The 112,261-nt window shown below is 71.6% G+C and carries 111 protein-coding genes, 1 tRNA gene and 1 pseudogene (1 of these 113 running past the window's edge); 34 read left to right on the forward strand and 79 right to left on the reverse strand.

Features of this window, described 5'->3' with window-relative positions:
- Window positions 1–99 precede the first annotated feature (99 nt).
- Entirely contained in the window at window positions 100–1,140 is a 1,041-nt protein-coding gene (locus K304_RS27985; RefSeq protein WP_051308112.1) for a peptidoglycan DD-metalloendopeptidase family protein, read from the forward strand.
- Window positions 1,141–1,228: 88 nt separating this feature from the next.
- Here the strand turns inward: K304_RS27985 and K304_RS0108075 are convergent, their stop codons facing one another.
- Window positions 1,229–2,935 (reverse strand): glycerol-3-phosphate dehydrogenase/oxidase, encoded by a 1,707-nt coding sequence (locus K304_RS0108075; protein ID WP_027763328.1) that lies wholly within the window; start codon window positions 2,933–2,935, stop codon window positions 1,229–1,231.
- Between the two features lie 300 nt (window positions 2,936–3,235).
- Here K304_RS0108075 and K304_RS0108080 point away from each other — a divergent pair, with 300 nt between their 5' ends.
- Window positions 3,236–4,501, forward strand: coding sequence for a nucleotide sugar dehydrogenase (locus K304_RS0108080; protein ID WP_027763329.1), 1,266 nt, complete (start codon window positions 3,236–3,238; stop codon window positions 4,499–4,501).
- A 21-nt stretch (window positions 4,502–4,522) separates the two neighbouring features.
- On the opposite strand, the gene K304_RS0108085 is transcribed toward K304_RS0108080, so the two are convergent.
- From K304_RS0108085 to K304_RS0108100, 4 genes are all read right to left on the reverse strand, one after another.
- Complete coding sequence (locus tag K304_RS0108085; protein WP_027763330.1) at window positions 4,523–5,638, reverse strand: GuaB3 family IMP dehydrogenase-related protein; 1,116 nt, start codon at window positions 5,636–5,638, stop codon at window positions 4,523–4,525.
- Between the two features lie 99 nt (window positions 5,639–5,737).
- Complete coding sequence (guaB, locus tag K304_RS0108090; RefSeq protein ID WP_027763331.1) at window positions 5,738–7,240, reverse strand: IMP dehydrogenase; 1,503 nt, start codon at window positions 7,238–7,240, stop codon at window positions 5,738–5,740.
- A 99-nt stretch (window positions 7,241–7,339) separates the two neighbouring features.
- The gene (locus K304_RS0108095; RefSeq protein WP_027763332.1) at window positions 7,340–7,915 is read right to left on the reverse strand and encodes a sigma-70 family RNA polymerase sigma factor; all 576 of its coding nucleotides are present in this window, start codon (window positions 7,913–7,915) and stop codon (window positions 7,340–7,342) included.
- Window positions 7,916–8,229: 314 nt separating this feature from the next.
- Window positions 8,230–8,841 carry a response regulator transcription factor gene (locus tag K304_RS0108100; RefSeq protein ID WP_003948568.1) on the reverse strand — a complete coding sequence of 204 codons (612 nt, stop codon included), beginning with the start codon at window positions 8,839–8,841 and terminating at the stop codon, window positions 8,230–8,232.
- A 357-nt stretch (window positions 8,842–9,198) separates the two neighbouring features.
- Between K304_RS0108100 and K304_RS0108105 the strand changes: the two genes are divergently transcribed.
- From K304_RS0108105 to K304_RS0108120, 4 genes are all read left to right on the forward strand, one after another.
- A complete protein-coding gene (locus K304_RS0108105) occupies window positions 9,199–9,513 on the forward strand; it encodes a WhiB family transcriptional regulator (RefSeq protein WP_027763333.1) in 315 nt (104 codons plus the stop codon).
- Window positions 9,514–9,617: 104 nt separating this feature from the next.
- Window positions 9,618–10,280, forward strand: coding sequence for an MOSC domain-containing protein (locus K304_RS0108110; protein ID WP_027763334.1), 663 nt, complete (start codon window positions 9,618–9,620; stop codon window positions 10,278–10,280).
- A gap of 61 nt (window positions 10,281–10,341) precedes the next feature.
- The gene (locus K304_RS0108115) at window positions 10,342–11,115 is read left to right on the forward strand and encodes an SDR family NAD(P)-dependent oxidoreductase (protein ID WP_027763335.1); all 774 of its coding nucleotides are present in this window, start codon (window positions 10,342–10,344) and stop codon (window positions 11,113–11,115) included.
- Between the two features lie 146 nt (window positions 11,116–11,261).
- On the forward strand, window positions 11,262–11,963 hold the full coding sequence (locus K304_RS0108120; RefSeq protein ID WP_027763336.1) for an ester cyclase: 702 nt from the start codon (window positions 11,262–11,264) through the stop codon (window positions 11,961–11,963).
- Window positions 11,964–12,085: 122 nt separating this feature from the next.
- Here K304_RS0108120 and groL read toward each other — a convergent pair whose 3' ends face one another.
- Together groL and groES are read right to left on the reverse strand one after the other, a co-directional pair.
- The gene (gene groL / locus K304_RS0108125) at window positions 12,086–13,711 is read right to left on the reverse strand and encodes a chaperonin GroEL (RefSeq protein ID WP_027763337.1); all 1,626 of its coding nucleotides are present in this window, start codon (window positions 13,709–13,711) and stop codon (window positions 12,086–12,088) included.
- A gap of 116 nt (window positions 13,712–13,827) precedes the next feature.
- Window positions 13,828–14,139 (reverse strand): co-chaperone GroES, encoded by a 312-nt coding sequence (gene groES / locus K304_RS0108130; protein WP_027763338.1) that lies wholly within the window; start codon window positions 14,137–14,139, stop codon window positions 13,828–13,830.
- A 258-nt stretch (window positions 14,140–14,397) separates the two neighbouring features.
- Between groES and K304_RS0108135 the strand changes: the two genes are divergently transcribed.
- Entirely contained in the window at window positions 14,398–14,973 is a 576-nt protein-coding gene (locus K304_RS0108135) for a Uma2 family endonuclease (RefSeq protein WP_027763339.1), read from the forward strand.
- Window positions 14,974–14,986: 13 nt separating this feature from the next.
- On the opposite strand, the gene K304_RS0108140 is transcribed toward K304_RS0108135, so the two are convergent.
- Window positions 14,987–16,108 (reverse strand): polysaccharide deacetylase family protein, encoded by a 1,122-nt coding sequence (locus K304_RS0108140; protein WP_027763340.1) that lies wholly within the window; start codon window positions 16,106–16,108, stop codon window positions 14,987–14,989.
- A 102-nt stretch (window positions 16,109–16,210) separates the two neighbouring features.
- Here K304_RS0108140 and K304_RS0108145 point away from each other — a divergent pair, with 102 nt between their 5' ends.
- From K304_RS0108145 to K304_RS27995, 8 genes are all read left to right on the forward strand, one after another.
- Window positions 16,211–17,503, forward strand: a complete 1,293-nt coding sequence (locus tag K304_RS0108145) for a class I SAM-dependent methyltransferase (protein WP_106965550.1) — start codon at window positions 16,211–16,213, stop codon at window positions 17,501–17,503.
- A gap of 188 nt (window positions 17,504–17,691) precedes the next feature.
- On the forward strand, window positions 17,692–17,979 hold the full coding sequence (locus K304_RS0108150) for a lactococcin 972 family bacteriocin (RefSeq protein WP_027763342.1): 288 nt from the start codon (window positions 17,692–17,694) through the stop codon (window positions 17,977–17,979).
- Window positions 17,980–18,159: 180 nt separating this feature from the next.
- Window positions 18,160–20,220, forward strand: coding sequence for a hypothetical protein (locus tag K304_RS0108155; protein WP_158687315.1), 2,061 nt, complete (start codon window positions 18,160–18,162; stop codon window positions 20,218–20,220).
- 31 nt (window positions 20,221–20,251) lie between these two features.
- On the forward strand, window positions 20,252–20,905 hold the full coding sequence (locus K304_RS0108160; RefSeq protein ID WP_027763344.1) for an ATP-binding cassette domain-containing protein: 654 nt from the start codon (window positions 20,252–20,254) through the stop codon (window positions 20,903–20,905).
- Window positions 20,905–21,072, forward strand: a complete 168-nt coding sequence (locus K304_RS33285) for a hypothetical protein (RefSeq protein WP_158687316.1) — start codon at window positions 20,905–20,907, stop codon at window positions 21,070–21,072. Before K304_RS0108160 ends, K304_RS33285 begins: the two co-directional genes overlap by 1 nt.
- 100 nt (window positions 21,073–21,172) lie before the next feature.
- On the forward strand, window positions 21,173–23,308 hold the full coding sequence (locus K304_RS27990) for a hypothetical protein (protein WP_486591602.1): 2,136 nt from the start codon (window positions 21,173–21,175) through the stop codon (window positions 23,306–23,308).
- On the forward strand, window positions 23,298–24,620 hold the full coding sequence (locus K304_RS0108175) for a hypothetical protein (protein WP_027763345.1): 1,323 nt from the start codon (window positions 23,298–23,300) through the stop codon (window positions 24,618–24,620). The genes K304_RS27990 and K304_RS0108175 overlap by 11 nt, the downstream gene beginning before the upstream one ends.
- 143 nt (window positions 24,621–24,763) lie before the next feature.
- Entirely contained in the window at window positions 24,764–26,275 is a 1,512-nt protein-coding gene (locus K304_RS27995) for a hypothetical protein (RefSeq protein ID WP_158687317.1), read from the forward strand.
- Window positions 26,276–26,335: 60 nt separating this feature from the next.
- Here K304_RS27995 and K304_RS0108185 read toward each other — a convergent pair whose 3' ends face one another.
- The 5 genes from K304_RS0108185 to K304_RS28005 form a co-directional block, all read right to left on the reverse strand.
- Entirely contained in the window at window positions 26,336–26,593 is a 258-nt protein-coding gene (locus K304_RS0108185; protein ID WP_027763346.1) for a hypothetical protein, read from the reverse strand.
- Window positions 26,590–27,756 (reverse strand): tRNA (adenosine(37)-N6)-threonylcarbamoyltransferase complex transferase subunit TsaD, encoded by a 1,167-nt coding sequence (gene tsaD, locus K304_RS0108190; RefSeq protein WP_027763347.1) that lies wholly within the window; start codon window positions 27,754–27,756, stop codon window positions 26,590–26,592. The genes K304_RS0108185 and tsaD overlap by 4 nt, the downstream gene beginning before the upstream one ends.
- The gene (gene rimI, locus K304_RS28000; protein WP_051308150.1) at window positions 27,749–28,243 is read right to left on the reverse strand and encodes a ribosomal protein S18-alanine N-acetyltransferase; all 495 of its coding nucleotides are present in this window, start codon (window positions 28,241–28,243) and stop codon (window positions 27,749–27,751) included. Before rimI ends, tsaD begins: the two co-directional genes overlap by 8 nt.
- Before the next feature lie 143 nt (window positions 28,244–28,386).
- Window positions 28,387–29,058 (reverse strand): tRNA (adenosine(37)-N6)-threonylcarbamoyltransferase complex dimerization subunit type 1 TsaB, encoded by a 672-nt coding sequence (gene tsaB, locus K304_RS0108200; protein ID WP_027763348.1) that lies wholly within the window; start codon window positions 29,056–29,058, stop codon window positions 28,387–28,389.
- Between the two features lie 215 nt (window positions 29,059–29,273).
- Window positions 29,274–30,644 (reverse strand): chloride channel protein, encoded by a 1,371-nt coding sequence (locus tag K304_RS28005; RefSeq protein ID WP_051308118.1) that lies wholly within the window; start codon window positions 30,642–30,644, stop codon window positions 29,274–29,276.
- Window positions 30,645–30,990: 346 nt separating this feature from the next.
- Here K304_RS28005 and K304_RS0108210 point away from each other — a divergent pair, with 346 nt between their 5' ends.
- Window positions 30,991–31,569, forward strand: a complete 579-nt coding sequence (locus tag K304_RS0108210) for a hypothetical protein (RefSeq protein WP_027763349.1) — start codon at window positions 30,991–30,993, stop codon at window positions 31,567–31,569.
- Window positions 31,570–31,664: 95 nt separating this feature from the next.
- Here the strand turns inward: K304_RS0108210 and K304_RS0108215 are convergent, their stop codons facing one another.
- The 15 genes from K304_RS0108215 to K304_RS0108285 all read right to left on the reverse strand — a co-directional run bounded on the left by K304_RS0108215 (window position 31,665) and on the right by K304_RS0108285 (window position 47,218).
- Window positions 31,665–31,859 (reverse strand): hypothetical protein, encoded by a 195-nt coding sequence (locus K304_RS0108215; RefSeq protein ID WP_027763350.1) that lies wholly within the window; start codon window positions 31,857–31,859, stop codon window positions 31,665–31,667.
- A gap of 125 nt (window positions 31,860–31,984) precedes the next feature.
- Window positions 31,985–32,530: a tRNA (adenosine(37)-N6)-threonylcarbamoyltransferase complex ATPase subunit type 1 TsaE gene (gene tsaE / locus K304_RS0108220; protein WP_027763351.1), complete on the reverse strand. Its 546-nt coding sequence runs from the start codon at window positions 32,528–32,530 to the stop codon at window positions 31,985–31,987.
- The gene (locus tag K304_RS28010) at window positions 32,454–33,635 is read right to left on the reverse strand and encodes an alpha/beta fold hydrolase (RefSeq protein ID WP_051308120.1); all 1,182 of its coding nucleotides are present in this window, start codon (window positions 33,633–33,635) and stop codon (window positions 32,454–32,456) included. The genes tsaE and K304_RS28010 overlap by 77 nt, the downstream gene beginning before the upstream one ends.
- Before the next feature lie 5 nt (window positions 33,636–33,640).
- Window positions 33,641–34,870, reverse strand: coding sequence for an alanine racemase (gene alr, locus K304_RS0108230; protein WP_051308122.1), 1,230 nt, complete (start codon window positions 34,868–34,870; stop codon window positions 33,641–33,643).
- 44 nt (window positions 34,871–34,914) lie between these two features.
- A complete protein-coding gene (locus tag K304_RS0108235) occupies window positions 34,915–35,892 on the reverse strand; it encodes a L,D-transpeptidase (protein WP_486591603.1) in 978 nt (325 codons plus the stop codon).
- Window positions 35,893–36,004: 112 nt separating this feature from the next.
- Window positions 36,005–37,444 carry a bifunctional ADP-dependent NAD(P)H-hydrate dehydratase/NAD(P)H-hydrate epimerase gene (locus K304_RS0108240; protein WP_027763354.1) on the reverse strand — a complete coding sequence of 480 codons (1,440 nt, stop codon included), beginning with the start codon at window positions 37,442–37,444 and terminating at the stop codon, window positions 36,005–36,007.
- Between the two features lie 85 nt (window positions 37,445–37,529).
- Entirely contained in the window at window positions 37,530–37,898 is a 369-nt protein-coding gene (locus K304_RS0108245) for a holo-ACP synthase (RefSeq protein WP_027763355.1), read from the reverse strand.
- 16 nt (window positions 37,899–37,914) lie between these two features.
- The gene (gene glmS, locus K304_RS0108250) at window positions 37,915–39,762 is read right to left on the reverse strand and encodes a glutamine--fructose-6-phosphate transaminase (isomerizing) (RefSeq protein WP_027763356.1); all 1,848 of its coding nucleotides are present in this window, start codon (window positions 39,760–39,762) and stop codon (window positions 37,915–37,917) included.
- Window positions 39,763–39,798: 36 nt separating this feature from the next.
- Window positions 39,799–40,059 carry a hypothetical protein gene (locus K304_RS0108255; protein ID WP_037789575.1) on the reverse strand — a complete coding sequence of 87 codons (261 nt, stop codon included), beginning with the start codon at window positions 40,057–40,059 and terminating at the stop codon, window positions 39,799–39,801.
- A 111-nt stretch (window positions 40,060–40,170) separates the two neighbouring features.
- Window positions 40,171–40,980 (reverse strand): ABC transporter permease, encoded by an 810-nt coding sequence (locus K304_RS0108260; RefSeq protein ID WP_027763358.1) that lies wholly within the window; start codon window positions 40,978–40,980, stop codon window positions 40,171–40,173.
- Window positions 40,977–41,978 carry a daunorubicin resistance protein DrrA family ABC transporter ATP-binding protein gene (locus tag K304_RS0108265; RefSeq protein ID WP_027763359.1) on the reverse strand — a complete coding sequence of 334 codons (1,002 nt, stop codon included), beginning with the start codon at window positions 41,976–41,978 and terminating at the stop codon, window positions 40,977–40,979. The genes K304_RS0108260 and K304_RS0108265 overlap by 4 nt, the downstream gene beginning before the upstream one ends.
- A 698-nt stretch (window positions 41,979–42,676) precedes the next feature.
- A complete protein-coding gene (gene glmM, locus K304_RS0108270; protein ID WP_027763360.1) occupies window positions 42,677–44,038 on the reverse strand; it encodes a phosphoglucosamine mutase in 1,362 nt (453 codons plus the stop codon).
- Between the two features lie 173 nt (window positions 44,039–44,211).
- Window positions 44,212–44,715, reverse strand: coding sequence for a 30S ribosomal protein S9 (rpsI, locus tag K304_RS0108275; RefSeq protein WP_027763361.1), 504 nt, complete (start codon window positions 44,713–44,715; stop codon window positions 44,212–44,214).
- 41 nt (window positions 44,716–44,756) lie between these two features.
- Window positions 44,757–45,200 carry a 50S ribosomal protein L13 gene (gene rplM / locus K304_RS0108280; RefSeq protein WP_027763362.1) on the reverse strand — a complete coding sequence of 148 codons (444 nt, stop codon included), beginning with the start codon at window positions 45,198–45,200 and terminating at the stop codon, window positions 44,757–44,759.
- 389 nt (window positions 45,201–45,589) lie between these two features.
- Entirely contained in the window at window positions 45,590–47,218 is a 1,629-nt protein-coding gene (locus tag K304_RS0108285; protein WP_027763363.1) for an ATP-binding cassette domain-containing protein, read from the reverse strand.
- Between the two features lie 55 nt (window positions 47,219–47,273).
- Between K304_RS0108285 and K304_RS28015 the strand changes: the two genes are divergently transcribed.
- The 9 genes and pseudogenes from K304_RS28015 to K304_RS28040 all read left to right on the forward strand — a co-directional run bounded on the left by K304_RS28015 (window position 47,274) and on the right by K304_RS28040 (window position 61,243).
- A complete protein-coding gene (locus tag K304_RS28015) occupies window positions 47,274–48,497 on the forward strand; it encodes a MalY/PatB family protein (protein ID WP_486591604.1) in 1,224 nt (407 codons plus the stop codon).
- 239 nt (window positions 48,498–48,736) lie between these two features.
- Window positions 48,737–50,242 carry an ergothioneine biosynthesis glutamate--cysteine ligase EgtA gene (gene egtA / locus K304_RS28020; RefSeq protein WP_078528789.1) on the forward strand — a complete coding sequence of 502 codons (1,506 nt, stop codon included), beginning with the start codon at window positions 48,737–48,739 and terminating at the stop codon, window positions 50,240–50,242.
- Entirely contained in the window at window positions 50,239–51,603 is a 1,365-nt protein-coding gene (egtB, locus tag K304_RS0108300; RefSeq protein ID WP_027763364.1) for an ergothioneine biosynthesis protein EgtB, read from the forward strand. The genes egtA and egtB overlap by 4 nt, the downstream gene beginning before the upstream one ends.
- Window positions 51,603–52,445, forward strand: a complete 843-nt coding sequence (egtC, locus tag K304_RS28025; RefSeq protein ID WP_078528791.1) for an ergothioneine biosynthesis protein EgtC — start codon at window positions 51,603–51,605, stop codon at window positions 52,443–52,445. Before egtB ends, egtC begins: the two co-directional genes overlap by 1 nt.
- Entirely contained in the window at window positions 52,442–53,413 is a 972-nt protein-coding gene (gene egtD, locus K304_RS0108310; protein ID WP_027763365.1) for an L-histidine N(alpha)-methyltransferase, read from the forward strand. The genes egtC and egtD overlap by 4 nt, the downstream gene beginning before the upstream one ends.
- Before the next feature lie 99 nt (window positions 53,414–53,512).
- Entirely contained in the window at window positions 53,513–54,364 is an 852-nt protein-coding gene (locus K304_RS0108315; protein WP_027763366.1) for a hypothetical protein, read from the forward strand.
- A 345-nt stretch (window positions 54,365–54,709) separates the two neighbouring features.
- A pseudogene (locus K304_RS31650) lies at window positions 54,710–55,831 on the forward strand (M28 family metallopeptidase); the annotation flags it as partial.
- Window positions 55,832–56,498: 667 nt separating this feature from the next.
- Window positions 56,499–58,040 carry a S8 family peptidase gene (locus K304_RS28035; RefSeq protein WP_051308126.1) on the forward strand — a complete coding sequence of 514 codons (1,542 nt, stop codon included), beginning with the start codon at window positions 56,499–56,501 and terminating at the stop codon, window positions 58,038–58,040.
- A 296-nt stretch (window positions 58,041–58,336) separates the two neighbouring features.
- A complete protein-coding gene (locus tag K304_RS28040) occupies window positions 58,337–61,243 on the forward strand; it encodes a LuxR family transcriptional regulator (RefSeq protein WP_199779585.1) in 2,907 nt (968 codons plus the stop codon).
- Here the strand turns inward: K304_RS28040 and K304_RS0108335 are convergent.
- Complete coding sequence (locus K304_RS0108335; RefSeq protein ID WP_486591605.1) at window positions 61,227–62,852, reverse strand: putative glycoside hydrolase; 1,626 nt, start codon at window positions 62,850–62,852, stop codon at window positions 61,227–61,229. The two genes, K304_RS28040 and K304_RS0108335, sit on opposite strands and share 17 nt — an antisense overlap.
- Before the next feature lie 147 nt (window positions 62,853–62,999).
- On the opposite strand from K304_RS0108335, the gene K304_RS0108340 reads away from it, so the two are divergent.
- From K304_RS0108340 to K304_RS0108355, 4 genes are all read left to right on the forward strand, one after another.
- Window positions 63,000–64,070: a polysaccharide deacetylase family protein gene (locus K304_RS0108340; RefSeq protein ID WP_037789579.1), complete on the forward strand. Its 1,071-nt coding sequence runs from the start codon at window positions 63,000–63,002 to the stop codon at window positions 64,068–64,070.
- An 82-nt stretch (window positions 64,071–64,152) separates the two neighbouring features.
- Window positions 64,153–64,329, forward strand: a complete 177-nt coding sequence (locus tag K304_RS33290) for a hypothetical protein (protein WP_158687318.1) — start codon at window positions 64,153–64,155, stop codon at window positions 64,327–64,329.
- 194 nt (window positions 64,330–64,523) lie between these two features.
- Window positions 64,524–64,865 carry a hypothetical protein gene (locus K304_RS0108350; protein WP_027763369.1) on the forward strand — a complete coding sequence of 114 codons (342 nt, stop codon included), beginning with the start codon at window positions 64,524–64,526 and terminating at the stop codon, window positions 64,863–64,865.
- Window positions 64,866–64,870: 5 nt separating this feature from the next.
- The gene (locus K304_RS0108355; RefSeq protein ID WP_037789582.1) at window positions 64,871–66,208 is read left to right on the forward strand and encodes a hypothetical protein; all 1,338 of its coding nucleotides are present in this window, start codon (window positions 64,871–64,873) and stop codon (window positions 66,206–66,208) included.
- A gap of 40 nt (window positions 66,209–66,248) precedes the next feature.
- Here K304_RS0108355 and truA read toward each other — a convergent pair whose 3' ends face one another.
- A complete protein-coding gene (gene truA / locus K304_RS0108360; RefSeq protein WP_027763371.1) occupies window positions 66,249–67,106 on the reverse strand; it encodes a tRNA pseudouridine(38-40) synthase TruA in 858 nt (285 codons plus the stop codon).
- 149 nt (window positions 67,107–67,255) lie between these two features.
- Here truA and K304_RS0108365 point away from each other — a divergent pair, with 149 nt between their 5' ends.
- On the forward strand, window positions 67,256–68,176 hold the full coding sequence (locus tag K304_RS0108365; protein WP_027763372.1) for an AurF N-oxygenase family protein: 921 nt from the start codon (window positions 67,256–67,258) through the stop codon (window positions 68,174–68,176).
- Between the two features lie 9 nt (window positions 68,177–68,185).
- On the forward strand, window positions 68,186–69,709 hold the full coding sequence (locus K304_RS28045; RefSeq protein WP_037789585.1) for an FAD-dependent oxidoreductase: 1,524 nt from the start codon (window positions 68,186–68,188) through the stop codon (window positions 69,707–69,709).
- Window positions 69,710–69,801: 92 nt separating this feature from the next.
- Here the strand turns inward: K304_RS28045 and rplQ are convergent, their stop codons facing one another.
- From rplQ to rpsJ, 31 genes are all read right to left on the reverse strand, one after another.
- Window positions 69,802–70,311: a 50S ribosomal protein L17 gene (gene rplQ / locus K304_RS0108375; RefSeq protein ID WP_027763373.1), complete on the reverse strand. Its 510-nt coding sequence runs from the start codon at window positions 70,309–70,311 to the stop codon at window positions 69,802–69,804.
- Window positions 70,312–70,586: 275 nt separating this feature from the next.
- Window positions 70,587–71,612, reverse strand: coding sequence for a DNA-directed RNA polymerase subunit alpha (locus K304_RS0108380; RefSeq protein ID WP_027763374.1), 1,026 nt, complete (start codon window positions 71,610–71,612; stop codon window positions 70,587–70,589).
- Between the two features lie 114 nt (window positions 71,613–71,726).
- On the reverse strand, window positions 71,727–72,353 hold the full coding sequence (gene rpsD / locus K304_RS0108385) for a 30S ribosomal protein S4 (RefSeq protein WP_027763375.1): 627 nt from the start codon (window positions 72,351–72,353) through the stop codon (window positions 71,727–71,729).
- A 26-nt stretch (window positions 72,354–72,379) separates the two neighbouring features.
- Window positions 72,380–72,784 carry a 30S ribosomal protein S11 gene (gene rpsK / locus K304_RS0108390; protein ID WP_016473404.1) on the reverse strand — a complete coding sequence of 135 codons (405 nt, stop codon included), beginning with the start codon at window positions 72,782–72,784 and terminating at the stop codon, window positions 72,380–72,382.
- Between the two features lie 67 nt (window positions 72,785–72,851).
- Window positions 72,852–73,232, reverse strand: coding sequence for a 30S ribosomal protein S13 (gene rpsM, locus K304_RS0108395; RefSeq protein WP_027763376.1), 381 nt, complete (start codon window positions 73,230–73,232; stop codon window positions 72,852–72,854).
- Between the two features lie 219 nt (window positions 73,233–73,451).
- Window positions 73,452–73,565, reverse strand: a complete 114-nt coding sequence (gene rpmJ / locus K304_RS0108400; protein ID WP_003956441.1) for a 50S ribosomal protein L36 — start codon at window positions 73,563–73,565, stop codon at window positions 73,452–73,454.
- 71 nt (window positions 73,566–73,636) lie between these two features.
- Window positions 73,637–73,858 carry a translation initiation factor IF-1 gene (gene infA / locus K304_RS0108405; RefSeq protein ID WP_003948620.1) on the reverse strand — a complete coding sequence of 74 codons (222 nt, stop codon included), beginning with the start codon at window positions 73,856–73,858 and terminating at the stop codon, window positions 73,637–73,639.
- Window positions 73,859–74,032: 174 nt separating this feature from the next.
- Window positions 74,033–74,878, reverse strand: coding sequence for a type I methionyl aminopeptidase (map, locus tag K304_RS0108410; protein WP_027763377.1), 846 nt, complete (start codon window positions 74,876–74,878; stop codon window positions 74,033–74,035).
- A gap of 217 nt (window positions 74,879–75,095) precedes the next feature.
- Complete coding sequence (locus K304_RS0108415; protein WP_027763378.1) at window positions 75,096–75,746, reverse strand: adenylate kinase; 651 nt, start codon at window positions 75,744–75,746, stop codon at window positions 75,096–75,098.
- Window positions 75,746–77,059, reverse strand: a complete 1,314-nt coding sequence (secY, locus tag K304_RS0108420) for a preprotein translocase subunit SecY (protein ID WP_027763379.1) — start codon at window positions 77,057–77,059, stop codon at window positions 75,746–75,748. The genes K304_RS0108415 and secY overlap by 1 nt, the downstream gene beginning before the upstream one ends.
- A 201-nt stretch (window positions 77,060–77,260) precedes the next feature.
- Window positions 77,261–77,725 carry a 50S ribosomal protein L15 gene (rplO, locus tag K304_RS0108425; protein ID WP_027763380.1) on the reverse strand — a complete coding sequence of 155 codons (465 nt, stop codon included), beginning with the start codon at window positions 77,723–77,725 and terminating at the stop codon, window positions 77,261–77,263.
- A gap of 1 nt (window position 77,726) precedes the next feature.
- On the reverse strand, window positions 77,727–77,909 hold the full coding sequence (rpmD, locus tag K304_RS0108430; protein ID WP_027763381.1) for a 50S ribosomal protein L30: 183 nt from the start codon (window positions 77,907–77,909) through the stop codon (window positions 77,727–77,729).
- Entirely contained in the window at window positions 77,909–78,508 is a 600-nt protein-coding gene (gene rpsE, locus K304_RS0108435) for a 30S ribosomal protein S5 (protein ID WP_027763382.1), read from the reverse strand. Before rpsE ends, rpmD begins: the two co-directional genes overlap by 1 nt.
- A 43-nt stretch (window positions 78,509–78,551) precedes the next feature.
- Entirely contained in the window at window positions 78,552–78,935 is a 384-nt protein-coding gene (gene rplR / locus K304_RS0108440; RefSeq protein WP_027763383.1) for a 50S ribosomal protein L18, read from the reverse strand.
- Between the two features lie 3 nt (window positions 78,936–78,938).
- On the reverse strand, window positions 78,939–79,478 hold the full coding sequence (rplF, locus tag K304_RS0108445) for a 50S ribosomal protein L6 (protein ID WP_027763384.1): 540 nt from the start codon (window positions 79,476–79,478) through the stop codon (window positions 78,939–78,941).
- 23 nt (window positions 79,479–79,501) lie between these two features.
- Entirely contained in the window at window positions 79,502–79,900 is a 399-nt protein-coding gene (gene rpsH, locus K304_RS0108450; RefSeq protein WP_027763385.1) for a 30S ribosomal protein S8, read from the reverse strand.
- Window positions 79,901–80,124: 224 nt separating this feature from the next.
- On the reverse strand, window positions 80,125–80,310 hold the full coding sequence (locus K304_RS0108455; RefSeq protein ID WP_023531031.1) for a type Z 30S ribosomal protein S14: 186 nt from the start codon (window positions 80,308–80,310) through the stop codon (window positions 80,125–80,127).
- Window position 80,311: 1 nt separating this feature from the next.
- A complete protein-coding gene (gene rplE / locus K304_RS0108460; protein ID WP_027763386.1) occupies window positions 80,312–80,878 on the reverse strand; it encodes a 50S ribosomal protein L5 in 567 nt (188 codons plus the stop codon).
- Window positions 80,878–81,201, reverse strand: coding sequence for a 50S ribosomal protein L24 (rplX, locus tag K304_RS0108465; protein ID WP_027763387.1), 324 nt, complete (start codon window positions 81,199–81,201; stop codon window positions 80,878–80,880). Before rplX ends, rplE begins: the two co-directional genes overlap by 1 nt.
- Before the next feature lie 2 nt (window positions 81,202–81,203).
- Window positions 81,204–81,572: a 50S ribosomal protein L14 gene (gene rplN, locus K304_RS0108470; RefSeq protein ID WP_027763388.1), complete on the reverse strand. Its 369-nt coding sequence runs from the start codon at window positions 81,570–81,572 to the stop codon at window positions 81,204–81,206.
- Between the two features lie 105 nt (window positions 81,573–81,677).
- Window positions 81,678–81,965 carry a 30S ribosomal protein S17 gene (gene rpsQ / locus K304_RS0108475; protein WP_027763389.1) on the reverse strand — a complete coding sequence of 96 codons (288 nt, stop codon included), beginning with the start codon at window positions 81,963–81,965 and terminating at the stop codon, window positions 81,678–81,680.
- Window positions 81,965–82,189 (reverse strand): 50S ribosomal protein L29, encoded by a 225-nt coding sequence (rpmC, locus tag K304_RS0108480; RefSeq protein ID WP_027763390.1) that lies wholly within the window; start codon window positions 82,187–82,189, stop codon window positions 81,965–81,967. Before rpmC ends, rpsQ begins: the two co-directional genes overlap by 1 nt.
- The gene (gene rplP, locus K304_RS0108485; RefSeq protein ID WP_027763391.1) at window positions 82,189–82,608 is read right to left on the reverse strand and encodes a 50S ribosomal protein L16; all 420 of its coding nucleotides are present in this window, start codon (window positions 82,606–82,608) and stop codon (window positions 82,189–82,191) included. The genes rpmC and rplP overlap by 1 nt, the downstream gene beginning before the upstream one ends.
- Before the next feature lie 3 nt (window positions 82,609–82,611).
- The gene (gene rpsC, locus K304_RS0108490) at window positions 82,612–83,448 is read right to left on the reverse strand and encodes a 30S ribosomal protein S3 (RefSeq protein WP_027763392.1); all 837 of its coding nucleotides are present in this window, start codon (window positions 83,446–83,448) and stop codon (window positions 82,612–82,614) included.
- The gene (rplV, locus tag K304_RS0108495) at window positions 83,448–83,795 is read right to left on the reverse strand and encodes a 50S ribosomal protein L22 (protein ID WP_027763393.1); all 348 of its coding nucleotides are present in this window, start codon (window positions 83,793–83,795) and stop codon (window positions 83,448–83,450) included. Before rplV ends, rpsC begins: the two co-directional genes overlap by 1 nt.
- Before the next feature lie 38 nt (window positions 83,796–83,833).
- Window positions 83,834–84,115 carry a 30S ribosomal protein S19 gene (gene rpsS, locus K304_RS0108500; protein WP_023531022.1) on the reverse strand — a complete coding sequence of 94 codons (282 nt, stop codon included), beginning with the start codon at window positions 84,113–84,115 and terminating at the stop codon, window positions 83,834–83,836.
- A 15-nt stretch (window positions 84,116–84,130) separates the two neighbouring features.
- Window positions 84,131–84,967, reverse strand: a complete 837-nt coding sequence (gene rplB, locus K304_RS0108505; RefSeq protein WP_027763394.1) for a 50S ribosomal protein L2 — start codon at window positions 84,965–84,967, stop codon at window positions 84,131–84,133.
- A 46-nt stretch (window positions 84,968–85,013) separates the two neighbouring features.
- A complete protein-coding gene (gene rplW, locus K304_RS0108510) occupies window positions 85,014–85,349 on the reverse strand; it encodes a 50S ribosomal protein L23 (protein ID WP_023531020.1) in 336 nt (111 codons plus the stop codon).
- Window positions 85,349–86,011, reverse strand: coding sequence for a 50S ribosomal protein L4 (gene rplD, locus K304_RS0108515; RefSeq protein WP_027763395.1), 663 nt, complete (start codon window positions 86,009–86,011; stop codon window positions 85,349–85,351). The genes rplW and rplD overlap by 1 nt, the downstream gene beginning before the upstream one ends.
- A 4-nt stretch (window positions 86,012–86,015) precedes the next feature.
- On the reverse strand, window positions 86,016–86,660 hold the full coding sequence (gene rplC / locus K304_RS0108520; protein WP_027763396.1) for a 50S ribosomal protein L3: 645 nt from the start codon (window positions 86,658–86,660) through the stop codon (window positions 86,016–86,018).
- Between the two features lie 14 nt (window positions 86,661–86,674).
- Window positions 86,675–86,983: a 30S ribosomal protein S10 gene (rpsJ, locus tag K304_RS0108525; RefSeq protein ID WP_016909683.1), complete on the reverse strand. Its 309-nt coding sequence runs from the start codon at window positions 86,981–86,983 to the stop codon at window positions 86,675–86,677.
- Window positions 86,984–87,545: 562 nt separating this feature from the next.
- On the opposite strand from rpsJ, the gene K304_RS0108530 reads away from it, so the two are divergent.
- On the forward strand, window positions 87,546–88,286 hold the full coding sequence (locus tag K304_RS0108530; protein WP_037789592.1) for a hypothetical protein: 741 nt from the start codon (window positions 87,546–87,548) through the stop codon (window positions 88,284–88,286).
- A 211-nt stretch (window positions 88,287–88,497) separates the two neighbouring features.
- On the opposite strand, the gene K304_RS0108535 is transcribed toward K304_RS0108530, so the two are convergent.
- From K304_RS0108535 to K304_RS0108620, 17 genes are all read right to left on the reverse strand, one after another.
- The gene (locus K304_RS0108535; protein ID WP_027763398.1) at window positions 88,498–89,736 is read right to left on the reverse strand and encodes an alpha/beta fold hydrolase; all 1,239 of its coding nucleotides are present in this window, start codon (window positions 89,734–89,736) and stop codon (window positions 88,498–88,500) included.
- Window positions 89,737–89,832: 96 nt separating this feature from the next.
- Window positions 89,833–90,390 carry a YceI family protein gene (locus tag K304_RS0108540; protein WP_027763399.1) on the reverse strand — a complete coding sequence of 186 codons (558 nt, stop codon included), beginning with the start codon at window positions 90,388–90,390 and terminating at the stop codon, window positions 89,833–89,835.
- Between the two features lie 192 nt (window positions 90,391–90,582).
- The gene (gene tuf / locus K304_RS0108545; protein WP_027763400.1) at window positions 90,583–91,776 is read right to left on the reverse strand and encodes an elongation factor Tu; all 1,194 of its coding nucleotides are present in this window, start codon (window positions 91,774–91,776) and stop codon (window positions 90,583–90,585) included.
- A 219-nt stretch (window positions 91,777–91,995) separates the two neighbouring features.
- Window positions 91,996–94,119, reverse strand: coding sequence for an elongation factor G (fusA, locus tag K304_RS0108555; RefSeq protein ID WP_027763401.1), 2,124 nt, complete (start codon window positions 94,117–94,119; stop codon window positions 91,996–91,998).
- A 41-nt stretch (window positions 94,120–94,160) separates the two neighbouring features.
- Window positions 94,161–94,631: a 30S ribosomal protein S7 gene (gene rpsG, locus K304_RS0108560; RefSeq protein ID WP_027738898.1), complete on the reverse strand. Its 471-nt coding sequence runs from the start codon at window positions 94,629–94,631 to the stop codon at window positions 94,161–94,163.
- Between the two features lie 2 nt (window positions 94,632–94,633).
- The gene (rpsL, locus tag K304_RS0108565) at window positions 94,634–95,005 is read right to left on the reverse strand and encodes a 30S ribosomal protein S12 (protein WP_003948652.1); all 372 of its coding nucleotides are present in this window, start codon (window positions 95,003–95,005) and stop codon (window positions 94,634–94,636) included.
- A 283-nt stretch (window positions 95,006–95,288) separates the two neighbouring features.
- On the reverse strand, window positions 95,289–95,804 hold the full coding sequence (locus K304_RS0108570; RefSeq protein ID WP_027763402.1) for a DUF1707 and DUF4190 domain-containing protein: 516 nt from the start codon (window positions 95,802–95,804) through the stop codon (window positions 95,289–95,291).
- Window positions 95,805–95,956: 152 nt separating this feature from the next.
- Window positions 95,957–99,856 carry a DNA-directed RNA polymerase subunit beta' gene (locus K304_RS0108575; protein ID WP_027763403.1) on the reverse strand — a complete coding sequence of 1,300 codons (3,900 nt, stop codon included), beginning with the start codon at window positions 99,854–99,856 and terminating at the stop codon, window positions 95,957–95,959.
- Between the two features lie 100 nt (window positions 99,857–99,956).
- Entirely contained in the window at window positions 99,957–103,439 is a 3,483-nt protein-coding gene (rpoB, locus tag K304_RS0108580) for a DNA-directed RNA polymerase subunit beta (RefSeq protein ID WP_027763404.1), read from the reverse strand.
- A gap of 493 nt (window positions 103,440–103,932) precedes the next feature.
- Window positions 103,933–104,322, reverse strand: coding sequence for a 50S ribosomal protein L7/L12 (gene rplL, locus K304_RS0108585; RefSeq protein WP_027763405.1), 390 nt, complete (start codon window positions 104,320–104,322; stop codon window positions 103,933–103,935).
- 90 nt (window positions 104,323–104,412) lie between these two features.
- Window positions 104,413–104,982 carry a 50S ribosomal protein L10 gene (rplJ, locus tag K304_RS0108590; protein ID WP_027763406.1) on the reverse strand — a complete coding sequence of 190 codons (570 nt, stop codon included), beginning with the start codon at window positions 104,980–104,982 and terminating at the stop codon, window positions 104,413–104,415.
- A gap of 413 nt (window positions 104,983–105,395) precedes the next feature.
- Window positions 105,396–106,331, reverse strand: a complete 936-nt coding sequence (locus tag K304_RS28050) for an SCO4651 family lipoprotein (RefSeq protein ID WP_051308128.1) — start codon at window positions 106,329–106,331, stop codon at window positions 105,396–105,398.
- A 116-nt stretch (window positions 106,332–106,447) separates the two neighbouring features.
- Complete coding sequence (rplA, locus tag K304_RS0108600) at window positions 106,448–107,170, reverse strand: 50S ribosomal protein L1 (protein WP_027763407.1); 723 nt, start codon at window positions 107,168–107,170, stop codon at window positions 106,448–106,450.
- A gap of 76 nt (window positions 107,171–107,246) precedes the next feature.
- Entirely contained in the window at window positions 107,247–107,681 is a 435-nt protein-coding gene (rplK, locus tag K304_RS0108605; RefSeq protein WP_027763408.1) for a 50S ribosomal protein L11, read from the reverse strand.
- 188 nt (window positions 107,682–107,869) lie between these two features.
- Window positions 107,870–108,751: a transcription termination/antitermination protein NusG gene (gene nusG / locus K304_RS0108610; RefSeq protein WP_027763409.1), complete on the reverse strand. Its 882-nt coding sequence runs from the start codon at window positions 108,749–108,751 to the stop codon at window positions 107,870–107,872.
- Between the two features lie 139 nt (window positions 108,752–108,890).
- Window positions 108,891–109,169 carry a preprotein translocase subunit SecE gene (secE, locus tag K304_RS0108615; RefSeq protein ID WP_027763410.1) on the reverse strand — a complete coding sequence of 93 codons (279 nt, stop codon included), beginning with the start codon at window positions 109,167–109,169 and terminating at the stop codon, window positions 108,891–108,893.
- Between the two features lie 110 nt (window positions 109,170–109,279).
- Window positions 109,280–109,352, reverse strand: a tRNA-Trp gene (locus tag K304_RS0108620).
- Between the two features lie 203 nt (window positions 109,353–109,555).
- Here K304_RS0108620 and K304_RS0108625 point away from each other — a divergent pair.
- Both K304_RS0108625 and K304_RS0108630 read left to right on the forward strand, forming a co-directional pair.
- A complete protein-coding gene (locus tag K304_RS0108625; RefSeq protein ID WP_027763411.1) occupies window positions 109,556–110,794 on the forward strand; it encodes a pyridoxal phosphate-dependent aminotransferase in 1,239 nt (412 codons plus the stop codon).
- A 105-nt stretch (window positions 110,795–110,899) separates the two neighbouring features.
- Window positions 110,900–111,922: an adenosine deaminase gene (locus tag K304_RS0108630; RefSeq protein WP_027763412.1), complete on the forward strand. Its 1,023-nt coding sequence runs from the start codon at window positions 110,900–110,902 to the stop codon at window positions 111,920–111,922.
- Between the two features lie 39 nt (window positions 111,923–111,961).
- Here K304_RS0108630 and K304_RS0108635 read toward each other — a convergent pair whose 3' ends face one another.
- Window positions 111,962–112,261 carry the final stretch of a UDP-N-acetylmuramate dehydrogenase gene (locus K304_RS0108635; RefSeq protein ID WP_078528797.1) on the reverse strand. Its footprint extends 777 nt past the window's final position, so the window shows 300 of its 1,077 coding nt (coding positions 778–1,077); the start codon falls outside the window, past its right edge; it ends in the stop codon at window positions 111,962–111,964.

The following is a 112,261-nucleotide window of genomic DNA, read 5'->3' on the forward strand; positions in this document are numbered from 1 at the left end:
CGTCCTTCTGCTCGCGGCGCACGACGTGTAGAAGTGTCATGTTCGCATCACCCAGATGCGGCACCGCGACCCCCACGCTCTCGTGAAAGCGAGCCCCACATGACACCGTCCCCCTCCCCCCGCCCGAGACGCGCCCCGCGCGGCGGCGCACGGCGGTTCCGCCTCCGCGCCGGCGTCGCCGCGCTGGCGGCGACCCTCTCCGTCCTCGTCGGCACCGCCGCCCCCGCCGGGGCGGAGCCCGCCGAGGCCCCGCCCGCGGGCACGCTGCGCACCGCCGTCGCCGAGGCGACGCTCGGCCGCGCCGACGCCACCACGGCACGGCTGGCGGCCGACTCCCGCGAGAGCCAGGTCGCCGTCGAACGGCGGGCCGGCGACGGCCGGTGGGCCTTCGGCTCGACCGTCCTGACCGCGCCGCCGGACGAGCACGCCTCGCCGGAGGGCTGGTTGTACGTCGCGCGGGCCGACGGCGGCGCGTGGGACATCGCGCTCGAGGGCAGTGCGGAGTTCCGCACACTGGTCGAGCGCGCGCCCGGCACACTGCTCTCCGCGCAGGAGCGGTCGGTCCTCGGCAAGGTCGGCACCCGTGAGCCGCAGGGCGCCGCCGGGTTCGCCAACACCGGGCTGACGCTGCCGTGGGCGGTGGGCCAGACCTGGACCTGGACCGGCGGGCCGCACCCGTTCGGCGTCGGGGCGGGCGGCGCGTGGAGTTCCATGGACTTCTCCGGCGGCGACGGCATCGCCCGCGCGGCCCGCGGGGGCGTGGCGTACGCGATGTGCGCCTCCGGCGGCTACCGCGGCTGGATCCGGATCTACCACGACAACGGCCTGTCCACCGACTACTACCACCTGGTCAACAACATCACGCCGCAGGGCGCCTCGGTGGGCGCCGGCACCGCGCTCGGCCACATCGGCAACGACGTCTCCTGCGGCGGCGCGTCCAGCGGCCCGCACGTGCACTTCTCGCTGCTCAGCGGCGACAGCTACATCAACGTGCACGGCGCCGTGATCGGCGGCTGGCAGTTCGCCAACGGCGGTGCCCCGTACCAGGGCACCGCGTACAACGGCAGCGTGACGGTCGGCGTGGGCGCCAACATCCCCAACTACGGCCCGTCGCTGGCGAAGCAGCACGAGGGGCACTGACCGGCGGCCGCGTGCGACCGGCCGGCCGCTCCGGTCGGCCGCACGCGGCCCGGGGCCCGAGGGGGCCCTCGGGCCCCGGGCGTCGGCGTCAGAGCGGCACGATGTCCGGCGCGCCCAGGCGGGCGGCGTCGGCGGTGAGGTCGTCGGGCTGGCGCTGCGACTCCCGTTCGGCCTCCACCCGCTTCCGGTAGTGCTGGACCTCGCGGTCGATCTGCTCGGCGTCCCAGCCGAGCACCGGAGCCATCAGCTCCGCGCACTCGTGGGCGCTGCGCGTCCCGCGGTCGAAGGTCTCGATGGAGATCCGCGTGCGGCGGGTGAGCACGTCGTCCAGGTGGCGGGCGCCCTCGTGGGTGCAGGCGTAGACGATCTCCGCCTTGAGGTAGTCGTCGGCCGCGGGCAGCGGTTCGCCCAGCTTGGGATCGCCGGCGATCAGCTCCAGCACCTCCTCGGTGAGCGAGCCGTAACGCCCCAGCAGGTGCTCGACCCGGGCCACGTGCAGGCCGGTGCGGGCGGCGATGCGGGCGCGGGCGTTGAACATCGCGCGGTACCCCTCGGCGCCGACCAGCCGCACGTCCTCGGTGCAGCAGTCCGCGACCCGGTGGTCCAGGCCGTGCACGACCTCGTCCACCGCGTCCTTGGCCATCACCCGGTACGTCGTGTACTTGCCCCCCGCCACCACGACCATCCCCGGCACGGGGTGGGCGACGGTGTGCTCCCGGGAGAGCTTGCTGGTGGCCTCCGACTCGCCGGCCAGCAGCGGACGCAGGCCCGCGTACACGCCCTCCACGTCGTCCCGCGTCAGCGGAGTGGCGAGCACCGAGTTGACGTGTTCGAGCAGATAGTCGATGTCCGCGCTCGATGCGGCGGGGTGCGCCTTGTCCAGGTCCCAGTCCGTGTCCGTGGTGCCGACGACCCAGTGCCGGCCCCACGGGATGACGAAGAGGACGCTCTTCTCGGTCCGCAGGATCAGGCCGGTGGTGGAGTTGATGCGGTCCTTGGGCACCACCAGGTGGATGCCCTTGGACGCGCGGACGTGGAACTTGCCGCGCTCGGCGATCAGCGCCTGCGTGTCGTCCGTCCACACGCCGGTCGCGTTGACGACCTGCTTGGCGCGGACCTCGTACTCGCCGCCCTGCTCCAGGTCCTGCACGCGGGCGCCGACGACGCGTTCGCCCTCGCGCAGGAAGCCGGTCACCCGGGCCCGGTTGGCGGCGTGCGCGCCGTAGCGGGCGGCCGTACGGACGAGCGTGGCGACGTAGCGGGCGTCGTCCATCTGCGCGTCGTAGTACTGCAGAGCGCCGACGAGGGCGTCCTTCTTCAGGCAGGGGGCCACGCGCAGCGCGCGCCGGCGGGAGAGGTGACGGTGCATCGGCAGTCCGCGGCCGTGCCCGGAGGACAGCGACATCGCGTCGTAGAGCGCCACGCCCGAACCGGCGTAGAACCGCTCCCAGCCCTTGTGCTGCAACGGGTAGAGGAACGGCACCGGCTTCACCAGGTGGGGCGCGATCCGCTCCAGCAGCAGCCCGCGTTCCTTCAGCGCCTCACGGACCAGCGCGAAGTCCAGCATCTCCAGGTAGCGCAGGCCGCCGTGGATCAGCTTGCTGGAACGGCTGGACGTGCCGGAGGCCCAGTCCCGCGCCTCCACGATGCCGGTGGACAGGCCGCGGGTCGCCGCGTCCAGAACGGTGCCCGCGCCGACCACGCCCGCGCCGACGACGAGCACGTCCAGCTCGCGCTCGGCCATCCTCGCCAGCGCCTCGGTGCGCTGCTCCGGTCCCAGTGTCGCTGTCCTCACCGCGTCCTCCTCGGGGTTCGGTCCGGTCGTCCTCGGCTGCTGTCGTTGCGGTGTCTCGGTGTCGCTGCCCGCGTCACATCGGGTGACGCTGTCGTATCCCTTCCCCGTCACTGTCGATGGTCCCCCATTCGCGCCACTTCGGCTGTTCACCGGGGCTGCCACGCGGAGCAATACCACATATCTGTCATATAGGCCCTTAACCTGACAGAGCTGTCTTCGCCACTCGGCACCGCACCGGGCCGGTCAGCGCCGGTCCGCACGCGTCGCCACCGATCACCGGGGAAGGGGATGCCCGCAACCATGCGCGCAGATCTCGCCGTACTCGGCCTGGGCCATTCGGGTCTACCGCTGGCCCGGGCCGCGACCGCCGCAGGTATCGGCACCATCGGCTACGACCCGGACCCGCGCACCGTCGCCGACCTGGCCGCCGGCCGGGCGCCCGCCGACGGCTCGCTCACCGCGCCCGCACTGCGTCGGATGCTCTCCCAGGGCTTCCGCACCACCGGCGACCCAGCCGTACTCGGCGGCGTCCGCACCGTCGTGATCTGCGTCGACACCCCGCTCGGCGCCGACCGCACGCTCGACCTGCGCCCGGTCCGGGAGGCCGCCCGCACGCTGGCACCGGTACTGCGGCCGCGCACCACCGTGGTGCTCCAGTCCACGGTCTACCCCGGCAGCACGGAGGAGTTCCTGCGCACCGTGCTGGAGGACGGCTCCGGGCTCGGCGCCGGTCGCGACTTCCACCTCGCCTACGCCCCCGACCGTCTCGACCCGGGGGACGGGGCGGGGACCGACCTCGCCCGCATCCCCCAGGTGATCGGCGGCCTCACCCCCGCCTGCACGGAGGCCGCCGCGGCCTTCTACGGCCGGCTCACCGAGAAGGTCGTCCGCGCGCGCGGGCCGCGCGAGGCGGAGACCGCCGCGCTGCTGGAGACCAACTACCGGCAGATCAACATCGCGCTGATCAACGAGATGGCGGTCTTCTGCCACGACATCGGTGTCGACCTGTGGGACGTGATCCGCTGCGCGGAGACCAAGCCGTTCGGCTTCCATGCCTTCCGGCCGGGGCCCGGGGTGGGCGGCCACAGCGTGCCCATCGACCCCAACCACCTGTCGTACCCGAGCCGTTCGCTCGGCTACCCGCTGAGGATGGTGGAACTGGCGCAGGAGGTGAACGCCCGCATGCCGCGCTATGTGACGCAACGCGCCGCCGCGCTACTCAACGAACACGGCAAGTCCGCCCGCGGCGCGCGGGTGCTGCTGCTGGGCGTCACCTACAAGGCCGACCTGGCGGACCGGGCCGGCTCACCCGCCGAGGAGATCGCGAGCCGGCTGCGCGACCTGGGCGCGGAGGTCGGCTTCCACGACCCGTACGTGCAGCGCTGGGAGGCGGGAGGGGTCGCCGTCCCCCGCGCCGACTCGCTGTACGAGGCCGCGGGGGCGGCGGACCTGACGGTGCTGCTGCAGAACCACCGCGTCTACGACCTCCAGGGCCTGGCGGCCAAGTCCCAGCTCCTGCTGGACACCCGCGGCGTCAGCCCCACGGGCGCGGCGCACCGGCTCTGAGCCGCGACGACGGCACCGGGGTCAGCGCGAGCGCGCGACCGTGACCTCGACGCGCTGGAACTCCTTGAGGTCGGAGTAGCCGGTCGTCGCCATCGCACGCCGCAGGGCCCCGAAGAAGTTCATCGACCCGTCCGGCGTGTGGGAGGGCCCGAGGAGGATCTCCTCCGTCGTGCCGACGGTGCCCAGGTCCATGCGCTTGCCGCGCGGCACGTCCTCGTGGACGGCCTCCATGCCCCAGTGGTGGCCGCGGCCGGGGGCGTCCGTGGCGCGCGCGAGCGGGGAGCCCATCATCACCGCGTCCGCGCCGCAGGCGACCGCCTTCGGGAGGTCGCCGGACCAGCCGACGCCCCCGTCGGCGATCACGTGCACGTACCGGCCGCCGGACTCGTCGAGGTAGTCGCGCCGCGCGGCGGCGACGTCGGCGACGGCCGTGGCCATCGGCACCTGGATGCCCAGCACGTTCCGCGTGGTGTGCGCGGCGCCGCCGCCGAAGCCGACGAGCACGCCCGCCGCACCGGTCCGCATCAGGTGCAGCGCCGCGGTGTAGGTGGCGCAGCCGCCGACGATCACCGGGACGTCCAGCTCGTAGATGAACTGCTTGAGGTTCAGCGGCTCGGCCCGCCCCGACACGTGCTCGGCGGAGACGGTGGTGCCGCGGATGACGAAGAGGTCGACGCCGGCGTCCACCACGGCCTTGGAGAACTGCGCGGTGCGCTGCGGCGACAGCGCGGCGGCGGTGACGACGCCCGCGTCGCGCACCTCCTTGATGCGGCGGCCGATCAGCTCCTCCTTGATCGGCTCGGCGTAGACCTCCTGCATACGGCGGTTGGCGTCGGCCTCGTCCAGTTCCGCGATCTCCGCGAGGAGCGGCTCGGGGTCCTCGTAACGGGTCCACAGGCCCTCGAGGTTGAGCACGCCGAGGCCGCCGAGTTCGCCGATGCGGATGGCGGCCTGCGGGGAGACGACGGAGTCCATGGGGGCCGCCAGGAAGGGCAGCTCGAAGCGGTAGGCGTCGATCTGCCAGGCGATCGAGACCTCCTTCGGGTCGCGCGTGCGCCGGCTCGGGACGACGGCGATGTCGTCGAACGCGTACGCCTTGCGGCCGCGCTTCCCGCGTCCGATCTCGATCTCAGTCACGTGTGGGCCCTTCCGTCTGCGAGTGCGGTGCCAGTATCCCCGACGCGCCGCAGCCCGCGGCCGGACGGCCGCGGGCTGGGACGAGCCGGTACGGGCGGCTCAGCGCCGCGAGTAGTTCGGCGCCTCGGTGGTCATCTGGATGTCGTGCGGGTGGCTCTCCTTGAGCCCCGCCGCGGTGATGCGGACGAAGCGGCCGTGCTCCTTCATGTCCGGCACGGTCCGGCCGCCGACGTAGAACATGGACTGCTTCAGACCGCCGACGAGCTGGTGGACGACGGCGCCCAGCGGGCCGCGGTAGGGCACCTGGCCCTCGACGCCCTCGGGGATCAGCTTGTCGTCGGCGCCGACCTCCTCCTGGAAGTAGCGGTCCTTGGAGAAGGAACGCTGGTCGCCGCGGGTCTGCATGGCGGCGAGCGAGCCCATGCCGCGGTAGGACTTGAACTGCTTGCCGTTGATGAAGAGCAGCTCGCCCGGGGACTCCTCGCAGCCGGCCAGCAGGCTGCCGAGCATCACCGTGTCGGCGCCGGCGACCAGCGCCTTGGCGATGTCGCCGCTGTACTGCAGGCCGCCGTCGCCGATGACCGGGACACCGGCCTCCTTGGCGGCGAGCGCGGCCTCGTAGATCGCGGTGACCTGCGGGACGCCGATGCCGGCGACCACGCGGGTGGTGCAGATGGAGCCGGGCCCGACACCGACCTTGATGCCGTCGACGCCCGCGTCGATCAGCGCCTGCGCGCCCTCGCGGGTGGCGACGTTGCCGCCGACCACGTCGACCGACGAGTCGGCCTTGATCTTGGCGACCATGTCGCCGACCAGCCGGGAGTGGCCGTGCGCGGTGTCCACGACGACGAAGTCGACGCCCGCCTCGATCAGGGCCTGCGCGCGGTCGTACGCGTCGCCGGCGACGCCGACCGCCGCGCCGACGAGCAGACGGCCCTCGGCGTCCTTGGCGGCGTCCGGGTACTTCTCCGCCTTGACGAAGTCCTTGACGGTGATGAGGCCCTTGAGCACACCCTCGCCGTCGACCAGCGGCAGCTTCTCGATCTTGTGCCGGCGCAGCAGCTCCATGGCGTCGCCGCGGGAGATGCCGACCTTGCCGGTGACCAGCGGCATCGGCGTCATGACCTCACGGACCTGACGGCTGCGGTCCAGCTCGAAGGCCATGTCGCGGTTGGTCACGATGCCGAGCAGCTTGCCCGTGCCGTCTGTCACCGGCACACCGCTGATCCGGAAGCGGCCGCACAGCGCGTCCGCCTCCCGCAGGTCCGCGTCGGGCCCGATGGTGATCGGGTCGGTGACCATGCCCGACTCCGACCGCTTGACCCGGTCGACCTGGGCGGCCTGGTCCTCGATCGACAGGTTGCGGTGCAGCACGCCGACGCCGCCCTGGCGAGCCATGGCGATGGCCATGCGGTCCTCGGTGACCTTGTCCATCGCGGCGGACAGCAGCGGCACGTTGACCCGGACGTTGCGGGAGACCTGCGAGGAGGTGTCGATGTCCTGCGGGGCCATGTCCGACTCGCCCGGCAGCAGGAGCACATCGTCGTAGGTCAGCCCGAGCATGGCGAACTTGGCGGGCACTCCGTCGATGTTGCCTGTCATGACACCTTCCCAATGCTTGCGCGGCGCGGACGTCCATGCTAGCGGGCCGGGCGGGTGATCCTCACCGGACCCGGCACGGGGCCGGCAGCGGCGGCGGGCCTACTGCTCGGCCAGCGCGCGCAGTCTGCTGAGCGCCCGGTGCTGGGCGACGCGTACGGCCCCCGGGGACATGCCGAGCATCTGGCCGGTCTCCTCGGCCGAGAGCCCTACGGCGACCCGGAGCAGCACCAGTTCGCGCTGGTGCTCCGGGAGGTTGGCGAGGAGTTTCTTCGCCCACTCGGCGTCGCTGCTGAGCAGGGCGCGTTCCTCCGGGCCGAGCGAGTCGTCGGGCCGCTCGGGCATCTCGTCTGAGGGGAAGGCCGTGCTTCCGGGGTGGCGCATGGCGGCCCGCTGAAGGTCGGCGACCTTGTGCTGGGCGATGGCGACCACGAAGGCGTCGAAGGGCTTGCCGGTGTCGCGGTAGCGGGGCAGCGCGCAGAGCACCGCCAGGCACACCTCCTGCGCCAGGTCGTCCACGAAGTGGCGGGCGTCGCCGGGCAGCCGGGTCAGCCGGGTACGGCAGTAGCGCAGAGCGAGAGGGTGCACGTGGGCGAGAAGGTCGTGCGTGGCCTGGTCGTCCCCCTCGACGGCGCGCTGGACGAGGGCGCCGATCGGCGAGTTCTCGTCGTCGCGCATCGGTCCATGGTGCACCGGGCCCCTGCGTTTCGCCGCATCGCGGCCCTGGTTCTGCACAGAAGCGTTATGCGCACTGTGAGCGGTCGCACTCGCGGTCACTTCCCGTGCCCTCCCCTCACGCCTGTCCGGCCGGTTCCGAGGAACTCCATACCTCAAGCATGCGGCACGCGCGAGTGTTCCGGCCCGGCCCGGCGCCGGTCGGCCCCCGGGCCGACGGGTGCGGGAGGGCTTCCCGCACCCGTCGGGGAGACCGGGCGACGTACGCGACCTGCGAGAAGTTGCCGGGCTGGGGCGCGTGGCGTCCCGGACAGGCCCTAGCGGACGAGGCCCCAGCGGAAGCCGAGGGCGACGGCGTGCGCGCGGTCGGAGGCGCCGAGCTTCTTGAACAGCCGACGGGCGTGGGTCTTGACCGTGTCCTCGGAGAGGAACAGTTCGCGGCCGATCTCGGCGTTCGAACGGCCGTGACTCATGCCCTCCAGCACCTGGATCTCCCGGGCGGTGAGGGTGGGAGCCGCGCCCATCTCCGCCGAACGCAGCCGCCGCGGGGCGAGCCGCCAGGTCGGGTCGGCCAGGGCCTGCGTGACGGTGGCCCGCAGTTCGGCGCGCGAGGCGTCCTTGTGCAGGTAGCCGCGGGCACCGGCGGCCACCGCGAGGGCGACGCCGTCCAGGTCCTCGGCCACGGTCAGCATGATGATGCGGGCGCCGGGGTCGGCGGACAGCAGCCGCCGGACGGTCTCCACACCTCCCAGGCCGGGCATCCGGACATCCATGAGGATGAGGTCGGAGCGGTCGGCACCCCAGCGGCGGAGGACTTCCTCACCGTTGGCGGCCGTCGTCACTCGCTCGACACCGGGCACGGTCGCGACCGCGCGGCGGAGCGCCTCTCGGGCAAGCGGGGAGTCGTCGCAGACGAGGACGGACGTCATGACCACCCTCCGCCACTGATGCGCATCACCTTGAGCCTCCAGGCTGTTGCAGAACGTCACCTGTGTGCGGCCGACGACTCCGGGAACCCGCGGTTCCCGACGGTTCTCGTCGACCACCTCCGCACTCTCAACGACGGTCACCCAAAAGAGTTACGGGCTGCCGCGGCCGCCTCCGGCACTCTACGTGAGTGTACGGACACGGTCGGGTGAGATCACGCAGCCGCGCTGCTCGTTCATGAATGCCCTGTTTGGTCGGGATTCCTTCCGTTTCGGTTGGGTAATAGCTAGATTCGGCAAGGGATCATATTTACCGATGAGTGACACATCAGTCGCACTACGCCACTGAGGGGACACGCAATGGCAGATTTCTCCCGCCTCCCGGGCCCGAACGCCGATCTGTGGGACTGGCAGCTGCTGGCCGCCTGCCGGGGCGTCGACAGTTCCCTGTTCTTCCACCCCGAGGGTGAGCGCGGAGCGGCCCGAAGTGCGCGTGAGGCATCCGCGAAAGAGGTCTGCATGCGCTGCCCCGTCCGCTCCGAGTGTGCGGCGCACGCGCTCACGGTCCGCGAACCGTACGGCGTGTGGGGCGGCCTGACCGAGGACGAGCGCGAGGAGCTGATGGGCCGGGCACGCCACCGTCTGATCGCGACGTCGTCAGGCTCGGGCGGCTGAGCAGAAACGATTCATCATCGGCGCGGCCGGGGTGACCCGCCTCGCGCGGAGCAGGGCCTGTGCGGTCGCCCCGGCGACGGCCCCGGGGCTAGCGTGCGTCCATGATGCAGCTGCTGTCCGTGAACCTCGCCCGGCCGCGCACCGCGGACTACACCGACTCGCCCACCCACGTCACGGGTATCGACAAGCGCCCGGCCGACGGCCCCGTCTCCGTCACGGCACCGGGAGCCAAGGGGGTCGGCGGCAGCGGGCTGACCGGCGACACCATCGGCGACCTGCGCCACCACGGCGGCGACCACCAGGCCGTGTACGCCTACGCGCGCGAGGACCTCGACGTCTGGGCAGGCGAGCTGGGCCGCGAACTGACCGGCGGCGTCTTCGGCGAGAACCTCACCACCTCGGGCGTCGACGTGAACGGCGCACGGATCGGCGAACGCTGGCGGATCGGCGCCGACCTGCTGCTGGAGGTCAGCAGCGCCCGCATCCCGTGCCGCACGTTCGCCGGCTGGCTCGGGGAGAAGGGCTGGGTGAAGACCTTCACGCAGCGCGCCGCCCCAGGCGCCTACCTGCGGGTGATCGAACCGGGCGAGATCCGCGCCGGGGACCCGATCGACCTCGTGCACCGGCCCGGCCACGACGTCACCGTCTCGCTGCTGTTCCGGGCCGTCACCACCGAGCCCGACCTGCTGCCGAAACTGCTCGACGCGGGCGAGGCCCTGCACCCCGAGGCGCGGAACAAGGCGCTGCGCCGGACGGCGTCCTCCTGACGGCGCCTTCCTGACAGCGCCTTCCTGACAGCGCCTTTCCGACGGCCGATAGCGTGCCCGCATGACGACTGCACTGATCACCGGGGCCACCGCGGGCCTCGGCGCCGCGTTCGCCGAACGGCTCGCCCGGGACGGGCACCACCTGGTGCTGCTCGCCCGGGACACCGAACGGCTGCACGAGCGGGCCACCGACCTGCACGACCGGCACGGCGTCGAGGTCTCCGTCCTCACCGCCGACCTCGCCACCGAGAAGGGCATCGTCGCGCTGGAGGAGCGCGTCGGCGACCGCGACCGTCCGGTGGACCTGCTGGTGAACAACGCGGGCTTCGGCAACAAGGGGCGCTTCCTCGACGTGCCGATGGCCGACGAGCTGACGATGCTGCGGGTGCACTGCGAGGCGGTGCTGCGCTCCACGGCGGCGGCCGCGGAGGCCATGCGGGAGCGCGGGCGCGGCGGCGTGGTCAACGTCGCCTCGGTCGCCGCGTTCCTGCCGCGCGGCACCTACGGCGCGTCCAAGGCCTGGATCACGCAGTTCACCCAGGGCGTCGCGGCCGACCTGGCGGGTTCCGGGGTACGGCTGATGGCACTGTGCCCGGGTTTCGTGCGCACGGAGTTCCACCAGCGGGCGGGCATGGACGCCGGGAACGTGCCCGGGTGGATGTGGCTGGACGCGGCACGGGTCGTGGACGCCGCGCTCGCCGACCTGGCTCGGGGCCGCACCCTGTCCGTCCCGGACCCCCGGTACAAGGCGCTGGCGGGACTCATGCGGCTCGCCCCGCGCGGCGTGCTGGCCCGCGCGAGCACCGGAACGGGCCGGAAGTACGGGCCGAAGTGACCGCGTGAGACCTGCCGCGAACCGCCCTAAGCTGGAAGGGAAAGGGCCGCCGCCGGCGTCCGTCGGTACCCTCCTCGGCACCGGGACGACCTCCGACCAGCGAGGCCCCGACGGCTGACGGGACCTCCGCCAGCGCGGGAGGCGCCATGACTTTCCTCCAGCTCATCGACTGCCGGACCGACAGGTTCGAGGAGATGAACCGGCTCATGGACACGTGGGCCGAGCAGACCCGGGGCAAGCGGACGGCGACGCACGAGGTGGTGGGCCGGGACCGTTCGGACGGCGCGCACTTCGTCGAGATCGTCGAGTTCCCGTCGTACGAGGAGGCGATGCGCAACTCCCGGCTCCCGGAGACCGACCGGGTGTTCCGGGAGATGGTGGCGCTCTGCGACGGCATGCCCACCTTCACCGACCTCGACGTGGTGCGGGACGAGACCTTCAACGCGGAGACCATGCGCCGCTTCTACGAGGAGGTCGCCGTCGGCGGCGACATCGACGTCATCGACGAGCTGTACATCCCGGACCACGTGGACCACGACGTGGCCAAGGAGGCGAACACGACCGTCGGTCGGGACGTACTGAAGGCCGACGTCACCCGCTGGCGGGAGGCGTTCGACTTCGACTTCACCCTCGACCGGCAGGTGGCCGAGGGGGACACGGTGGTGACGCTCTGGACGTGGCGGGGCCGGCACCGCGGCGACTTCATGGGCATCGCGCCCACCGGCCGGGAGTGCACCATGACCGGCACGACCGTGTGCCGGTTCCAGGACGGGAAGATCCACGAGAGCTGGTGGCACTACGACATCCCGCGGCTGATGCGCGAACTCGGCGCGGAGGCGTCCGCCTGACGGCGTCCGCGCCCCCCCCTGACGGAACGGGCTCCGGGAACGGGCCGCGAAAACGGGCGAGGCCCGTGGCACCCCTCGCGGGGTGCCCCGGGCCTCGTCGTCGGCTCGCGGAGCGGTCAGGCTCAGTGCGCGTGACCGTGGCCGCCTCCGGCGGCCTCGTCCTCCTCGGCCGGCTTCTCGACGACCAGGGTCTCGGTCGTGAGGAGCAGCGACGCGATGGACGCGGCGTTCTCCAGCGCGGAACGGGTGACCTTGACCGGGTCGAGGACACCGGCCTTCACCAGGTCGCCGTACTCGCCGGTGGCGGCGTTGAAGCCCTGGCCCTTGTCGAGCTCGGCGACCTTGGAGGTGATGACGTAGCCCTCCAGGCCGGCGTTCTCGGCGATCCAGCGCAGCGGCTCGACGAGCGCGCGGCGGACCACGGCGACACCGGTGGCCTCGTCGTCCTTCTTGTCGAGCGAGCCCTCGAGCACCTTGGCGGCGTGCACCAGCGCGGAACCGCCACCGGAGACGATGCCCTCCTCGACCGCGGCGCGGGTCGCGGAGATGGCGTCCTCCAGGCGGTGCTTCTTCTCCTTGAGCTCGACCTCGGTGGCCGCGCCCACGCGGATCACGCAGACGCCCCCGGCCAGCTTGGCCAGGCGCTCCTGGAGCTTCTCGCGGTCCCAGTCGGAGTCGGTGGTCTCGATCTCGGACTTGATCTGGGCGACGCGGCCCTGCACGTCCTCGGCCTTGCCGCCGCCGTCGACGAGGGTGGTGTCGTCCTTGGTGACGGTCACGCGGCGGGCGGTGCCCAGCACGTCCAGACCGGCCTGGTCGAGCTTGAGGCCGACCTCCTCGGCGATGACGGTGCCGCCGGTGAGGGTGGCCATGTCGCCGAGCATCGCCTTGCGGCGGTCGCCGAAGCCGGGCGCCTTGACGGCGACGGCGTTGAAGGTGCCGCGGATCTTGTTGACGACGAGGGTGGACAGCGCCTCGCCCTCGACGTCCTCGGCGATGATCAGCAGCGGCTTGGAGCTGTTGCCGGCCTGCATGATCTTCTCGAGCAGCGGCAGCAGGTCCTGGATGGAGCTGATCTTGCCCTGGTGGATCAGGATGTACGGGTCGTCGAGGACGGCCTCCATACGCTCCTGGTCGGTGACCATGTAGGGCGACAGGTAGCCCTTGTCGAAGGCCATGCCCTCGGTGAAGTCCAGCTCCAGGCCGAAGGTCTGCGACTCCTCGACGGTGATGACACCGTCCTTGCCGACCTTGTCCATCGCCTCGGCGATCAGCTCGCCGACCTGCTTGTCCTGGGCGGACAGCGCGGCGACCGCGGCGATGTCCTCCTTGGAGTCGATCGGGCGCGCGGTGCCGACCAGGTCGTCGGAGACGGCCTTGACCGCGGCGTCGATGCCCTTCTTCAGGGCGGCGGGGGAGGCGCCGGCGGCGACGTTGCGCAGGCCCTCGCGGACCAGCGCCTGCGCCAGCACGGTGGCGGTGGTGGTGCCGTCGCCCGCGATGTCGTTGGTCTTGGTCGCCACCTCCTTCACCAGCTGGGCGCCGAGGTTCTCGTAGGGGTCCTCGGCCTCGACCTCGCGGGCGATGGTGACACCGTCGTTGGTGATGGTCGGGGCGCCGAACTTCTTGTCGATGACGACGTTGCGGCCCTTGGGGCCGATGGTCACCTTGACGGTGTCGGCGAGCTTGTTGACGCCGCGCTCGAGGGCACGACGGGCGTCCTCGTCGAACTTCAGGATCTTGGCCATGGGAGCTATGGGTCCTCTCGAATGAACCGCGCCCCGGTCCCGGAAGCTCATGCACGGCGGGTACCGGGGCGCGGATCGAAAGCTTCTCTTCGGCTTTCTCGGCTTGCTGGAGGTGCTTACTTCTCGACGATCGCGAGGACGTCGCGAGCCGAGAGGACGAGGTACTCCTCGCCGTTGTACTTCACCTCGGTGCCGCCGTACTTGCTGTACAGCACGACGTCGCCGACGGACACGTCGAGCGGCAGGCGGTTGCCGTCCTCGAAGCGGCCCGGGCCGACGGCCAGGACGGTGCCCTCCTGGGGCTTCTCCTTCGCCGTGTCCGGGATGACCAGGCCCGAGGCCGTGGTCTGCTCGGCGTCGAGCGGCTGGACCACGATGCGGTCCTCGAGCGGCTTGATGGCAACCTTGGAGCTGGTGGCGGTCGTCACGATCCGACCTCCCCCTTCGGAGTTCTCAGCGGGGTCATGAATGTCTGGGGTGGCGACCTGGAAGACCCGTCGTCGCGGGTGCCGGATCTGCCCGTCGCGCCTTTGGCACTCACCGGTGGAGAGTGCCAGAACCGAGATTATGCCGCGGTTAGCACTCCGTCAACCAGAGTGCCAACGACCGGAGTGTCCCGGGGCCTCGGCGGTACGCTGAGCGGCATCGACGCGTCGAGGTGTCCGCCCTGCGAAGGAGTGCCGACTGTGAGTGCGGAATCCCTGCCGGACTGGTTGTGGCCGGCGCCCCCGGACGGCTGGACGGCCGACGACCTGGACCGGCTTCCGCCGTCCGCCCCGCGCACCGAGCTGATCGACGGAGCGCTCATCATGATGTCGCCGCAGACCGAGTTCCACAGCATCGTGATGCGGCGGCTGGCCAACGCCATAGAGCTCGCGGCCCCGCACCACCTTCGTGTACCCGCCGAGATGACCATCCGTCTGGGTGAACGCCAGCGCCCGGAGCCGGACATCCTGGTCGTGGACGCGCCCCCGAAGAAACAGCGCACCTCCTACCTGCCCGGGGAAGTCGTCCTCGTCGTCGAGATCGTCTCGCCGGAGTCCGTCGCACGGGACCGCGAGACAAAGCCGCTGAAGTATGCCCACGCCGGTATCCGGCACTTCTGGCGCGTCGAGGAGGAGGGCGACCGGACGGTCGTGCACGCCTACGAGTTGGACGACACCACGGGCGCCTACGTGGCCACCGGCATCCACCGGGACACGCTCTCGGTCGTCGTCCCGTTCCCCATGGAGATCGACCTCACCACGCTGTACGGGCGCTGAGCGGGCGGGCCGCTCACAGGTAGTCCTCCATCCGGCCGACGGCGTAGCCCTGCTCGGCGGCGGCCTCCAGCACGCCGCGCAGCATGTCGGCCATGGTGCCGCCGTCGCCCCAGGAGGCCGGGCCGCGGTAGTGGGTGAGGATCACGGCGCCCGGGTAGAGGTCGGCGCCGGGCCCCTGGAAGTCGATGCGGTCCGCCCATGCCTCCATGCCCCACAGCACGACGGCGTCCAGGCCGCAGGCGCGGGCCGCGCGCAGGGTGTCCCGGTCGTAGGCGCCGTACGGCGGACGGAAAAGGCGCGGCTGGGGACCGCCCATCTCCTCCTGGATGCGGTCCTGTTGCCCGCAGATCTCGCGGCGCTGCTCCCGATAGGAGAGCGCCGGCAGGTAGGGGTGGGTGAGCGTGTGGTTCTGGACGGTCCCGCCGAGGATCTCCAGGCGGCGGAAGTATCCGTATCCCGGGCCGAGCACCGCCTCGTCGTCGGCGAGGAAGGACGTCACGGGGATGTCGAGGTCGTCCACCATGCGCAGGAACTCGGGGCTCTTCCGCGCGCCGTCGTCGATGGTGAGGAAGACGACCCGGTCGTCCGTGGGCACCCGGCGCACCACCGTGGCGCCACGGACGCGTGGCTTGACGACGGGCGGCGCGGGGCGCGGTGGCGGCGGCCGAAGCCCCCAGCGGTGGTACGCGGCGACCCGCCGCTGGATGCGTGCGGCGTGCGCGGCGAGGGTGTCGGCGGTGGCCAGCGCCCGGGCGCGCGCGGCGGGGCCCACGGCGGAGGAGAGCGCGAGCGGGCGGCGTGCCGACGCGGCGACGCGGCCCGCGGCGCGCGGGCGGGCGGCCGGTTCCCCGCCCCCGTGGCCGGGGGGCCGGCCGTCGTCGCGGTGACGCGTCGCGGGCGGTGCCCCGGTCCGGCCGTCCTGTCGCGAGGCGTCCTCCCGCTCCCCCGGTGCCGCCCGGTCCTCGCCGGGCGCGGCGGTTCCGGCGGTTCCGGCACCGGTCGCCGTGGCGGGCCCGTCCGCCTGCGCCGGGTCGCCGGCGGCCGAGGCGGGCGGCGGCCCGTCGGTCGATCCCGCGCCGGGGGCGAGGGCGGCGAGTAGCGCGAGGGCGGAGAAGGCCAGGACGGGACGGGTCATTCGCCCGGCCATATTTCCCTTTTGTCGTATTACTCGCATGACGCCGGATCGTGCCACCCGCTCCCGGGGACACCCCGCAGACGTTCCGGCGCGGCGGGGAGAATGAGCCGTGTGGCCGTATCCGACACCCCCGACACGCCAGGTCCCCCCGACCCGCCGGACCACGTGCCCGGCGCCGCACCGGACCCCCCGCCGGACGACGTACCAGCGGACGTCGCCGCGTTCGCCGCGCTGCTGACGCCCGAGGGCACGACGCTGCTGCACGCGCTGCGCGACCACGACCCCGCGGACGAGCTGGCCGTGGTGACCCGGCTGCGGCGGACGCATCCGCCGTCGCTGGTGACCGCGGCCGTCGCTCAGGCCCGGCTGCGGCAGCGAGCCGTCGCCAAGTTCGGCGCGGCGGACGCGGCCCGGATGTTCTTCACACCGAACGGGCTGGAGCAGGCCACCCGTACGGCGGTCGCGGAGCACCGCGCCGCCGGGTTCGCCTCGCGCGGGGTGGGCCGCATCGCCGACCTGGGCTGCGGCGTCGGAGGCGACGCACTCGCCCTGGCCCGGGCCGGCCTGTCCGTCCGGGCGGTCGACCGCGACCCGCTGACCTGCGCCGTCGCCCGCGCCAACGCGGCGGCACTCGGGCTGGACGGCCTGATCGAGGTGCGCTGCGGCGACGTCGCCGCAGCGGACCTCACCGGCTGCGACGCCGTGTTCGTCGACCCCGCCCGGCGCGGCGGGCGCCGGGGCGGCCGCATCTTCGACCCGGAGGCCTACTCACCGCCGCTGAGCTGGGCGATCGACACCGCACGCGCCGCGCGGCACGCCGCCCTCAAGGTGGCGCCCGGCATCCCGCACGACGTGGTGCCGGAGGAGGCCGAGGCGGAGTGGATCTCCTGCGCCGGGGACGTGAAGGAGGCCGTGCTCTGGTTCGGCGGGCCCGCGGGCGGAAACGGTCCGCGCGTGCGGGCCACACTGCTGCCGCAGGGCGCGACCCTGCACGGCGCCGGGCTGCCCGACCCGGAGCCGGGCCCCGTCGGCCGCTACCTCTACGAGCCGGACGGCGCGGTGATCCGCGCCCATCTCGTCGCGGAGGCGGCGGCGGCCGTCGGCGGCCGGCTGATCGACCCGACGATCGCGTACGTCACCGCCGACGCCCTCACCCCCACGCCGTTCGCCACCGCGTACGAGATCACCGACGTGCTGCCGTTCCACCTCAAGCGGCTGCGCGCCCTGGTCCGCGAGCGGCGGATCGGCACGCTGACGGTGAAGAAGCGCGGCTCCGCCGTCGAACCCGAGGAGCTGCGGCGGAAGGTGAAGCCTCGGGGCCCGGGCTCGGCCACCGTGTTCCTCACCCGCGTCGCGGGCGCCCCCACGATGCTCCTCGGCCACCCGGCCAGGTGACGTCCGCACTCGGCGACCGGGCGATCGCGAGGCGGACTGGAAGGCGGTTCAGTAACGACCAGACCAGCTAACGATCGTTTTCAGTCGACGGACACCGACGTTGGCCGTCCGAAAACTTCCTTGATCTTCAACAACCCTTCACGAGAGGGTCGCACTCGTCAAATCGCCTCGCGAGCAAGGGAGTTCGAGTGAAGAAGAAACAAGGACTCAGGGCAGCGGCAGCGGCCGGCATCCTCGTTCTGGTCGGAGCCACGCCGGCTCTGGCGACCATCAAGCACGTGGGTGGCGGCACCTGGGACTACGGCGCGGGGACCGCGGTCGTGTGGTCGGATTACTACCACGACGACACGTGCCACGGCTCGACGTCCGTCGGCGCACGCATCGACAGTGACGAGGCGGCTGCGGGCAGCTGGTCCTTCACACAGGCTCCTGTGGCACTGAGCGGCAACGAGTCGTACTACAACACTAGTTGCTGACTCCCGCCCGGCCTTACACGGCACGAGCGACCTGAACGTGAGTGGGCCACCAGGGGAGGACTGCGGAGGTTCCTGTCCCCTGGTGACCCACCCACCATCGTCCACCATACGTACGGCGCGCGCCGGCGGCGCCCCTACCAAGGCGATCTCTTGCTCCACCGAAGTATCACGTTCGTGCACGTGGCCGTACTGGCGTTCTCCGGGGTGCTCGCTTTCCTTTTCGTGCGGAGCCTCGACGAGGACTGGGTGCTGGGCCATTCCGCCGTGGTATGGGTCACTGACACAGACGGCTCCACGAGCGGCACCAGGATCGTGCATGAGGTGACGCGCTTCGCCGCAGAACACGATGCGTCGGTCGCCCGTGAGGTTCCCGACCTCTCCGAACCGTACAGCCGCAGGCACCTCTACATGACGTCGAGTGGCCCCCGGGCCGAATGGCTGTCGGACGGCTACCCGGCGTTCAGCGGCAGCTACCGGACAGAGGTCCATCCGATAGGAGAGCTCGGGCACCGGGACCCCCGGGGCTTCTATTACGTGTTCGGCACCGACGGGGACGCTGCAGAGCTGACAAAGCTGCTCTCCTCCTTCGGCTTGCGCGCCACCGTGAATCACCCCTTCTCCCTGTCGCAGTTGGGGACCGTCTACGCGGGAGGCGCGCTTTACCAGTCGTTCTTCGTCGTGGCCCTGGCGGCAGTGGCCATGACCGGTGCGGGCGTGATGCTCAACGCCAAGGCATACGGCGTGCTGCGACTACAGGGCCGGTCCTTCAGTCGGATCATGGTGCGCGACCTGCGGCAGCTCGCCGTTTTCTGGGCGCCGGTCCTGGCCGGAACGACCGTCGTCGCCGGAGTACTCCTCGCGCTCTACAACGACCTCGCATGGTTCGGCCTGTACGCCCTGACCGCCCTCGGACTCGGCACGGCGCTCAGTCTGGTCGCCGTCGTCACCCACGGGGCGATGCTCTGGCTCACGTTCCAGACCAGAATCCTCAGCGCCCTCAAAGGTGAACTCCCTTCACGAGCAGCCTCATTGAGCGCGTACACGGTGCGCGTCCCCGCGCTGCTGCTCACGCTGAGCATCGCCACGGCCGTCGTGCTCGCCGGACAGGACGTCGTCGAGCGGCAAACGAGCAGCGAGGCGTACGAACGGGTCGGCAAGGCCACCTCGATCACCCTCAACGGGAGCCTAGCCAGCCCCGATGCGCTCAAGGACCTGGACCGGGCCGTCGGGGCCTGGCTTCGCGAGGCCGACCGAGACGGTCAAGTCATCGTGGTCGGGCACCGGGGGCTACGAAAGTCCGCACCCCGCGAGGACCTGCCACCCGGCGACGTCCTGCTCGTCAACGAGACTTTCCTCGCCCAGCAGCCGCTTCTCGACGTCGAGGGGCAGCGCATCCCCTCCAACGTGAACGACCGCAAGCAGGTACGGCTGTTCGTTCCCTCCGGCTTGTCCGCCCACACCGACCTGCTGCGCAGCCTGGTACCCGGATTGCTGAGTCCAAGCGATCCGAAGAGTGTCGACCGTGCCGACATCACAGTGCTGCCGGTACGGAACGGCCAGTCCGTGTTCACCTACAACCCCCGTGGCCAGTCCCGGGCCGACCCCCGCCCGGGCGCGGACGAATCGTTCGTCACCGATCCCGTCGTCATCGCCTTCCCCAACGGGTCGCCCTATCTGAGCGACAAGGGCTACACCGCATACGCATCGCAGGCGAGCATCGTCTTCAAGAGTCCGGACGACGTCGTGGCAGGCATCGAACGGCACCATCTGGAGACCTATGTCAGCGGCATGGTCCCGATCGCAGAAGATGCCGCGCTGAAACTGCGGCAGGTCGTGGGTGACTTCAGACTTCGGTTGTTCAATCTCGCGGTGGCTGTCGCTGTGTTGCTGATCACGGGAATCGGGGTCTGCATCGTGCACTCCCGGAAGAACGCGCAGGCGATCTTCGCCCGTCACATCTGCGGATGGACGTTCTCCGCGACCCATCGCCCGGTCCTCACCGTCGAGGCGGTCCTCGCGTCGCTCCTCGCGGCCTGGGTGCCCTGGCAGGTCTGGCAGCAGAACAGCGAGCTCGAGAAGTTCGAAGCCCTCGGCATCCCACCGCCCCGCGCCCCCGTTGAGCTCACCGGAGTCGACCTCGGAGTCACCGGCGTGCTGCTCACCGTGGAGGTCGCCGCGGTCCTCGTGGCGCTGACAGTGTTCCACCGTCGCATCGTCAGGGAAGGAGCGACCCAGTCGTGACCCCGAAGAAGCCCCCTGCAGGAGCCGGCCGGTGATCGAGACCCAACACCTTGCCAAGTCCTTCGGCTCCCGCACCTTGTGGTCAGGTGTCTCATTCACCGTGGAACCACGGCGCATGCTTGCGCTCACCGGGCCCAGCGGATCGGGCAAGTCCACTCTCCTCAACTGTCTGGGACTGCTCGATACCCCGACCGCCGGGCGCATCGTCCACGAAGGACGTGACCTCACTCAGCTCGGTCAGCGCGGCGCCCGCCGCTTCCGCCGGGACGTCCTCGGCTACCTCTTCCAGAACTACGCGCTCATCGACAATGCCACCATCGTCGCCAACCTCGACGTCGCCGCCAAGCCCCGGCGTCGTAGGGGCGGCGCCCCTACGAGCGCTGAAGCCCTCGACCGGGTCGGGCTCGCAGGCCGGGAGAGCGAGCACGTCCACCGCCTCAGCGGCGGCGAACAACAGCGCGTCGCACTGGCCCGCCTGCTGGTAAAGCAACCGGCACTCGTCCTCGCCGACGAGCCCACTGGTGCTTTGGATCACGACAACACCGTCATGGTCGTCGACACCCTCCGGGCGCTGAGCGACTCCGGCTGTGCTGTCGTCATCGCCACGCACAACGCATACGTCCGCGACCAGTGCGACAACGTGCTGGCCGTCGACACGAAACCACACCTACCTGAAAGCACCTGATGCGCGAAAACATCGAACACCACGAGCCCGCATGCGACCGCGGCAGCATCCGCATGTCCTGGCTCATCACCCTCAGTGCGATCGCCTTGGTGGTGGCCGGCGTTCTTGCCGTTTACGGCACCCACGCCTTCACCATCCTGGGGCGGCTCGGCGTCAGCCTCACCTGATGCGCCCCCGGCCGCCGCCTCCGCACCGCCCCCGAAATCCCAAGGCCGGCGGGGGCGGGCAGGATGGGCGGGCGCACATGAGGACGGACGGGGGCGCTCGATGCACAGAGCCGTGACGCTGACGCTGCTGGTGCTCGCCCTCGTCCTCGCCGCACCCGCCCCGGTCGTGGCCGCCGACAACGCGTCCGCCGTCCCCCGTTCGACCTACCTCGCACGGCAGTTGGCCGAGGAACCGGTGTACGTCAGCGACCAGGTGCCGCGTTCCGTCCCCCGGTCCGCCGCCCCGCTGTTCGCGAAGGCCGCCGAGCGGACCGGCGTCCCGACGTACGTCATGGTGCTGCCGACCGAGGCGTTGGGCGGTGATGAGGAGGCCCTGCTGGCGAGCGTGCACGACCGGCTGGGCGAGGACGGCCTGTACGTCGTGCTGGACGAGGACGGCATCTACGGTGCGGCCGTCGCCTACGGCGTGCGGGCCTCCGCCGGGGAGGCTATGCGCGCCGCCCAGTACGAACTCCCCTCCGACGCCGGGGCGGTGGCCGTCTTCGAACGGTTCGTATCGGTGCTCGCCTCCGGCGAGGCCGCCGCACGCGCGGACGCAGCGGCGCAGGCGTACCACGACGGCGGCAAGGGCCCCGCGGACCGGTACCTCAGCGACACCGACCGCAACAACCAGAGCTTCGTCACCGGTGCGCTGATGTCGGGGTCGGCGCTGGCCGTCGTGCTGTGCGGCTGGCACGTGGTGCGGCGCGGCGTACGGCGCCGGGCCGGTACGACCGCCGCCCCGCGCGAGCGCCGCACCGACCTGCCCAAGTCGCCCTCCTCCGGCGGGCGTTCCGCCGCCCGCCCCGCACGGCGACGCCTGACCCCCCGCGTCGCGCTGGTCCTGGCGGGTGCCGTCACCGCGACGCTCGTCGGCGTGGGCGGCCACGTGGTGTGCGACGAGACCCGCAGCGACGCCGGCCCGCCGCCCACCGCGCAGGACCTGCGGGCCCGCGTCGAACGCGTCGCCGCCGGCCTGCGCGAGAGCCCGTTCTACGCCGACCCGGAGAGCCCCGCCGTCTTCGACGCCGCCGAGCAGCGGCAACTGCGGGACCGGCTCGCGGAACTGGACGTCCCGGTGTACGTCGCCGCGCTGCCCGTCGTCACCGAGGACGCCTGCGCGGGGGACGAGAGGCTGCTGGCCGAACGCCTCCACGACGAGCTGGGGAAGGACGGCGTCTTCGTCGTCGCGGACTCCACCGGCAGCGGCCGCATCACCGTCTCCAACTACGGCGCACGGCTGGACGAAGCCGCCCTCCACCGCCTTCCCGACGAGGTCGAGGACTCCACGGAGGCGGTCTGGGAGGCGGAGGACAGGCTGCTGCCGGAACGGCTCACCGCCCTGTTCGCCCACATCGAGAAGGCTCCGCAGGGCCCGCCCGGCGAGCCGTACCACGACCCGGAACCCGCCCCCGACGCCGTCGCCGAGGACCTGCTGCCGCCGCTGGTGTCGGAGGACTTCTGGCCCGGTCTCACCCTGATCGGCCCGCTCGCCGCGGTCCTGCTGCTGGGCGTCACCGCGGTCGTCCTCGGGCTGGCGGGCCTGACGTCCCCCACCCGCGCGGGAGCGGGCGCCGGCGCCCGTACGTCCACCGGCGGCGCCCGCGGCACCGCGGCGGGCACGCCGTCCCCCGGCTCCGGCCCGCCCGCTCCCGACCGCCCCTCCCCCGGCTGGCTGCGCCGCACGCTGCACGCCGAACTCGGCGACCTGGGCGCCGCCTTCGACGCGGAAGGGCCCGCCCTCCCGGCCGACGTGCGGGAACGGGTGTGGTCCTGCCTGGACGCCGCTCGCCTGCTCGTCGACGAGGACGGCGACCACCGTCTCGACCGGGACGCGGACCCGCTGGAACTCGCCTGCGCGCTCACCCTGGTCCGTGCGGGCGCGCACGCCGCACGGGCCCGTTCCGTGCGGCACACCGACGTGCCGTGTCCGCTCAACCCGCTGCACGGACCCGCTCACACCCGGCACCGCGTGCGGCTGCCCGGTGCGGCGCAGGCGACACGGACCCCGGTCTGCGCGCACTGCCGGGACGAGCTGGCCTCGGGGCGGCCGGCCGTGGACCTGATGCTGCGGCTGCCGCCGCCCGACGGCGGAAGCGCCGTGCGCTACGACGAACTCGCCGGCCCCGTCCAGCTCTTCGACACCGACACCGAGGACCTGGTCGACGACATACGGGAGTACCTCGGTGTCCACTGAACCCCTCGCCCCCCGACGCCCGCGGCCCGTCGTCCTCGTCGCCGCAGCGCTGCTCCTCTGGCTGGGCGCCGCCTTCCCCGCGAGCGCCGCGCCGAGCCCCGGCGAGGAGATCGCCGACGCCCTCCGCACCTCGCCCGTATACGTCGGCCCCGGTCTCGAGCACGCGGTCACCCCGGAGGAGCGGCGCGATCTGGTGGCGCGGATCGAGAAGACCGGCATCGACATCCGCGTCGTCCTGGTGCCGCTCGTCAAGGGCGACCCGTGGAACGGGGACGCGGAGCAGCTCGCCCATGTCGTACGGGACCGGCTCGGCGGCGGCGACATGGTCGTGCTCACCTCCGGCGACGACTTCGGTTCCGACGACGTGCAGGGCTTCGACTGGCCGCGCGACCGGCACCAGGCCCGCGAGGCGGCGAGCGCCGTCTACCACGAGGAGGAGATGAAGGAGGCCGGCCTCGCGGCCCGCATCGAGAGGGCGATCGAGATCATCGACGCCGGGAACGGCAGGCAGGCGTACGAGGACGCGACCGCGGACCTGCGCACGGACGCCCCGGGCGCGGGCACGGGCGCGGGGGACTCCCGCGCCGCGGGCGACGACGACGGCACGGGAACGACCGTCGGCGTGCTCGCGGTGGCGGCCGCGCTGCTGCTCCTGGCCACCACGGTCCTGGTCCGCCGTCGCGGGCGCGGTGGGGGACGGCGTACCGGCCCCGCCTCCCCGTTCGCCGCGCCCAAGGCGGTGTTCGCCGCGGCCCGTGCCGCCGACGAGGAGACGCTGCGGCGGCGCGCCCACGAGGAGGTGGTCGCCCTGGGCGAGGAGACGGGCGACCGCGAGGGCGCCGGCCCGGCCGTGGGGCGTGCGCTGGACGCCTACGCCGCCGCCGGGACCGTGCTGGACGGTGCCCGCGGCCTGCCCGACCTGGCGGGCGTGCTCGCTCTCGTCGCGGAGGGCCGGGACGCGCTGCACGAGGCCGACGGCGGGGGCGGCGGGAAGGGCGCGCGGCAGGCGCCGCTGCCGCTGTGCTTCTTCCACCCGCTGCACGGCCGCGCCGACCGCACGATCCGCTGGCGTCCGATGGGGCGCCGCGACGGGCTGCGGGTGGCAGCCTGCGCGGCGTGCGCGAGCGCCGTACGGGAGCACCGTGCGCCGGAGGTGCTGACGGACCGCGTCGACGGCCGGGACGTGCCGTACTTCGAGGTGGCGTCCGAGGAGAGTCTGTGGGCGGCGACCGGCTACGGCTCGCTCGGTGACGCGTCCCTCGCCGCACGGGTCGCCCGCGGCGACTTCCGGCGGACCGCGCGGGGGCGCTGAGACCCCCGTCCCGGCGGCCCGGGCCGCCGGGACGGCCGAGCGGGTCGCCGGGACGGCCGAACTCCCCCATACCGGCCCGCTGTTCGCCGCCGGTCGACGGGCGGGGAGGATGGTGGGCCGTTGTGCCCACCTCAGGGGGAATCTTGCTCAGACGTGTCGTGGCCCTGACCCTCGTGGCCTTCGGGCTGCTGCTCGGCGCGGCCGCTCCGCAGGCCGCCGCCGACGAGCGCGCCGGCGACCGGAGGCAGGGCGGCTACGCCGCCCAGGCCGCCTACCTGGCCGAGCAGTTGCGGAAGAACCCGGTCTACGTCAGCGACCAGGTGCCGCGCGCGGTGCCGCGGTCGGCCGCGCCGCGATACGCGCGCATCGCCGAACGCACCGGCGTCCCCACATACGTGGCGGTGCTGCCCGGCCGCAGCGCCGGCACCGAGGGCCATGCGCTGCTCGACGCCGTGCACGCCCGCATGGGCGAACGCGGCCTGTACGTGCTGCTCGACGAGGAAGGCGTGGACGCGGCGAAGGCGTACGGCGTCGACGTCCCGGCGCGGGACGCGCTGGCCACCGTGCTGTACGAGACCCCGGAGGACGCCGGGACGGAGCACTTCTTCGACCGCTTCGTCACCGTTCTGACCTCCGGCGACGCCGCCCGCCTCAAGCAGCAGGCGGAGAACGCCCACGGTCCGGGCAAGCCGCGGCCGGAGGAGCAGTACCTCGACCGCACCGTACGGCTGGACCGGATCGCCCTCGCGGCCGTCGCCGTCATCGGCGTCCCGCTGGCGGTCTTCCTCTGCGCGGGACTCACCCTGAACCGGCGCACGGAGCGGCGCGCCCGCGCGGGGGCCGCCGCACAGCGCTCCGGCGCGCGGAAGAAGGCCAGGAAGGGCTCAGGCCCCCTACCGAAGTCCTGGGACCCGGCCACGAAACGGCTGCACGCGCGGATCGGCTACGCCTGCGTGGGGCTCGGCACGGCGCTCCTCGCCGGCACCGTGTTCCTCCTGAGCGGCGGGAGCTGGAAGCCGGACACCATGCCCACCCGGGCGGACCTGGACGCCCGCGTGCAGCGTGTCGCCCAGGGGCTGGCACAGGCCCCGGTCTACAGCGACCCGGAGAGCCCCAGCACCCTGTCCGAGGCCGACCGGTCACGGCTGGAGAAGCGGATCGCAGGTCTCGACGTGCCGATGTACGTCGTCGAGATCCCGAACCTCTCGCACGCCGCGAGCAACGGCGACCTGCCGGTCTTCGCCGAGGAACTCCGGTTCACGACCGGCCGCACCGGCGTCTACGCGTTCGCCGACCCCGTGGGCGGCGACATCGCGGTCACCAACTGCGGCACTCCGATCGACGACACGCTGCTCTGGGACGTTCCGCTGGACGTGGAGGAGCCGTTCGGTCCGGCCCGGACCGCGTCCGACCTGGACATGCCCGACCGGCTGGACCGCCTCGTCCGCTACGTCGGCGACATACCGGAGGACGACTACGCCTCGAACTGCTACGCCCTCGACGCGGCACCGGCCGTGGAGGACGACGCCCTGCCGTCGCCGCTCACGACCGGCGTCTTCTGGACGTACCTGCTGGCATGGGGGCCGCTGCTGGCCTTCCTGCCGTTCATGCTCCTGCACGGCGTGCACAGGCTGCTCGACCGGCGCGGCGCCTGATGACCTGAGCCGCACGAGCCCGGCCCGCCCGGCTGCGCACCACCCCGAGGTGGTGGGCCGTCAGGCGGGCTGGACCTGCTCGAAGCGCCAGCGGTGCACCGGGCGGGCCGTCAGCTCGGCCGGTGGTTCGGGTACTTCGGGGAGGTCCGCGTCGTAGCCCGCGTGCCACCAGGCGATGACGAGCACCCGGTCGCCGGGCGCGCGGTAGGTCTCGCGGCGCAGCGGCGCCGGAGAGAGCACCTGGTGACGGGCCCAGGAGAGCAGCTCGTCGCCGCGGCCCTCGACGGCCTTGGCCTCCCACATCAGCGCGACGGTCATGCGTACAGGTTCTTCCTGCTCAGTTCGTGCACGTGGTCGTGGTCGTGGCGGTGACCGTGAGCGTGGCCGTGGGGCCCGTGAGCGTGGTCGTGGCCGTCCTCGCCGTCCCCTTGCCCGTCCCGGCCCGGAACATGCGGTTCCGTGACGGGCAGGGAGGAGTCGGCGGGCAGATCCCAGTCGGACGCCGCCCGGTTCCGGGCGACCATCTCCGCGCCGAGCGCGGCGACCATCGCGCCGTTGTCCGTGCACAGCTTGGGCCGTGGCACGCGGAGCGTGATGCCGGCGTCCGCGCAGCGCTCCTCGGCCATCGCCCGCAGCCGGGTGTTGGCCGCGACGCCGCCGCCGATCATCAGATGGTCGACGCCCTCGTCCTTGCAGGCGCGGATCGCCTTGCGGGTCAGCACGTCGGTGACCGCCTCCTGGAAGGACGCGGCCACGTCCGCGACGGGCACGTCCTCGCCCGCGTTGCGCTTCGCCTCGATCCAGCGGGCGACGGCCGTTTTCAGGCCCGAGAAGGAGAAGTCGTAGGGCGCGTCGCGCGGGCCGGTGAGCCCGCGCGGGAACGCGACTGCCCGCGGGTCGCCCTCACGCGCGTACCGGTCGATGACCGGGCCGCCGGGGAAGCCGAGGTGCAGGATGCGGGCGACCTTGTCGAACGCCTCGCCGGCCGCGTCGTCGATGGTCGAGCCCAGCGGCCGCACGTCGGAGGTGATGTCCGGGGCGAGCAGCAGCGAGGAGTGGCCGCCGGAGACCAGCAGCGCCATCGTCGGCTCCGGCAGCGCGCCGTGCTCCAGCTGGTCGACGCAGATGTGCGAGGCGAGGTGGTTCACCCCGTACAGCGGCTTGCCGAGCGCGTAGGCGTACGCCTTGGCGGCCGAGACGCCGACGAGCAGCGCCCCGGCGAGGCCCGGACCGGCGGTGACGGCGACGCCGTCGAGGTCGCGGGCGGACACGCCGGCCTCCTTCAGCGCCCGCTCGACGGTCGGCACCATCGCCTCCAGGTGGGCGCGGCTGGCGACCTCGGGCACCACGCCGCCGAACCGCGCGTGTTCGTCCACGCTGGAGGCGATGGCGTCCGCGAGCAGCGTGTGCCCGCGGACGACGCCGACACCGGTCTCGTCGCAGGAGGTCTCGATACCGAGGACTAGGGGCTCGTCAGCCATGGCGGCTTCCTTGGGTCTCGTCGTGCGCGTCGCGCGGCGCGGGATCGCGGTGGCGCCGCATCACGTAGGCGTCGACGTTGCCGGGCTGGTAGTAGCCGCGGCGGACGCCGATGGTCTCGAAGCCGAAGCGCTCGTACAGGCGCTGGGCGCGCGGGTTGTCGACACGCACCTCCAGCATGACGCTGCGGCAGCCGAACGCGCCCTCGGCGGCGTCCAGCAGTGCGGTGAGCAGCCGGGAGCCGAGCCCGGTGCCCTCGTGGGCGGGAAGCACGCCGATGGTCTGGATGTCGCCGACCCCGTCGACGGCGGCGAGCCCGCCGTAGCCGGCGAGGCCGCCACCGGGTGCGGCGGCGACCAGATAGCGGCGGGTGGCGTGCGGGCCGCGCGCGTGCGCCAGCTCCGACCAGAACATGCCCGCCGACCAGGCGTCCTGCGGGAAGAGTGCCCGTTCCAGCCCGAGCACGGCCTCGATGTCCCACCACCGCATCTCGCGCAGGGCGACCGGCTCCGCCGGCGTCTGCCCCCGCGTCGTTCCGGTGCCCTCAGCGGTGCCGCCAGGGGTGCCGGCGCCGGACGTCGGGGCGTCGCCCGGGGGCTTCCGGGTCTCGGCGGGGCGTGCGTTCCGGGTGCTCACCGGGGGGTGACCACCTTGTAGTTCTTGGGCACCTGCGCGTCCGGCCGCCGCAGGTACAGCGGGCGCGTCGGCCGGAACCCGGTGCCGCCGCCGGGGTCGGCGGTCAGCAGCTCCGCCGCCAGCCCGGCCAGCGCCGCGGCCGACACGTGTGCGGGCAGGTCCTCGCGTACGGCGGTGAAGGTGTCGGCGTACAGGCGGGCGCCCGCGCCGGCGGCGGGCACGCCCGCCACGGCGTCCGCGATGTCCGCCGGGCGGTCCACGGACGGTTCGCTCCGCCGGGTACGGGCGTCGGCGTAGTGCGCCCAGTACACCTCCTTGCGGCGGGCGTCGGTCGCCACCACGAACGGGGTGTCCAGACCGGCCGCGTAGGCGATGCCGTCCAGCGTGCACAGGCCGTGCACGGGTACGCCGAGGGCCGCGCCGAACGCCTCGGCGGTGGCCAGCCCGACCCGGAGGCCGGTGTACGGGCCGGGCCCGACACCGGCCACGATGTGCGTGACGTCGGCGAGGGTGCGCTCCGCCTCACGGAGCACCCGGTCCACGGAGGGGAGCAGCAGCTCCCCGTGGCGGCGGGCGTCGACCTGGTCGGCGCGGGCGAGTACCTGCGCACCGTCGTGCAGGGCGACGGTGACGGCGGGCGTGGCGGTGTCCAGAGCGAGCAGCAGCACGATGCCAGCCTACGGCCGATCGGTCGGCCTCCCGTACCACGTCTCCGGGGTGGACGTGCGCGTCAGGGCTTGCGGGAGCGCCGCGCGGGCCGGGCCGGCGCCGGGGCGCGCACGGGTGCCACGTCCCGCGGACGGGCCCCTTCCGGCGGCGCGCGGGGCTCCGGGAGCGAGACCCGGAGGCGGGCTGAGGCAGGGCGGTGGATCACTTCGCGCACTCAGCGGTCCGCGGTGTCCCCCGCCGTCCCGGGAGGGCTGAGCACGGCGGTGCCGACGTAGGCCGTGACCACCGCGACGATCACCAGCGGCATCACCGTCAGCCCGGCCTTCCCGAGCAGCAGGGTCGCCAGGAGGACCGAGGTCAGGGGCAGCCGGAGCATGGCGGTTCCCATGGCGCCGATGCCGATGGCGAAGCCGGACAGCGGGGACAGTCCCGGCAGGTGGGCGAGGAGCAGCCCGCCGGCGGCGCCGACGAACATCGCGGGGAACACCGGCCCGCCCCGGAAACCGGCGAGGCACAGCGCGTACATGACCGTCTTGCACACCAGCAGCAGCGCCAGGGTGGCCGCCGAGTAACCGGCGGCGTCCGCCAGCAGCGGGCTGAGCGCGGACTGCCCGGAGTAGAGCACCTCGCTCGCCTCCCGGTCCGTACCCGCCGCATAGCCGACGGCGACGGCGCCGACGGCCAGGCCGAGGCAGACCGTGCCGGTCACCCGCCGGGGCTCGATCCACCGGCGCACCCGGACGGCGACCCTGCGGACGACCGCGCAGGCCAGGGCGGCGACGACACCGGTCAGGACCGCGTAGCCGAACTCGGGAACGGTCGGGTCCTGGGCCGGGGGTACGTCGGTCAGTTCCAGCGCGTAGGTGCCGAGCCCGGTCCAGGACCCGAGGCCGACGAAGAGCAGCGAGCCGACTCCGGCCGCGAGCAGGCCGGGCACCAGCACCGGCCCCAGCATCGCCCCGGCCAGCCCGGATGCCTCCATCAGCAGGAACGCGCCCAGCAGCGGCGAGCCGAGCAGGGAGCTGACGGCCGCGAAGCTCCCCGCTGCGCCGAGCACGGTGCCCGCCTGCGGTGCCGGATCACGGCGGGCCAGGCGTACGGCGTTCGCGGCCAGTCCGGCGCCCAGTGCGAGCAGCGGCGCCTCCGGCCCGAGCACCGCGCCGAAGGAGAGCGACGCCAGCGCGGCCAGCACGATGCCCGGCAGCTCGACCGCACGCGGCGGGGCACCCGGCGCGAAGCCGGCGGAGGGCTCGTGACCGCCGTTCCCCGGCAGGTGGCGGATGGCCAGGCCCGCGCACAGGCCGCCGACCGCGAGCAGCGGCAGCGGCCACCACAGCGGGGTACCGGCCAGGCCCAGGGCTTCCGGCAGGTCCTTCCACAGCACGTGCTGGAGGCTCTCCGTCAGCGCGAGGAACCCGAACGCCGCCGCACAGACCGGCACTCCGAGCAGGGCCGACGCCACCAGCAGCACCGCGTAGCGGCGGCTGCGCACCAGGGCGAGAGGGTCGTCGACCGCGCCCGTCGCGGCGCCGGGGCCCGGGCGGGGGCCGGGCGACGGAGAAGGGGTGCCGGACCCGGCTGCCATGCGCTGCGCCTCCTCGCCCCGGCCCCGACCGGTCCTCACCCGCCCCGACCGGCTCCGACACGGACTCCCGCGGTCGCGGGAGTCCCCGGGTCGCGCCGCGCGTCGGCACGTCGCCTCCCGGGACGACCGGAACGGGACGCGCCACTGTGGCACGGGTGGCGGCCGGCCCGGTTCCGCGGCGCGCGGGTCCCGCCGTACCGGGCCCGAACGGCGCCGGGAACAGCGCCCGAACGGAGCCCTCCCGCCCCGGGGTCCGGGCTCTCGGCCACGCCCGGGGGCGCGCCGCCCGCGCGCACTGCTAACGTCGGGCCGCTGGCGAACGCAGGCAGACGGAGGGTGGCAGCCGGTGACAGGCAACAGCGGCCGCAGCGCGGGGACTTTCGTCGCGGTTCTCACCGCGCTCGCCTTCGCTGTGGTGTCCTTCCTCGCCTACCAGGCGGCCGCCGCCCAGGACGACGGGCGCACGACCCCGAACGGCCCGAGCACCGGGGCGAACGGCTCCCCCACCCCCAGCGCGTCCGCCCTGGACCGCAAGGAGTCCGAACGCGCCCTGCCTGCCGACTCCGGCACCGGGGAACGCGTCGTCTACTCGCTGCGGCGCGACCGCGTGTGGCTGGTCGGCGCCAACGAACGGGTCTCCCGCACGTACGAGGTCTGGCCGGGCACGGTGGACCCGGAGCCGGACGCGTACGAGGTGACCTCGCGCACGGCGCAGGTCACCGGCACCGACGGCGTGCCGATCGAGAACGTGGTGATCTTCGGGTACGCGGACGGGACGGTCGTGGGCTTCAGCGCCGCGGCGGACGGCTCCCGCCCGGAGCCGGACCCGGCACAGAAGACCGGCGGCATCCGGGAACGCACCGCGGACGGCGAGGCCATGTGGCGGTTCGCCACCCCGGGCACCCCGGTGGTCGTCGTTCCCTGACGGTCGGGCGCGGGCGGCGGCACGGCACCGCAGGCGCGGGGAGCACGTGGAGCACGTGCGCGGGGACAGGCGGAAACCACCCGAACGGGCGAAGCTCAGGCCGCGTCGCGACGCACCTGCGGCACGGCCGGACGCGCGGTGCCCGCCTCCTGCTCGGCTTCCGCCGCAGGGGCGTCGGGCGTGCGCGGCGGCCGGGAGACCGCGTCGGCGGCGGCGCACGACGCGAGCAGCTCGCTCATGGACGGCGACTGGTGCCACGCACGGGGGCGGACCCGCTCCTCTGCCGACATGGACACCTCCGGAAGTTAGGCTGACCTAACCAGCTCTGGGCCTCCATGGGACCACGGGCGCGCCCACCTGCGCAACCTCTTCCCGACGCGTTGTCGGAAACCTTCACCGGGTGCACGTCGCCCGTTCAGCCCAGGAGGGTCAGGTCCTCCCCCGACCAGCGCCCGCCCACCGCGGTGACGGCGACCCGGCGCACGTCGTCCGCCTCGGCGTCCGCCTCCTGCGCCCCGGCGCCCAGCGTGCGTGCGATGACGACGTGCAGCCGGTCGTCGGTCAGCTCCTCGACCTTGCCCTCGCCCCACTCCACGACCACCACCGACTCCGGCAGCGAGACGTCCAGGTCGAGGTCCTCCATCTCCTCCAGGCCGCCGCCCAGCCGGTATGCGTCCACGTGCACCAGCGGCGGCCCGTCGGACAGCGAGGGGTGGACACGCGCGATCACGAACGTCGGCGAGGTCACCGCGCCGCGCACGCCCAGCCCCTCGCCGAGGCCGCGCGCCAGCGTGGTCTTGCCCGCCCCCAGCTCGCCGGTCAGCAGCACCAGATCGCCGGCCCGCAGCAGCTTCGCCAGCCGCCGGCCCAGCTCCCGCATCCGGTCAGCGGTCTCGATCTCGACGGTGTGCGCGGCCCGTACGGCGTGCGGCCGGGGGGCGCTGTGCTGCGGTGCTTCCATGGGTCCGGATGGTACGCGCCAGCAGCGCGGCGAGGTGCGCGTCGACCACCTCGGGCCGCTCCAGCGGAACCAGGTGCCCGGCCTCCTCGACGGCCACCAGCTCCGTCGTCCCGGCGGGCAGCGCGGCGGCGATGCGCTCGCTGTGCGGGAACGGCGTGAGCTGGTCGCGGTCGCCCGCCAGCACCAGCGCCGGGACGTGCCCGAAGGCCGCGAGCGCCGTCGTCTTCTCGTGAGCGGCGAAGGCGGGATAGAACTCGGCGACCACATCGACCGGCACCGACTCGATCATCCGTTCCACGAACCGGGCCACCGCCGGGTCCGCGTCCGCCGGACTGCCGAAGGAGTAGCGGCGCACCAGGGAGGCGAAGGCGTCGGAGGCCGCCTGCCGGCCGCGTTCCACCAGGGCGCTCTGCGCCGCCATCGCCCGCAGCATCCCCGGCGCCAGCCGCCGCGCGGCGCGTACCCCGGCGGCCGGCAGCCCGTAGGTGACCTCGCCCAGTTCGCCCGCCGAGGTGCTGAGCAGCGCCACGCCGGCCACCCGCGCGGCGACGTACTCCGCGTGGTGCTCGGCCAGCGCCATGACCGACATGCCGCCCATGGAGTGGCCGACCAGCACCACCGGCCCGTCCGGAACGGCCGCGTCCAGGACGGACCGCAGGTCGTGGCCGAGCCGGTCGATGCTCACCGGGCGGCCTTCCGCGCCGCGGCCGGACCTGCCGTGGCCGCGCTGGTCCCAGTAGACGCACCGGTGCGTGCCGGCGGCGCGGAGCGCGGCGCGCTGGAAGTGCCAGGAGTCCTGGTCCAGGCAGTAGCCGTGGGTGAAGATCACCGTGGGGGCGCCCGGGACCGGCGAGTCCGGCTCGTCGGTCTCGTAGTGGAGCTCCACGCCGTCGTCCGTCCACGCCGTGCCGGGGGTGCCCCGCAGCGTGCCGTACGGCCCGGAGGCGTCCAGGGCGAGCCGCGCGCGGCGGCGTACGGCCCGGTTGACCGTCAGCCGCTCCGCCGCGAACCCGGCGGCGACCACGCCGACCACCGCGCCCGCGATGCCGGCCCGGCGCGCCCAGCCTGCCGGGCGCACGACGGTGCCCCCCGCCCCCTCGGCCATCGCCCTCAGCCCCCGACCGGCTCGGTCGCGCCCGGCTCGGCGGCCTCCGGCGCCTGAGCGTGCACGTGCACGCGGGGCACGCGGGTGCCGATGCGGGTGACGATCTCGTACCCGATGGTGCCCACCGCGCGGGCCCAGTCCTCGGCGGTCGGCTCGCCCCGGTCGCCGGGCCCGAAGAGCACCGCCTCGTCCCCCGCCTGCGCGCTGTCCCCTCCGAGGTCGACGACGAACTGGTCCATGGCCACCCGCCCGGCCACCGTCCGCAGCTTCCCGGCGACCAGCACCGGACCGGTGCCCGAGGCGTGCCGGGGCACGCCGTCGGCGTAGCCGGTCGGGACCAGCGCGAGCGTCGTGGCGCCCGGAGTGGTGTACGTGTGCCCGTACGAGACGCCGTGCCCGCCCGGCACCCGCTTGACGTTCGCCAGCGACGCGCTGAACGTCATCGCCGGGCGCAGCCCGAGGTCCGCGGCGACGCCCACCTCCGGCGACGGCGACAGGCCGTACACCGAGACCCCGGACCGTACGAGGTCGAAGTGCGACGCGGGCAGCGTCAGCGTGGCCGGCGAATTGGCCAGGTGCCGCACCTCCGGGTCCAGCCCGGCCCGGGCGGCGGTCGCCAGCGCCTCCCGGAAGGCGGCGAGTTGCAGGGCGATGGAGGGGTGGCCGGGTTCGTCGGCGCAGGCGAAGTGCGACCAGACGCCGGTGACCCGCACCGTGCCCTCGACCTCGGCGGCACGGGCGGCGGACACCAGGTCCGGCCAGTCGGCGGGCTGGCAGCCGTTGCGGCCCAGCCCGGTGTCGGCCTTGAGCTGCACGCGGGCGGCGACGCCGGAGGCGCGGGCGGCGGCGCGGATCTCCTCCAGCGCCCAGCGGCCGCTCGCCGACACGTCCAGGTCGGCCTCGATCGCCTCCCGCCACGGGCCGCCCGGCGTCCACAGCCAGCACAGGATGCGGCCGGTGTCACCCGCCGCGCGCAGCGCCAGCGCCTCCTCGGGGGTGGCCGTGCCCAGCCAGGACGCGCCCGCCTGCCGTGCGGCCCGGGCACACGGCACGGCGCCGTGCCCGTACCCGTCGGACTTCAGCACCGCCATCAGGCCCGCGCCGCCCGCCGCGTACCCGCGCAGCGCACGCACGTTGGCGCGCACCGCGCCGAGGTCGATCTCGGCGCGGGCGCGCCTGGTGCCCGCCGGCGGCGGGGACGGTGCCGGGAGCGGCGTGAGGTCCGTGTCGTTCACGCGCCCAGTCTCTCAGGAGCCGCACCCGACGGCTCCCGGCGGCGTCAGCGCTCGGGCTTGGCGCCCCACACGTAGATCCGGTCGCCCTTGCCCAGCACCTGCCACAGCCGTTCCGCGTCCTCGTAGCGGAGGTTGACGCAGCCGTGCGAGCCGGGACCGGTGTAGAGGTCGTCGTACACGCCGTGCAGTGCCTGCCCGCCGTCGAAGTACTGGCTGAACGGCATCGGCGAGTCGTACAACGTCGAGTGCTCGTGGCGCACCCGCAGGTAGACGTCGTGCCAGCCGGTGCGGGTCTCGTAGCCCGGCTTGCCGCTGCGGATCGGGACCGGGTCGTAGATCATCCGGTCCCCGTCCCGCACCCACATGATCTGCCGGCTCAGGTCCAGGCATGCCACGACGCCTTCGCGGCGCGGACAGCCGCGCAGCTTCTCGGGGTGGGCGCGCGCCCAGCGGAGCGTCATCACCTTCCAGGTGACCGGCCCCGCGAAGCCGCTGTTGGGGTAGATGCCGACCTTCGTCTGCCACTCCTGGATCGCCCTGCAGTCGGCCTTCGACTGCACGCCGTCCTCCTCCAGCCCCAGGTAGCGCTCCACGAAGAGCTGGTACGGGCCGGTCGACGCGGTGCACGGCGGCAGTTTCGGCTTCGGCTCGTCCGCGCGGATCTGCTCGCCCGGCGGCACGTACTCGATCAGCGAACTCCGCACGGCGTACTCGGCACCCGGCGTGCGGGGCGTGGGGCGGGCCCGCGTGGAGCCCTCCGGGGCGGCCGAGCCGGCCGGACCGTCCTCGGCGGTGCTCGGCGGGAAGGAGCCCTGGTCGGGTGTGCCCCGCTGGTACGGCTGCTTCTCCGGCAGGGGGTAGCCGGGCACGAGGTCGGCCTCGGGCACGTGGCCGCGGGGCATCGGGCCGTCGCCGGGTGCGGCGGTCGCGGCGCCGCCGGCGAGAACCAGGGGCAGGGCGGTCAGGGCGGCCAGCAGGGCCGCGCGGAGACGTGGGCGCTTGCGTGGGTTCGTCGAGTGCACGCCCCACCCCTCCCGCACCCCGCGTCCGCCGTGCGCGGAGTTCCCCGCGTTCACCCCGCTGCGGCCCGCCTTTCCCCCGCCGGGAGCAACCCCGGCGGGCGGCACGGGCGGGTCAGAAGACGTCGGCCCAGGCCCGGGGGAGGGCGGCGGCGACGTCGCCGGCGGACGGCGGGATGGGGGCGAGGCGGCCGGCGAGGCCGTGGAGATAGGCGCCGCAGGCCGCGGCGTCACGCGGAGCGAGACCCGCCGCCAGCAGCGAGCCGATCAGACCGGACAGCACGTCACCCGTCCCCGCCGTGGCGAGGCGCGGCGTGCCGGTGGGGTTGACGCGTACCGGGTCGGCGCCGTCCGGTGTGGCGACCAGAGTCGTCGAGCCCTTCAGCAGAGCCGTCACGCCGAACCGGGACGCCAGTTCGCGCACGGCCTTCAGACGTCCGGCCTCGACCTCCACGCGGGTCGCGCCCAGCAGGGCGGCCGCCTCGCCGGCGTGCGGGGTCAGCAGGGTCGGCGCCGCGCGGCGCCGCACCGCGGCGGGATCGAGCAGCCGCAGCCCGTCCGCGTCCACGAGGACCGGGACGTCCGACTCCAGTACGTCCTCCAGCGCGCCGCGCGGTCCCGAGCCGTCGCCGAGGCCCGGCCCGATCACCCACGCCTGCACCCGGCCCGCCTTGGAGGGGGCCGCGTCCGACACCAGCGTCTCCGGAAACCGCCGCACCACGTCGTCGGCGGCCGGACCGACGTACCGCACCGCACCGGCGCCGCCGCGCAGGGCTCCCGCGACGGCCAGCACCGCCGCCCCCGGGTAGCGGGCGGAGCCCGCGACCAGGCCGACGACGCCACGCCGGTACTTGTCGCTCTCCGCGGACGGCCGCGGCAGCAACGCGGCCACGTCGGCGTGCTGGAGCGCCTCCAGTTCGGGACGTTCCGGCAGGTGCGGGCCGAGACCGATGTCCACCAGCCGCAGCGCGCCCGCGTGCCCGGCGGCCGGGTCGACCAGCAGGCCCGGCTTGTACGCGCCGAACGTCACGGTGGCAGCCGCCCGTACGGTCGCGCCGCGCGCCTCCCCGCTGCCGGCGTCCACCCCGCTGGGCAGGTCCACCGCCACCACCGGCACCCCGGCCTCCTCGACGCGCCGCACCAGCGCCTCCGCGTCGGGACGGAGGCCGCCCGTGCCGCCGATGCCCACGATGCCGTCCACGACGAGGTCGGCTCGCGCGACCGCCGTTCCGGCCGCGTCCGGGCCCGTCGTACGGCCGCCCGCGGCGCGGAGGGCGGCGAGTCCGCCGGGGTGCGCCCGGTCCGGTGCGAGGAGTACGGCCGTCACCCCGGCGCCGCGCCGCGCCAGCCGCGCGCCGGCGTACAACGCGTCGCCGCCGTTGTCGCCGCTGCCGACGAGCAGCACCACACGCGCACCGTAGTTCCGGTGCAGCAGGCCCGCGCAGGCCGCCGCCAGCCCGGCCGCCGCGCGCCGCATCAGCGCCCCCTCCGGCAGCTGAGCCATCAACTCCCGCTCGGCCGCCCGCACACTCTCCACGCCGTACGCAGTCCTCATGCGTCCCAGTGTGACCGCTGGGACGCGTCGGCACGCGCCCTCGAAGCCACCCGCCCGGCCGGGCCGACGCGTGAACGGGACCGGCTCAGCCCTCGGCGACGACAACGGCGGAGGCGACGCCCGCATCGTGGCTGAGAGACACGTGCCAGTGCCGGACGCCGAGTTCGGCGGCGCGGGCGGCGACGGTGCCCCGAACCACGAGGGAGGGCTGCCCGGAATCGGCGACGACGACCTCCGCGTCCGTCCAGCGCAGGCCCCGCGGCGCGCCGAGGGCCTTGGCGAGGGCCTCCTTGGCCGCGAAGCGCGCGGCCAGCGAGGCGACACCGCGCGGGTCGCCGTCCGGCAACGTCCGTTCGGCGTCGACGAAGAGCCGGTCCGCGAGCTGCGGCGTGCGTTTCAGCGCGGCCGCGAACCGGTCGATCTCCGCGACGTCGATGCCCACCCCGATGATCATGCCCGCCCGCCGACCGTCACTCCACCGTCACGGACTTCGCCAGGTTGCGCGGCTGGTCCACCTCGTTGCCGCGGGCGGTGGCCAGTTCGCAGGCGAAGACCTGCAGCGGCACCGTGGCGACCAGCGGCTGGAGCAGGGTCGGCGTCTGCGGGATCTCGATGAGGTGGTCGGCGTACGGGCGGACCGTCGCGTCGCCCTCCTCGGCGATGACGATCGTGCGGGCGCCGCGGGCGCGGATCTCCTGGATGTTGGAGACGATCTTGTCGTGCAGGACGGAACGGCCACGCGGTGAGGGGACCACCACGACGACCGGCAGGTCCTCCTCGATCAGGGCGATCGGCCCGTGCTTCAGCTCGCCGGCGGCGAATCCCTCGGCATGCATGTAGGCGAGCTCCTTGAGCTTGAGCGCGCCCTCCATGGCGACGGGGTAGCCGACGTGGCGGCCGAGGAACAGCACGGTGTTCTTGTCGGCCAGGCCGCGCGCCAGCTCCCGCACGGGCTCCATGGTGGTGAGGACCTCCTCGACATGGGTGCCCATGGCGGAGAGTTCCTTGATGACGGCGAGGACCTCGTCGCCCCACTTGGTGCCGCGCACCTGGCCCAGGTAGAGGGCCACCAGGTAGCAGGCGACGAGCTGGGTGAGGAAGGCCTTGGTGGAGGCGACCGCGACCTCGGGGCCGGCGTGCGTGTAGAGCACGGCGTCGGACTCGCGCGGGATCGTCGAGCCGTTGGTGTTGCAGATGGCGAGGACCTTCGCGCCCTGCTCGCGGGCATGCCGCAGGGCCATCAGCGTGTCCATGGTCTCGCCGGACTGGCTGATGGCGATCACCAGCGTCCGCGAGTCCATGATCGGGTCGCGGTAGCGGAACTCGCTGGCCAGCTCGGTCTCGCAGGGGATGCGCGTCCAGTGCTCGATCGCGTACTTGGCGATCATTCCCGCGTGGAACGCGGTGCCGCAGGCGACGATGACGACCTTCTCGATCTCGCGCAGCACCGAGTCCGGGATGCGCACCTCGTCCAGCCGCAGCTCGCCGGCCGCGTCGATGCGGCCGAGCAGGGTGTCGGCGACCGCCTTGGGCTGCTCGGCGATCTCCTTCAGCATGAAGTAGTCGTAGCCGCCCTTCTCGGCGGCGGAGGCGTCCCAGTCGACGTGGTAGCGGCGCACGTCCGCGGTGGCGCCGTCGAAGTCGGTGACCGTGACACCCTCCCGGCGCAGCTCCACGACCTGGTCCTGACCCAGCTCGATGGCTTCGCGGGTGTGGGCGATGAACGCGGCGACGTCGGAGGCGAGGAAGTTCTCGCCGTCGCCGACGCCGACGACCAGCGGCGAGTTGCGCCGGGCGCCGACCACGACGTCCGGGTCGTCGGCGGAGACGGCGACGAGCGTGAACGCCCCCTCCAGGCGGCGGCACACCTGCCGCATGGCCTCGGCGAGGTCGCCGCTGGCGGAGAAGCACTCGGCGAGCAGGTGCGAGACGACCTCGGTGTCGGTCTCGGACAGCAGCTCGTGGCCGCGCTCGGCCAGCTCCTCCCGGAGCAGGGCGAAGTTCTCGATGATGCCGTTGTGCACGACGGCGACGCGCCCGGCGTTGTCCAGGTGCGGATGCGCGTTGGCGTCGGTGGGACCGCCGTGGGTGGCCCAGCGCGTATGGCCGACGCCCGCGGGGCCGCTCGGCAGCGGCCGGTCGCTCAGCTCCTTCTCCAGGTTGGCGAGCTTGCCCGCCTTCTTCGCCGCGGCCAGCCCGCCGTCGGCGAGCACCGCCACACCGGCCGAGTCGTAGCCCCGGTACTCCAGCCGGCGCAGGCCGGCGATGACCACATCGAGGGCGGACTGCCCTCCCACGTAACCGACGATTCCGCACATGCGCAGCAGCCTACGTTGCGGCGGACCGCCCGCCGGTCACCCCTCGCGTGACATCCGGTCGACGGCGTCCTGTATGAGGTCCCGGTACTCGGCCTCCTCGCAGCGCGGCTTGCTGCCGCTGCGGTAGAGGTCGAGCGTGTCGGAGAGATCCTCCGACAGGTCCTCGTCCGGGAGTTCGGCGGCGATCTCGTCGTAGACCGCGCTGGGGCCGTACGGGCCGGGCGGGCCGGGCGGCGGCCCGGCGACGTCCGTACGGCCGCGGCGCAGCCGCATGCGCGGGATGGGCACGTGGAGCATGTCTCCCCCCAGGAGCGTCGCGAGTGAGGGAAACGTAGTGGAAGTCCGCGCATGCGTACACCCTTTCCCCACGCCCGTGGGTGAATGAGGGAAGCGTCACGCGGACGGCGGTCACGCCTGCGAGCGGTAGGCGCGCATGGCGAGGGGGATGAAGACCGCGGCGATCGCCGCCGCCCACACCAGCGACCACATCACCGGCTGGCCGACCTCGCCGCCGACCAGCAGCCCGCGGAACGCGTCGGAGAGATGCGTCACCGGGTTGATGTCCACCCACGCCTGGAGCCAGCCCGGCATGGTCTCCACCCGCACGAACGCGCTGGAGGTGAAGGTGATCGGGAAGATCAGCGTGAACGCGAAGACCTGCACCTTCTCCGGGTCGCCCGCGAGCATGCCGATCAGCACCGCACTCCAGGACACGGCGGCCGCGAACACCATCAGCAGCAGTGCCGCGCCGAGGAAGCCGCCCACCCCCGTGGTGATCCGGAATCCGAGCGCCGCGCCGAGCCCGATCATCAGCACCATCGCCCACAGCTGCTTCGCCAGGTCGGCGGTGATCCGCCCGAACAGCGGCGCGGACCGTGCGATGGGCAGGCTGCGCAGCCGGTCGAAGACGCCCTTGGTGAGGTCGCTGTTCAGGGACATGGCCGTGTACATCGACATGAACAGGGTGTTCTGCACGATGATGCCGGGCAGCGCGTACTGGAGGTACTCCTCCGGCGAACCGGCCATCTGGCCGCCGAACACGTAGGTGAACAGGAACACGAACATGATCGGCGTGATGCTGTAGTCGACCAGTTCGAGCGGGTTGTGCTTCACCGAGACCAGGCTGCGCCAGGCCATGGTGCCGGTCTGCCGCACGGCGGCCACCGGACGCACCCGGCCGGTCTTGGTCAGCGGCGCGGTGATCGTCGCAGCGGTCATGACGCACTCTCCACGGGCTCGGCGAGGGACTCCTCGTCGGCGGCTTCCTCGTCCTCGGGCGTCTCCGGCTCGGCACGGTGGCCGGTGAGCGCCAGGAACACCTCGTCCAGGGAGGAGCGGCGCAGCGCCAGCTCTCCGACGGCGATCCCCTCCTGGTCCAGCCGGCGCACCACGGCCGGCATCAGCTCCGGCTCCATCACCGGCGCGGTGATGACCTCGCCCTCGATCTGGGTCTGCGGACCGGCCGCCTCGGCGACCAGGGCGGCGGCGGTGGCCAGGTCGGAGGCCTGCACGGGCCGCAGCTGGAGCACCTGCCCGCCGACGGCCGACTTCAGCTCGTCCGGCGTGCCGTCGGCGATGACGCGGCCCTTGTCGATGACCACGATCTCGTCGGCGAGCCGGTCGGCCTCCTCCAGGTACTGGGTGGTGAGCAGCGCGGTGACGCCCTCGGCCACCAGACCGCGCAGCATGTCCCACAGCTCTCCGCGGCTGTGCGGGTCGAGGCCGGTGGTCGGCTCGTCGAGGAAGAGGATCCGCGGCCTGCCGACGAGGCTGGCCGCCAGGTCGAGGCGCCTGCGCATGCCGCCGGAGAACGTCTTCACGGCGCGGCCGGCCGCGTCGCTCAGCTGGAACCGCTCCAGGAGCTCGGCGGCCCGCGCCTTCGCCTCACGCCGCGATATGCCGAGGAGGCGGCCGATGAGGAGCAGGTTCTCCGTGCCCGTGAGGTTCTCGTCGACGGCGGCGTACTGGCCGGTGAGTCCGACGAGCGAGCGGACGAGGCCGGCCTCGCGCACCACGTCGTGGCCGGCGACCGTGGCCCGGCCGGCGTCGGGGCGGAGCAGTGTCGCGAAGATGCGGACGGCGGTCGTCTTTCCGGCGCCGTTGGGGCCCAGCAGGCCGAGCACCGTCCCGGTGCGGGCCGCCAGGTCCACACCGGCGAGCGCCTCCGTCTCCTTGAACCGCTTGGCCAGGCCCTCGGCCTGGATCGCGTAACTCATGGCGTGGTCCCTTGTGCTCCGTGGGCGCCCGGGTGGCACCCACTCTCCACAACTGTGACTCCTGCCACTGACATTTCTCATCGAAGCCGGATTTGCCCGACCTTTGCGCACGCCCCGGGCGGGGGCGACGAGCCGGGGCCCCTTCCCGCTCCGGCCGGGCGCCGCAGACGAACATCCGGCCCGCAGCGGGGAGCGGCCGGCGGACAGCGTCTTCGCCTCGCGGCGGCACACGGCGCGGGCGGGCGAGGTGCCGCCGTCGCGGGCACTCCAGGGCCGCCGTCTGGTGCTGTGGCCAGGAAGGTCTGCCGGGAGACTCGCGGCGTCCGGTGCAGGGGGGTCTGCCCAGGTCCGCCAGGACCGTGGGGACGCATCGCAAGGCGGAGGACCGCAGCTCGTACCCGTCCGTACTCGCGCGAGGCGACAACGGTGGGGCACCCCCGTGCCCGAAGGGCCACGGGGGTCAGGTGCCGTGCCAGGCATCGCGAGCCGGTGAACCTTTCCGGTCACGGCACTGGGGGCCGGGGCGCGCACCGATCCCGCGACGGGGCCGCTTCGCCGGGCTGGACGGCAAGGGCCGCAGGACGACCGACACCCCCTTCCCGCCGAGCGGGAAGGGGGTGTCGGAGTGTCGAGGCGCCGCGCTCCGCACGTGGGGCGTCGGCGAGCAAGGCGCCAGGCGGAGACGTCAGCCGGACACGTCAGCCGAGGGAGCGCTTGACGGCGTCGGCGAGACGGTCGGCGACGTCGCGGGCGACGTCCAGCTCGGGAGCCTCGACCATGACGCGCACCAGCGGCTCCGTGCCGGAGGACCGCAGCAGCACGCGCCCGGTCTCGCCCAGCTCGCGCTCGGCCTCCTGGACGGCCGTCGCGAGCTCGGCCGACGTGCCGACGCGGGACTTGTCCACGTCCCGCACGTTGACCAGCACCTGCGGGAGCCGTTCCATGACGGACGCGAGGTCGGTCAGCGTACGGCCGGTGGCCGCGACGCGGGCGGCCAGCAGCAGGCCGGTCAGCGTGCCGTCGCCGGTGGTGGCGTGGTCCAGGACGATGACGTGGCCGGACTGCTCGCCGCCCAGCGAGAAGCCGTTCCGCTTCATCTCCTCCAGCACGTAGCGGTCGCCGACGGCGGTCTGGACGAGCTCGACGCCCTCCCGCTTCATCGCCAGCTTGAAGCCGAGGTTGGACATGACGGTGGCGACCACGGTCCCGCCGCGCAGGGTGCCGGCCTCCTTCATGGCGAGGCCGAGGACGGCGAGGATCTGGTCGCCGTCGATCTCGTTGCCGTCGGCGTCGACGGCCAGGCAGCGGTCGGCGTCTCCGTCGTGCGCGACGCCCAGGTCCGCGCCGTGCGCGGCGACGGCGGCACGCAGGCCGTCCAGGTGCGTGGAGCCGCACTCGTCGTTGATGTTGAGGCCGTCGGGCTCGGTGCCGAGCGTGACGACGACCTCCGCCCCGGCCCGGGCGAACGCCTCGGGCGAGACGCGGGCGGCCGCGCCGTGCGCGCCGTCGATGACGACCTTGAGGCCGTCGAGGCGGTTGGGGAGGACGCCGACGAGGTGGGCGACGTAGTTGTCGAAGCCCTCGTCGTAGTCGCGGACGCGGCCCACGCCGGCCCCGGTGGGACGGTCCCACGGCTCACCGGAGGCGTGCTCGCGGTACTTCGTCTCGATACGGTCCTCGAGCTCGTCCGCGAGCTTGTGACCGCCGCGCGCGAAGAACTTGACGCCGTTGTCCGGCATCGGGTTGTGGCTGGCGGAGAGCATCACGCCGAGGTCCGCGCCGAGCGAGCCGGTGAGGTAGGCGACCGCGGGCGTCGGCAGCACGCCGACCCGCAGCACGTCGACGCCGGCGCTGGCCAGCCCGGCCACCACGGCGGCCTCCAGGAACTCCCCGGACGCACGCGGGTCCCGTCCGACCACCGCCACCGGGCGGTGCCCCTCGAACGTCCCCGCCTCGGCGAGCACGTGCGCCGCCGCGACCGACAGGCCGAGTGCCATCTCGGCCGTCAGGTCCTCGTTGGCGACGCCGCGCACCCCGTCCGTACCGAAGAGTCGTCCCACGTGTGTTCCTCCGCGTTCGCGGTGCCGGAGCCTCGCCGCTCCGCCACCGATGTCCGATGTCCGCCCCGTACGCCTCCGTCCCACGCCCCGGCCGTACGCCCGTACGACGGACGCCCCGTCGGCACCGAGGTGCCGACGGGGCGTCTGCAGGGCGGCTCCAGCCAGCGCGGGCGTCAGCGCTTGCTGTACTGCGTGCCCTTACGGGCCTTCTTCAGACCGGCCTTCTTGCGCTCGACGGCGCGGGCGTCACGGGTCAGGAAGCCGGCCTTCTTGAGCGGGCCGCGGTTGTTGTCCACGTCCGCCTCGTTGAGGGCACGGGCCACGCCGAGGCGCAGCGCACCGGCCTGACCGGAGATGCCGCCGCCCGCGATGCGGGCCACGACGTCGTAGCGGTCGTCGAGCTCGAGCACCTTGAAGGGCTCGTTGACTTCCTGCTGGTGCACCTTGTTGGGGAAGTAGCCCTCGAGGGTGCGACCGTTGATCTTCCACTTGCCGCTGCCCGGGATGATCCGGACGCGGGCGATGGCGTTCTTGCGGCGGCCGGTGCCGGCGGCCGGCTGCGGCTCGCCGAAGCTGGACGCCAGGGACTCGGAGGTGTACTCCGCCGGGGCCTCGGGGGTCTCGGTGGTGTACTCCTGCACGTCCTCGACAGGGGCCTCAGGGGTGGTCTCGGCCACGATTCTCCTCAGATTCTCTTCGTCGTAAGGGGTGGCCGGACTTACTGCGCGACCTGGCTGATCTCGAACGGAACGGGCTGCTGGGCCGCGTGCGGGTGCTGGTCACCCGCGTAGACCTTCAGCTTCGAGAGCATCTGGCGGCCCAGGGTGTTCTTCGGGAGCATGCCCTTGACGGCCTTCTCGACGGCCTTCTCGGGGCTCTTCTCCAGCAGCTCGTCGTAGCGGACGGACCGCAGACCGCCCGGGTAGCCGGAGTGGCGGTAGGCCATCTTCTGGGTCCGCTTGTTGCCGGACAGGTGCACCTTGTCGGCGTTGATGACGATGACGAAGTCACCAGTGTCGACGTGGGGCGCGTAAACCGGCTTGTGCTTACCCCTCAGAAGGGTGGCGGCCTGAGTGGCGAGCCGGCCCAGGACGACGTCCTGCGCGTCGATGACGTGCCACTGGCGCTGAACGTCGCCGGGCTTGGGGCTGTACGTACGCACGGTATTGGCCTTCGCTTCTTCAGTGAACTGTGGTCTCCCCCGGCCGCTAGGCCGTGGGGACGGGTCCTGACAGGGCCACCTGTGCAGGTCACGACAGCATCGACCGCACGCGGTGACGCAGTCCGGGAGTGCGGTCGCCGGTGACCGGCGGGTGTGGCCGGTGTAAGAGCCCCTCACGTGAGAATGAGCAAGCCAATACACACAACGAACTGGCAGAATACCGGGCCGCCGAACGGCGGTCAAAACACGGTGACGGCGTACGCCGCGCAGCCCTCCACGGCGGGTCCCCTCGCCGGTCGCCCGCGCGTGCCGTCACACCCTCTCCGACCCCCTCGTCCGCGCGGGCGGAAGGAGCTGCGACGCCGCCCGTCGGCCCTCGCCGCGCGGGCCTACCGCGCCCGTGCGACGCGTCCCTCGTCCCAGACGGGCTCCGGCGCCTCCCGCAGGCGGCCGTCGGAGCCGAAGACCAGGAAGCGGTCGAAGGAGCGGGCGAACCAGCGGTCGTGCGTGACGGCCAGCACCGTTCCCTCGTAGCGCTCCAGCCCTTCCTGCAGGGCCTCCGCGCTCTCCAGGTCCAGGTTGTCGGTCGGCTCGTCCAGCAGCAGCGCCGTCGTGCCCGCCAGCTCCAGCAGCAGGATCTGGAAGCGGGCCTGCTGCCCGCCGGACAGCTTGTCGAAGGGCTGCTCGGCCTGCGCCGTCAGCTCGTACCGGCGCAGCGCGTTCATCGCCGTGCCCCGGTCGCGGGCGTGCTCCTCCCACAGGATGTCCCGCAGCCGGCGCCCGTGAAGCTCCGGATGCGCATGGGTCTGCGCGAAGTGCCCCGGGACGACGCGGGCCCCCAGCCGCCAGCGCCCCGTGTGGGAGACCGGGTGCTCGGGGTCCCCCGCGAGCAGCCGCAGGAAGTGCGACTTGCCGGAACCGTTCGACCCGAGGACGGCGACCCGCTCGCCGTAGAAGACCTCCAGGTCGAACGGCTGCATCAGCCCGGTCAGCTCCAGCTGCTCACAGGTGACCGCGCGTACGCCGGTGCGGCCGCCGCGCAGCCGCATCCGGATGTCCTGCTCGCGCGGGGGCTCCTGCGGCGGGCCGGCCTCCTCGAACTTCCGCAGCCGGGTGCGGGCGGCCTGGAGCCGGGAGGCCATGTCGGAGTTGAAGGCCGCCTTCTGCTTGTACATGTTCACCAGCCGCTTGAGCTGCGCGTGCTGTTCGTCCCAGCGGCGGCGCAGCTCCTCGAAGCGGGCGAACCGCTCGCGCCGCGCCTCGTGGTACGTGCCGAAGCCGCCGCCGTGCACCCACACGTCGCTGCCGGCCGGGCTGGGCTCCACGCTGACGATCTTGTCCGCGGCGCGGGCCAGCAGCTCCCGGTCGTGGGAGATGAAGAGCACCGTCTTGCGGGTCTCCCGGAGCTGCTCCTCCAGCCAGCGTTTGCCGGGGACGTCGAGGTAGTTGTCCGGCTCGTCGAGCAGCAGCACCTCCTCGGTGCCGCGCAGCAGCAGCTCCAGGACGAGGCGCTTCTGCTCACCGCCGGAGAGCGTGGTCACCTTGCGCCACTGCGCCTTCTCGTACGGCACGCCCAGCGCGGCGGTGGTGCACACGTCCCACAACGTCTCGGCCTCGTAGCCCTGCGCCTCGGCCCAGTCGGCGAGCGCCTGCGCGTACGCCATCTGCGCGGCCTCGTCGTCCACGGTCATGATCGCGTGCTCCGCCTCGTCCACGGCCCGGGCGGCGGCGCGGATGCGGGGCGGGGAGACGGAGACCAGCAGGTCCCGCACGGTCCGGTCGTCCCTGACCGACCCGACGAACTGCGGCATCACGCCGAGGCCGCCCGAAACGGTGACCGTGCCGCCGTGCGCGGTCAGCTCGCCGGAGATCAGGCGCAGCAGGGTCGTCTTGCCGGCGCCGTTCGCCCCGACCAGCGCGACCGACGCGCCCTCGCCGACGCGGAACGAGGCGTCGGCGAGCAGCATCCTCCCGTCCGGAAGGAAGTACTCCACATGTGCCGCCTCGACGTGTCCCATCCGGCCGATTCTGGCCGTCTGTCCCCACACGGCCAACCGATTTACCGTGAGGCCCGTGACGGACACCGAGGCGATACGGACCGACCCGCTGGTGCAGTGCTCCCTGACGGAGCTGCGCCGCCGCACGAGCACGAAGTGGCGCACCCATCCCGCGGACGTGCTGCCCCTGTGGGTGGCCGAGATGGACGTGCCGCTCGCCGAGCCGATCGCGCGGGCGCTGCGCGAGGCCGTGGACCTGGGCGACACCGGGTACGCGGAGGGGCCGGGCCCCTATGCGGCGGCGCTGGACGGCTTCGCCGCGAAGCGGTGGGGATGGCGCGTGCCGGCCGACCGGATCCGGCTGGTGCCGGACGTCATGCAGGGCGCGGCCGAGCTGCTGCGGCTGGTCACCCGTCCGGGCGATGCGGTGGTGCTGAGTCCGCCGGTGTACACGCCGTTCTTCCAGACCGTGGCCCGGCTCGGGCGCCGGCTGGTCGAGGCCCCGCTGGGCGCGGACGGGCGGCTGGATCTCGACGTGCTGGATGCGGCGTTCCGCACCGCCGTCACGGGCGGGGGCAGCGCGGCGTACCTCCTGTCCAGCCCGCACAACCCGACCGGCACGGTGCACACGGCGGACGAGCTGGCCGGCGTGGCGCGGCTCGCCGAGACGCACGGAGTGCGGGTGATCGCGGACGAGATCCACGCCCCGCTGGTCCCGGCCGGCGCGACGTTCACCCCCTATCTGACCGTGCCGGGCGCGGAACGCGGCTTCGCGCTGTTCTCGGCCTCCAAGGCGTGGAACCTGGCCGGTCTCAAGGCCGCCGTCGCGGTGGCCGGCGAGGCGGCGTCCGACGACCTGGCCCGGATGCCCGCCGAGGTGGAGAACGGCGCCTCCCACTTCGGCGTCCTCGCGCACGTGGCCGCGCTGCGGGACGGCGGAGCCTGGCTGGACTCCCTGCTCGGCGGGCTGGCGGCGAACCGCGCCCTGCTCGCGGACCTGCTGGCCGAGCGGCTGCCGGACGTGCGGTGGCGCGAGCCGGAGGGCACGTTCCTGGCCTGGCTGGACTGCGCGGCGCTGGGCCTCGGCGACGATCCGGCCGCGGCGTTCCGGGAACGGGGCCGGGTCGCCGTCGTGCCGGGCCACGTCTTCGGCTCCCCGGGCGCCGGACACGTCCGCCTCAACTTCGGGACGGCTCCGGAGATCCTCTCCGAGGCCGTCACCCGCCTGGCCGCCACCCGGAGCTGGCCCCGTCGGAGCTGTGGGGACCGTCCCGGAGAGTCTCCCGTGCCCCACGATTGAGCGCTGCCTTGTCAGGACGGTTGTCTCCACGTCCCAGCCCGCCGGACGCACGCGCGGACACGGCGGGCGGACGGGAGGGGCCGGAATCGGCGGTCCCGCGCGGCGGGAAGTGTGCCGTCGCGGGCGAGGGGGAACCGCCCTACGATGACCGAGGACGGGCGCCGTTCGGTGACCGTCCGCGACCCGCACCACGAACGCCGTACGCCACCGCGAACCGTTCACCTGCGAGGGGAGCCCCCGTGGCCCGTGCGCATCCCGTCCCGAGTGGAGACCCGCTCACCGAGTCCGAGGCCGCGGCCCACATCCGGGGCATCTGCTTCAAGACCGGCCCGCCCCGCCGTCTCGGCGTCGAGCTCGAATGGCTGGTGCACGACGTGCACGCCCCTCCGCCGGGGCGCACCGGCTCCCGACGCCCGCACCCGCGCGCCGCCACGACCCCCGCCCGCGCGCCGGTCGACCGCCCGCCCGATCGCACGCCTCCCGGCCGGCAGGGCGACCGCACACCGCTCGACCGCACCGCCCTCGACCCGGCCCGGTTCGAGGCCGCGTACGCCGCTCTCCGCGCCACGCCGCTGCGCTCCGCGCTCACCGTCGAGCCCGGCGGCCAGATCGAGCTCAGCTCGCTGCCCGCGGACTCCCTCACCTCCTGTCTCCGGTCCCTCCACACGGACCTGGCCGCCGTACGCGCGCGGCTGGGCGAGCACGGCCTCGCCCTCGTCGGTCACGGACTCGATCCGTACCGACCGTCCCGGCGCGTGCTGGACCTGCCGCGCTACCGCGCGATGGAGGCGTACTTCGACCGCTCCGGACCGGCCGGGCGGGCCATGATGTGCAGCTCGGCGTCCGTGCAGGTCTGCGTGGACGCGGGCACGGAGGAGCCCGGCCCGCTCGGCTACGCCCGCCGCTGGCTGCTGGCGCACCTGCTGGGCGCCGTTCTGGTCGCCGCGTTCGCCAACTCGCCGCTGCACCGGGGGCGGCGCACCGGCTGGCGGTCGACCCGGCAGGCCGTGTGGGCGGCGATCGACAACGGCCGCACCCTCGCCCCCGCCCCCGGCCGCGACCCGCGCGCCGCCTGGACCGCCTACGCGCTGGACGCCCCCGTGCTGTGCGTCCGGGCGGCGGAGCCGGACGAGCCGTGGGAGATCCCGCCGGACTGCGGCTACTCGTTCCGCGCCTGGCTGCGCGGAGCCGGTCCGCGGCCGCCCAGCGTGGAGGATCTCGACTACCACCTGACGACGCTGTTCCCGCCCGTGCGGCCGCGCGGGCACCTGGAACTGCGGATGATCGACGCCCAGCCCGGTGACGACGGCTGGATCGTGCCGACGGCGGTGACCGTGGCGCTGTTCGACGATCCGGCCGCCGCCGAGAGCGTCTACCGCACGGTGAAGCCGCTGGGGGACATGGCGGGGCCGTCGCCCGCGCCGCGCAACCCGCTGTGGCGGCGCGCCGCGCGGTACGGGCTCACCGACCCGGAGCTGCACGCCGCCGCCCGCGCCTGCTTCGCCGCCGCCCGCGAGGCGCTGCCCCGCCTCGGCGCCGGGCCGGAGGTGCTGGCGGCCGTCGACCGGTTCCGCGAGCGGTACGTCGAGCGGGGCCGGTGCCCCGCCGACGACGTGCTCGACGCGTGGCGCCCGCGGCCCCCGGCCGCCCCACGCACCGCACGCCCCGCCGTTCTCGCAGAACCCGCAGACCCCGCAGACCCCGTCGGCACCACCACGGACGTACCGAGGGAGAGCCGCTCATGACGACCGCCGAGGACCGGACGGTCCCGTACGACCCGGAGGTGCTGCGTGCCCGGGCCCTGGAGACGCTGCTCGCGGCCCGCGCCCGCACCACCGGGCTGACCAGCTGCGTCGACGAGCACGACCTGACGGCGCAGCACTCCCCGTTGATGTCTCCGCTGGTCTGGGACCTTGCGCACATCGGCAACCAGGAGGAGCAGTGGCTGCTCCGCGCCGTGGGCGGGCGGGACGCCATCCGGCCCGACATCGACCCGCTGTACGACGCCTTCGAGCACCCGCGCGCCGCGCGCCCCTCCCTGCCGCTGCTCTCCCCCGCCGAGGCACGCGCCTACGTCGCCGAGGTACGCGGCCGGGCGCTGGACGTGCTGGAGGCCAGCCCCCTGCGCGGCACCGGTCTGCTCGACGGCGGCTTCGCGTTCGGCATGATCGCCCAGCACGAGCAGCAGCACGACGAGACGATGCTGATCACCCACCAGCTGCGGCGCGGCCCGGCGGCGCTGACCGCTCCCCAGCCGCCCCCGGCACCGGCCGACGCGGCGCTGCTCCCGCCCGAGGTGCTCGTCCCCGGCGGTCCGTTCGTCATGGGCACGGACACCGAGCCCTGGGCGCTGGACAACGAACGCCCCGCCCACCGCAGGAACGTTCCGGCGTTCTTCCTGGACACCCTGCCGGTGACCAACGCCGCCTATACCCGCTTCCTGGAGGGCGGCGGCTACGACGACCCCCGCTGGTGGACGGAGGCCGGCTGGGAGCACGTACGGCGGCACGGCCTGTACGCGCCGCGGTTCTGGTCCCGGGAGGGCGGCCAGTGGCTGCGCGACCGGTTCGGCGTCACCGAACCCGTGCCGCCCGAGGAGCCCGTGCTGCACGTGTGCTGGTACGAGGCCGACGCGTACGCCCGCTGGGCCGGGCGACGGCTGCCCACCGAGGCCGAGTGGGAGAAGGCCGCCCGCCACGACCCGGCGACCGGCCGGTCCCGCCGCTACCCGTGGGGCGACGCCGACCCCGGCCCGCAGCACGCCAACCTCGGTCAGCGACACCTGCGTCCCGCCCCCGCGGGCGCCTACCCCGAGGGCGCGTCCCCGCTGGGCGTACGCCAGTTGATGGGCGACGTGTGGGAGTGGACGTCGTCGGACTTCCTGCCCTACCCGGGCTTCCGCCCGTTTCCGTACCGCGAGTACTCCGAAGTGTTCTTCGGCGGCGACTACAAGGTGCTGCGCGGCGGGTCGTTCGCCGTGGACGGCGTCGCCTGCCGGGGCACGTTCCGCAACTGGGACCACCCGGTGCGGCGGCAGATCTTCTCCGGATTCCGCACCGCGCGCGACGCGAGCCCCCGTGCCGACGACGTGGAGGTGACCGCCTGATGTGCCGTCACCTCGCCTATCTCGGGCCGCCGGTCGCACTGCGCGAGATGCTGCTGGCACCCGCCCACTCGCTGTACCGCCAGTCCTGGGCCCCGCGCCGGCAGCGGTACGGGACCGTCAACGCCGACGGTTTCGGCGCCGGCTGGTACGCGCCCGACGACCCGGTGCCCGCCCGCTACCGCCGTTCCGGGCCGGTGTGGGGCGACCCGTCGTTCCAGGACCTGTGCCGGGTGGTCCGTTCGCACGCCGTGCTGGCCGCGGTCCGCGACATCACCGAGGGCTGCGTCGCCGACGAGTCGGCCGCCGCCCCGTACGCCGCCGGGTCGTGGCTGTTCAGCCACAACGGCGCCCTGGACGGCTGGCCCGCCTCCGTCGCCGGCCCGGCCGCCACCCTCCCCACCGCCGAACTGCTCGCCCTGGAGGCACGCTGCGACTCCGCGCTCGCCTGGGCACTGATCCAGCACCGGCTCCGGTCCTCCGGGAGCGACCCGGGCGACGACGCCCTCGCCGGCGCTCTCGCGGGCGTCACGCGCGAACTCGCCGCGGCGGCCCCCGCCTCCCGGCTCAACTTCCTCCTCACCGACGGCCGCACGATCGCCGCCACCGCGTGGGGCGACGAGCTGTGGTACCTGCACCTCGGCGACCGCTCCCTCGTCGTGGCGTCCGAGCCGTACGACGACGACCCGCGCTGGGCGACCGTGCCCGACCGCCATCTGCTCACCGGCGACCCGTCCGCCGTCCACCTCACCCCGCTCGACGAGCACGCCGGCGACCGCCCGGTCCACCCCTCCGTCCACCCGCAGCACGCCCGCCCTTCCCAGCGACAGGAGCCCGCACTGTGAGCCCCTTCTCCCTCACCCGCACCCTGCCGCCGGACGCCACCGCCGCGGCCCTCCGCGCCGACGTGCAGCAGGGCCTCGCCCGGCAGCCCAAGGAGCTGCCGCCGCGGTGGTTCTACGACGCCCGCGGCAGCGAGCTGTTCGAGGAGATCACGCGCCTGGACGTCTACTACCCGACCCGCGCCGAACGGGAGATCCTCCAGGCCCGCGCCACCGAGATCGCGGACGTCACCCGAGCCCGCACACTGGTGGAACTGGGCTCCGGCTCCTCCGAGAAGACCCGCCTCCTCATCGACGCCCTCACAGCGCGCGGCGGCCCGCTGCACTACGTGCCGGTGGACGTCAGCGAATCCGCGCTGACCGGCGCCGGGCAGGCCCTGCTCGCCGACCACCCCGGCCTCACCGTGGACGCCCTGGTCGCGGACTTCTCCACCGCGCCCGCGCTCCCCGCCACCCCCGGCCCGCACCTGATCGCCTTCCTCGGCGGCACCCTCGGCAACCTGGTGCCCGGGGAACGCGCCGGCTTCCTCCGCATGGTGCGCTCGCTCCTCGGCGACGAGGACGCGCTGCTGCTGGGCACGGACCTGGTCAAGGACCCGGCGACCCTGGTCGCCGCCTACGACGACGCGCAGGGCGTCACCGCCGCCTTCAACCGGAACGTGCTCGCCGTGCTCAACCGCGAACTGGACGCCGACTTCGCCCCCGACGACTTCGACCACGTCGCCGTCTGGGACGCGGAACGCGAATGGATCGAGATGCGGCTGCGCGCGCGGAGCACGGTCACCGCGAAGATCCCGGCCCTGGACATGACGGTCGACTTCGCGGCCGGGGAGGAGCTGCGCACCGAGGTCTCGGCCAAGTTCCGCGAGGCGGGCGTACGCGAGGAGCTGGCCGCAGCCGGCCTCGCCCTGCGGCACTGGTGGACGGACCCCGGCGGGCGGTTCGCCCTGTCCCTCGCCTCACCCGCGTAGACCGCCGCCCCACGGGCCCACGGCCGGCCACCGGCCCTCGCTCCGCCCCGCCGTACTCCGCCGCACGCGTGCGGCGGAGTACGGCTTAGGATGCGGCGCATGAGTTTCAGCCAGGGTGATCCGTTCGGGCGCGGCGGAGCCGGGGGTTCCGGAGGTTCGGGGGGATCCACGCCGGACTGGGCCGCCCTCGCCGAGGAGTCGGAGCGCAAGCGCGCCAGCAAGCGGCGCTGGCTGATGATCGGCGGCGGCGCTCTGGCGACGGTCGCGGTGGCGGGCATCGTCGCGGTGGCCGTGGTCAGCGAGAACGGCGACCCGGAGGACAAGCCGTCGCAGTCCCTCCCCACTCCGGAGGACCTGCCGTCGAGCCCTCCACAGCCGGAGCCCACCTTCGAAGAGGAGCTGCCGCCCGCTCCGCCGCAGGACTACCTGAAGAACCCGGAGAAGGACAAGGCACCCATCGACACGGGCGCGCTCTTCCCGGACGCGACGATCACCGTCAACGGCCGCGAGTACACCCGCGAGGCCGTCGACTCCACGAAGAAGTGCACCGCCTCCGCCCAGGGCGATCTCGGGCCGGTGCTGGAGAAGAACGACTGCCGGGAGATGTTCCGCGCCACCTTCGTCCGCGACGGGCTGGCCTTCACCCTCGGCATCGCGGTCTTCGACTCCGAGAAGGACGCCTCCGCCGTCAAGTCCGGCTACGAGCCGAACGTCGAGTCCCTCTCCGGCGGCGACGTGCCCACGTACTGCCGCACGGTCGTCTGCCGCACCACCGTCAACTCGCTCGGCCGGTACGCCCTGTTCACCATCTCCGGCCACACCGACGGCAAGCCCGCCGGCGACGACGACGAGCCCGCCAAGCAGGTGGCCGTCGACGGCTCCAACTACGGCTACGCCCGCCTCATCGACCGCGGCGAACGCCAGGCCGCCGCGGACGCCTCCGCGGGCTGAGCCCGCGCCCGGCCGCCGGAAGCGTGCGGTCGCCCCGCACCCGGTGCTGACTCGAACTCCGCCCCGCCAACCGCGCGTTGCGCGCAAGCGAGCGGGGCGGTGGTCGGGGCGGCTGGTGAGTCCGCGTGGCCGCGTGAGTGGCGGAGTGGCTGGACACCCACACCCAGGCCCGGCAAAGCCGCCCGCCCAGCCCCGCCACACCCACGCCCCGGCCAACCCCACGGCACGACAAGGGTTTTCCCCGATTTCACTTCTTCCGCATCTTTCCGATGCTCACCCACGGGGTCACGGCGGCCCCGCCCCCTGCTCGTGGCCTTGCAGGGGTGGAGAGGAAGGAGGGCTGGGATGCCGAAGCTCAGACGCGTGGCCGCGTCGGTGGCGGTTCTCGCCCTGTCGGTGTCCGGCGCCGCATTCACCGGAGGAGCCGCGCAGGCCGACGCCCCCGGTGCCGCGCCGGGCGCCGGGGAGGTCACGGCCACCGCGGCCGTACCGGACATCTCGCTCGCGAACGTCAAGTCGCACCTGAACGAGTTCCAGAGCATCGCCGACGCCAACGGCGGGAACCGGGCACACGGCGAGCCGGGTTACAAGGCGTCCGTGGACTACGTCCGCGGGAAGCTGGACGCCGCCGGCTACGACACCACCCTCCAGACGTTCAGCTACTTCGGCGAGACCGGCTACAACCTGATAGCCGACTGGCCGGGCGGCGACCCGGAGCAGGTACTCATGGCGGGCGCCCACCTGGACAGCGTGAGCGCCGGTTCCGGCATCAACGACAACGGCACCGGGTCGGCGGGCATCCTGGAGGTCGCGCTCGAAGTCGCGCGCCAGGACCACCAGCCGGACAAGCACCTGCGGTTCGCATGGTGGGGCGCCGAGGAGCTGGGCCTGGTCGGCTCCGAGCACTACGTGGACACCCTGTCGTCCGCCGAGCGCCAGAAGATCGCCGGTTACTACAACTTCGACATGATCGGCTCGCCCAACGGCGGCTACTTCGTCTACGACGGCGACGACTCCGACGGCACCGGCTCCGGGCCCGGCCCGGACGGCTCCGCGCACCTGGAGGACGTGCTGGAGGAGTACTTCGCCACCATCGACGTCCCCACCCGCGGCACCGACTTCGACGGCCGGAGCGACTACGGACCGTTCATCCGGGTCGGCATCCCGGCCGGCGGCACGTTCACCGGGGCGGAGGGCCGCAAGACGCAGTCCGAAGCGAACATGTGGGGCGGCACCGCCGGACAGGCGTACGACCCGTGTTACCACCGCAGTTGCGACGATCTCGGCAACATCGACGACACCGTGCTGAACCGCAACGCCGACGCCGTCGCCTACGCGATGTGGACGGTCGGCGGGGAGCGGTCCGCGAACGACTTCAGCGTCTCCCTGTCGCCCGCCTCCGGCACCCTCGAGGCCGGCGCGTCGGCGACCACCACCGTGGCGACCGCCACCACCCGGGGCAGCGCACAGACGGTGGCGCTCTCCGCACAGGGCCTGCCCGACGGCGTCACCGCGAGCTTCTCCCCCGCCACCGTCACCTCCGGCGAGTCCTCGACGATGACCCTCACCGCCGCCGCCGACGCGCCCTCGTCGAGCGCCACGGTCACCGTCACCGGCGACGGCAGCGAGTCCACCACCAGCGCCGGCTACGCCCTCACCGTGAACGGCACCTCCGCATGCTCCGCCGAGAACGGCGCGAACGGCACGCTGAGCAGCGGCGGCAGCGCGATCCAGCCCGACGGCAGCTACTTCCAGGCCCCCGCCGGCACCCACACCGCCTGCCTCGACGGCCCCGACGGCACCGACTTCGACCTCTACCTCCAGAAGTGGAACGGCTGGAACTGGGCCGACGTCGCCGGCTCCACCAGCGCCGGCCCCGACGAGGACATCGACTACAGCGGCTCCTCCGGCTACTACCGCTACCGCGTCCACGCCTACAGCGGCTCGGGCTCCTACAGCCTCGGCTGGAACACCCCCTGACCGGACGGCCGGGCCTGTGACGAGGGCCCGGCCGCACCCCCCATGCACCACCCGCACGACCGCACGACCGCACGACCGCACGACGGCAACGCAGCACGATCTCGCGGGCCGTGCCCCCGCACGGCACCGACCCCACACATCCGAGTGAGGAAGCATGCTGCACAGAAACCACCCCGCACCCCCGCCCCGCGCGAGACGCGGGCTGCTCGCGGCGTCCCTGACCGCACTGTTCGCGGCCGGCGCCCTGGCCGCCCCCGCTCAGGCGGCCGAGGGCGAGATCCGAGCCGCGAACAGCCCCGACCGCGTCGAGGGCCGCTACATCGTCGTCCTGGACGGCAACCCCTCGGTCGTCGACCGGGCCGAGCAGCTCACCGACCGGCACGGCGGCAAGGTGACGCGCACCTTCTCCACCGCGCTCGACGGGTTCGCCCTGAAGGGCGACGAGAAGGCCGCCCGCGCCATCGCCGCCGCCCCGGGCGTCGCCTACGTCGAGGCCGACCAGCGTGTCGAGGCCACCGGCACGCAGAGCAACCCGCCGTCCTGGGGCCTGGACAGGATCGACCAGGCGCAGCTGCCGCTGGACGACAGCTACAGCTACCCGGACACGTCCTCCGGGGTGACCGCCTTCATCATCGACACCGGCATCCGCGTCTCCCACGAGGACTTCGGCGGCCGGGCGACCTGGGGCTACAACTCCACCGGAGACGGCCAGAACACCGACTGCAACGGCCACGGCACCCATGTCGCCGGCACCACCGCGGGCGACGACTTCGGCGTCGCCAAGGAGGCCGACCTGGTCGCCGTGAAGGTCCTCGGCTGCGACGGCAGCGGCACCAACGCCGGCGTCATCGACGGCGTCGACTGGGTCACCCAGAACGCCTCCGGGCCGTCCGTCGCCAACATGAGCCTCGGCGGCGGCAACTCCCCCGCCCTGGACGACGCGGTGCAGCGCTCCATCGCCTCCGGCATCACCTACGCCGTCGCCGCGGGCAACAACAGCCAGAACGCCTGCACGGGTTCCCCGAACCGGGTGCCCGAGGCGATCACCGTCGGCGCCACGACCATCAACGACAGCCGGTCGTACTTCTCCAACTACGGCTCCTGCCTGGACATCTTCGCGCCGGGCAGCGACATCACCTCCGCCTGGATCGGCAGCGACACCGACACCAACTCCATCAGCGGCACGTCCATGGCGTCCCCGCACGTCGCGGGTGCAGCGGTGCTGGTCGTCGGTGCCAACCCGTCCTGGTCGCCCCAGCAGGTGCGCGACTACCTGGTGCAGAACGCCACGACCGGTGTGGTGTCCGGCGCCGGCAGCGGCTCCCCCAACCGCCTCCTGCGCGTGGTGGGCGACGGCACCCCGCCCGACCCCGACCCCGAACCGGGCGCCTGCTCGGACTACGCCAAGACCAAGAACGGCACGCTGAGCAGCGGCGGCAGCGCGATCCAGCCCGACGGCAGCTACTTCCAGGCCCCCGCCGGCACCCACACCGCCTGCCTCGACGGCCCCGACGGCACCGACTTCGACCTCTACCTCCAGAAGTGGAACGGCTGGAACTGGGCCGACGTCGCCGGCTCCACCAGCGCCGGCCCCGACGAGGACATCGAGTACAACGGCTCCTCCGGCTACTACCGCTACGAGGTCCACGCCTACAGCGGCTCCGGGAGCTACACCCTGGGATACGAGACACCGTGACCCGGTGACCCACCCCTGAACGCAGGGCGTCGGCGCGCGCTCCCCCGCCCGCCGGCGCCCTGCGCACGTCCCGCCACACCGCGCCGGAAGCGCCGGGCCGCCGGTCCCCGGCCCGACCCGCGCCCCCGCAGGTGATGGCATCCGGTGATAACCCCTCCCCGCCCCTCCAGGTCAGCGCGGCGCCGCACACCCCGGCAGCGGGCGAAGCGCAAGATTTCGATGAACGGGCATTGAGTCCCGGAAACCGGATGGTTAACCTCAGCGCGCCGTCCCGCTCGTGCTGGAGGGGGAGCCCGTTGACCGACCACGCCGCCGACACCACCCACCAGACCACCCACACCACCCGCCAGACCACCCACACCCACACCGGCCCACACCACCCGCCCGTGGGCCGCACCGCCCTGCTCGCCGCGCTCGAAGCCCGCGTCGCCGCGGGCGGCAGTGCCGTCCTGACCGGCCCCAGCGGCATCGGCAGGTCCACCGTGCTGGAAGCCGTCGCGGCCTCCGCCACCGCCCGCGGCGAACTGGTGCTGCGCGCCTCCGGCGCGGAGACGGAACGCTGGCTGCCGTACGCCGGCCTGGCCGACCTCCTCGGCCAGGTGCCCGTCGGCCTGCTCGCCGCTCTCCCCGAGCCCCAACGCTCCGCCCTGTACGGGGTGTTGCTGCGCGACCGGCAGACCACCGACGCCGGCGGACAGGGCCAGTCCGTGTGCCGCCTCGCCTGGCGCGGCCTGCTCGGCCGGTGTGCCGCCGACCGTCCGGTGCTGCTCGTCGTCGACGACGCGCAGTGGCTGGACGGCCCGACCGTGGACGCCCTGCGCTACGCGGCCCGCCGCCTCACCGGGCTCGGCGTACGGGCCGTCACCGCCGGCCGGTGGCCGGAGGGCCTGGCCGCGGGCGACGGCGGCAGCGCCACCTGGACGCCCACCCCCGCCTCCGTCGTCGTCCCGCTGCCCCCGCTCGCACCCGACGAACTCGCCGAACTCTTCGCGCAGTACGGCCTCCCCGCACGCGTCGCGAACACCCTGCACGCCGACTCCGGCGGCAATCCCTACCTCGCGCTCGCCCTGGCGGGGGCGTTCACCGACCGCATCCCCCGCCACTGGCGGCCCGCGCCGCTGCCGCAGCGCGTGCACGACATGATCAGCGAACGGCTGGCCACGCTGCCCGACCGCGCCCGGGAGACGCTGCTCACCGCGGCGTTCGCCACCCACCCCACCGTCGACCTGCTGCGCCGCGCCGGGCGCGCCGAGGCCGAGCACGACGTCCGGCTCGCCGCCGCGGCCGGGCTGCTCGTCGCCGAGGGCGGCACCGTCCGCTTCACGCCCCCGGCCGTCGGCACGGTGCTCGCCGCGCACGCCGGCGCGGCGCACCGCGCGGAGGTGCACACCGCGCTGGCCGCCGTGGTCCCCGACGCCGCAGGCCGGGTACGGCACCGCGCGCTGGCCGCGCCGGGGCCGGACGCCGCGCTGGTCCGTTCGCTGGTGACCGCCGCCGAGGCCGCCGCCCGGCAGGGCTCGCACCGGATGGCGGCCGAACTGTACCTGCTCGCGGCCGACCGCACGCCCGCCGAGCCGGCCGGGCAGAGCGCCCGCCTGGAGTGGCTGGTCGCCGCCGCCGAGGCGGGCGCCTCGGCGGCGCTGCCCGCGCTGGTGCACCGCGCCGCCGACGCCGTGCTCGCCGCGGACGCCTCGCGGGCCCAGCGCACGCGGGTGCGGATCGCGCTGCTGGACCTGTCCGGGCAGGGGTTGTCCGAGATGGACGAGGTGTTCGCCGCCGCGCTGCTGGACGCCGACGGGGACCCCGCGCTGATGGGCCCGCTGCGGCTGCGGATCTCGTGGTCGGCGCTGGTCGACGGCCGCCCCGAACGCAGCGGGCGGGAGGCCGACGCCGCGGCCGGGCACGCCCGTGCCGCGGGCGACACCACCACCGAGGCGATGGCACTCGGCGTCCGGGCGACCGTATCGGTGATCACGGGCCGCGACGACCACCGGGCGGTGCTCGACCGCGCGCTGCGCCTGCCCGAACCGCCGCTGAACGGCTGGCTGCACGCCTCCCCCCGGTTCGTCGCCGCCCGCTTCGCGGTGTTCGAGGACCGGTTGGCCGAGGCCCGCGAGGAACTCCTGCGCATGCTGGCGCTGGTGGAGCGCGGCTCGGGCGAGGAGGTGGTGCACGTGCTGCGCAGCCTGGCCGAGGTGTCGGTGCGGACGGGCCGCTGCCGGGACGCCCTGGACTTCGCCGACCGCGCGGTGCGGATCACCGAGGAGGCGTCGCTCAGCCCGGGGCCCGCCTGGTGGGACGCGGCCGTCGCCGAACTCGCCGGCGGCAGCGTCGGACGCGCCGTGGCGTACGCGGAGAGCGGGCTGCGGGCCTCCACGCAGGAGCGGGACGCCATCTACCGCGGCCGCCATCTGCATGTGCTGGGCCAGGCACGGATGCGCGGCGGCGACGTGCGGGGCGGCGTGGAGACGCTGCTGCGCATCGAGGCCCTGGAACGCGGGCAGGGCGTGTGCTCGCCGCTGGCCCTGCGCTGGCACGGCGACCTGGCGTCCGGGCTGGCGGCGCTGGGGGAGACCGACCGGGCCGAAGAGGTGGTCCGCGCCGCGCGGGCGGCCGTGGGTTCCCGCGCCCGCGGGGTGGGGGTCACCGCACAGCTCGACCGCGCCGAGGCCGCCGTACGTGGTGCGCGCGGCGACGCGGACACGGCGCTGGAGCTGCTGGGGGACGCGGCGCGGCGGTTCGAGGAGCTGGGCCAGCCGCTGGAGCGCGGACACTGCCTGCTGGAACGCGCCCGTGTCGAACGGCGCCGGCGTCGGCACGCCGCCGCCCGGGCCGCCGTGGCGGAGGCGCTGGAGCTGTTCACCGAGTGCGGTGCCCGGCCGTGGGCGGAGCAGGCGGGGCGCAGCCTCGACCGGCTCGGTGCAGGTACTCCTCCTCCCCGGCAGGGCGCCGGGGCCCACGAGGACCGTGACCCGGCGCCGCGCCGCGTGCTGACGGACAACGAGGCCCGCATCGCGGCCCTGGTCGGCGAGGGGGCGACCAACCAGGAGGTGGCGGCGCGGATGTTCCTGAGCGTCAAGACCATCGAGGCGTCGCTGACCCGCATCTACCGCAAGCTCGGCATCCGGTCCCGCACCCAGCTCGGCACGTGGCTGCGCTCGGGTGCGGGACGTGCGGACGCCGGCGTCACCTCCTCGGAGTGAGTCCCCCTGCGTGGTAGCGGGCTCCGGCGTTCCAGAGGATGAAGGAGTCCATCCCGTTGTCGCGGGCCGCCTTCACCTGCGCGGCCACCTCGTCGTCGCCGTAGGCGACGCCGAGCGAGAAGTCCTGGAGCCACGGCACGATCACGGCGCCGCTGCCCTTCGCCTGCTTCTCGAAGTCCGCCAGCGACCGCTTCACGATCTTGTACGGGTCGGCGTTGGGGTTCGACACGCCGTACTCGCCGGCCGCCCAGTGCGAGGGGTAGACCATGGGCGCGATGTAGTCGGAGTGCTCGGCCATGGCCGGGATGTCCTGCGCGATCTCCGTCGGGCGGGTGGCCGCCACCCCGAAGACGCAGGCGCCGAGGAACGCGCCCTCGGGGCGCACCCGTTCACGGGTCTCGGCCATGAAGGAGGCGATCCTCTCCGTCGGCTTCCGGTCGCCGAGCCCGGGGAAGGTGAAGCCGCTCATCCGGCCGTCGGGGCGGCGCACGTAGTCGTACAGGATGTCGTCGAAGCCGAGTTCGGCGGCCTCAACGGCGAGGTCCATGTTGTACTCGCGGACCTCCTCGTTCGCGAAGTTGGTGAACGACAGCTTCCCGTAGTGCCCGCCCCCGCCGTACGGGGCGCCGTTCGCGTCCTGCACCACGCGCTCGCGGGCACCGGACTTCCAGGACGCCTTGGCCAGGATCGGGTCGCGGAAGGCGACGATGCGGCCCACCACGCGCACGTCCCGCTCGTGGAGTGCGCGGAGGGCCTTCTTCGCGTCGTAGTAGCCCTTGGCGGCTCCGATCTTCCGCGCCAGCGGGACCTGCGAGTCGTAGCCGATCTCGCCGTCCTCGTCCTTGATGTCGAGCTGGACGGCGTTGATCCGCCCCTCCTCGGCCATCTTCAGGATGGGATCGCGCAGGGCCTTCGACGTCCAGCCGATGGCCGTGATGTGCACCGCCCGGGTGTCGGGGTAGGGCACGAGAACCGTGGCGTTCTCGGCCGTTTCGTTGCCGCCCTCGTCGACCGCGCGGACCTCGACCTCGGGGGCGGGTTCGGCCAGGCGGTGGGAGAACGCGCCGTCGTCGCCGACCTTCACCTCCGCCCCGCCGACGGTGACCGTCCGCGCGCCCTCGACGTGTCCGCGGATGGTCGCGGGGGCGCGCAGCGACTCGGCCTGCGCCTTCTCGATGGTCAGGCGCGGCGCGGTGGTGTCGACGGTGAAGGAGCGCCGGGTGGTCTGCGTGAAGCCGAGGTTCCCGTCGGCGGCGACGGTCAGTTCGTGCGCGCCGTCGTCCAGCCCGGGCGTCTCGACGAGGAGGCGGTCGCCGTCCCGGCGGGTCTTCGCGGGCTCGCCGTCGAGGGAGACGGTGAGGCCGTCCAGCGACGTGCCGCCCTGCGCGACCAGTTCCAGGCGGCCGTTCTTCGTCTCCGCGCCGTTCAGCACACCACCGTTCTCCAGACCCGCCACGCGTATCTGGGGCGGGACGGAGCGGAACGCGAAGGCGGCCAGGCCCGCGCAGCCGACCACCACCAGCATGACGGCGAGGATCGCGAGACGTCTGCGGCCGAGGACCTGGACGAAGCTCCTGCGCCTTCCCGCTTCGGGTGGACTGGTCTGCACGCGCGATCACCTGCCGTTCGGGAGGTCGTGTCTGACGTCACGTCAGCCTGAACAGGGCTGTCGCCTCGGACGATTCGACCGCTCGACTCCCGGCAACAATGCCACTGTCGTCTCTTCATACTTCCCTGGCGCGGCAGGAGGCCAATCATGGTTCGTCCACTCCGGCTCGGCGCGGCGGCAGCCGCGGCCGCGCTCCTGACACTCACGGGATGCGCCGGGAACACCTCACCGGACGGGCCGGAGGACCGGAAAACGGAACGCGCGCCGGGTGCGGCGGACACGGCCGACGGCGAACGGGACAGCCCGTCGCCGTCCCCCTCCTCCGCGCCCGACCCGGCCGCCGTCGACGCCGACGAACTCGGCGCCGTACCGGTCCTGATGTACCACCAGATCGTCGACGATCCGCAGAGCGTCTACGACCGCACACCCGAGGACTTCCGCGCGGAACTGGAACGCCTCGCCCGCGAGGACTACGTCCCTGTCACGGCCCGCGCACTGACCGGCGGCCGCATCGACATCCCCGCGGGCACCCACCCCGTCGTCCTCACCTTCGACGACTCCACCGTCAGCCAGCTCGCGCTCGACGCCTCCGGGAAGCCGAAGCGGGACACCGCCGTCGCCGTCCTCCGCGACGTCGCGGAGAAGCACCCGGACTTCCGCCCGGTCGCGACCTTCTTCGTCAACGGCGACCCGTTCGCCGAACCCGGCGGGCAGCGCACGCTGGGCTGGCTGCACGACCACGGCTTCGAGATCGGCAACCACACCCTGCGGCACACCACCCTCGGCACCGTCTCCGGCTCCGAGGTCCAGCGCGCCGTCGCCCGCAACCAGAAGGCCATCACCGACGCCCTCCCGGACGACGTCACCGTGGACTCCCTCGCCCTGCCCAACGGCTCCATGCCGTCCGACGCCGGGCTCGCCGTCGAGGGCTCCTCCGGCGGCACCGACTACCGGCACGCCGGGGTCTACCTGGTCGGCGCCAACCCCGCGCCGTCCCCCTTCTCCTCGGACTTCGACCCCGCGGCGATCCCCCGCATCCGCTCGCAGGGCCCGGACGGCCCCGACGCGAAGTTCGCCTCCACCGCCTGGCTCGACAAGCTCGCGGACGGCACCGTCGCCCGCTACACCTCCGACGGCGACCCGGACCGCGTCTCCTTCCCCGCCGACCGCAAGCCCTCCCTCGCCGCCCCCTTCGAGAACCGCGCCCAGCCGTACTGACCGTGCGGGCTTCCCCACCCGACCACGAGACGGACACCGGCCCGAAACTGCGCACCTCGCCGCAGCGGGCGTCCCCGTATACGTGCTCCTCACCCGCGAGGACGGGCAGGCCCACGCGGACGCGGAACCGGTCGTCGCGGCGGGTGGCTCGACCCGCAGCCGCTACACGGCGGTCACCTCCGTCGAACGCGGCGGCAAGCTGAGCCTCCCCGCCCCCTACCCGCCCCTGGACACGGGCTTCCTCGCTCCCCCCGACTGACGCCCCGCTCCCATGGAGCCGCCCGGCGCGCGCAGCCGAGGTGTGGAACGTTGCCCGGCGACGCACGCTGAGGTGAGGATCCGGCGGAGACGTATGCGGTGACAACGGGCCGTAGGTGATCTTTCCGCGGGTCCCCCGCTCGGCCGCTGCCTACACTGGTCGGCGCGCCACGTAGGGTAGGAACGGGGAGACGCATGACGACGCACGGGGGCGGGTTCTCGGCGAGTGCCGCATCCATCGACGGCAGTTCACACCTGCTCCTCGAGGTCGCGGGACTGCTCCACGCCGGAAGGATGGACGGCGAGAACGCGACGATGTGCCGGGTGCCGCGGTCGCATCCCGAGGTGGCGGAGTCCGTGCACCGGTTCGCGACGTTCGCCCGCGACCAGTACGCCGACGCCGTCCTGCTGCTGGCCGCCCTCGCGACGAAGCTCGAGGCGACGGGCCACGCATACGCCCGTGCGGACGAGGACGCCCAGCGGGCCCTGGACGGCATTCTGCAGTCCGGGCGGCTCGTCGGCCCCGAGGACAGGTGACCGCGATGGCCCACCGAGCCGACGTCGCGTTCCTCGCCGACGCCAACCCGGCGCTCATCGAGCGGAACGCCGACGAGTTCGCGCGGCTGCACCGGCTCGCCGACTCGACGGACGACGCCTTCCTCAAGGCCGACCGCGTCGACTGGGTCAGCACGTCGCAGCAGCAGTACGTGAAGCGCCTGGACGAGGCGAAGCAGCTCGTGGACGGCCTGTCCGCCGGTTTCCGCAAGGCCTGGCAGGCGCTGGCCGACTACGCCGAGGCCGTGACGACGGCACAACGCCACTTCGACGACGGCGAGTTCTCCGAACGGAAGCTGGCCGAGGTCGTCGCACGGGAGGCGACCCTGCTCACGCGTCTGACCGGTGCGCAGAGCCCGATGCGGGAGTGGGAGGACCTGCGGGACTCCTCCGGCCTGCTGGACCGGATCGGCGAGATCGGCGTCGACGTCGATGCGATCCGGGAAGACGCCGAACGCCACTACCGGCAGGCGAACGACGCCTACGAGGACGCGCAGCGCGTCGAGTCGGAGGCACGGGGCCGCTGCCTCGCCGAGCTGCGGACGGCGTACGCCTCGCTCCCCGAGTTCCGCGGCGGCTCGGGCGATTCCGCCGAGATCCTGGGCAGCCTCGGCCTCCTCCGGGAGGAGACGCGGCAGGCCGAGGACGACCCCCACGCGCAGCTTCCCGGCACCGGCGTCAAGGCCGACGCGATCCCGTCCCTCAGCGACGCGCTCGTCGTGAACGAGAAGCTGGAGCGCATCCGGTCACTGGCGGGGGAACACCCCGACGCGAAGGGCATCAGCTACCTCCTGCCCTCGGACTCGGAGGAGACCCTCCGGGACTACATCGACGCCAACAGCGTGCTGATCAGGGCCGCCGCCCACCACTCCGGGCTGCCGCCCGAGATGGTCGCGGGCATCGCGTGGCAGGAGGTCGGGGGCGCGCCGGCGGTGGTGGACGACGTGGCCGACGAGGTGCGGCAGCTCGTGCCCGGCACCGGGGAGGCCGACCGGACGTCGATGGGGCCGCTCGCCGTGCAGGTCCGGCGCGGCGCCGAAGTCCTCGGCTACGACCCGCACCACCTCACCGACGACCAGCGGGCGCGCGTCGAGGATGCGATCAAGGACCCGGCGCAGAACGTCTTCATCGCCTCCGAGTACCTGGCGCAGATGAAGGCGGAGAGCGGCTTCGCGGACGTGCCGGCCGAGCAGATGACACGTGCGCAGATGCAGGAGCTCGCCGCGCGGTACAACGGCGGGCCGTACTGGCAGAGCGACGACGCCCAGGCCTACGCGCGCCGCTTCGACGCCCGGCTGGACGAGGCGACGGCGCCGCTCCGCTGACCGGCGGTGGATCTCGTGGAGGCCGTCCGCACGCCTGCGGTCAGCAGCAGCCGGAGGCTCCCGGCAGCGTGCGCTTGTTGCGGGAGGCGGCGTTGCGGGCGGCGAGGTCGGGATCCGCGGGGTAGCCGACCTCCTCGAGGGTGAGGCCGTGCGGGCGGACGACGTGGACGGCGGAGTCGCGGACGCCCGCCGCGAGGACCTTTCCGGGCCACTCGGGGGGCCGGTGGCCGTCGCCGACGAACAGCATCGCACCGACCAGCGACCGGACCATGTTGTGGCAGAACGCGTCCGCCAGGACGGTCGCCTCCAGGACGCCGTCGGTGTGCCGGACCCAGTGCAGCCGCCGGAGGGTGCGGATGGTGGTGGCGCCCTCGCGCTTCTTGCAGTAGGCGGCGAAGTCGTGTTCGCCGAGCAGCGCGTCGGCGGCGGCGTTCATCGCGTCGAGGTCCAGGGGCCAGTTGTGCCAGAGCACGTGGCCGCGGCGCAGCGGGTCGACGCCCCCGGGATGGTCGCAGACGCGGTACGCGTAGCGCCGCCAGATCGCGGAGAAGCGCGCGTCGAAGTGCGGCGGCGCCTCGGCGACCCGGTGCACGCGGACGTCCATGGGCAGCCGTCCAGCGAGGCGGCGCAGCAGCTGGCCGCCCTGCTCGGCCCACAGGTCCGCGGGAAGGTCGACGTGGGCGACCTGGCCGCGGGCGTGGACGCCCGCGTCGGTGCGGCCGGCGACGGTGAGCGGCGGTGCGGCGTCCTGGCGCAGCACGACGCGCAGCGCGTCCTCGATCTCCTGCTGGACGGTGCGCTGCCCGCCCTTCTGGCGGGCCCAGCCGGAGAAGTCCTTGCCGTCGTAGCTCAGGTCGAGCCGTACCCGGACGAGGCCGGGCTCCACGTCGTCGCTCACGCACCCGATCCTCTCACCACGCCCCGGCGCGCGTGACGGCCCTCCACGCCCGTTCCTTACTCGGGGGTAGGCATCGCCGGAAGTTCTTGCTATACAGGTCGTCAACAAGCCGGGGCCGGATCACGACGACGCGCATCAGGGAGCCCAGCATGGCAGGCAGCACCGTTCGGCCGGAGAACGGAGCCGACGCACGGCGCCGCGAGGACCACCTCGCGCAGCGGCTGCTCGACTCCTCCGCCCGGCTCTCCTACGACCCGGCCACCGAGGTCGACTGGGAGACGCCCCTCGACGAGGACTTCCACGGCGCCAGCCCCGAGTGGAGCACGCTCTACGGGACGCCGTACTGGAACGAGCTGACCGAGGCGCAGCGCAAGGAGCTGACCCGGCAGGAGGCCGCGTCGGTGGCCAGCACCGGCATATGGTTCGAGATGATCCTGCAGCAGATGGTGCTCCGGGACATCTACGCCAAGGACCCGACGGACGAGACGGTGCAGTGGGCACTCACCGAGATCGCCGACGAGTGCCGCCACTCCCTCATGTTCGCCCGCGGCGCGAAGAAACTGCGCGCTCCCGCCTACCGCCCGCACCGCGTCGCCGTCGAACTCGGCCGCGCCTTCAAGACCGTCGCCTTCGGCGAGGCCGCGTACGCCGCGATCCTCGTCGCCGAAGAGGTCCTCGACGTGATGCAGCGCGACTGGATGCGCGACGAACGGGTCGTGCCGTTCGTGCGCACCATCAACAACATCCACGTCGTCGAGGAGTCCCGGCACATGAAGTTCGCCCGGGACGAGACCCGCCGGCACCTCGCGCGCGCCGGCCGTACCCGCCGCACGATCCACGCCTTCGTCATCGCGGTCGCCGCGTACGTGATCGTCACCAGCATGGTGCACCCCGACGTCTACGCGAACGCCGGCCTCGACGAGGAGCGGGCGCTCCGCGAGGCGAAGGCCAACGAGCACCACAAGGCGATGATGCGCTCCAGCTGCTCGGGCCTGATGGAGTTCCTCTCCTCCTGCGGCCTGCTCACCAAGCCGGCGCTGGTCTTCTACCGGCGCGCCCACCTGATCTGAGCGGACCCCATGGCCTACGCGATCACCCAGACCTGCTGCAACGACGCCGCCTGCGTGTCCGTCTGCCCGGTCAACTGCATCCGCCCGACGCCGCAGGAACGGGCGTTCGGCAGCACCGAGATGCTGCACATCGACCCGCAGACCTGCATCGACTGCGGGGCCTGCGCGGACGCCTGCCCGGTGGAGGCGGTCTTCCCCGTGGACCGGCTGCCTCCGGCGCAGCAGGAGTACGCCGACCTCAACGCCGCGTACTTCGCGGACGCCGCCTCCCCCGGCGGGACGGCCGACCACGGCCCCGTCTTCCACGCCTGGGGCCGGCCGACGTTCGACCGCACGCTGCCGTCCGACTTCGGGCCGCTGCGGGTGGCCGTGGTCGGCACCGGGCCGGCGGGCATGTACGCCGCGGAGGACCTGCTGCTGCACACGCCCGCCGAGGTCACGCTGATCGACCGGCTGCCCACGGCCGGCGGCCTCGTGCGGTACGGCGTGGCGCCCGACCACCTCTCCACCCGCAGGATCGGCGCGTCCTTCGCGCGGCTCCACACCCACCCCCGCGTGCGGATGCACCTGGGCCTGGAGGCCGGCCGGGACGTCACCGCGGACGAACTCGCCGCCCACCACGACGCGGTCGTCTGGGCCGTGGGCGCCTCCGCCGACCGCCGGGTCGGCATCCCCGGCGAGGACCTCGACGGCAGCATCGCGGCGACCACCTTCGTCTCCTGGTACAACGGCCACCCGGACGTGGCCCCGGACGCCGTCGACCTGTCCGCCGAGCGCGTCGTGGTCGTCGGCAACGGCAACGTGGCGCTCGACGTCGCCCGCATCCTCGCCACCGAACCGGAGCAGCTGGCCGCCACCGAGATCGCCGGTCACGCGCTGGCCGCGCTCCGGCGCAGCCGCGTGCGGGAGGTGGTCGTGCTCGGGCGACGCGGCCCTGAGGACGCGGCGTACACCCGTTCGGAGCTGGCCGCGCTGCGGCACCTGCCGGGCGTGGAGCTGGTCCTGGACGCCCACGACCCCCGGGTGGGAGCGGTGGTCGACGAGGCCGCCGGGACGCACGGCACGGCGGGCGTGCTGCGCGGCATGACGCGCGAGACCGTGGACTGGACGCGGCCCCCGGCCGGGGACGCGCGGCGCATCGTCCTCCGCTTCCACTCGGCGCCGGTGGAGGTCTGCGGCGCGGGCGGAGCGGTGCGCGCGGTCCGTGTCTCCGGCCCGCACGGTGACGTGGAGCTCCCCGCCGGCGCGGTCCTCCGGGCGGTCGGCCACTGGGGGAGGCCGGTCGCCGGGCTCCCCTTCGACGAGGCCACCGGAACGGTGCCGCACGAGGGCGGCCGCGTACCCGGCCGTCCGGGCACCTACGTGGTGGGCTGGATCAAGCGGGGGCCGTCCGGGGGGATCGGGGCGAACCGCGCGTGCGCGGCGGAGACCGTGGGGACGCTGCTGGCCGACGCGGTCGCCGGTGTGCTTCCCGCGCCCGGCCGCTCCCCGCGTGCGTTCACCCGTCTGGCCCGCCGCCGTCGCCGACGGTGAGGACTCCCCCGGCTCCGGCCCCGGCCCCGCCGCACGGCGAACGGGCCCGCACCCCGAGGGGTGCGGGCCCGTTCGCCGTGCGGCGGGGCGCGTCAGGCGTCCTTGGACTCCTCGGCGGCCTCGTCGGCAGCCTCGTCCTTGGTGACGTCGACCTTCTCCGCGTCGGCGGCCTTCTTCTCGTCGGCCTCCTTCACGGACCGCTTCGTCGCCGCCTCGGCCTCGCCGACAGCCTTCTGCTGCACGGTGAGGGCCTCCACCAGCTCGATGACCGCCATCGGGGCGTTGTCGCCGCGGCGGTTGCCGATCTTGGTGATGCGGGTGTAGCCACCCGGACGGTTCTCGTAGCGGGGACCGATCTCGGTGAAGAGCGTGTGCACGACGCCCTTGTCCAGGACCGTGCGCATGACCTGGCGGCGGTTGTGAAGGTCGCCCTTCTTCGCCTTGGTGATCAGACGCTCCGCGACCGGGCGCAGGCGGCGGGCCTTCGCCTCGGTGGTGGTGATGCGGCCGTGCTCGAAAAGGTCGGTGGCGAGGTTCGCCAGCATGGCCTTCTGGTGCGCGGCGCTGCCGCCCAGACGGGCACCCTTGGTGGGCTTCGGCATGGTGCTTCTCCTTGGTTACTGCACCGGCCGTGTCAGGTACCGGTGTCAGGGGTCCGTACGGACGGGCCGTCCGCACGGGCCCGGGACGGTCGGCGTACCGCCGCCCCGGAGCCGGCCGGTGTGAACCGGCCGGTCGCCCGGCCCGGAGGCCGGAAGTCGTGCTGCGGGCGGCCGCAGCGCGTGCCGCCCGCTCGCCGCTCTCGGGCCGGTCCCGGCGTCCGTGGACGCCGGGACGGTCCGCTCTCGGCTTTGCCTGCCTGCCGTTTCCGGCCGGCTCAGTACTGCTCGGTCTCCACGAAGCCCTGGTCGCCGCCGTCGTCGTCGGCGCCGAAGGCGTCCGCCGCGGCGGTCGGGTCGAATCCGGGCGGGCTGTCCTTGAGGGCCAGACCCATGCCGGCCAGCTTCGCCTTGACCTCGTCGATCGACTTCGCACCGAAGTTGCGGATGTCGAGCAGGTCCGCCTCGGAACGCGCGACGAGCTCGCCCACGGAGTGGATGCCCTCGCGCTTGAGGCAGTTGTAGGAACGGACGGTGAGCTCGAGCTCCTCGATCGGGAGCGCGAGGTCCGCCGCCAGGGCGGCGTCCGTCGGCGACGGGCCCATGTCGATGCCTTCGGCGTCGACGTTGAGCTCGCGGGCCAGGCCGAACAGCTCGACCAGGGTCTTGCCGGCCGAGGCCATCGCGTCACGCGGGCGCATGGCCTGCTTGGTCTCGACGTCGACGATCAGCTTGTCGAAGTCGGTGCGCTGCTCGACACGGGTCGCCTCGACCTTGTAGGTGACCTTCATGACGGGCGAGTAGATGGAGTCGACCGGGATGCGGCCGATCTCCTGGCCCACCTGCTTGTTCTGGACGGCGGAGACGTAGCCGCGACCGCGCTCGACGGTCAGCTCCATCTCGAGCTTGCCCTTGCCGTTCAGCGTGGCGAGCACCAGGTCGGGGTTGTGCACCTCGACACCGGCCGGCGGCGCGATGTCGGCGGCGGTGACGACGCCCGGACCCTGCTTGCGCAGGTACATCACGACCGGCTCGTCGTGCTCGGAGGAGACGACGAGGCTCTTGATGTTGAGGATGAGGTCGGTGACGTCCTCCTTGACCCCCGGCACGGTGGTGAACTCGTGCAGGACGCCGTCGATCCGGATGCTCGTCACGGCGGCACCGGGGATCGAGGAGAGGAGCGTGCGACGAAGGGAGTTGCCGAGGGTGTAGCCGAAGCCCGGCTCCAGCGGCTCGATGACGAACCGGGAGCGGAACTCGTCGACGACCTCTTCGGTCAGTGAGGGGCGCTGAGCGATCAGCATGGGTGTGTGCCTCCAGTCTGCGGCAACCGCTATTTGATGCCGTACTGACAGGGTACGGGCGGTACCGGCCGAATGGCCGCGTACCGCCCGCCCCGTTACCGAGCGTGACCCGAATTACTTCGAGTACAGCTCGACGATCAGCTGCTCCTGCACCTGGGTGTCGATCACCGGGCGCTCGGGCAGCGAGTGGACCAGGATCCGCAGCTGCGAGGGGATGGCCTCGAGCCACGCGGGGACGGTCTTGTCGCCGGCCTCGGCCTGAGCCACCTGGAACGGGGTCATGTTCCGGGAGGACTCGCGGACCTGGATGATGTCGCTGGGGACGACGCGGGCGGAGGGGATGTCGGTCTTGCGACCGTTCACCTCGATGTGCCCGTGACGGACCAGCTGACGGGCGTGGTCGCGGGACTTGGCGAAGCCGGCCCGGTAGACCACGTTGTCGAGGCGGGTCTCGAGGATGCGCAGCAGGTTCTCACCCGTCTTGCCCTGCTGGCGGTTGGCCTCGTTGAAGTACCCGCGGAACTGCTTCTCCAGCACGCCGTAGATGCGAGCAGCCTTCTGCTTCTCGCGCTTCTGCAGCAGGTACTCGGAGTCCTTGGTGCGCCCGCGCCCGTGCTCACCCGGGGGGTAAGGACGGATCTCGATCGGGCACTTCGCGCTCTCGCACTTAGCTCCCTTGAGGAAGAGCTTCTGCTTCTCCCGACGGCAACGCTTGCAGTCGGCCCCGGTGTAACGCGCCATTGTCTAGATCTCCTACTTCCTGATGGTCAGACTCGGCGACGCTTCGGCGGGCGGCAGCCGTTGTGCGGGGTCGGGGTGACGTCCTGGATGGAGCCGACCTCGAGGCCGGTGGCCTGGAGGGAGCGGATCGCGGTCTCACGGCCGGAGCCGGGACCCTTCACGAAGACGTCGACCTTGCGCATGCCGTGCTCCTGGGCGCGACGCGCGGCGTTCTCCGCGGCCATCTGCGCGGCGAACGGCGTGGACTTGCGCGAGCCCTTGAAGCCGACGTGGCCGGCCGAGGCCCAGGAGATCACGTTGCCGGTCGGGTCGGTGATCGAGACGATGGTGTTGTTGAACGTGCTCTTGATGTGAGCGTGCCCGTGGGCGACGTTCTTCTTCTCCTTGCGGCGCACCTTCTTGGCGCCGGCCGTACGGCCCTTCGGAGGCATAGAGGTTCACTCCCGTGGAGGTGGTCGGTCCGACAGCGGGACCGCTGGTCAGCGTGTCCGCAGTGGACTACTTCTTGCCCGGCTTCTTCTTGCCGGCGATCGCGCGACGCGGGCCCTTGCGGGTTCGCGCGTTGGTCTTCGTGCGCTGGCCGTGGACCGGGAGGCCCCGACGGTGGCGCAGACCCTGGTAGCTGCCGATCTCGACCTTGCGGCGGATGTCGGCCTGGATCTCACGGCGGAGGTCACCCTCCACCTGGAGGTTGTTGTCCACGTACTCGCGGATCTTGACCAGGTCCTCCTCGGCGAGGTCCCGGACGCGGGTGTCCGGGCTGACGCCGGTGGCGGCCAGGGTCTCCTGGGACCGCGTACGGCCGATGCCGAAGACGTAGGTGAGGGCGACCTCGACGCGCTTGTCGCGCGGGAGGTCAACGCCTGCGAGGCGTGCCATGTATGTGGCTCCTGATTTCTGCGGAGGTCTGGCGCAGCACCGTTCCCGTAGGTCTCCCGGGGGAGTTACGAGCCGGGTCCTCGGCCTCCGACCGAGGGTGTCGTCCCCACCGGCTGTGCGTTCTCGGCGAGCGGGGGGTCGGGTGACTGCGTATGTACTTTTTCGCTTGCGTCGCGCGAAGAGTTGCGAGCGAGGTGCGAAGGCGAGGGTCGGCTGCGTTCAGCCCTGGCGCTGCTTGTGGCGCAGGTTGTCGCAGATGACCATGACCCGGCCGTGACGGCGGATCACCTTGCACTTGTCGCAGATCTTCTTGACGCTCGGCTTGACCTTCATGAAAGTGAGGTTCTCCGGGTCAGTGCCGACGCCCCGCACCGGGGGATTCCGGCTCAGGGCGTCTGCAAGATCTACTTGTAGCGGTAGACGATCCGCCCGCGCGTCAGGTCGTAGGGAGACAGCTCCACCACGACCCGGTCGTCGGGAAGGATACGGATGTAGTGCATCCGCATCTTGCCGCTGATGTGCGCAAGGACCTGGTGGCCGTTCTGCAGCTCCACCTTGAACATCGCGTTCGGGAGAGACTCGACGACCGTGCCCTCGATCTCGATGGCCCCTTGTTTTTTGGCCATGCTTGAGCGCTTCACCTTCCGGGATCGGCTACCTGGGGTGGCCCGGGGCACACGAAGACACCCGGACCGACGAGCAAGTCTACTTCACGGCACCCGGAAAGACGAATCGGGGAAGTATCCCCCGAGAGGAAGATCGTTAAGCGTCGGGAACGACGTCTCTTCGAGACCGTCCCGTTACCCGAGCGGGTCGGGGGCGGCGGTGACGCCCAGCTCGGCCAGCTTGGCCCGGCCGCCGTCCGGCGCGGTGAGCACCAGCGGACCCTGCTCGGTCAGCGCGATCGAGTGCTCCCAGTGGCTGGACCACGTGCCGTCGTCGGTGAGCACGGTCCACTCGTCCGACAGCACGTGCGTCTTCGGCGTCCCCAGGCCGACCATGGGCTCGATGGCCAGAGCCATGCCCGGCACCAGCTTCGGGTTGTGCCGGCCGATGAGGCGACGCCGGTCGACGTAGTTCAGCAGGTGCGGGTCCATGTGCATCTGCGAGCCGATGCCGTGGCCGCCGTAGTCCTCGATGATCCCGTACTTGCCGGAGGCCGGCCGCGGCTGGCGGCGGATGTAGCCCTCGATGGCCCGGGAGATGTCGGCCAGCCGGTGCCCCTTGCGGACGGCGGCGAGGCCGGCCCACATGGACTCCTCGGTCACCCGGCTCAGCTCGTGCAGTTCGGGGGCGTGGCCCTCGCCGACGAAGACGGTGATCGCGGCGTCGCCGTGCCAGCCGTCGATGATCGCCCCGGCGTCGACGGACAGCAGGTCGCCGTTCTTGAGGACGGTGTCCTTACTGGGGATGCCGTGGACGACGACGTCGTTGACCGAGGTGCAGATGTTGCCGGGGAACCCGCCGTAGCCGAGGAAGTTCGGCTTGGCGTCGTGCTCCGCGAGCACCTTGGCGGCGACGTCGTCCAGGTCCTTCGTCGTCGCGCCGGGGACGGCGGCTTCGCGGCACGCCTTGTGCATGGCGGCGACGACCAGCCCCGCGGCGCGCATCTTCGCGATCTGCTCAGGGGTCTTGATCTCGACCATGGTGTTCTGTCGCCTCCTGCCCGTGGGCGCTACTGCGTGGAATTCTCCCCGTCCCCGCCCGTTCCCGAAAGCCGGGAGACCGCCCGGGACCTCACGGGCGCCCGGGGGCCGGGCCGGCTCCCGGGCACGCGGGGTGCCCGGGGGACCGAGAGAGCGGCCGTCGGCCACGGCGACGGGAAGCCGGACGCGGCCCGGGCCGGGGACGGCTGCCAGGACCCTAGTCGCGCCCCAGCGCGGACATCGCCCGCTGCGTGACCTCGGCCGCGGCGCCGAGCCCGGAGAGGGTGGTCACCAGACCCTGCGCCTTGTAGTAGTCGATGATCGGCTCGGTCTCGCTGTGGTACACGGCGAGCCGCTTGCGCACGGTCGCCTCGCTGTCGTCCTCGCGCTGGTACAGCTCGCCGCCGCACTTGTCGCAGACCCCGTCGGCCTTCGGCGGCGCGTACTCCGCGTGGAAGACGTGGCTGGAGTCGGTACGGCAGATGCGCCGGCCGGCGATCCGCTTGACGACCTCCTCCTCGGGGACCTCCAGGTCCAGCACCGCGTCGAGCTTCAGCTCGTGGGTGTCGAGGTAGCGGTCCAGCGCCTCGGCCTGGCCGATGTTCCGCGGGAAACCGTCCAGCAGGAAGCCGCCGGAGGCGTCCTCGTGCTGCATACGGTCCTCGGCCATTCCGACGGTGACCTCGTCCGGCACCAGGCGCCCGGCGTCCATGAACTCCTTGGCCTGCCGTCCGAGCGGCGTGCCCTGGGAGATGTTGGCGCGGAAGAGGTCGCCCGTGGAGATGTGCGGGATCGACAGGTTCTCGGCGAGGTACGCGGCCTGCGTGCCCTTACCCGCACCCGGCGGTCCGACGAGGACGATTCGCATCAGCGGAGGAACCCTTCGTAATGGCGCTGCTGCAGCTGGCTCTCGATCTGCTTCACGGTCTCGAGCCCCACACCGACGATGATGAGAATGCTCGTGCCACCGAACGGGAAGTTCTGCTGAGCACCGAAACCGACCAGCGCGACGGTGGGCACCAGAGCGATCAGACCCAGGTAGAGCGAACCGGGCCACGTGATGCGGTTCAGCACGTAGCTCAGGTACTCGGCCGTGGGGCGTCCCGCACGGATGCCCGGGATGAAGCCACCATACTTCTTCATGTTGTCTGCAACTTCTTCGGGGTTGAACGTGATGGCCACGTAGAAGAAGGCGAAGAAGACGATCAGGAGGAAGTACACGCTGATGTAGAGCGGGGAACTCTGCTGCGTCAGGTTGGCCTGGATCCAGTCCGCCCAGCCCGCCTGGGAGTTGCTGAACTGCACCACCAGAGCGGGAATGTAGAGCAGGGACGAGGCGAAAATCACAGGAATGATGCCGGCCTGGTTGACCTTCAGCGGAATGTACGTCGAGGTGCCGCCGTAGGAACGGCGGCCGATCATGCGCTTCGCGTACTGCACCGGAATGCGGCGCTGCGCCTGCTCGACGAAGACGACCAGGACGACCATCGCGAGGCCCGCGAGAATCACGACGCCGAACTCGATCCAGCCGCCGGCGAGCTTGCCCTGCTGCTTGATGGCCCACAGCGCGCCGGGGAAACCGGCCGCGATGGAGATGAACATCAGGATGGACATGCCGTTGCCGATGCCGCGGTCGGTGATGAGCTCACCGAGCCACATGATCAGACCCGAACCCGCCGTCATGCAGATCACCATCACCACGGTGGTGAAGATGCCGTCGTTCGGGACGATCTCCCTGCCCACCGGGCACTGCGGGAAGAGCGCGCCGCTGCGGGCGGTCGCGACCAGACCGGTCGCCTGCAGGACGGACAGCGCCACGGTCAGGTAACGCGTGTACTGCGTGATCTTGGCCTGGCCGGACTGTCCTTCCTTCTTCAGCTGCTCCAGCCGGGGAATCACCACGACCAGCAGCTGGAGAATGATGCTGGCAGTGATGTACGGCATGATGCCGAGCGCGAAGATGGTGAGCTGCAGCAACGCACCGCCGCTGAACATGTTCACCAGACCGAACAGGCCGCTGTTGGACTCGGCCATGTTCATGCACTGGTTGACGTTCTCAAAGCTGACGCCAGGTACCGGGACGTGCGCCCCGACGCGGAAGAGCACGATGATGCCCAGCGTGAACAGCAGCTTCTTGCGCAGGTCGGGCGTCTGGAACGCCCGGGCGAACGCGGTGAGCACGGTGCCTCCTGCGACCTCCCGGCACGAACGCGCGAGAGGGACGGTCTTGGGGGTCGGATCAACAGTGCACGCCACCTTACCGGCGGCGACGGGCCCGGGGAACGACCACTCGTGACGGAACCATCACGACCGCTGGCCGACCCCGGCAACAGCTGACCGGGGATGCCCATGGGACACCCCCGGTCAGCCGGTCAAACGAACTCAGACGAGTTCGGTGACGGTTCCACCGGCGGCGGTGATCTTCTCCTTGGCGGAGCCGGAGACCTTGTCGACGGTCACCTGCAGCGCCACGGAGACCTCTCCGTCGCCGAGCACCTTCACCAGTTCGTTCTTGCGCACGGCGCCCTTGGCGACCAGGTCGGCCACGGTCACCTCGCCACCCTTCGGGTAGAGGGCGGCGAGCTTCTCGAGGTTCACCACCTGGAAGTTCTTGTGCGCCGGGTTCTTGAAGCCCCGGAGCTTGGGCAGCCGCATGTGCAGCGGCATCTGCCCGCCCTCGAAGCGCTCGGGAACCTGGTAGCGGGCCTTCGTGCCCTTGGTGCCACGACCCGCGGTCTTGCCCTTGGACGCCTCACCACGACCGACACGGGTCTTGGCGGTCTTGGCGCCGGGGGCCGGCCGGAGGTTGTGGACCTTCAGCGGCTTGTCGCCCTGCGGCTCAGCCATCTCAGTCGACCTCCTCGACCGTCACGAGGTGACGCACGGTGTGCACCATGCCGACGACCTCGGGACGGGCCTCCTTGACGGAGACGTCGTTCACACGCTTCAGACCGAGGGTCCGCAGCGTGTCCCGGTGGTTCTGCTTGGTCCCGATGACGGAACGCGTCTGCGTGATCTTCAGGCGAGCCATTACGCATTCACCCCGGCACGCGCCCGCAGCAGAGCGGCGGGAGCCACGTCCTCGAGCGGCAGGCCACGACGGGCGGCGATCTCCTCGGGACGCTGCAGGCCGCGCAGAGCGGCGACCGTGGCGTGCACGATGTTGATCGGGTTGGCCGAGCCGAGCGACTTGCTCAGCACGTCGTGGATGCCCGCGCACTCCAGCACGGCACGCACCGGGCCACCGGCGATCACACCGGTACCGGGCGACGCCGGCTTGAGCAGCACGACACCCGCGGCCTCCTCACCCTGGATCGGGTGCGGGATGGTGCCCTGGATGCGGGGGACCTTGAAGAAGTGCTTCTTCGCCTCCTCGACGCCCTTGGCGATGGCAGACGGCACCTCCTTGGCCTTGCCGTATCCGACACCCACGGTGCCGTCACCGTCGCCCACCACGACCAGCGCGGTGAAGCTGAAGCGACGACCACCCTTCACAACCTTGGCGACTCGGTTGATCGCGACGACGCGCTCGACGTACGCCGTCTTCTCGGCGGCGGCGCCGCCGTCCCGGCCCTTGCGGTCCCGGCGGTCGCCACCGGCGCCGCCACCGCGGCGCTGGGGTCCAGCCATTGGAATTACCTCTCTCGTTTCCGTCCGCGTCCGCGGAACCGGCTCAGAACTTGAGCCCGGCTTCGCGGGCGGCGTCAGCCAGAGCGGCAATCCGCCCTGCGTACTTGTTTCCACCGCGGTCGAAGACGACGGCTTCGACACCCGCGGCCTTCGCACGCTCGGCGACCAGGGCGCCGACCTTCTGGGCCTGCGAGCTCTTGTCGCCCTCGCCGGTCCGGATGGAGCTGTCCAGCGACGACGCGGAGGCCACGGTGTGGCCCTTGATGTCGTCGATGACCTGCGCCACCATGTGGCGGTTCGAGCGCGTCACGACCAGACGAGGACGCTCGGGCGTACCCGAGATCTTCTTCCGGATGCGAATGTGCCGGCGCTTGGCGGCGGCGCGCTTGTAGGCGTCGCCCTTAGCGATCTTCACGCCGTATGCCATGGCTTACTTACCAGCCTTTCCGACCTTGCGGCGGATGACCTCGCCCGCGTACTTCACGCCCTTGGCCTTGTACGGGTCGGGCTTGCGCAGCTTGCGGATGTTCGCGGCGACCTCGCCGACCTTCTGCTTGTCGATGCCCTCGACCGAGAACTTGGTCGGCGACTCGACCTTGAACGAGATGCCGTCCGGCGCCTCGATCAGGATCGGGTGGCTGTAGCCCAGCGAGAACTCCAGGTTGGAGCCCTTGGCCTGGACGCGGTAACCGACACCGCTGATCTCGAGAGCCTTGGTGTAACCCTGGGTCACGCCAGTGATCATGTTCGCCACCAGCGTGCGGGACAGACCGTGCAGGGCCCTGTTCCGGCTCTCGTCGTTCGGGCGGGTGACGCTGAGCACGCCGTCCTCGCCCTTGGCGATCTCGATGGGTGCTGCGATCGTGTGCGTGAGGGAGCCCTTCGGGCCCTTCACGTCGACCTTGCGTCCATCGACGGTGACGTCCACACCGGCGGGAACCTGGATGGGGAGCTTGCCGATTCGCGACATGGCTTTACCTCCGTTCCCTTCCGTTACCAGACGTAGGCGAGGACTTCCCCGCCCACACCCTTCTTCTGCGCCTGCTGGCCGGTCAGGAGACCGTGGGACGTGGAGATGATCGCCACGCCCAGGCCGCCGAGAACCTTCGGCAGGTTGGTGGACTTTGCGTAGACCCGAAGACCCGGCTTCGAGATCCGCTTGATGCCGGCGATCGAACGCTCACGGTTCGGGCCGAACTTCAGCTCGAGGACGAGGGACTTGCCCACGGGGGCGTCCTCGGTCTTCCAGCCGGTGATGTAACCCTCCTGCTGGAGGATCTCCGCGATGTGCGACTTGATCTTGCTGTGCGGCATCGCGACGGTGTCGTGGTACGCCGAGTTCGCGTTTCGCAGACGCGTCAGCATGTCTGCGATCGGATCGGTCATGGTCATGTGCTGGCCTTCGGCCTCTCTCGCCGGGGTTTCCTGTCTGCTCCGTCCTTCTCCCCGCACGCGCCTCGGCGGCGCGGCGGGACAGGTGTGGAGCGGGGACCTACGGCGTAGTAAGTCGTGTCCGGGCGCCGGGCGCCCGACCCTCCACCCTAAGGGATGCGGGTCGGGGCTCGACGTCCAGGTTCCTTACCGAGAGTCCTGGCTGGTCGACTGCGAGGAGCCGATTACCAGGAGCTCTTGGTGACGCCCGGCAGCTCGCCGCGGTGCGCCATCTGGCGGAGGCACACGCGGCACAGGCCGAACTTGCGGTAGACGGAGTGCGGGCGGCCGCAGCGCTGGCAGCGCGTGTAGGCGCGCACCGCGAACTTCGGCTTACGTCCGGCCTTGGCGATCAGGGCCTTCTTCGCCATGTCAGTTCTCCTTGAACGGGAAGCCGAGGTGACGAAGCAGCGCGCGGCCCTCCTCGTCGGTGGTCGCCGTGGTGACCACGGTGATGTCCATGCCCCGGACCCGGTCGATCTTGTCCTGGTCGATCTCGTGGAACATGACCTGCTCCGTGAGACCGAAGGTGTAGTTGCCTCGGCCGTCGAACTGCTTCGGCGACAGTCCGCGGAAGTCGCGGATGCGCGGCAGTGCGAGCGACAGCAGGCGGTCCAGGAACTCCCACATCCGGTCGCCCCGGAGGGTGGAGTGGGCGCCGATCGGCTGCCCCTCGCGCAGCTTGAACTGCGCGATGGACTTCCGGGCCTTGGTCACGGCCGGCTTCTGGCCGGTGATCGTGGCGAGGTCCTTGATGGCACCCTCGATCAGCTTGGAGTCGCGGGCGGCGTCGCCCACACCCATGTTGACCACGATCTTCGTGAGACCGGGGATCTGCATGACGTTCTCGTACGTGAACTCGTCACGCAGCTTGCCCGCGATCTCCTCGCGGTAGCGCGTCTTCAGACGCGGCGCGGTGGCAGTGGTGGTGGCAGTCATCAGATGTCCTCACCGGTCCGCTTGGCAACGCGGATCTTGTTGCCCTCGTCGTCGAAGCGGTATCCGACACGGGTGACGACCTTCTTGCCCTCGGACTCCACGACGAGCTGCACGTTGCTCACGTGGACCGGAGCCTCGGTCGTCACGATGCCGCCGGTCTTCGAGCCACGAGCGGTCTGGCCGGCCTTGGTGTGCTTCTTGACCCGGTTGACACCCTCGACCAGGACACGGTCCTCGCGGGGGAAGGCCACGATGACCTTGCCCTGCTTGCCCTTGTCCTTACCGGTGATGACCTGGACCAGGTCGCCCTTCTTGATCTTCATGCTCACAGCACCTCCGGCGCGAGCGAGACGATCCTCATGAACTTCTTCTCGCGCAGCTCACGGCCCACGGGGCCGAAGATACGGGTGCCGCGGGGGTCGCCGTCACCCTTGAGGATGACGGCGGCGTTCTCATCGAAACGGATGTACGAACCGTCGGGGCGACGGCGCTCCTTCACGGTGCGCACGATGACCGCCTTGACGATCTCGCCCTTCTTCACGTTGCCGCCCGGGATCGCGTCCTTGACGGTGGCGACGACGACGTCACCGATGCCCGCGTAGCGACGGCCCGAACCACCGAGTACACGGATGGTGAGGATCTCCTTCGCACCCGTGTTGTCGGCGACGCGAAGCCGAGACTCCTGCTGGATCACGTCTATCTCCTGATCGTCTGCCGGTTCCCGGCGGGGCGCCCACGCGCGGTGCGCGCCCCGCCGAGCCTGGCGGAACTCCTCCCGGGGCCAGACGGCCCCGGGAAATTACTTGGCCTTCTCGAGGATCTCGACGACGCGCCAGCGCTTGGTGGCGGACAGCGGCCGGGTCTCCATGAGGAGGACACGGTCGCCGACGCCCGCGGCGTTCTGCTCGTCGTGCGCCTTGAGCTTCTCGGTACGGCGGATGATCTTGCCGTACAGCGCGTGCTTGACGCGGTCCTCGACGGCGACGACGACGGTCTTGTCCATCTTGTCGCTGACGACGAGACCCTGGCGGGTCTTGCGGAAGCCGCGCTTCTGCTCGTTCTTCTCAGTCACGTTGGTCTCGCTCATCAGGCACTCTCCACCGTCTCGATGCCCAGCTCGCGCTCACGCATCAGGGTGTAGATCCGCGCGATGTCCTTGCGGACGGCCTTCAGCCGGCCGTGGTTCTCGAGCTGCCCGGTCGCCGCCTGGAAGCGGAGGTTGAACAGCTCTTCCTTGGCCTCGCGCAGCTTGCCGACGAGCTCCTCGCCGCCAAGCTCACGCAGCTCGGACGCCTTGGTTCCGGCCGCCATCACGATTCACCTGCCTCGCGCCGCACGATCCGGCACTTCATCGGAAGCTTGTGGGCGGCGCGGATGAGCGCCTCCTTGGCAATCTTCTCGTTCGGGTAGGACAGCTCGAACATGACCCGACCGGGCTTCACGTTCGCGATCCACCACTCCGGCGAACCCTTACCGGAACCCATGCGGGTCTCGGCGGGCTTCTTGGTCAGCGGGCGGTCGGGGTAGATGTTGATCCACACCTTGCCACCACGCTTGATGTGACGGGTCATGGAGATACGAGCTGCCTCGATCTGCCGGTTCGTCACGTAGGCCGGGGTGACGGCCTGGATGCCCCACTCGCCGAATGCGACCTCGGTGCCGCCCTTGGCCATGCCCTTGCGCTTCGGGTGGTGCTGCTTGCGGTGCTTGACCCTGCGCGGGATCAGCATGGGTCAGCTCTCCTTTCCGGAAGCCGTGGGCTCCGCGGCAGCAGCGGCGGGAGCCGCAGCCTCGGCCGACTTCGGGGCCTCGGACTGCTGCGAGCTCTGCGGCCGGCGGCCGCGGCCGCCGCGCTCGCCGCCCCGGCGGGGACGGTCGCTGCCGCCACCGCGCGACGGGCGGTTGCCCGCACGGGCGGCGGCGTTCTCGGCGCGCACCTCGGCGATGTTCTTGACGTCACCCTTGTAGATCCACACCTTCACACCGATGCGGCCGAAGGTCGTACGGGCCTCGAACAGGCCGTAGTCGACGTTGGCGCGCAGGGTGTGCAGGGGCACCCGGCCCTCGCGGTAGAACTCCGAGCGGGACATCTCGGCGCCGCCGAGACGGCCACCGCACTGGATCTTGATGCCCTTGGCGCCGGCCTTCATCGCGGTCTGCATGCTCTTGCGCATCGCGCGGCGGAAGGAGACGCGGGAGGACAGCTGCTCGGCGACGGCCTGGGCCACCAGCTGAGCGTCCGTCTCCGGGTTCTTCACCTCGAGGATGTTGAACTGGATCTGCTTGCCGGTCAGCTTCTCCAGGTTGCCCCGGAGGCGGTCGGCCTCGGCGCCGCGGCGACCGATGACGATGCCCGGACGAGCGGTGTGGACGTCGACGCGCACGCGGTCACGGGTGCGCTCGATCTCCACCTTGGAGATACCGGCCCGCTCCATGCCCTTGGTGAGCATCTTGCGGATCGCGACGTCTTCCTTGACGTAGTCCTTGTAGAGCTTGTCGGCGTACCAGCGCGACTTGAAGTCGGTGGTGATGCCGAGGCGGAACCCGTGCGGGTTTACCTTCTGGCCCATTACCGGGTTCCTTCCTTGCTGCTGACGACCACCGTGATGTGGCTGGTCCGCTTACGGATCCGGTAGGCGCGGCCCTGGGCGCGCGGCCGGAACCGCTTCAGGGTCGGACCCTCGTCGACGAAGGCCTCGGAGATGAAGAGGCTGTCGACGTCCGTGTGGTCGTAGTTGTGCGCGGCATTGGCAATGGCGCTGTCGAGCACCTTGCCCACGGGCACGCTGGCGGCCTGCGGGGCGAAACGCAGGACCGCCTGAGCCTCCGTGGCACTCATGCCACGGACAAGGTCCACCACCCGGCGGGCCTTCATGGGCGTGACGCGCACATAGCGCGCGGAGGCCCTGGCTTCCATGGTTGTCCCTTCGGTGTCAGTCATGGTCGTCACCCCGGTCAACGACGCCGCGACTTGCGGTCGTCCTTGACGTGGCCGCGGAAGCTGCGGGTCGGGGCGAACTCGCCGAGCTTGTGGCCGACCATCGACTCGGTGACGAACACCGGGACGTGCTTACGGCCGTCGTGCACCGCGATCGTGTGGCCCAGCATCGCCGGGACGATCATCGAGCGGCGGGACCAGGTCTTGATGACGTTCTTGGTGCCTGCTTCGTTCTGCGTGTCCACCTTCTTGGTCAGGTGGTCGTCGACGAAGGGCCCCTTCTTGAGACTGCGCGGCATCGAAAACCCCGCCTCCTAGCGCTTCTTGTTCGTCTTGCGGCGGCGGACGATGTACTTGTTGCTGGCCTTCTTCGGCGAGCGCGTACGGCCCTCCTTCTGGCCCCACGGCGACACCGGGTGGCGGCCACCGGAGGTACGACCCTCACCACCACCGTGCGGGTGGTCGATCGGGTTCATGACCACACCGCGGACGGTCGGGCGGACGCCCTTCCAGCGCATACGGCCGGCCTTGCCCCAGTTGATGTTCGACTGCTCGGCGTTGCCGACCTCGCCGATGGTGGCGCGGCAGCGGACGTCGACCAGGCGGATCTCACCGGACGGCATGCGCAGGTGGGCCATGCGGCCCTCCTTCGCCAGCAGCTGCACGGACGCACCGGCGGAGCGGGCGAACTTGGCGCCGCCGCCGGGCCGCAGCTCGATGGCGTGGATGACCGTACCGACGGGGATGTTGCGCAGCGCCATGTTGTTGCCCGGCTTGATGTCCGCGCCGGGGCCGTTCTCGATCCGGGCGCCCTGCTTGAGGCCGGCCGGGGCGAGGATGTAGCGCTTCTCGCCGTCCACGTAGTGCAGCAGCGCGATGCGCGCGGTGCGGTTGGGGTCGTACTCGATGTGCGCGACCTTGGCCGGCACTCCGTCCTTGTCGTGACGACGGAAGTCGATCACGCGGTAGGCGCGCTTGTGGCCACCGCCCTGGTGGCGGACGGTCACACGACCGGCGTTGTTACGGCCGCCCTTGCTGTGCAGGGGGCGGACCAGCGACTTCTCCGGCGTGGACCGCGTGATCTCGACGAAGTCGGCGACGCTGGAGCCACGACGGCCCGGGGTCGTCGGCTTGTACTTGCGGATACCCATTTCTCAGTCCTCGGAAGATTCCGGACTTCAGGCGGTTCGGCCCCCGTTAGGAGACCGGGCCGCCGAAGATGTCGATGCGGTCGCCCTCGGCAAGGGTCACGATGGCGCGCTTGGTGTCGGCGCGCTTGCCGTAACCGGTGCGGGTGCGCTTGCGCTTGCCCTGCCGGTTGATCGTGTTGACCCCGGTGACCTTGACCGAGAAGACCGCCTGGACGGCCTGCTTGATCTGGGTCTTGTTGGCGCGCGTGTCGACGAGGAAGGTGTACTTGTTCTCGTCCAGCAGCGCGTAGCTCTTCTCCGAAACCACCGGCTTCAGCAGCAGGTCACGGGGGTCCGTGAACGTCTTGCTGGTGACGGCGGTCTGCTCGGTCGCCTCGCTCATCAGGCTTCGCTCCCTTCGAGCTCAGCCCCGGCAGCGGCCTTCTGCGGGCCGGCCACGAAAGACTCGAAGGCGGCCTTCGTGAAGACCACGTCGTCGGAGACGAGCACGTCGTACGTGTTCAGCTGGCCCGGCTCCAGGATGTGCACCTGGGGCAGGTTGCGGGCGGACAGCCACGCGGCCTCGTCGGCGCGCTCGGCGACCAGGAGCAGGTGCTTGCGCTCACTGACCTTGCCGAACAGCGTCTTGGCGGCCTTGGTGGAGACCTCGCCCTCGACCACGCCGGAGACGACGTGGACACGGCCGTGACGGGCCCGGTCGGAGAGGGCACCGCGCAGGGCGGCGGCCTTCATCTTCTTCGGGGTCCGCTGCGAGTAGTCACGCGGCTGCGGGCCGTGGACGACGCCACCGCCGGCGAACTGCGGCGCGCGGGTCGAACCCTGACGGGCGCGACCGGTGCCCTTCTGGCGGTACGGCTTCTTGCCACCGCCGCGGACCTCGCCACGGGTCTTGGTCTTGTGCGTGCCCTGGCGGGCCGCGGCCAGCTGCGCGACGACGACCTGGTGGATCAGCGGAACGCTGACCTGCGTGTCGAAGATCTCCGCGGGGAGCTCGACGGTGCCGGTCTTGTCGCCTGCCGGCGAAAGAATGTCAACGGTGCTCATTACCTCAAGCCCCCTTGGCCGCGGTACGGACCAGGACGAGGCCGCCGTTCGGACCGGGAACTGCGCCCTTGATGAGCAGCAGGCCCTTCTCCGCGTCAACGGCGTGGACGGTCAGGTTCTGGGTGGTGACCCGCTCGTTGCCCATGCGGCCCGCCATGCGCGTGCCCTTGAAGACACGGCCGGGAGTCGCGCAGCCGCCGATGGAGCCCGGCTTGCGGTGCACGCGGTGCGCACCGTGCGAGGCCTTGCCACCGCGGAAGCCGTGGCGCTTCATGCCACCGGCGAAGCCCTTGCCCTTGCTGGTGCCGGTCACGTCGACCTTGATGCCGGAGTCGAAGACCTCGGCGGTGACTTCCTGGCCCAGCGTGTACGCGCCGGCGTCGTTGGTACGGATCTCCACGAGGTGGCGGCGCGGGGTCACGTCGGCCTTCGAGAAGTGACCCTTGAGCGGCTTGTTCACCTTGCGGGGGTCGATCTCGCCGAAGGCGATCTGGACGGCGTCGTAGCCGTCCTTGTCGTTGGTGCGCACCTGGGTCACGACACAGGGGCCGGCCTTGACCACGGTCACGGGCACGACGCGGTTGTTGTCGTCCCAGACCTGGGTCATGCCGAGCTTCTCGCCCAGGACACCCTTGATCTGCTTGGTCATCACTACCGCGCCTCTCAGAGCTTGATCTCGATGTCGACGCCGGCCGGGAGGTCCAGGCGCATCAGCGAGTCAACGGTCTTGGGCGTCGGGTCGAGGATGTCGATCAGGCGCTTGTGGGTGCGCATCTCGAAGTGCTCGCGCGCGTCCTTGTACTTGTGCGGCGACTTGATGACGCAGTACACGTTCTTCTCAGTGGGCAGCGGCACCGGGCCCGCGACCGACGCACCAGTGCGGGTCACCGTCTCGACGATCTTCTTCGCCGAGTTGTCGATGACCTCGTGGTCGTAGGCCTTGAGCCGGATGCGGATCTTCTGTCCCGCCATGGCTACTTCGTAGTCCTTCTTCTCGTCACGCTCTGGAACCCCGGAGGTCGTCCGCTCCCCGCTCCCGCTCCTTGCGATTGCTCCTCCGCTCCGACCCACGCGGTCGGGCGTGTCGCAACCCTCCTCGTACGTCTCCACAGGAGAACGTCCTCGATGAAGGAGGGAGTCGGGGGAAGAGACCCACCGGGATGCCTGGTCGGAGCCCCTCCTGCACTTCCCGGAAGATTCCCGTACTTCCGCCCCTGACGAGGGGCGACGAGTACATCGGGACTCGCTTCCAGTCCTCCCGGCGGGAGGCGCACAGCATCGGCACTCAACCGAGCAACCGGAACAGTGTGCCATACCAGGCGGGGGCCATGCGAATCGGCGCCGGGCCCCGACCAGGCAGGTGACGAGGCCCACACGGGCGTTCGGACCCGGCCCTCGACCGCACGGTCCCGCACCGGTGCGGCGCACCCTCCGCACCCCCCGACACACACAGGAGGCGCGGCCCGGTTCCGGGCCTTTCCCCTTCCGCGCTGGTATGCGTGCCCTGCAGATGGGTCGTGGAGAGGTGGGCGGAATGTCCGGTGACTGGTGGATGCGCAACATCGTCGAGCCCGGCAAGCTGCCGCTGCTGCTGGCGCTGGTGACGTTCGTGCTCACCTTCGCCGTCACGCGGCTGGTGACCCGGATGATCCGCGCCGGGCGCGGGCCGTTCCGCAACGTCACGCCCGGCGGCATGCACATCCACCACGTCGTGCCCGGCATCCTGCTCATGACCGTCGGCGGCTTCACCGCCTTCGCCGGCGGGCGGCACGGCTGGGGCGCGGGCGTGGCCGCGGTGCTGTTCGGGATGGGCGCGGGACTCGTCCTGGACGAGTTCGCGCTCGTCCTGCACCTGGACGACGTGTACTGGAGCAAGGCCGGCACGCAGAGCGTCGAGGTCGTGCTCGTCACCTTCGCGCTGACTCTGCTGCTGCTCAGCGGCTTCTCCCCACTCGGTGTCGACAGCCTCGGCGACGACGAGGAGCAGAGCAGACTCGGGGCCGCGCTCACCGCGCTGGCGAACTTCGCGGTCGTGCTGATCGCGCTGGTCAAGGGCAAGACGTGGATGGCGCTGGTCGGGGTGCTGATCCCGCCGGTCGCCCTCTTCGGTGCGGTACGGCTCGCGAAGCCGGCCTCGCCGTGGGCGAAACGGCTCTACACGCGGCGGCCGCGCGCGCAGCGGCGCGCGGCCGAGCGCGCCGACGCCCACATGCGGCGCTGGGGCCCGCTGCGCCGCCGCATCGACTACCTCGTCGGCGGCGCCCCTTCCGCCTGACCGCGGCGCGGCCGGCGAGAGGCAGCGGCCCGGCGGGGGCCCGGGAGTCCCCGGCGCAAGGCTTGTCGCCGCGGTGCCCGCCGCCGTGCTGCGCACCCGTCCGTCCCCCCGCCGCGACGGCGCCCCGCCCCCGTGGCAAGCGTCCCGGCGGATCTCCGGCACCGGCCCCCGGCTCGTGACCGGAGTGCGGGCCAAGCCGCCGCACGGCGGCCTACGCGTGGCCGCGGGCCAGCGCGATGAGGCGGTCGAGGATGCGGGCGCCGTCGGCGCGCAGGCCGTTGTGCTCGTACTCGTTGGTGAGCCAGGGCCGCAGCGTCGGGATCAGCGCGGCCGTCTCCTCGGAGAAGGCACGGTCGACGTACGCGTCGTCCGCGTAGATCGCCGCCGCGCAGGGCACGTCGCAGTCGCGCAGCCGGTCCGGGTCGTAGAGCCGGGGCCACTCGTGTTCGGCGAGCAGGTCGGCGGCCTCCCGCAGCGGCGCCAGCTCGCGGTAGTCCTCGAACATCCACGGGTAGACGTGCTCGCCGGTGAACAGCGTGGTGTCGGCGGCGTACCCGGCGGGCAGGGTCCGCTCCGCGGACCACCGGGTGGCGTGCCCGTCGGCGTAGGACGACTCGTGGACGACCGCGTACAGCGGGTTCCGGCCGGAGAACGGCATCGCCGCAGCCACGTCGTGACGGAACGCCGCCGACGAGGGGTCACGTTCCAGCAGGTGGTGAAGACGCTCGGCGCCGTCGCCGGTGCCCAGCAGGTGGCCGAGCTGCCGGAAGCGCCGCGCGGTGAGCCGGTCGCCGTCCGGCAGCACGACCTCGCCGGCGTCCAGCCGCTCCGTCAGGGAGCGGACCCGGGCGCGGTCGCCCGGGTAGCGCCGGTAGTAGCGGGCGTTGCGCTCCCGCATCACCCGGTACGTCGCCGCGTACACCTCGTCGGGGTGGCGCCCCACGGGCGGCAGGCCGCCGGTGAAGTAGACCTCCCGCAGCGCCTCCGGCGCCACGCTGAGGTAGTGCAGGGCGCAGAAGCCGCCGAAGGACTGCCCGAGCAGGCTCCACCGGCCGACGTCCAGGTCGGCGCGGATCCACTCCGCGTCCTGGACGATCGCGTCGGCACGGAAGCGGGCGAGGTGTGCGGCCTGCTGCCGCGGCGACATGCCCGGCAGGCTCCCGACGGGCGTGGAGAGGCCGGTGCCGCGCTGGTCGAGCAGCAGGACGCGGTACTCGGGCAGCGCACGCCCGAGCCAGCCGGGGGCGGTGGGCGCGACGGTGGGGCGGGGTGCCTCCTGGCCCGGTCCTCCCTGGAGGTAGACCAGGTACGGCCGGTCACGCCCGTCCGGCGCGGCGACCTCGCGGGCGAAGACGGTGATGCGCTCGCCGTCCGGGTCCGCGTGGTCCAGCGGGACGTGGAACTCCAGCTCGGTCAGGACCATTCCGGGGACGTGGTGCGTGAGAGCCATGGGACCGATCCTCCCACCACGCCGGGGGCGCCGGGCGTACGGCCCGCCCGGTGGCCGCGCACCGGGCGGGGGCCCGTACGGCCGGGGCGGCGGGTGTCAGCCCTGCCGGACGGCCGACACCTCGAACTCGAGCGTGATCTTGTCGCTGACCAGGAAGCCTCCGGTCTCCAGGGCGGCGTTCCAGGTGATGCCGAAGTCCTGACGGTTGATCGTGGTACTGCCCTCCAGCCCGATGCGGCTGTTGCCGAAGGGGTCGGTGGCGTTGCCCTCGTAGGTGAAGGGGACGGTCACCGGCCGGGTGACGCCCTTGATCGTGAGGTCGCCCGTGACGTCGAAGGTGTCGTCGCCGGTCGGCCGCACGCCGGTGGAGCGGAAGGTGATCTCGGGGTACTGCGCCATGTCGAGGAAGTCGTTGCTGCGCAGGTGGCCGTCGCGGTCGGCGTTGCGGGTGTCGATGCTCTCGGCCTTGATCGTCAGCTCCACGGAGGACTCCTCCGGGTGCGCGCCGTCGATACGGGCGGTGCCGGTGAAGTCGTTGAACGCGCCGCGCACCTTGGTCACCATCGCGTGGCGGGCGACGAAGCCGATGCGGGTGTGGGCCGGGTCGAGGGTGTACGCGCCGGTGAGCCGGGCGCGGTCGTCGGTGACGGTCATGGTGGGGCCTCCGAAGGTCGTGGTCGTGCTCTCTGCACGCCACAACATGGTTGAAGGCTCAACTATTCCACCGGCGGGGAACCGTTTCCACCGGGACCACGACGTGCGGAAGGGCCCGCACGACAGACGTCGTGCGGGCCCTCCGTGCCGGCCGGAGCCGGCGAAGCGCTCACTAGGAGCAGGAGCCGAAGGTCACTTGTTGATCTTGGTGACCTGGCCGGCGCCCACGGTCCGGCCACCCTCGCGGATGGCGAACTTGAGGCCCTCCTCCATGGCGACCGGCTGGATGAGCTGGACGCTCATCTCGGTGTTGTCGCCCGGCATGACCATCTCGGTGCCCTCGGGGAGGGTCACCACGCCGGTCACGTCCGTGGTACGGAAGTAGAACTGCGGGCGGTAGTTGTTGAAGAACGGGGTGTGGCGACCACCCTCGTCCTTCGACAGGATGTACGCCTGCGCCTCGAACTCCGTGTGCGGGGTGACCGAGCCCGGCTTGATGATGACCTGGCCGCGCTCGACGTCCTCGCGCTTGATGCCGCGGAGGAGCAGACCGACGTTCTCACCGGCCTGGCCCTCGTCGAGCAGCTTGCGGAACATCTCGATACCGGTAACGGTGGTGGAGGTCTTCTCCTCCTTGATACCGATGATGTCGACGTTCTCGTTGACCTTGAGCACACCGCGCTCGATACGGCCGGTGACGACCGTACCGCGACCGGTGATGGTGAAGACGTCCTCGATGGGCATGAGGAACGGCTTGTCGGTGTCGCGCTCCGGCTCCGGGATCGCCTCGTCGACGGCGTGCATGAGCTTGACGACCGACTCGCCCCACTCCTTGTCGCCCTCGAGCGCCTTCAGCGCCGAGACCTTGACGACCGGGACGTCGTCGCCCGGGAACTCGTACTCGGAGAGCAGCTCACGGACCTCGAGCTCGACGAGCTCCATGATCTCCTCGTCGTCCACCATGTCGGCCTTGTTCAGGGCGACCACGATGTACGGAACGCCGACCTGGCGGGCCAGGAGCACGTGCTCCTTGGTCTGCGGCATCGGGCCGTCGGTGGCGGCGACCACGAGGATGGCGCCGTCCATCTGCGCGGCACCGGTGATCATGTTCTTGATGTAGTCCGCGTGACCCGGGCAGTCGACGTGCGCGTAGTGACGGTTCTCCGTCTGGTACTCGACGTGCGCGATGGAGATGGTGATACCGCGCTGACGCTCTTCGGGCGCCTTGTCGATGTTCTCGAACGCCGAAGCCTCGTTGAGGTCCGGGTAAGCGTCGTGCAGCACCTTGGTGATCGCCGCGGTAAGAGTGGTCTTACCGTGGTCGATGTGACCGATGGTGCCGATGTTGACGTGCGGCTTAGTCCGCTCGAACTTCGCCTTCGCCACTGGGGTCCTCCTGTGGACTGGTGCTGTACGCCCACCACGCTCTGCGGTGGGGTTCAGGTGGTCGTACCGAACCGGTCAGGACCCCGAGGGGGACGCCCTTGACCGTTTCGTCTTCTGGGCGGGGCTCCGGGGCCCGTCCCAGATCCTGCGGATCTGGGACGGTATGCCCCGAATGCCTTTGCTCCAGCCTAATGGGTGAGTGCAGCCGGCGAACCGGAGTTACTCGCCCTTGGCCTTCGCGATGATCTCCTCGGCGACGTTCTTGGGAACCTCACCGTAGGAATCGAACTGCATCGAGTACGCGGCACGACCGGAGGTCTTGCTGCGCAGGTCACCGACGTAACCGAACATCTCCGAGAGCGGCACCAGGCCCTTGACGAGCTTGGCGTTGCCCCGGTCCTCCATGGACTGGATCTGTCCACGGCGGGAGTTGATGTCACCGATCACGTCGCCCATGTAGTCCTCGGGCGTGGTGACGTCGACGGCCATCAGCGGCTCGAGGAGGGCCGGGGAGGCCTTCCGTGCGGCCTCCTTGAAGGCCATCGAACCGGCGATCTTGAACGCCATCTCGGAGGAGTCGACCTCGTGGAACGCGCCGTCGAGCAGGGTGACGCGCACGCCGGTGAGCGGGTAGCCCGCCAGCACGCCGAACTCCATGGCCTCCTGGCAGCCCGCGTCCACGGACGGGATGTACTCCCGCGGGATACGGCCACCGGTGACCTTGTTGACGAACTCGTAGCCGTCGCCCTCGAGGGGCTCGAGCTGGATCTGCACCTTCGCGAACTGGCCGGAACCACCAGTCTGCTTCTTGTGCGTGTAGTCGTGCTTGTCGACGTTCCTGCGCAGCGTCTCGCGGTAGGCCACCTGCGGCTTGCCGACGTTGGCCTCGACCTTGAACTCGCGCTTCATACGGTCGACCAGCACGTCGAGGTGCAGCTCGCCCATACCCGCGATGATGGTCTGGCCGGTCTCCTCGTTCGTCTTGACCTGGAAGGACGGGTCCTCCTCGGCCAGACGCTGGATCGCTACGCCCAGCTTCTCCTGGTCGCCCTTGGACTTCGGCTCGATGGCGACCTCGATCACCGGGGCCGGGAAGTCCATGGACTCGAGGATCACGGGGTTGGACGCGTCGCAGAGCGTCTCACCGGTGGTGGTCTGCTTCAGACCCATGACGGCGACGATGTCGCCGGCACCCACCGATTCGATCTCCTCACGCTTGTTGGAGTGCATCCGGTAGATCTTGCCGATGCGCTCCTTCTTGCCCTTGAGCGCGTTCAGCACCTGCGTACCGGTGTCCAGGCGACCCGAGTACACGCGGATGAAGGTGAGCTTGCCCAGGTGCGGGTCGCTCGCGATCTTGAACGCCAGGGCGGCGAACGGCTCCTCCTCCGAGGGCTTCCGCTTCAGGACCTCGTCCGGGTCCTTCACGGAGTGGCCCTCGATGGCCTCGACGTCCAGCGGCGACGGCAGGTAGCTGCACACCGCGTCGAGCAGGGGCTGCACGCCCTTGTTCTTGAACGCGGTACCGCAGAACACCGGGGTGACGGTGATGGTGCCCTCGGCGCCGGTGGAGGCGAGGGTGACACGGCGGATCGCCGCGATGAGCTGCTCCTGGGTGGGCTCCTGGCCCTCCAGGTACAACTCCATCATCTCCTCGTCGTTCTCCGCGACGGCCTCGAGCAGCTTCCCGCGCCACTCCTCGGCGGCCTCGGTGTGCGTGTCGGGGATGTCGACCACGTCGTAGGCCTCGCCGAGCTTGGTCTCGGCGGACCAGACGAGCGCCTTCATCTGCACCAGGTCGACGACGCCCTTGAAGTCCGCCTCGGCGCCGATCGGCAGCTGCATGACCAGCGGAACCGCACCCAGGCGGCTCTCGATCATGTCGACGCAGCGGTGGAACTCCGCACCGGTGCGGTCCAGCTTGTTGACGAAGCAGATCCGCGGGACGCCGTACCGGTCGGCCTGACGCCACACGGTCTCGGACTGCGGCTCGACGCCGGCGACACCGTCGAACACCGTCACGGCACCGTCGAGCACGCGCAGGGACCGCTCCACCTCGACGGTGAAGTCGACGTGCCCGGGGGTGTCGATGATGTTGATGGTGTGGTCGATGTCGTTGAGCGGCCAGTGGCAGGTCGTCGCGGCGGACGTGATGGTGATGCCGCGCTCCTGCTCCTGCGCCATCCAGTCCATCGTGGCAGCGCCGTCGTGGACCTCACCGATCTTGTAGCTGACGCCGGTGTAGTACAGGATCCGCTCGGTGGTGGTCGTCTTGCCCGCGTCGATGTGAGCCATGATCCCGATGTTGCGGACCTTGGCCAGGTCAAGTGAAGTGGTAGCCATAAGGCTTCAGTCTTCTCTCGGTCTCTCGATGGGGTCTGCGACTACCAGCGGTAGTGCGCGAAGGCCTTGTTGGACTCGGCCATCTTGTGGGTGTCCTCGCGCTTCTTCACGGCGGCGCCGAGCCCGTTGGAGGCGTCGAGCAGCTCGTTCATCAGACGCTCGGTCATCGTCTTCTCGCGGCGGGCGCGGGAGTAACCCACGATCCAGCGCAGCGCGAGGGTGGAGGAACGGCCGGGGCGGACCTCGACCGGAACCTGGTAGGTGGCGCCACCGACACGACGGGAGCGGACCTCGAGGGTCGGCTTGACGTTCTCGAGCGCGCGCTTGAGCGTGATGACCGGGTCGTTGCCGGACTTCTCGCGCAGACCCTCCATGGCGCCGTAGACGATGCGCTCGGCGGTGGAACGCTTGCCGTTCAGCAGCACCTTGTTGATCAGGGAGGTCACCAGAGGAGAGCCGTAGACCGGGTCGATGATGACCGGGCGCTTCGGGGCGGGGCCCTTACGAGGCATGCTTACTTCTCCTTCTTGGCGCCGTAGCGGCTGCGAGCCTGCTTGCGGTTCTTGACGCCCTGCGTGTCGAGGGAGCCGCGGATGATCTTGTAGCGAACACCCGGCAGGTCCTTCACACGGCCGCCGCGCACGAGCACGATGGAGTGCTCCTGCAGGTTGTGGCCCTCACCCGGAATGTAGGCGGTGACCTCGATCCCGCTGGTCAGTCGCACACGAGCGACCTTGCGCAGGGCCGAGTTCGGCTTCTTCGGGGTGGTGGTGAAGACACGCGTGCAGACGCCGCGGCGCTGAGGCGAACCCTCCAGTGCGGGCGTCTTGTTCTTCTCGACCTTGTCCTGCCGGCCCTTGCGGACCAGCTGCTGGATCGTAGGCACAGATTCTCCGTTTTCTGTGTGCCGTCTCGGTAAAGCTAACCTGGAACACTTCTCCGACCCACGCGGTCGGGTGTGTCGGGGCCTGCACAGCCCCCCGCCTGCGAAAACGTGCCACGAGCGGGACTTCCCTTACGGGAGGAGCGTGCAGACACCGGTATCCGACGTCACCCGTTCCTGGCGTCGATGCGCGCAGGAAGGGCAGGGGATACCCCAGGCACAAGGTCAGAGCCTACCTACCGCGTCCGCACCGGTCAAAACAAGTACCCGCGCGGCCCCCGGGCGATCAATCGGCGGCGATGCCGATGAGGATCAGCAGCACGAAGCAGACCCCGATCCAGCCCAGGACCAGCCCCGCGACGGCCCAGCCGTCGCCCCGCTCCCCCGTCCGCCGGATCTCCGCCCTGGCCTTGTGCCCGAGGATCACCGCGGGGACGCCGGTGAAGCCGGCGCTGAAGGGCGCGAGCAGACCGCACACCAGCGAGCCGATCGCCGCGCCGTTGGCGGGCGGCTGCGCGTACGGGACGGGCGGCGGGTACGGGGACGCGGGCGGCCCGAAGCCGCGGTACGCCGGATACCCCGGGAACGGCCCCGGGAAGGGGCGCGGCTGCTGGAACACCGCCGGCACGCCACCGGGCCCCTGCGGCAGGTCCGCGGCGAGCAGCTGGAGCTCCTCGACGGTGCGCGCGGCAAGCGCCCGGGCGGCCCGCTGGTCGTGCTCCTCGCGGGTCAGTCGACCCTCGGCATAGGCGGCGCGCAGCACGTCGACCGTCCGCTCCCGGTCTGCGTTTCCAGCCAGCATCTTCCGACCTCCCCGTGGCCCCTCCCGCACGCGTGCGACGGGAGGTGACAACCATCATCCAGGACGCGGGCCCCGCGCGTACAGTTCCCCCCGCACATGCCGCAGGGCGGCCACCCCCGAGGGGTGACCGCCCTGCGCGACGTACGACGCCGTCAGCCGGTGTACGGACCGTAGTCGTAGTCCTCCAGCGGAACGGCCTGGCCGGAGCCGGTGCCGAACGGCGAGTAGTCGATGTCGTCGTAGCCGACGGCCGAGTACATCGCGGCCTTGGCCTCCTCGGTCGGCTCGACCCGGATGTTGCGGTAGCGGGACAGGCCCGTACCGGCCGGGATGAGCTTACCGATGATGACGTTCTCCTTGAGGCCGATCAGGGAGTCCGACTTGGCGTTGATCGCCGCGTCGGTCAGAACCCTGGTCGTCTCCTGGAAGGACGCCGCCGACAGCCACGACTCGGTGGCCAGCGAGGCCTTGGTGATGCCCATCAGCTGCGGACGGCCGGAGGCCGGGTGGCCGCCTTCCGTCACGACCCGACGGTTCTCGCCCTCGAACTTCGTCCGCTCGACCAGCTCGCCCGGCAGCAGCTCCGCGTCGCCGGACTCGATGATCGTCACCCGGCGCAGCATCTGCCGGATGATGATCTCGATGTGCTTGTCGTGGATCGACACGCCCTGCGAGTTGTAGACCTTCTGCACCTCGTTGACCAGGTGGACCTGGACGGCGCGCTGCCCGAGGATGCGCAGCACGTCGTGCGGGTTGGTCGCACCGACGGTCAGCGGCTGGCCGACGGCCACGTGGTCGCCCTCGGACACCTTCATGCGAGCACGCTTGGAGACCGGGTAGGACGTCTCGTCGGAGCCGTCGTCCGGCGTGACCACGACCTTCTTGGTCTTCTCGGTCTCCTCGATCCGCACCCGGCCGGCCGACTCGGAGATCGGCGCGACACCCTTCGGCGTACGGGCCTCGAAGAGCTCGACGACACGCGGCAGACCCTGCGTGATGTCGTCACCGGCCACACCACCGGTGTGGAAGGTACGCATCGTGAGCTGGGTGCCGGGCTCACCGATGGACTGGGCCGCGATGATGCCGACGGCCTCGCCGATGTCCACCAGCTTGCCGGTCGCCAGCGAGCGGCCGTAGCACATGGCGCAGGTGCCGACCTGGGACTCGCAGGTGAGGACCGAGCGGGTCTTGACCGTGGAGACGCCGTGCCGCACGAGCTCGTCGATGAGCACGTCGCCGAGGTCGGTGTTGGCCGGGGCCAGCACCTTGCCGTCCACCGCGACGTCCTCGGCCAGGGCACGCGCGTACACGCTGGTCTCGACGTCCTCGGCCTTGCGCAGCACGCCGTCCTCGCCGGTGGCCGCGATCTCCAGCTTGAGGCCGCGGTCGGTGCCGCAGTCCTCCTCGCGGATGATCACGTCCTGCGAGACGTCCACCAGACGACGGGTCAGGTAACCCGAGTCGGCGGTACGCAGCGCGGTGTCGGCCAGACCCTTACGGGCACCGTGCGTGGAGATGAAGTACTCCAGCACGGACAGGCCCTCGCGGAAGGACGCCTTGATCGGACGCGGGATGGTCTCGTTCTTGGCGTTGGACACCAGACCGCGCATGCCGGCGATCTGGCGCATCTGCATCATGTTTCCTCGAGCGCCCGAGTCGACCATCATGAAGATCGGGTTGGTCTTCGGGAAGTTCTCGTTCATCGCCTCGGCGACCTCGTTGGTCGCCCGGGTCCAGATCGAGACCAGCTCGTTGGAACGCTCGTCCTTGGTGATCAGGCCGCGCTCGTACTGCTTCTGGACCTTCTCGTCCTGAGCCTCGTACGACGCGATGATCTCCTTCTTCGCGGCCGGGACCACGACGTCGGAGATCGCGACCGTCACACCGGAACGGGTCGCCCAGTGGAAACCGGCGGACTTGAGGTTGTCCAGCGCCGCCGCGACGATCACCTTGGGGTAGCGCTCGGCCAGGTCGTTGACGATCCCGGAGAGCTGCTTCTTGCCCACCGTGTAGTCGACGAACGGGTAGTCCTCCGGCAGCAGCTCGTTGAAGAGCGCGCGGCCCAGCGTCGTCCGCAGCCGGAAGCTGTCACCCGGCTGGTACTCGGGCTCGCCCTCCTCCGGCGTGGGCGGAGTCCAGCCGCGCGGCGGCAGCGTCCCGACCGGGAAACGGATGTCGACCTTCGCCTGGAGCGAGAGCTCGCGGGCGTCGAACGCCATGATCGCCTCGGCGACCGAGTTGAACGACCGGTCGTCGCCGATGGTCTTGCGCTGCTCCTCGTCGGTCGTGAGGAAGAACAGCCCGAGCACCATGTCCTGGGTGGGCATGGTCACCGGACGGCCGTCGGCCGGCTTGAGGATGTTGTTCGAGGACAGCATCAGGATGCGGGCCTCGGCCTGCGCCTCCGCGGACAGCGGCAGGTGCACGGCCATCTGGTCGCCGTCGAAGTCCGCGTTGAACGCGGTGCAGACGAGCGGGTGGATCTGGATGGCCTTGCCCTCGACCAGCTGCGGCTCGAAGGCCTGGATGCCGAGGCGGTGCAGCGTCGGCGCACGGTTCAGCAGCACCGGGTGCTCGGCGATGACCTCTTCCAGCACGTCGTACACGACCGTACGGCCGCGCTCGACCATGCGCTTCGCCGACTTGATGTTCTGCGCGTGGTTCAGGTCGACCAGGCGCTTCATCACGAACGGCTTGAAGAGCTCCAGCGCCATGGCCTTCGGCAGACCGCACTGGTGCAGCTTGAGCTGCGGGCCGACGACGATCACGGAACGGGCCGAGTAGTCGACGCGCTTGCCGAGCAGGTTCTGCCGGAAGCGGCCCTGCTTGCCCTTGAGCATGTCGGACAGCGACTTCAGCGGACGGTTGCCCGGGCCGGTGACCGGCCGGCCGCGGCGACCGTTGTCGAACAGCGCGTCGACGGCCTCCTGCAGCATCCGCTTCTCGTTGTTCACGATGATCTCGGGCGCGCCGAGGTCCAGAAGCCGCTTGAGGCGGTTGTTCCGGTTGATGACGCGGCGGTACAGGTCGTTCAGGTCGGAGGTCGCGAAGCGGCCACCGTCCAGCTGCACCATCGGACGCAGGTCCGGCGGGATCACCGGGACGCAGTCCAGCACCATGCCCTTGGGGCTGTTGCTGGTCTGGAGGAAGGCGGAGACGACCTTGAGGCGCTTCAGCGCACGGGTCTTCTTCTGGCCCTTGCCGGTACGGATGATCTCGCGGAGGCGCTCGGCCTCCTCCTCCAGGTCGAAGGTCTCCAGCCGCTTCTGCAGCGCGGCGGCGCCCATCGAGCCGTCGAAGTAGGTGCCGAAGCGGTCGCGCAGCTCGCGGTAGAGCAGCTCGTCGCCCTCGAGGTCCTGCACCTTGAGGTTCTTGAAGCGGTTCCACACCTCGTCGAGGCGGTCGATCTCGCGCTGCGCGCGGTCGCGGAGCTGCTTCATCTCGCGCTCGGCGCCCTCGCGCACCTTGCGGCGCACGTCCGCCTTGGCACCCTCGGCCTCGAGCTCGGCCAGGTCGGCCTCCTGCTTCTTGGCCCGGGCCTCCAGGTCGGCGTCACGGCGCTGCTCGATCTGCTGGCGCTCCACGCCGACGTGCGCCTCCAGCGAGGGCAGGTCGCGCGTACGGCGCTCCTCGTCCACGTACGTGATCATGTACGCGGCGAAGTAGATGACCTTCTCCAGGTCCTTCGGAGCGAGGTCCAGCAGGTAGCCCAGCCGGGACGGCACGCCCTTGAAGTACCAGATGTGCGTGACGGGGGCGGCCAGTTCGATGTGGCCCATCCGCTCGCGGCGCACCTTGGCGCGGGTGACCTCGACACCGCAGCGCTCACAGATGATGCCCTTGAAGCGGACGCGCTTGTACTTGCCGCAGTAGCACTCCCAGTCCCGGGTGGGGCCGAAGATCTTCTCGCAGAAGAGCCCGTCCTTCTCCGGCTTGAGGGTGCGGTAGTTGATGGTCTCCGGCTTCTTGACCTCGCCGTGCGACCACTGACGGATGTCGTCAGCGGTGGCCAGGCCAATTCGCAGTTCGTCGAAGAAGTTGACGTCGAGCACTCTCGTCAATCCCTCTCAGGGTTCGTCTGAAAGATCAATGGTCTGAACGGGGGTCCGGGGTGGGTGCCGGGGGCCCGCCGAAGCGGGTCCCCGGCCCCCGTCAGACCTCTTCGACGCTGCTCGGCTCGCGCCGGGACAGGTCGATACCGAGCTCTTCCGCGGCGCGGAAGACGTCCTCGTCGGTGTCACGCATCTCGATGGACATGCCGTCCGAGGACAGCACCTCCACGTTGAGGCAGAGCGACTGCATCTCCTTGATGAGCACCTTGAAGGACTCGGGGATGCCCGGCTCCGGGATGTTCTCGCCCTTGACGATGGCCTCGTAGACCTTCACGCGGCCGGTGACGTCGTCGGACTTGATGGTCAGGAGCTCCTGGAGGGCGTACGCGGCGCCGTACGCCTCGAGCGCCCACACCTCCATCTCACCGAAGCGCTGACCGCCGAACTGGGCCTTACCACCCAGCGGCTGCTGGGTGATCATGCTGTACGGACCGGTGGACCGGGCGTGCAGCTTGTCGTCGACCAGGTGGTGCAGCTTGAGGATGTACATGTACCCGACCGAGATCGGGTCCGGGAACGGCTCGCCGGAGCGGCCGTCGAACAGGTTGGCCTTGCCGGAGGGCTGGACCATGCGCTCGCCGTCGCGGTTCGGGATCGTGGACTCGAAGAGACCGGCGATCTCGTCCTCGCGGGCGCCGTCGAAGACCGGGGTCGCGACGTTGGTGCCCGCGGCGACCTCGTCCGCACCGATGGACTTCAGGCGCTCCATCCACTCCTCGCTGCCCTCGACCTTCCAGCCCTGCGACGCGAGCCAGCCCAGGTGGATCTCCAGGACCTGGCCCGGGTTCATCCGGGACGGGACGCCGAGCGGGTTGAGGATGATGTCGACGGGGGTGCCGTCCTCCAGGAACGGCATGTCCTCGACGGGCAGGATCTTGGAGATGACGCCCTTGTTGCCGTGGCGGCCGGCGAGCTTGTCACCGTCGGTGATCTTGCGCTTCTGCGCGACGTAGACGCGGACCAGCTGGTTCACGCCCGGGGGCAGCTCGTCGCCCTCCTCGCGGTCGAAGACGCGGACGCCGATGACCTTGCCGGTCTCGCCGTGCGGCACCTTCAGCGAGGTGTCGCGGACCTCGCGGGCCTTCTCGCCGAAGATCGCGCGCAGCAGGCGCTCTTCCGGGGTCAGCTCGGTCTCACCCTTGGGGGTGACCTTGCCGACGAGGATGTCGCCCGCCTCGACCTCGGCGCCGATGCGGATGATGCCGCGCTCGTCGAGGTCGGCCAGGACCTCCTCGGAGACGTTCGGGATGTCCCGGGTGATCTCCTCCGGGCCCAGCTTGGTGTCGCGGGCGTCGACCTCGTGCTCCTCGATGTGGATCGAGGAGAGGACGTCGTCCTGCACCAGACGCTGGGAGAGGATGATCGCGTCCTCGTAGTTGTGGCCCTCCCACGGCATGAACGCGACCAGCAGGTTCTTGCCGAGCGCCATCTCACCGGCCTCGGTGGACGGGCCGTCGGCCAGCACCTGGTCGACGACGACGCGCTCGCCCTCGTCGACGAGCACCTTCTGGTTGAAGGAGGTGCCCTGGTTGGAGCGGGAGAACTTGGCGATGCGGTACGTGGTGTACGTGCCGTCGTCGTTGGCCACCGTGATGTAGTCGGCGGAGACCTCCTGGACGACACCCTCCTTCTCGGCCTTGATGACGTCGCCGGCGTCGACCGCGCAGCGGTACTCCATGCCGGTGCCGACCAGCGGCGACTCCGCCTTGATCAGCGGCACGGCCTGGCGCATCATGTTCGACCCCATGAGCGCGCGGTTGGCGTCGTCGTGCTCGAGGAAGGGGATCATGGCGGTCGCGACCGACACCATCTGGCGCGGCGAGACGTCCATGTAGTCCACGTCGTCGCCGGGAATGAGGTCGACCTCGCCGCCGCGGCGGCGGATCAGCACGCGGTCCTCGGCGAACCGCATCTCCTCGTTCAGCGGCGCGTTCGCCTGCGCGATGACGAAGCGGTCCTCCTCGTCGGCGGTGAGGTAGTGCACCTCGTCGCTGACGACGCCGTTCTCCACCACGCGGTACGGGGTCTCGACGAAGCCGAACGCGTTGACCCGGCCGTAGGAGGCCAGCGAACCGATCAGGCCGATGTTCGGACCCTCGGGGGTCTCGATCGGGCACATGCGGCCGTAGTGCGACGGGTGCACGTCGCGGACCTCGAAGCCGGCCCGCTCACGGGACAGACCACCCGGGCCCAGCGCCGACAGGCGGCGCTTGTGGGTCAGACCCGACAGCGGGTTGGTCTGGTCCATGAACTGGGACAGCTGGCTGGTGCCGAAGAACTCCTTGATGGAGGCGACGACCGGCCGGATGTTGATCAGGGTCTGCGGCGTGATCGCCTCGACGTCCTGGGTGGTCATCCGCTCGCGGACGACGCGCTCCATGCGGGCCAGGCCCGTACGGACCTGGTTCTGGATGAGCTCGCCGACGTTGCGCAGGCGGCGGTTGCCGAAGTGGTCGATGTCGTCGGTCTCGACGACGATCTGGTCGCCCTCGGCGGAGACCGTCTCCTCCTCGCCGGCGTGCAGCTTGACCAGGTACTTGATGGTGGCGATCACGTCGGCGGTGGTGAGCACGCCGGAGTCGAGCGGCTCGTCGCCGCCCAGCTTCTTGTTGATCTTGTACCGGCCGACCTTGGCCAGGTCGTAGCGCTTCGGGTTGAAGTAGAGGTTCTCCAGCAGCGTCTGCGCGGCCTCGCGGGTCGGGGGCTCGCCCGGACGCAGCTTGCGGTAGATGTCGAGCAGCGCGTCGTCCTGGCCCTGGGTGTGGTCCTTCTCCAGGGTGGCGCGCATCGACTCGTACTGGCCGAACTCCTCGAGGATCTGCTCGTTCGTCCAGCCGAGCGCCTTGAGCAGCACGGTGACCGACTGCTTGCGCTTGCGGTCGATGCGGACGCCGACCATGTCGCGCTTGTCGATCTCCATCTCCAGCCAGGCACCCCGGGACGGGATGATCTTGGCGGAGAAGATGTCCTTGTCGGAGGTCTTGTCGATCGAGCTGTCGAAGTAGACGCCCGGCGAGCGCACCAGCTGCGAGACCACGACACGCTCGGTGCCGTTGATCACGAAGGTGCCCTTGTTGGTCATGAGCGGGAAGTCGCCCATGAAGACCGTCTGGGACTTGATCTCGCCGGTCTCGTTGTTGGTGAACTCGGCGGTGACGAAGAGCGGCGCGGCGTAGGTGAAGTCGCGCTCCTTGCACTCGTCGATCGAGTTCTTCGGAGGCTCGAAGCGGTGATCGCGGAAGGTCAGCGACATCGACCCGGAGAAGTCCTCGATCGGGGAGATCTCCTCGAAGATCTCCTCCAGACCGGACTTGGTGGGGACGTCCTGACCACTGTCCAGCGCGGCCTCGACGCGACCCTTCCAGGCGTCGTTGCCGAGGAGCCAGTCAAAGCTCTCGGTCTGCAGCGCAAGAAGGTTCGGAACCCCGAGGGGCTCCTTGATCTTCGCAAAGGAGATTCGCAGCGGGGCGGTGCCGACGGCGGTGTTCGAATGGGAGGTCGAGGCGTTGCGCGAGGCGGCCAAGAGGGGGTCCTTCCGAGGGCTCGGACTCACTACGCGCATACCGGTGCCCCTGGTGACGGGCAGGGAGCATCTAACAGGCAGCGCAAAGGGTCAGTGTAGCCAAACGGCCCACTGATGTCCAGAGCGGTTCTCCGGAGAACGGCGCAGTGCCACTCTCCCCCTCTCTCGTTGTGCTGTCACAGCGCCGGGGGCACCCTCCGGCCCTCGGAGGCGACGGGTGCTCTCGGCGCATCACCATGCTTCCCGCTCCGTCACCGATCCATGCCTCGGAACCTGGATCGGTGTGACGACGCGACCCGAGAATTGCGCGCTGCGTGCCATTCGTCAAGGCCCCCTCGGCGCCCCCTCGGCAGCGGTGATCACCATACCCGCCCGTTTCGGAAGGGCAAGGAACCCGTCCCGGCACGGCCGAAGGGCGACCACCCGTTCGGGTGATCGCCCTTCGGAACGGCACGTTCAGACGTACCGCGAAAGAGTCAGCAGACTCGTGAGGTCACTTGACCTCGACGGAGGCGCCGGCGCCCTCGAGGGACTCCTTGGCCTTCTCCGCGGCGTCCTTGGCGACCTTCTCGAGGACCGGCTTCGGGGTGCCGTCCACGAGCTCCTTGGCCTCCTTCAGGCCGAGCGAGGTGAGCTCGCGCACGACCTTGATGACCTGGATCTTCTTGTCGCCGGCGCCGGTGAGGACGACGTCGAACTCGTCCTGCTCCTCGACGGCCTCGGCGGCGCCGCCACCCTGGCCGGGGGCCGCGACGGCGACGGCGGCCGGGGCGGCGGCCTCGACGTCGAACTTCTCCTCGAACTTCTTCACGAAGTCGGAGAGCTCGATGAGGGTCATCTCCTCGAACTGCGCGAGCAGGTCTTCCTGGCTGAGCTTCGCCATGGTGGCGGTCCTTCCACTAGTTCGGCGGGTGCCGGTTGTCTTGCGATATCGGCGGGCGTACTCGGGGCCCGCTGCGACCGTGCGGAGGTGTTACTCCGCGTCGGCCTCGGCGGGAGCCGGCGTGCCGGCACCGCCCTGCTCGACCTTGTCGCGAAGGGCGTCCGCGGTGCGGACCATCTTCGTGAGCGGGGCCTGGAAGGTCGCCGCGGCCTTGGCCATGGACGCCTTCATGCCACCGGCCAGCTTGGCGAGCAGCACCTCGCGGGGTTCGACGTCCGCGAGCTTGTTGAGTTCGGCGGCGCTCATCGCGCCGCCGTCCACGATGCCGCCCTTGATCACGAGAGCGGGGTGGTCCTTGGCGAAGTCGCGCAGACCCTTCGCCGCCTCGACCGGGTCACCGGTCACGAAGGCGACGGCCGACGAGCCCGTGAAGTACTCGTCGAGCTCGTTGATCCCGGCCTCGTTGGCCGCGATCTTGGTCAGCGTGTTCTTCACCACACGGTACTGAGCGTTCTCACCGAGAGAACGGCGCAGGTCCTTGAGCTGCGCCACGGTGAGACCGGTGTACGCGGTCACGACCGCCGCGTTGGAGTCGCGAAAACGGTTCGTGATCTCCTCGACGGCTGCGACCTTGTCGGGTGCGACCTGGTCCCTCGCCATGAGCCTCGGCCTCCTTCCGGGTGATGAGGACCGCGCGGAAGGGGCTGGGAATGCGAAACGCCCCGGGCGCAGGCGCACGGGGCGAGGCTCGACCGGATGACACGCACTCGATGCGCACGCCGACCGGGAGCTCTTCCAGTTCACCTACGCGGGTCGCCCGCAGCTAGCGGATCCTTCGGCCGTGCGCCCTCGTGTGGGCGCACCGCAACCAGCGGTCTTTGGCTTCCGCGTCAGATTACGCGGGCGCCCCCTGCACAGGCAAATCGGCTCTGCGACAGGCCGGAGACGGCGGGAGAGACGCCAGGGCGCCTCTCCCGCCGGACGGGCCGGCTCTCCCGCCGGACGGGCCGGCTCTCCCGCCGGTGGGCGGCGAACCCGCCGGGGACGGGCTCCGGAGCCCTCTGCGGCGTCCGTCACATGCCGGTGCCGGCTCCCGCGGTGCTGCCGGCTCCCTGGAGCTCCTCCAGCATCTTCATCAGGTCGACGGTCTCGGAGGCCGGCGGGGCGTCCACCGAGACGTCGGCGCCGAAGTCGCTCATCTTCTGCGTCATGTCGACGGTGCCCTCGGGGGTCTCCATGCCGACATCGATGCGCACCGGGAGGTCCTCCTCGTTCACCCAGGCCTCGATGCGGTACTCCTCGATCCCGGAGGCCTCCAGCTGGTCGAGAAGCTGCTCGCGCTCCTTCTCCTCCAGCACCTCGAGCGACTTGTTCGCCTCCAGTGCCTCCTTGATCGTCAGCGAACCCGTGTAGTGCCGGGTGGCGACGCCGTCGACCTTCTCCTCACCGGCGAACTTCACGTTCGGGGAGTCCAGCAGCATGCCCATCTGCTGGGCCGGGCTCTGGCCCAGGTTGTCCAGGCCGGAGGTCATGGCCTCGGCCATCTCGGGGTCCTCCGCGGACTCCGCGACCGCGCCCAGGTCGATCTTCATCCACCGCTTGCCCTCCATGTCGGCGGCAGCGGCCTCGCCCATGTCCATGTACATGGCGTCGTCCAGCCAGATCACCCGGCTGCCGCCCGCCCCGCCGGCGCCGGCCAGTTCGCCGCCGGTCATGGTCATGTCCATCGCGTACGGGTCCCAGCCCATGACGCCGTTCATCTCCATGGTGCCGCCGGCCTGGCCGGGCAGGGTCATCTCCATCGAGACCTTCGCGGACTTCGCCTCACTGGTCTTCCGCGTGGACGCGGTCATGACCGCGATCGCGGAACGTGAGTCGGTCTGCTGCGAGACCTTCTCCTCCCCCGCCTTGCCGGCGTCGTCCGACTTCTCCCCGCCGGTGCAGGCGGTGAGCGTGGCCGCCATGGCCACGCTCACGGTCGCCAGGACGGCCTTGCGGAACGCGCGCATCCCCAACCCCCACTGTTTCTTCATATGTTCGGTTGGCACACATGGTACGGCGCCGGGCCCCGCCCTCCGAACGGAGAGCGGGGCCCGGCGCCGTGTGCGTCCACGTGGCCGACGGCTCAGACGGCCGCCGGGTCCTCCTCGACGAGGAGGTTCTTGGTGCGGTTGGTGTCGACCGGGACACCGGGGCCCATCGTGGTGCTGATGGTGGTCTTCTTCACGTAACGGCCCTTGGCGGCCGACGGCTTGAGGCGGTGGATCTCGTCCAGCGCCGCGGCGTAGTTCTCCACGAGCTTGGCCTCGTCGAACGACGTCTTGCCGATGATGAAGTGGAGGTTGGAGTGCTTGTCCACCCGGAACTCGATCTTGCCGCCCTTGATCTCCGTGACGGCCTTGGCGACGTCCGGGGTGACGGTGCCGGTCTTCGGGTTCGGCATCAGGCCACGCGGACCGAGCACACGGCCGAGGCGGCCGACCTTGCCCATCAGGTCCGGGGTGGCGACGACGGAGTCGAAGTCCAGACGGCCCTTGGAGACCTCGTCGATCAGCTCGTCGGAGCCGACGATGTCGGCGCCGGCGGCTTCCGCGGCCGCAGCACGGTCACCGGTCGCGAAGACCAGGACCCGGGCGGTCTTGCCGGTGCCGTGCGGGAGGTTCACGGTGCCGCGGACCATCTGGTCGGCCTTGCGCGGGTCGACGCCCAGACGCATGGCGACCTCGACGGTCGCGTCGAACTTCACCGAGGAGGTCTCCTTGGCGAGCCGGACGGCCTCGAGCGGGGCGTAGAACTTCGCCCGGTCGACCTTGGCGTCCGCGCTGCGGAGAGTCTTGCTGCGCTTCACTGCTGCTCCTGCTGTCTCAGGTTCGGAGTCGTGGTGCGGGCCGCGCAGGCCCTTCCACGGGTGACGGATGGAGGGATCAGCCCTCGACGGTGACGCCCATGGAACGAGCGGTACCGGCGATGATCTTCTCCGCCTGGTCCAGGTCGTTCGCGTTCAGGTCCGGCATCTTGGTCGTGGCGATCTCGCGCACCTGGTCACGGGTGACCTTGCCGACCTTGTTGACGTGCGGCTCGCCGGAGCCCTTCTCGATGCCGGCGGCCTTGAGGATCATCTTCGCGGCCGGCGGCGTCTTGGTGATGAAGGTGAAGGAGCGGTCCTCGTAGACCGTGATCTCCACCGGGATGACCCAACCGCGCTGCGACTCGGTCGCGGCGTTGTAGGCCTTGCAGAACTCCATGATGTTGACGCCGTGCTGACCCAGCGCCGGGCCGACCGGCGGAGCCGGGTTGGCGGCACCGGCCTGGATCTGGAGCTTGATCAGCCCCGCGACCTTCTTCTTCTTGGGAGGCATGTTCTCTCCGGGTCCTGGTGAGAAGTGATTCGCGCCTCCGTCCGCGGCCGGGCCCGGACGAGCCCGTCAGCCGGATGGAGGCATACCGCACCACGATAGCGCCTACCGTGGCGAGCTCTGAAATCGGTGGGGGCGGACAGGCCCTGCAGGCCCGCCCGCCCCCACCCGAGGCATGGAATGCCGGAAGGTCAGTTCTTCTGGATCTGGTCGAAGCTGAGCTCGACCGGGGTCTCGCGGCCGAAGATCTCGACCAGACCCTTGACCTTCTTGGAGTCGGCGTTGATCTCGTTGATCGTGGCCTGGAGGGTCGCGAACGGGCCGTCGGTGACGGTGACGGAGTCGCCGACCTCGAAGTCCAGCACCTGGACCTCGACGCGGCGCCCGGCGCCCGCGACCGGCTTGCCCTCCTCGTCGGTGGCGGCGGCCTTCGCGGCCTTCTCCTCCGCCTCCGGGGCGAGCATCTTCACGATCTCGTCCAGCGTCAGCGGGTACGGGTCGTACGCGTTGCCGACGAAGCCGGTGACGCCCGGGGTGTTGCGGACGACGCCCCACGACTCGTTCGTCAGGTCCATGCGGACCAGCACGTAGCCGGGGAGCTTGTTCTGCTTCACCGTGCGGCGGTCGCCGTTCTTGATCTGGACGACCTCCTCCTGCGGCACTTCGGCCTGGAAGATGAAGTCCTCGACGTTGAGCGAGACGGCGCGCTGCTCGAGGTTGGTCTTCACGCGGTTCTCGTAGCCGGCGTAGGTGTGGATGACGTACCACTCGCCGGGCAGGAAGCGCAGTTCGTCACGGAGGGCGGCGACCGGGTCGACCGGCTCCTCTTCCTCCGCCTCGGCGGAGGCGTCCTCGGCGGACTCGGCGGTGTCGGCCTCGCCCTCGGCCTCGGCGGGCTCGTCCGCGTCCACGTCCGCAGCCGGCTCGGCAGCCTCGGTCGCTTCCTCGGCGGCGTCGACAACTGCCGCCTGGTCGACGCCGTCCGCCGTGGCGTCCGTCGCCTCGACGAGGTCGCGCGCGGAGTCGTCGCCCGTGGCGGGCTCGACGGCGTCGTTCAGGTTCGGGTCAGACACGGTGGCTGCTTCTTCCTGGCTTCGTGGGGTCGAACATGCGGTGGCCGCTGTCACGGCGACCGAGGGGGCGGGCACGCGTCAACGCGCCCTTCACGACTCAACGTACCCCTCGGCGGGCACTCACGGCCCTCCGCGAGGGTCAGCCGAAGACGAACTTGACGGCTTCGGTGAACCCATAGTCAAGCACGGTCACCAGAGCGATCATGATGACCACGAAGACGATCACCACGGTGGCGTAGGTGGAGAGCTGGTTCCGCGTGGGCCAGACGACCTTGCGCAGCTCCGCGATGATCTGCCGGTAGAAGAGAGCGAGGCGCGCCAGCGGGCCCTTCTTGCCACGCTTGCCACCGCGCCGGGGCTTGTCGTCCGAGGACCGTCCGGGCTCTGGGACCTCGGTGGTGTCCGTGATCTCCGTCACTAGTCCTCACCTTGATCCGGATCGTTGCCCTGCGGCGCACGGGCCGGCCGCACGGCGGTGCAGTTCGAGTACGTACTGAAAAAGCACACACCATGTGGTGATGTGTGTAGCAGGGCCGGAGGGACTTGAACCCCCAACCGCTGGTTTTGGAGACCAGTGCTCTACCAATTGAGCTACGACCCTTTGTACCGCCCTCAACCTACCGCATCCGCGCCGGTGCACACAGTGCGCAGCGCTGAGCGATCGTTGAAGGCCGACGACGTAGGAGTGTACGTGTTCTGCGGCCCCCCGTCGAACACCGCCCACCGCGCACGGTCCGCGGCGGCGGCCGTGACCGGCTCCACACCTTGCTGCGGCGGGGCCGCCCGGTCTGCAACGATGACGGCATGACCGCTGCTACCCCTTCCGCACAGTCTCCCACCGCACGACGCGTGTCGGCCCGCATCGGGTCGATCTCCGAGTCCGCGACGCTCGCCGTGGACGCCAAGGCGAAGGCCCTCAAGGCCGCCGGACGCCCGGTGATCGGCTTCGGCGCGGGCGAGCCGGACTTCCCGACGCCCGACTACATCGTCGAGGCGGCGGTCGAGGCCTGCCGCGACCCGAAGAACCACCGCTACTCCCCGGCCGGCGGGCAGCCCGAGCTGAAGGCCGCGATCGTCGACAAGACGCTGCGCGACTCCGGGCGCCAGATCGAGGCGGCGAACGTCCTGGTGACCAACGGCGGCAAGCAGGCCATCTACGAGGCCTTCGCCGCGACCCTGGACCCGGGTGACGAGGTCATCGTGCCCGCGCCGTACTGGACCACCTACCCGGAGTCCATCCAGCTCGCGGGCGGCGTGCCGGTGCCGGTGGTCGCGGACGAGTCCAGCGGCTACCGGGTGTCCGTGGAGCAGCTGGAGGCGGCGCGCACCGAGCGCACCAAGATGGTGGTCTTCGTCTCCCCGTCGAACCCGACCGGCGCGGTCTACAGCCGGGAGCAGACGGAGGAGATCGGCCGCTGGGCCGCCGAGCACGGGCTGTGGGTGCTGACCGACGAGATCTACGAGCACCTGGTCTACGGCGACGCCGCGTTCACCTCGCTGCCCGTGGTGGTGCCGGAGCTGGCGGACAAGTGCATCGTGGTCAACGGCGTCGCCAAGACGTACGCCATGACCGGCTGGCGGGTCGGCTGGGTCGTCGGCCCCAAGGACGTCGTGAAGGCCGCGACGAACCTGCAGTCGCACGCCACCTCCAACGTGAGCAACGTCGCGCAGGTCGCGGCGATCGCCGCGCTCAGCGGTGACCTGGACGCCGTCACGATGATGCGCGAGGCCTTCGACCGCCGGCGCCGGACCATCGTGCGGATGTTGAACGAGATCGACGGCGTGCTCTGCCCCGAGCCGGAGGGCGCGTTCTACGCCTACCCGTCGGTCAAGGGCGTGCTGGGCAAGGAGATCCGCGGCAGGCGGCCCGCCACCTCGGTGGAACTGGCGGAGGTGATCCTGGAGGAGGTCGAGGTCGCCGTCGTGCCGGGCGAGGCCTTCGGCACCCCCGGCTACCTGCGGCTTTCGTACGCGCTCGGCGACGAGGACCTGGTCGAGGGCGTCTCGCGCATCCAGAAGCTGCTGGCCGAGGCACGCGACTGATCCCTGCCGGGAGGCGGGGCCGCGGCATGCGGTCGTGCTTTCGGGCAAGCCCCCGTCCGGGGAATCTGGTTCCGGGCGGGGGCTCGCGTGTAGCAGGATCGGGGGATGGCACGAGAGGTACGTTCGCTCCCCAAGGCCCATCTGCACCTGCACTTCACCGGTTCGATGCGGCCGTCCACGCTGCTGGAGCTCGCCGACAAGTACGGCGTCCACCTGCCGGAGGCGCTGCGGAGCGGCGAGCCGCCGAAGCTGCGGGCCACGGACGAACGCGGCTGGTTCCGTTTCCAGCGCCTCTACGACGCCGCCCGCTCCTGCCTGCGGGCGCCGGAGGACATCCAGCGGCTGGTGCGCGAGGCCGCCGAGGAGGACGTGCGGGACGGCTCGCGGTGGCTGGAGATCCAGGTCGACCCCACCTCGTACGCGCCGCGGCTGGGCGGGCTGATCCCGGCGCTGGAGATCATCCTCGACGCCGTCGACCGGGCGATGCGGGACACCGGCCTCGAGATCCGCGTGCTGGTCGCCGCGAACCGCATGAAGCACCCCCTGGACGCGCGTACGCTCGCCCGGCTGGCCGTCCGCTACCGGGACCGGGGCATCGTCGGCTTCGGCCTCTCCAACGACGAACGGCGGGGGTTCGCGCGCGACTTCGACCGTGCCTTCGCCATCGCCCGGGACGGCGGGCTGATCGCCGCGCCGCACGGGGGCGAGTTGTCGGGCCCGTCCAGCGTCCGGGACTGCCTGGACGACCTGCACGCCCTCCGCGTCGGCCACGGCGTCCGCGCGGCCGAGGACGCCCGGCTGCTGGGCCGGCTCGCCGATCGCGGGGTGACCTGCGAGGTGTGCCCGGCGTCCAACGTGGCGCTCGGGGTGTACGACAAGCCGGAGGACGTGCCGCTGCGGGCCCTGTGGGACGCGGGCGTGCCGATGGCGCTCGGCGCCGACGACCCGCTGCTCTTCGGCTCCCGGCTCGCCGCCCAGTACGAACTCGCCCGCGACGCCCACGCGTTCACCGACGAGGAGCTGGCGGAACTGGCGCGCCAGTCGGTGCGCGGTTCCGTCGCCCCGGAGGAGGTGCGGCGCGGGATGCTCGCCGACATCGACGCGTGGCTGGCGGCACCGGCCGGCTGACGTCGACGCCGGTGCCGCTACCGCTGCCGGACGGGCGCCTCAGAGGGCGCAGCCGACCGTCACGGGTTCGTTGACGAGCGTGACGCCGAAGGCGTCACGGACGCCCGTCCGCACCTCGCGCGCGAGGGCGAGCAGGTCGGCGGTCGTGGCGCGGCCCCGGTTGGTGAGGGCGAGGGTGTGCTTGCTGGAGATGCGTGCCGGGCCGTCGCCGTAGCCCTTGGTGAAGCCCGCCCGGTCGATCAGCCACGCGGCCGAGGTCTTGGTCCGGCCGTCGTCCGCGGGGAAGGCTGGCGGGGTGACGTCCGGCCCGAGCCGTTCGGCGACGCGGGCGAGGAAGGC

The organism is Streptomyces sp. CNS606 (genome assembly GCF_000426325.1).

What these genes read in the sequence shown, in the direction of transcription:
- K304_RS27985 (WP_051308112.1), top strand. Translation starts at nt 100, where the DNA reads ATGACACCGTCCCCCTCCCCCCGCCCGAGACGCGCCCCGCGCGGCGGC.
- K304_RS0108080 (WP_027763329.1), top strand. Translation starts at nt 3,236, where the DNA reads ATGCGCGCAGATCTCGCCGTACTCGGCCTGGGCCATTCGGGTCTACCG.
- guaB (WP_027763331.1), bottom strand. Translation starts at nt 7,240, where the DNA reads ATGACAGGCAACATCGACGGAGTGCCCGCCAAGTTCGCCATGCTCGGG.
- K304_RS0108095 (WP_027763332.1), bottom strand. Translation starts at nt 7,915, where the DNA reads ATGCGCGACGACGAGAACTCGCCGATCGGCGCCCTCGTCCAGCGCGCC.
- K304_RS0108100 (WP_003948568.1), bottom strand. Translation starts at nt 8,841, where the DNA reads ATGACGTCCGTCCTCGTCTGCGACGACTCCCCGCTTGCCCGAGAGGCG.
- K304_RS0108105 (WP_027763333.1), top strand. Translation starts at nt 9,199, where the DNA reads ATGGCAGATTTCTCCCGCCTCCCGGGCCCGAACGCCGATCTGTGGGAC.
- K304_RS0108110 (WP_027763334.1), top strand. Translation starts at nt 9,618, where the DNA reads ATGCAGCTGCTGTCCGTGAACCTCGCCCGGCCGCGCACCGCGGACTAC.
- K304_RS0108115 (WP_027763335.1), top strand. Translation starts at nt 10,342, where the DNA reads ATGACGACTGCACTGATCACCGGGGCCACCGCGGGCCTCGGCGCCGCG.
- K304_RS0108120 (WP_027763336.1), top strand. Translation starts at nt 11,262, where the DNA reads ATGACTTTCCTCCAGCTCATCGACTGCCGGACCGACAGGTTCGAGGAG.
- groL (WP_027763337.1), bottom strand. Translation starts at nt 13,711, where the DNA reads ATGGCCAAGATCCTGAAGTTCGACGAGGACGCCCGTCGTGCCCTCGAG.
- K304_RS0108140 (WP_027763340.1), bottom strand. Translation starts at nt 16,108, where the DNA reads ATGACCCGTCCCGTCCTGGCCTTCTCCGCCCTCGCGCTACTCGCCGCC.
- K304_RS0108145 (WP_106965550.1), top strand. Translation starts at nt 16,211, where the DNA reads ATGAGCCGTGTGGCCGTATCCGACACCCCCGACACGCCAGGTCCCCCC.
- K304_RS33285 (WP_158687316.1), top strand. Translation starts at nt 20,905, where the DNA reads ATGCGCGAAAACATCGAACACCACGAGCCCGCATGCGACCGCGGCAGC.
- K304_RS27990 (WP_486591602.1), top strand. Translation starts at nt 21,173, where the DNA reads ATGCACAGAGCCGTGACGCTGACGCTGCTGGTGCTCGCCCTCGTCCTC.
- K304_RS0108185 (WP_027763346.1), bottom strand. Translation starts at nt 26,593, where the DNA reads ATGACCGTCGCGCTGATGTGGGAGGCCAAGGCCGTCGAGGGCCGCGGC.
- tsaD (WP_027763347.1), bottom strand. Translation starts at nt 27,756, where the DNA reads ATGGCTGACGAGCCCCTAGTCCTCGGTATCGAGACCTCCTGCGACGAG.
- rimI (WP_051308150.1), bottom strand. Translation starts at nt 28,243, where the DNA reads ATGCGGTGGTGGGACATCGAGGCCGTGCTCGGGCTGGAACGGGCACTC.
- K304_RS28005 (WP_051308118.1), bottom strand. Translation starts at nt 30,644, where the DNA reads ATGGCAGCCGGGTCCGGCACCCCTTCTCCGTCGCCCGGCCCCCGCCCG.
- K304_RS0108215 (WP_027763350.1), bottom strand. Translation starts at nt 31,859, where the DNA reads ATGTCGGCAGAGGAGCGGGTCCGCCCCCGTGCGTGGCACCAGTCGCCG.
- tsaE (WP_027763351.1), bottom strand. Translation starts at nt 32,530, where the DNA reads ATGGAAGCACCGCAGCACAGCGCCCCCCGGCCGCACGCCGTACGGGCC.
- K304_RS28010 (WP_051308120.1), bottom strand. Translation starts at nt 33,635, where the DNA reads ATGGCCGAGGGGGCGGGGGGCACCGTCGTGCGCCCGGCAGGCTGGGCG.
- K304_RS0108240 (WP_027763354.1), bottom strand. Translation starts at nt 37,444, where the DNA reads ATGAGGACTGCGTACGGCGTGGAGAGTGTGCGGGCGGCCGAGCGGGAG.
- K304_RS0108245 (WP_027763355.1), bottom strand. Translation starts at nt 37,898, where the DNA reads ATGATCATCGGGGTGGGCATCGACGTCGCGGAGATCGACCGGTTCGCG.
- glmS (WP_027763356.1), bottom strand. Translation starts at nt 39,762, where the DNA reads ATGTGCGGAATCGTCGGTTACGTGGGAGGGCAGTCCGCCCTCGATGTG.
- K304_RS0108255 (WP_037789575.1), bottom strand. Translation starts at nt 40,059, where the DNA reads ATGCTCCACGTGCCCATCCCGCGCATGCGGCTGCGCCGCGGCCGTACG.
- K304_RS0108260 (WP_027763358.1), bottom strand. Translation starts at nt 40,980, where the DNA reads ATGACCGCTGCGACGATCACCGCGCCGCTGACCAAGACCGGCCGGGTG.
- K304_RS0108265 (WP_027763359.1), bottom strand. Translation starts at nt 41,978, where the DNA reads ATGAGTTACGCGATCCAGGCCGAGGGCCTGGCCAAGCGGTTCAAGGAG.
- K304_RS0108285 (WP_027763363.1), bottom strand. Translation starts at nt 47,218, where the DNA reads ATGGGACACGTCGAGGCGGCACATGTGGAGTACTTCCTTCCGGACGGG.
- egtB (WP_027763364.1), top strand. Translation starts at nt 50,239, where the DNA reads ATGACGACCGCCGAGGACCGGACGGTCCCGTACGACCCGGAGGTGCTG.
- egtC (WP_078528791.1), top strand. Translation starts at nt 51,603, where the DNA reads ATGTGCCGTCACCTCGCCTATCTCGGGCCGCCGGTCGCACTGCGCGAG.
- K304_RS0108315 (WP_027763366.1), top strand. Translation starts at nt 53,513, where the DNA reads ATGAGTTTCAGCCAGGGTGATCCGTTCGGGCGCGGCGGAGCCGGGGGT.
- K304_RS28035 (WP_051308126.1), top strand. Translation starts at nt 56,499, where the DNA reads ATGCTGCACAGAAACCACCCCGCACCCCCGCCCCGCGCGAGACGCGGG.
- K304_RS0108340 (WP_037789579.1), top strand. Translation starts at nt 63,000, where the DNA reads ATGGTTCGTCCACTCCGGCTCGGCGCGGCGGCAGCCGCGGCCGCGCTC.
- K304_RS0108350 (WP_027763369.1), top strand. Translation starts at nt 64,524, where the DNA reads ATGACGACGCACGGGGGCGGGTTCTCGGCGAGTGCCGCATCCATCGAC.
- K304_RS0108355 (WP_037789582.1), top strand. Translation starts at nt 64,871, where the DNA reads ATGGCCCACCGAGCCGACGTCGCGTTCCTCGCCGACGCCAACCCGGCG.
- K304_RS0108365 (WP_027763372.1), top strand. Translation starts at nt 67,256, where the DNA reads ATGGCAGGCAGCACCGTTCGGCCGGAGAACGGAGCCGACGCACGGCGC.
- K304_RS28045 (WP_037789585.1), top strand. Translation starts at nt 68,186, where the DNA reads ATGGCCTACGCGATCACCCAGACCTGCTGCAACGACGCCGCCTGCGTG.
- rplQ (WP_027763373.1), bottom strand. Translation starts at nt 70,311, where the DNA reads ATGCCGAAGCCCACCAAGGGTGCCCGTCTGGGCGGCAGCGCCGCGCAC.
- K304_RS0108380 (WP_027763374.1), bottom strand. Translation starts at nt 71,612, where the DNA reads ATGCTGATCGCTCAGCGCCCCTCACTGACCGAAGAGGTCGTCGACGAG.
- rpsD (WP_027763375.1), bottom strand. Translation starts at nt 72,353, where the DNA reads ATGGCGCGTTACACCGGGGCCGACTGCAAGCGTTGCCGTCGGGAGAAG.
- rpsK (WP_016473404.1), bottom strand. Translation starts at nt 72,784, where the DNA reads ATGCCTCCGAAGGGCCGTACGGCCGGCGCCAAGAAGGTGCGCCGCAAG.
- rpsM (WP_027763376.1), bottom strand. Translation starts at nt 73,232, where the DNA reads ATGGCACGCCTCGCAGGCGTTGACCTCCCGCGCGACAAGCGCGTCGAG.
- rpmJ (WP_003956441.1), bottom strand. Translation starts at nt 73,565, where the DNA reads ATGAAGGTCAAGCCGAGCGTCAAGAAGATCTGCGACAAGTGCAAGGTG.
- infA (WP_003948620.1), bottom strand. Translation starts at nt 73,858, where the DNA reads ATGGCCAAAAAACAAGGGGCCATCGAGATCGAGGGCACGGTCGTCGAG.
- map (WP_027763377.1), bottom strand. Translation starts at nt 74,878, where the DNA reads ATGGTCGAGATCAAGACCCCTGAGCAGATCGCGAAGATGCGCGCCGCG.
- K304_RS0108415 (WP_027763378.1), bottom strand. Translation starts at nt 75,746, where the DNA reads ATGCGAATCGTCCTCGTCGGACCGCCGGGTGCGGGTAAGGGCACGCAG.
- rplO (WP_027763380.1), bottom strand. Translation starts at nt 77,725, where the DNA reads ATGGCTGAGCCGCAGGGCGACAAGCCGCTGAAGGTCCACAACCTCCGG.
- rpmD (WP_027763381.1), bottom strand. Translation starts at nt 77,909, where the DNA reads ATGGCTCGCCTGAAGATCACGCAGACGCGTTCCGTCATCGGGACCAAG.
- rpsE (WP_027763382.1), bottom strand. Translation starts at nt 78,508, where the DNA reads ATGGCTGGACCCCAGCGCCGCGGTGGCGGCGCCGGTGGCGACCGCCGG.
- rplR (WP_027763383.1), bottom strand. Translation starts at nt 78,935, where the DNA reads ATGGCATACGGCGTGAAGATCGCTAAGGGCGACGCCTACAAGCGCGCC.
- rplF (WP_027763384.1), bottom strand. Translation starts at nt 79,478, where the DNA reads ATGTCGCGAATCGGCAAGCTCCCCATCCAGGTTCCCGCCGGTGTGGAC.
- rpsH (WP_027763385.1), bottom strand. Translation starts at nt 79,900, where the DNA reads ATGACCATGACCGATCCGATCGCAGACATGCTGACGCGTCTGCGAAAC.
- K304_RS0108455 (WP_023531031.1), bottom strand. Translation starts at nt 80,310, where the DNA reads ATGGCGAAGAAGGCCCTGATCGCCAAGGCCGGACGTAAGCCGAAGTTC.
- rplE (WP_027763386.1), bottom strand. Translation starts at nt 80,878, where the DNA reads ATGACTGCCACCACCACTGCCACCGCGCCGCGTCTGAAGACGCGCTAC.
- rplX (WP_027763387.1), bottom strand. Translation starts at nt 81,201, where the DNA reads ATGAAGATCAAGAAGGGCGACCTGGTCCAGGTCATCACCGGTAAGGAC.
- rpsQ (WP_027763389.1), bottom strand. Translation starts at nt 81,965, where the DNA reads ATGAGCGAGACCAACGTGACTGAGAAGAACGAGCAGAAGCGCGGCTTC.
- rpmC (WP_027763390.1), bottom strand. Translation starts at nt 82,189, where the DNA reads ATGGCGGCCGGAACCAAGGCGTCCGAGCTGCGTGAGCTTGGCGGCGAG.
- rplP (WP_027763391.1), bottom strand. Translation starts at nt 82,608, where the DNA reads ATGCTGATCCCGCGCAGGGTCAAGCACCGCAAGCAGCACCACCCGAAG.
- rpsC (WP_027763392.1), bottom strand. Translation starts at nt 83,448, where the DNA reads ATGGGCCAGAAGGTAAACCCGCACGGGTTCCGCCTCGGCATCACCACC.
- rplV (WP_027763393.1), bottom strand. Translation starts at nt 83,795, where the DNA reads ATGGAAGCCAGGGCCTCCGCGCGCTATGTGCGCGTCACGCCCATGAAG.
- rpsS (WP_023531022.1), bottom strand. Translation starts at nt 84,115, where the DNA reads ATGCCGCGCAGTCTCAAGAAGGGGCCCTTCGTCGACGACCACCTGACC.
- rplB (WP_027763394.1), bottom strand. Translation starts at nt 84,967, where the DNA reads ATGGGTATCCGCAAGTACAAGCCGACGACCCCGGGCCGTCGTGGCTCC.
- rplW (WP_023531020.1), bottom strand. Translation starts at nt 85,349, where the DNA reads ATGAGCGAGGCGACCGAGCAGACCGCCGTCACCAGCAAGACGTTCACG.
- rplD (WP_027763395.1), bottom strand. Translation starts at nt 86,011, where the DNA reads ATGAGCACCGTTGACATTCTTTCGCCGGCAGGCGACAAGACCGGCACC.
- rplC (WP_027763396.1), bottom strand. Translation starts at nt 86,660, where the DNA reads ATGACCAAGCAGATCAAGGGTGTCCTGGGCGAGAAGCTCGGCATGACC.
- rpsJ (WP_016909683.1), bottom strand. Translation starts at nt 86,983, where the DNA reads ATGGCGGGACAGAAGATCCGCATCCGGCTCAAGGCCTACGACCACGAG.
- K304_RS0108530 (WP_037789592.1), top strand. Translation starts at nt 87,546, where the DNA reads ATGTCCGGTGACTGGTGGATGCGCAACATCGTCGAGCCCGGCAAGCTG.
- K304_RS0108535 (WP_027763398.1), bottom strand. Translation starts at nt 89,736, where the DNA reads ATGGCTCTCACGCACCACGTCCCCGGAATGGTCCTGACCGAGCTGGAG.
- K304_RS0108540 (WP_027763399.1), bottom strand. Translation starts at nt 90,390, where the DNA reads ATGACCGTCACCGACGACCGCGCCCGGCTCACCGGCGCGTACACCCTC.
- fusA (WP_027763401.1), bottom strand. Translation starts at nt 94,119, where the DNA reads ATGGCTACCACTTCACTTGACCTGGCCAAGGTCCGCAACATCGGGATC.
- rpsG (WP_027738898.1), bottom strand. Translation starts at nt 94,631, where the DNA reads ATGCCTCGTAAGGGCCCCGCCCCGAAGCGCCCGGTCATCATCGACCCG.
- K304_RS0108570 (WP_027763402.1), bottom strand. Translation starts at nt 95,804, where the DNA reads ATGCTGGCTGGAAACGCAGACCGGGAGCGGACGGTCGACGTGCTGCGC.
- rplL (WP_027763405.1), bottom strand. Translation starts at nt 104,322, where the DNA reads ATGGCGAAGCTCAGCCAGGAAGACCTGCTCGCGCAGTTCGAGGAGATG.
- rplJ (WP_027763406.1), bottom strand. Translation starts at nt 104,982, where the DNA reads ATGGCGAGGGACCAGGTCGCACCCGACAAGGTCGCAGCCGTCGAGGAG.
- K304_RS28050 (WP_051308128.1), bottom strand. Translation starts at nt 106,331, where the DNA reads ATGCGCGCGTTCCGCAAGGCCGTCCTGGCGACCGTGAGCGTGGCCATG.
- rplK (WP_027763408.1), bottom strand. Translation starts at nt 107,681, where the DNA reads ATGCCTCCCAAGAAGAAGAAGGTCGCGGGGCTGATCAAGCTCCAGATC.
- K304_RS0108625 (WP_027763411.1), top strand. Translation starts at nt 109,556, where the DNA reads ATGACCGCTGCTACCCCTTCCGCACAGTCTCCCACCGCACGACGCGTG.
- K304_RS0108630 (WP_027763412.1), top strand. Translation starts at nt 110,900, where the DNA reads ATGGCACGAGAGGTACGTTCGCTCCCCAAGGCCCATCTGCACCTGCAC.